Annotated in this window: 74 protein-coding genes, 1 tRNA gene, 2 pseudogenes and 1 riboswitch; of the genes and pseudogenes, 41 read left to right on the forward strand and 36 right to left on the reverse strand. The window is 64.6% G+C overall.

Annotated elements, in window-relative coordinates:
- Positions 1 to 107: pseudogene (locus tag M9978_RS19185) on the forward strand (IS630 family transposase); the annotation flags it as partial.
- Positions 108 to 147: 40 nt separating this feature from the next.
- Here M9978_RS19185 and M9978_RS19190 read toward each other — a convergent pair.
- Entirely contained in the window at positions 148 to 1,155 is a 1,008-nt protein-coding gene (locus tag M9978_RS19190; RefSeq protein ID WP_254296091.1) for a fumarylacetoacetate hydrolase family protein, read from the reverse strand.
- 108 nt (positions 1,156 to 1,263) lie between these two features.
- Between M9978_RS19190 and M9978_RS19195 the strand changes: the two genes are divergently transcribed.
- Entirely contained in the window at positions 1,264 to 4,641 is a 3,378-nt protein-coding gene (locus M9978_RS19195; RefSeq protein WP_254296093.1) for a PAS domain-containing protein, read from the forward strand.
- A gap of 1 nt (position 4,642) precedes the next feature.
- Here the strand turns inward: M9978_RS19195 and M9978_RS19200 are convergent, their stop codons facing one another.
- Both M9978_RS19200 and M9978_RS19205 read right to left on the reverse strand, forming a co-directional pair.
- Entirely contained in the window at positions 4,643 to 6,688 is a 2,046-nt protein-coding gene (locus M9978_RS19200; RefSeq protein WP_254296094.1) for an NAD(+) synthase, read from the reverse strand.
- Between the two features lie 70 nt (positions 6,689 to 6,758).
- Positions 6,759 to 7,481: a murein L,D-transpeptidase catalytic domain family protein gene (locus M9978_RS19205; RefSeq protein WP_254296095.1), complete on the reverse strand. Its 723-nt coding sequence runs from the start codon at positions 7,479 to 7,481 to the stop codon at positions 6,759 to 6,761.
- Between the two features lie 227 nt (positions 7,482 to 7,708).
- On the opposite strand from M9978_RS19205, the gene M9978_RS19210 reads away from it, so the two are divergent.
- Both M9978_RS19210 and M9978_RS19215 read left to right on the forward strand, forming a co-directional pair.
- A complete protein-coding gene (locus M9978_RS19210) occupies positions 7,709 to 8,473 on the forward strand; it encodes a L,D-transpeptidase family protein (RefSeq protein WP_254296096.1) in 765 nt (254 codons plus the stop codon).
- Positions 8,474 to 8,683: 210 nt separating this feature from the next.
- Positions 8,684 to 8,899: riboswitch (cobalamin riboswitch) on the forward strand.
- Between the two features lie 175 nt (positions 8,900 to 9,074).
- Entirely contained in the window at positions 9,075 to 10,931 is a 1,857-nt protein-coding gene (locus tag M9978_RS19215; RefSeq protein WP_254296097.1) for a TonB-dependent receptor plug domain-containing protein, read from the forward strand.
- 39 nt (positions 10,932 to 10,970) lie between these two features.
- On the opposite strand, the gene M9978_RS19220 is transcribed toward M9978_RS19215, so the two are convergent.
- The 7 genes from M9978_RS19220 to M9978_RS19250 form a co-directional block, all read right to left on the reverse strand.
- The gene (locus M9978_RS19220; protein ID WP_436977205.1) at positions 10,971 to 11,831 is read right to left on the reverse strand and encodes a lysophospholipid acyltransferase family protein; all 861 of its coding nucleotides are present in this window, start codon (positions 11,829 to 11,831) and stop codon (positions 10,971 to 10,973) included.
- A 3-nt stretch (positions 11,832 to 11,834) separates the two neighbouring features.
- Positions 11,835 to 12,257 (reverse strand): Fur family transcriptional regulator, encoded by a 423-nt coding sequence (locus tag M9978_RS19225; RefSeq protein WP_254296098.1) that lies wholly within the window; start codon positions 12,255 to 12,257, stop codon positions 11,835 to 11,837.
- 261 nt (positions 12,258 to 12,518) lie between these two features.
- On the reverse strand, positions 12,519 to 12,935 hold the full coding sequence (locus tag M9978_RS19230) for a Ros/MucR family transcriptional regulator (RefSeq protein ID WP_254296100.1): 417 nt from the start codon (positions 12,933 to 12,935) through the stop codon (positions 12,519 to 12,521).
- Between the two features lie 109 nt (positions 12,936 to 13,044).
- On the reverse strand, positions 13,045 to 13,521 hold the full coding sequence (gene rimI / locus M9978_RS19235) for a ribosomal protein S18-alanine N-acetyltransferase (protein ID WP_254296102.1): 477 nt from the start codon (positions 13,519 to 13,521) through the stop codon (positions 13,045 to 13,047).
- Positions 13,521 to 14,147 (reverse strand): tRNA (adenosine(37)-N6)-threonylcarbamoyltransferase complex dimerization subunit type 1 TsaB, encoded by a 627-nt coding sequence (tsaB, locus tag M9978_RS19240; protein ID WP_254296104.1) that lies wholly within the window; start codon positions 14,145 to 14,147, stop codon positions 13,521 to 13,523. The genes rimI and tsaB overlap by 1 nt, the downstream gene beginning before the upstream one ends.
- Positions 14,140 to 14,730, reverse strand: a complete 591-nt coding sequence (locus tag M9978_RS19245) for a malonic semialdehyde reductase (protein ID WP_254296106.1) — start codon at positions 14,728 to 14,730, stop codon at positions 14,140 to 14,142. Before M9978_RS19245 ends, tsaB begins: the two co-directional genes overlap by 8 nt.
- Positions 14,730 to 15,302 carry a NifU family protein gene (locus M9978_RS19250; RefSeq protein ID WP_254296107.1) on the reverse strand — a complete coding sequence of 191 codons (573 nt, stop codon included), beginning with the start codon at positions 15,300 to 15,302 and terminating at the stop codon, positions 14,730 to 14,732. The genes M9978_RS19245 and M9978_RS19250 overlap by 1 nt, the downstream gene beginning before the upstream one ends.
- Positions 15,303 to 15,454: 152 nt before the next feature.
- Here M9978_RS19250 and M9978_RS19255 point away from each other — a divergent pair, with 152 nt between their 5' ends.
- The 7 genes from M9978_RS19255 (at position 15,455) to M9978_RS19285 (ending at position 20,117) form a co-directional block, all read left to right on the forward strand.
- Positions 15,455 to 16,654 carry a hypothetical protein gene (locus M9978_RS19255; RefSeq protein WP_254296108.1) on the forward strand — a complete coding sequence of 400 codons (1,200 nt, stop codon included), beginning with the start codon at positions 15,455 to 15,457 and terminating at the stop codon, positions 16,652 to 16,654.
- 81 nt (positions 16,655 to 16,735) lie between these two features.
- A complete protein-coding gene (gene infA / locus M9978_RS19260; RefSeq protein ID WP_254296109.1) occupies positions 16,736 to 16,954 on the forward strand; it encodes a translation initiation factor IF-1 in 219 nt (72 codons plus the stop codon).
- Positions 16,955 to 16,964: 10 nt separating this feature from the next.
- The gene (locus M9978_RS19265; RefSeq protein ID WP_254296110.1) at positions 16,965 to 17,534 is read left to right on the forward strand and encodes a Maf family protein; all 570 of its coding nucleotides are present in this window, start codon (positions 16,965 to 16,967) and stop codon (positions 17,532 to 17,534) included.
- A complete protein-coding gene (locus M9978_RS19270; protein WP_254296111.1) occupies positions 17,527 to 18,465 on the forward strand; it encodes a ribonuclease in 939 nt (312 codons plus the stop codon). The genes M9978_RS19265 and M9978_RS19270 overlap by 8 nt, the downstream gene beginning before the upstream one ends.
- Positions 18,462 to 18,656, forward strand: coding sequence for a DNA gyrase inhibitor YacG (locus M9978_RS19275; RefSeq protein WP_254296112.1), 195 nt, complete (start codon positions 18,462 to 18,464; stop codon positions 18,654 to 18,656). The genes M9978_RS19270 and M9978_RS19275 overlap by 4 nt, the downstream gene beginning before the upstream one ends.
- A gap of 18 nt (positions 18,657 to 18,674) precedes the next feature.
- Positions 18,675 to 18,750, forward strand: a tRNA-Phe gene (locus M9978_RS19280).
- 161 nt (positions 18,751 to 18,911) lie between these two features.
- Positions 18,912 to 20,117, forward strand: a complete 1,206-nt coding sequence (locus M9978_RS19285) for a tyrosine-type recombinase/integrase (RefSeq protein ID WP_254296113.1) — start codon at positions 18,912 to 18,914, stop codon at positions 20,115 to 20,117.
- Positions 20,118 to 20,293: 176 nt separating this feature from the next.
- On the opposite strand, the gene M9978_RS19290 is transcribed toward M9978_RS19285, so the two are convergent.
- Together M9978_RS19290 and M9978_RS19295 are read right to left on the reverse strand one after the other, a co-directional pair.
- Entirely contained in the window at positions 20,294 to 21,238 is a 945-nt protein-coding gene (locus M9978_RS19290) for a DUF4238 domain-containing protein (protein ID WP_254296114.1), read from the reverse strand.
- Positions 21,239 to 21,240: 2 nt separating this feature from the next.
- Positions 21,241 to 22,179 carry a hypothetical protein gene (locus tag M9978_RS19295; protein ID WP_254296115.1) on the reverse strand — a complete coding sequence of 313 codons (939 nt, stop codon included), beginning with the start codon at positions 22,177 to 22,179 and terminating at the stop codon, positions 21,241 to 21,243.
- A gap of 398 nt (positions 22,180 to 22,577) precedes the next feature.
- Here M9978_RS19295 and M9978_RS19300 point away from each other — a divergent pair, with 398 nt between their 5' ends.
- The 3 genes from M9978_RS19300 to M9978_RS19310 all read left to right on the forward strand — a co-directional run bounded on the left by M9978_RS19300 (position 22,578) and on the right by M9978_RS19310 (position 30,161).
- Positions 22,578 to 25,946: an SIR2 family protein gene (locus tag M9978_RS19300; RefSeq protein WP_254296212.1), complete on the forward strand. Its 3,369-nt coding sequence runs from the start codon at positions 22,578 to 22,580 to the stop codon at positions 25,944 to 25,946.
- A gap of 359 nt (positions 25,947 to 26,305) precedes the next feature.
- Positions 26,306 to 28,480 carry an NACHT domain-containing protein gene (locus tag M9978_RS19305; protein ID WP_254296116.1) on the forward strand — a complete coding sequence of 725 codons (2,175 nt, stop codon included), beginning with the start codon at positions 26,306 to 26,308 and terminating at the stop codon, positions 28,478 to 28,480.
- Between the two features lie 4 nt (positions 28,481 to 28,484).
- Positions 28,485 to 30,161, forward strand: a complete 1,677-nt coding sequence (locus tag M9978_RS19310) for a hypothetical protein (protein ID WP_254296117.1) — start codon at positions 28,485 to 28,487, stop codon at positions 30,159 to 30,161.
- Between the two features lie 61 nt (positions 30,162 to 30,222).
- Here M9978_RS19310 and M9978_RS19315 read toward each other — a convergent pair whose 3' ends face one another.
- On the reverse strand, positions 30,223 to 31,140 hold the full coding sequence (locus M9978_RS19315) for a hypothetical protein (protein ID WP_254296118.1): 918 nt from the start codon (positions 31,138 to 31,140) through the stop codon (positions 30,223 to 30,225).
- Between the two features lie 76 nt (positions 31,141 to 31,216).
- Positions 31,217 to 32,335, reverse strand: a complete 1,119-nt coding sequence (locus tag M9978_RS19320) for a hypothetical protein (RefSeq protein ID WP_254296120.1) — start codon at positions 32,333 to 32,335, stop codon at positions 31,217 to 31,219.
- 179 nt (positions 32,336 to 32,514) lie between these two features.
- Here M9978_RS19320 and M9978_RS19325 point away from each other — a divergent pair, with 179 nt between their 5' ends.
- Positions 32,515 to 33,645 carry an AlbA family DNA-binding domain-containing protein gene (locus M9978_RS19325; protein ID WP_254296122.1) on the forward strand — a complete coding sequence of 377 codons (1,131 nt, stop codon included), beginning with the start codon at positions 32,515 to 32,517 and terminating at the stop codon, positions 33,643 to 33,645.
- A gap of 95 nt (positions 33,646 to 33,740) precedes the next feature.
- Here the strand turns inward: M9978_RS19325 and M9978_RS19330 are convergent, their stop codons facing one another.
- Positions 33,741 to 36,125 carry a type I restriction enzyme HsdR N-terminal domain-containing protein gene (locus M9978_RS19330; protein ID WP_254296124.1) on the reverse strand — a complete coding sequence of 795 codons (2,385 nt, stop codon included), beginning with the start codon at positions 36,123 to 36,125 and terminating at the stop codon, positions 33,741 to 33,743.
- Positions 36,126 to 36,279: 154 nt separating this feature from the next.
- Between M9978_RS19330 and M9978_RS19335 the strand changes: the two genes are divergently transcribed.
- Complete coding sequence (locus tag M9978_RS19335) at positions 36,280 to 36,732, forward strand: helix-turn-helix transcriptional regulator (protein WP_254296127.1); 453 nt, start codon at positions 36,280 to 36,282, stop codon at positions 36,730 to 36,732.
- On the forward strand, positions 36,701 to 37,582 hold the full coding sequence (locus M9978_RS19340) for a hypothetical protein (protein WP_254296129.1): 882 nt from the start codon (positions 36,701 to 36,703) through the stop codon (positions 37,580 to 37,582). The genes M9978_RS19335 and M9978_RS19340 overlap by 32 nt, the downstream gene beginning before the upstream one ends.
- A 2-nt stretch (positions 37,583 to 37,584) precedes the next feature.
- On the opposite strand, the gene M9978_RS19345 is transcribed toward M9978_RS19340, so the two are convergent.
- Entirely contained in the window at positions 37,585 to 38,553 is a 969-nt protein-coding gene (locus M9978_RS19345) for a GIY-YIG nuclease family protein (RefSeq protein ID WP_254296131.1), read from the reverse strand.
- 842 nt (positions 38,554 to 39,395) lie between these two features.
- Between M9978_RS19345 and M9978_RS19350 the strand changes: the two genes are divergently transcribed.
- Together M9978_RS19350 and M9978_RS19355 are read left to right on the forward strand one after the other, a co-directional pair.
- Positions 39,396 to 39,599 (forward strand): sigma factor-like helix-turn-helix DNA-binding protein, encoded by a 204-nt coding sequence (locus M9978_RS19350; RefSeq protein ID WP_254296132.1) that lies wholly within the window; start codon positions 39,396 to 39,398, stop codon positions 39,597 to 39,599.
- A 73-nt stretch (positions 39,600 to 39,672) separates the two neighbouring features.
- Positions 39,673 to 40,593: a HEPN domain-containing protein gene (locus tag M9978_RS19355; protein WP_254296134.1), complete on the forward strand. Its 921-nt coding sequence runs from the start codon at positions 39,673 to 39,675 to the stop codon at positions 40,591 to 40,593.
- Between the two features lie 256 nt (positions 40,594 to 40,849).
- On the opposite strand, the gene M9978_RS19360 is transcribed toward M9978_RS19355, so the two are convergent.
- Positions 40,850 to 41,092, reverse strand: coding sequence for a hypothetical protein (locus M9978_RS19360; protein WP_254296136.1), 243 nt, complete (start codon positions 41,090 to 41,092; stop codon positions 40,850 to 40,852).
- Between the two features lie 395 nt (positions 41,093 to 41,487).
- Between M9978_RS19360 and M9978_RS19365 the strand changes: the two genes are divergently transcribed.
- From M9978_RS19365 to M9978_RS19390, 6 genes are all read left to right on the forward strand, one after another.
- Positions 41,488 to 41,955, forward strand: coding sequence for a DUF736 domain-containing protein (locus M9978_RS19365; RefSeq protein ID WP_254296138.1), 468 nt, complete (start codon positions 41,488 to 41,490; stop codon positions 41,953 to 41,955).
- 113 nt (positions 41,956 to 42,068) lie between these two features.
- Positions 42,069 to 43,076 carry a DUF2493 domain-containing protein gene (locus tag M9978_RS19370; RefSeq protein WP_254296140.1) on the forward strand — a complete coding sequence of 336 codons (1,008 nt, stop codon included), beginning with the start codon at positions 42,069 to 42,071 and terminating at the stop codon, positions 43,074 to 43,076.
- A 360-nt stretch (positions 43,077 to 43,436) separates the two neighbouring features.
- The gene (locus M9978_RS19375) at positions 43,437 to 44,414 is read left to right on the forward strand and encodes a DUF2493 domain-containing protein (protein WP_254296142.1); all 978 of its coding nucleotides are present in this window, start codon (positions 43,437 to 43,439) and stop codon (positions 44,412 to 44,414) included.
- Positions 44,415 to 45,235: 821 nt separating this feature from the next.
- Positions 45,236 to 45,532, forward strand: coding sequence for a CopG family transcriptional regulator (locus M9978_RS19380; protein ID WP_254296144.1), 297 nt, complete (start codon positions 45,236 to 45,238; stop codon positions 45,530 to 45,532).
- Positions 45,529 to 47,505, forward strand: a complete 1,977-nt coding sequence (locus M9978_RS19385; RefSeq protein WP_254296146.1) for a type IV secretion system DNA-binding domain-containing protein — start codon at positions 45,529 to 45,531, stop codon at positions 47,503 to 47,505. Before M9978_RS19380 ends, M9978_RS19385 begins: the two co-directional genes overlap by 4 nt.
- A gap of 27 nt (positions 47,506 to 47,532) precedes the next feature.
- Positions 47,533 to 47,775 (forward strand): helix-turn-helix domain-containing protein, encoded by a 243-nt coding sequence (locus M9978_RS19390; protein WP_367305137.1) that lies wholly within the window; start codon positions 47,533 to 47,535, stop codon positions 47,773 to 47,775.
- Between the two features lie 302 nt (positions 47,776 to 48,077).
- Here M9978_RS19390 and M9978_RS19395 read toward each other — a convergent pair whose 3' ends face one another.
- Positions 48,078 to 48,701 carry a malonic semialdehyde reductase gene (locus tag M9978_RS19395; RefSeq protein WP_254296148.1) on the reverse strand — a complete coding sequence of 208 codons (624 nt, stop codon included), beginning with the start codon at positions 48,699 to 48,701 and terminating at the stop codon, positions 48,078 to 48,080.
- Between the two features lie 3 nt (positions 48,702 to 48,704).
- Between M9978_RS19395 and M9978_RS19400 the strand changes: the two genes are divergently transcribed.
- Entirely contained in the window at positions 48,705 to 49,958 is a 1,254-nt protein-coding gene (locus M9978_RS19400) for a zinc-binding dehydrogenase (protein WP_254296150.1), read from the forward strand.
- Between the two features lie 119 nt (positions 49,959 to 50,077).
- On the opposite strand, the gene M9978_RS19405 is transcribed toward M9978_RS19400, so the two are convergent.
- Positions 50,078 to 50,380 (reverse strand): DUF3861 domain-containing protein, encoded by a 303-nt coding sequence (locus tag M9978_RS19405; RefSeq protein WP_254296152.1) that lies wholly within the window; start codon positions 50,378 to 50,380, stop codon positions 50,078 to 50,080.
- A gap of 235 nt (positions 50,381 to 50,615) precedes the next feature.
- Here M9978_RS19405 and M9978_RS19410 point away from each other — a divergent pair, with 235 nt between their 5' ends.
- The 5 genes from M9978_RS19410 (at position 50,616) to M9978_RS19430 (ending at position 57,110) form a co-directional block, all read left to right on the forward strand.
- Entirely contained in the window at positions 50,616 to 51,416 is an 801-nt protein-coding gene (locus M9978_RS19410; RefSeq protein WP_254296153.1) for a hydroxypyruvate isomerase family protein, read from the forward strand.
- A 76-nt stretch (positions 51,417 to 51,492) separates the two neighbouring features.
- Entirely contained in the window at positions 51,493 to 54,393 is a 2,901-nt protein-coding gene (locus M9978_RS19415; protein WP_254296155.1) for a TonB-dependent receptor domain-containing protein, read from the forward strand.
- On the forward strand, positions 54,390 to 54,794 hold the full coding sequence (locus M9978_RS19420) for a nuclear transport factor 2 family protein (protein WP_254296157.1): 405 nt from the start codon (positions 54,390 to 54,392) through the stop codon (positions 54,792 to 54,794). The genes M9978_RS19415 and M9978_RS19420 overlap by 4 nt, the downstream gene beginning before the upstream one ends.
- A gap of 25 nt (positions 54,795 to 54,819) precedes the next feature.
- Complete coding sequence (locus M9978_RS19425) at positions 54,820 to 56,166, forward strand: MFS transporter (RefSeq protein ID WP_254296160.1); 1,347 nt, start codon at positions 54,820 to 54,822, stop codon at positions 56,164 to 56,166.
- Positions 56,167 to 56,171: 5 nt separating this feature from the next.
- Positions 56,172 to 57,110, forward strand: coding sequence for an aldo/keto reductase (locus tag M9978_RS19430; protein ID WP_302054122.1), 939 nt, complete (start codon positions 56,172 to 56,174; stop codon positions 57,108 to 57,110).
- 105 nt (positions 57,111 to 57,215) lie between these two features.
- Here M9978_RS19430 and M9978_RS19435 read toward each other — a convergent pair whose 3' ends face one another.
- Entirely contained in the window at positions 57,216 to 58,325 is a 1,110-nt protein-coding gene (locus M9978_RS19435) for an alcohol dehydrogenase catalytic domain-containing protein (RefSeq protein ID WP_254296164.1), read from the reverse strand.
- A gap of 140 nt (positions 58,326 to 58,465) precedes the next feature.
- Between M9978_RS19435 and M9978_RS19440 the strand changes: the two genes are divergently transcribed.
- From M9978_RS19440 to M9978_RS19455, 4 genes are all read left to right on the forward strand, one after another.
- The gene (locus tag M9978_RS19440; RefSeq protein ID WP_254296166.1) at positions 58,466 to 58,819 is read left to right on the forward strand and encodes a DoxX family protein; all 354 of its coding nucleotides are present in this window, start codon (positions 58,466 to 58,468) and stop codon (positions 58,817 to 58,819) included.
- A 78-nt stretch (positions 58,820 to 58,897) separates the two neighbouring features.
- Positions 58,898 to 60,085 (forward strand): cytochrome P450, encoded by a 1,188-nt coding sequence (locus tag M9978_RS23460; RefSeq protein ID WP_254296168.1) that lies wholly within the window; start codon positions 58,898 to 58,900, stop codon positions 60,083 to 60,085.
- A complete protein-coding gene (locus tag M9978_RS19450; RefSeq protein WP_254296171.1) occupies positions 60,085 to 61,140 on the forward strand; it encodes an amidohydrolase family protein in 1,056 nt (351 codons plus the stop codon). Before M9978_RS23460 ends, M9978_RS19450 begins: the two co-directional genes overlap by 1 nt.
- 25 nt (positions 61,141 to 61,165) lie before the next feature.
- Positions 61,166 to 61,630 carry a hypothetical protein gene (locus M9978_RS19455; RefSeq protein ID WP_254296173.1) on the forward strand — a complete coding sequence of 155 codons (465 nt, stop codon included), beginning with the start codon at positions 61,166 to 61,168 and terminating at the stop codon, positions 61,628 to 61,630.
- Here M9978_RS19455 and M9978_RS19460 read toward each other — a convergent pair.
- The 4 genes from M9978_RS19460 to M9978_RS19475 form a co-directional block, all read right to left on the reverse strand.
- Positions 61,587 to 62,141 carry a TetR/AcrR family transcriptional regulator gene (locus tag M9978_RS19460; RefSeq protein WP_254296175.1) on the reverse strand — a complete coding sequence of 185 codons (555 nt, stop codon included), beginning with the start codon at positions 62,139 to 62,141 and terminating at the stop codon, positions 61,587 to 61,589. The two genes, M9978_RS19455 and M9978_RS19460, sit on opposite strands and share 44 nt — an antisense overlap.
- Before the next feature lie 127 nt (positions 62,142 to 62,268).
- The gene (locus tag M9978_RS19465) at positions 62,269 to 63,180 is read right to left on the reverse strand and encodes an ABC transporter substrate-binding protein (RefSeq protein ID WP_254296177.1); all 912 of its coding nucleotides are present in this window, start codon (positions 63,178 to 63,180) and stop codon (positions 62,269 to 62,271) included.
- 68 nt (positions 63,181 to 63,248) lie between these two features.
- On the reverse strand, positions 63,249 to 63,926 hold the full coding sequence (locus tag M9978_RS19470; RefSeq protein ID WP_254296179.1) for a 4-carboxy-4-hydroxy-2-oxoadipate aldolase/oxaloacetate decarboxylase: 678 nt from the start codon (positions 63,924 to 63,926) through the stop codon (positions 63,249 to 63,251).
- Between the two features lie 181 nt (positions 63,927 to 64,107).
- Entirely contained in the window at positions 64,108 to 64,836 is a 729-nt protein-coding gene (locus tag M9978_RS19475) for a carboxymuconolactone decarboxylase family protein (protein WP_254296181.1), read from the reverse strand.
- A 41-nt stretch (positions 64,837 to 64,877) separates the two neighbouring features.
- On the opposite strand from M9978_RS19475, the gene M9978_RS19480 reads away from it, so the two are divergent.
- On the forward strand, positions 64,878 to 65,786 hold the full coding sequence (locus M9978_RS19480) for a LysR family transcriptional regulator (RefSeq protein WP_254296183.1): 909 nt from the start codon (positions 64,878 to 64,880) through the stop codon (positions 65,784 to 65,786).
- A 65-nt stretch (positions 65,787 to 65,851) separates the two neighbouring features.
- Here the strand turns inward: M9978_RS19480 and M9978_RS19485 are convergent, their stop codons facing one another.
- Genes M9978_RS19485 through M9978_RS19505 form a run of 5 tightly spaced genes read right to left on the reverse strand, consistent with a single transcriptional unit; the run spans position 65,852 to position 70,453 of the window.
- On the reverse strand, positions 65,852 to 66,283 hold the full coding sequence (locus M9978_RS19485) for a nuclear transport factor 2 family protein (RefSeq protein WP_254296215.1): 432 nt from the start codon (positions 66,281 to 66,283) through the stop codon (positions 65,852 to 65,854).
- A gap of 5 nt (positions 66,284 to 66,288) precedes the next feature.
- The gene (locus M9978_RS19490; RefSeq protein WP_254296185.1) at positions 66,289 to 67,248 is read right to left on the reverse strand and encodes a fumarylacetoacetate hydrolase family protein; all 960 of its coding nucleotides are present in this window, start codon (positions 67,246 to 67,248) and stop codon (positions 66,289 to 66,291) included.
- Between the two features lie 10 nt (positions 67,249 to 67,258).
- Positions 67,259 to 68,560: a phosphopyruvate hydratase gene (gene eno, locus M9978_RS19495; RefSeq protein WP_254296187.1), complete on the reverse strand. Its 1,302-nt coding sequence runs from the start codon at positions 68,558 to 68,560 to the stop codon at positions 67,259 to 67,261.
- The gene (locus tag M9978_RS19500) at positions 68,557 to 69,480 is read right to left on the reverse strand and encodes a phosphotransferase family protein (RefSeq protein WP_254296189.1); all 924 of its coding nucleotides are present in this window, start codon (positions 69,478 to 69,480) and stop codon (positions 68,557 to 68,559) included. The genes eno and M9978_RS19500 overlap by 4 nt, the downstream gene beginning before the upstream one ends.
- The gene (locus tag M9978_RS19505; RefSeq protein ID WP_254296191.1) at positions 69,473 to 70,453 is read right to left on the reverse strand and encodes a C-terminal binding protein; all 981 of its coding nucleotides are present in this window, start codon (positions 70,451 to 70,453) and stop codon (positions 69,473 to 69,475) included. The genes M9978_RS19500 and M9978_RS19505 overlap by 8 nt, the downstream gene beginning before the upstream one ends.
- A 295-nt stretch (positions 70,454 to 70,748) precedes the next feature.
- On the opposite strand from M9978_RS19505, the gene M9978_RS19510 reads away from it, so the two are divergent.
- Genes M9978_RS19510 through M9978_RS19520 form a run of 3 tightly spaced genes read left to right on the forward strand, consistent with a single transcriptional unit; the run spans position 70,749 to position 73,495 of the window.
- Positions 70,749 to 71,759 carry a VOC family protein gene (locus M9978_RS19510; RefSeq protein ID WP_254296193.1) on the forward strand — a complete coding sequence of 337 codons (1,011 nt, stop codon included), beginning with the start codon at positions 70,749 to 70,751 and terminating at the stop codon, positions 71,757 to 71,759.
- 6 nt (positions 71,760 to 71,765) lie between these two features.
- Positions 71,766 to 72,365: a cupin domain-containing protein gene (locus M9978_RS19515; protein ID WP_254296194.1), complete on the forward strand. Its 600-nt coding sequence runs from the start codon at positions 71,766 to 71,768 to the stop codon at positions 72,363 to 72,365.
- Between the two features lie 20 nt (positions 72,366 to 72,385).
- A complete protein-coding gene (locus M9978_RS19520; RefSeq protein ID WP_254296195.1) occupies positions 72,386 to 73,495 on the forward strand; it encodes an alcohol dehydrogenase catalytic domain-containing protein in 1,110 nt (369 codons plus the stop codon).
- A 53-nt stretch (positions 73,496 to 73,548) separates the two neighbouring features.
- On the opposite strand, the gene M9978_RS19525 is transcribed toward M9978_RS19520, so the two are convergent.
- The 3 genes and pseudogenes from M9978_RS19525 to M9978_RS19530 all read right to left on the reverse strand — a co-directional run bounded on the left by M9978_RS19525 (position 73,549) and on the right by M9978_RS19530 (position 76,888).
- Positions 73,549 to 74,415: a LacI family DNA-binding transcriptional regulator gene (locus M9978_RS19525; protein WP_254296196.1), complete on the reverse strand. Its 867-nt coding sequence runs from the start codon at positions 74,413 to 74,415 to the stop codon at positions 73,549 to 73,551.
- A 27-nt stretch (positions 74,416 to 74,442) separates the two neighbouring features.
- Positions 74,443 to 74,574 (reverse strand): annotated as a pseudogene (locus M9978_RS23465) (LacI family DNA-binding transcriptional regulator); the annotation flags it as partial.
- Positions 74,575 to 74,677: 103 nt separating this feature from the next.
- Entirely contained in the window at positions 74,678 to 76,888 is a 2,211-nt protein-coding gene (locus tag M9978_RS19530) for a TonB-dependent receptor (protein ID WP_254296197.1), read from the reverse strand.
- 349 nt (positions 76,889 to 77,237) lie between these two features.
- Here M9978_RS19530 and M9978_RS19535 point away from each other — a divergent pair, with 349 nt between their 5' ends.
- Positions 77,238 to 78,563 (forward strand): MFS transporter, encoded by a 1,326-nt coding sequence (locus M9978_RS19535; RefSeq protein ID WP_254296198.1) that lies wholly within the window; start codon positions 77,238 to 77,240, stop codon positions 78,561 to 78,563.
- Between the two features lie 151 nt (positions 78,564 to 78,714).
- On the opposite strand, the gene M9978_RS19540 is transcribed toward M9978_RS19535, so the two are convergent.
- The 4 genes from M9978_RS19540 to M9978_RS19555 form a co-directional block, all read right to left on the reverse strand.
- Entirely contained in the window at positions 78,715 to 79,047 is a 333-nt protein-coding gene (locus M9978_RS19540) for an NIPSNAP family protein (protein WP_254296200.1), read from the reverse strand.
- 88 nt (positions 79,048 to 79,135) lie between these two features.
- Positions 79,136 to 79,948: a cytochrome b gene (locus tag M9978_RS19545; protein WP_254296201.1), complete on the reverse strand. Its 813-nt coding sequence runs from the start codon at positions 79,946 to 79,948 to the stop codon at positions 79,136 to 79,138.
- Positions 79,949 to 80,074: 126 nt separating this feature from the next.
- Entirely contained in the window at positions 80,075 to 81,205 is a 1,131-nt protein-coding gene (locus M9978_RS19550; protein ID WP_254296204.1) for a CaiB/BaiF CoA transferase family protein, read from the reverse strand.
- Entirely contained in the window at positions 81,205 to 82,389 is a 1,185-nt protein-coding gene (locus tag M9978_RS19555) for an acyl-CoA dehydrogenase (protein WP_254296206.1), read from the reverse strand. The genes M9978_RS19550 and M9978_RS19555 overlap by 1 nt, the downstream gene beginning before the upstream one ends.
- Between M9978_RS19555 and M9978_RS19560 the strand changes: the two genes are divergently transcribed.
- Positions 82,388 to 83,374, forward strand: a complete 987-nt coding sequence (locus tag M9978_RS19560) for a LysR family transcriptional regulator (protein WP_254296208.1) — start codon at positions 82,388 to 82,390, stop codon at positions 83,372 to 83,374. The two genes, M9978_RS19555 and M9978_RS19560, sit on opposite strands and share 2 nt — an antisense overlap.
- Positions 83,375 to 83,880: the final 506 nt, after the last annotated feature.

Raw genomic sequence — 83,880 nt, forward strand, 5'->3', positions numbered from 1 at the left:
AACGTTCCGTCGAGGCAACATGGCAGCGCATCGGCATCCTGCTCGATGCCTTCCCACAACACGAATGCGCCAACTACCTCAAAAACTCCGGATATGCTTCAATCTAAGATGATCATGCTCTAGATCACTGGCGGCTTCGACCGTAGTTCAGACCGCGGTGACGGTTTGTTCGATTACGCCGAAAATCGGATGGTGGCGGTCGTCCTCCGCCCAGATGCGGACAGTATCGCCGGATTTGAGGAACGGCGTGGCCGGATTGCCGGACTGGATCGTCTCGATGGTGCGAAGCTCCGCGATGCATGAATAGCCGACCCCGCCGCGGTCCACCGGTTGGCCGGGGCCGCCATCGCCGTCGCGGTTGGAGACGGTTCCCGAGCCGATAATGGTTCCGGCGCCAAGCGCGCGCGTTTTGGCGGCGTGGGCGACGAGCGTGCCGAAGTCGAATGTCATGTCATCGCCCGCTTCCGCGCGGCCGAAGGGCTGGCCATTGAGATCGACCATCAGCTTGCGATGCAGTTTGCCGTCACGCCACCAGTCACCGAGCGCATCGGGGGTCACGAATACGGGCGAAAAAGCGCTGGCGGGCTTTGACTGGAAGAAGCCAAACCCCTTGGCGAGTTCCCCTGGGATCAGGTTGCGCAGCGATACGTCGTTGGTCAGCCCGACGAGCCTGATCGCGGCGAGTGCCTGATCGCGGCTCGCCCCCAGCGGTACGTCGCCGGTGACCACCACGACTTCCGCTTCGAGGTCGCACCCCCAGCTTTCGTCGGCGAGCGGAATCGGATCGCGCGGCCCGAGAAAGCCGTCGGATCCACCTTGATACATCAGCGGATCGTGCCAGAAGCTTTCGGGCATCTCGGCACCGCGCGCCTGACGCACCAGCGCGACATGGTTCACATAAGCGGACCCGTCGGCCCATTGATAGGCGCGCGGCAACGGCGCCGCGGCATCGCGCTCGTGGAAGCGATCACGCGGGATGACCTCATGCTCCAGATCGGTCGCAAGATTGCGTAGGTCGCCCTCGATCCGGTCCCAATCGTCCAGCGCGGCCTGCAGCGTCGGCGCAATGTGCGCGGCATCGGCATACCAGGCGAGATCGTTGGACACGACGACAAGCCGGCCGTCGCGGCCCTGCTTCAGACTGGCGAGTTTCACCCTGGCTTCTCCTGCTCCTGTCCAGCCACCTTAAGCGGCTGAATCGCTGTGTCGAGGCGAAGCTCGCGCATTGACAGCGCCTACCCCCAAGCCGCATCGCTAGACGCGATGCAATCGCACCTGCGCTTTCTCGATCATGGCGGCCTGATGGGGCCGATGATTCGAGATCACGACTGGCGCGGCAATCCGGTTGGACTCCCGGCCGACTGGCCCCAGTCGCTCCGCTTCGCGCTCGGCATCTGCATGGGATCGCGCTTCCCGACGGCGATCTATTGGGGACCGGACCTTCGGCTGTTTTACAACGACGCCTGGGCGCCAATCCCGGCGGAGCGCCACCCCTGGGCGCTGGGCCAGCGCGGACAGGACGTGTTTCCGGAAATCTGGGACGTCGTCGCGCCGCAATTCGCGCAGGTGATCGAGAGCGGCGAGGGCTTCGCCACCTTCGACCAGCGGCTCGACATGATGCGTGGTGGGCGGCTGCACGAGACCTACTGGAATTACAGCTTCACGCCGATCCGCAACGAATTGGGTGAAGTGGTCGGCGTGCTCAATCAGGGCAACGAGACGACGCGCACCATTCTGGCCGAGCGCGAACGGCTCGCCGAGATGGGACGGTTGCGCGACATCGTCGATCAGGCGCCTGGCGCGATGGCGCTGCTGCATGGGCCGGGCCACCTGATCGAACTGGCCAATTCCGCTTATGTTGAGCTGACCGGCAAGCGCGAGCTGGTCGGCAAGACCGTCGCCGAGGCGCTGCCCGAAGTGATCGACCAGGGCTTTGTCGAATTGCTCGATCAAGTCTTCGCCAGCGGCGAGACGTTCCGCGCGAGCGGGACGCCGGTCGTGCTGGAGCGGCACGGCATCACCGAAACGCGATTGCTGGATTTCGTCTATCAGCCGCTGAAGGACGCGAACGGCGTCACTACCGACATTTTCGTCGAGGCCAACGACGTTACGGAACGCGCGATGGCCGAGGCGCGGCTGCGGCAGAGCGAGGAGCGGTTGCAGCTGGCGCTGGATGCGTCGCATGGCGTGGGCACATGGGACTGGGACGTCGCCACCAACCGCGTTCGCGCCGATGCGCGTTTCGCACGGCTCTATGGCGTCGATGCCGAAGCCTCCGACCAAGGCGGCCCAATCGACTTGTTCTTTGCGCGGATCCACAGTGACGATGCCGTACGTGTACGGAGCGAGATCGAGGCTGCGATCGCCAGCGGCGACCGGTTCGAATCCGAATACCGTCTCGTTTCGGCTGCGGGCGAGACACGTTGGGTGACCGCGCAGGGCCGCTGCAGCTATGACGAGGACGGCCGGCCCCGCCGCTTTCCCGGCGTCAGCTTCGACATCACTGAGCGCCGTGCTGCCGAGGCTGCGGCCCACAAGGCGGCTCAGGAACTCAAGGCCGCGACCGAAGCGCAGGCATTCATCTATGGCCTCGCCGATCGCTTGCGCGGTCTCGATTCGCCGGAGGCGATCATGCGGCTGAGCGCGTCGGCGCTCGCCCGGCGGATGCAGCTCGACCGTGTCGGTTTTTACCGCGTCGGCGCGGAAGGGTGGGTGCAGTTCGGGCCGAGCGTCACGACCGACCGGCTGCCGCCGCTCGAAGGCACGCTGGCGGCCGAGGCGTTGGGACCCGCGCTGGCATCGTACCGCAGTGGCCGGACCGTCGTGGTCGCCGATTCCGCTACCGATCCGGCCTATGCCAATTCGCAGGTGCCGCGGCTGTCGCCATCGGGCGTCGGCGTGCCGCTGACGCGCGGCGGCGTGTGGGTCGCCGCGCTCTATGCCAACAACGCAGGCCCGCGAAACTGGAGCGGGGACGAGATCAACTTCATCGAAGCAGTGGCCGAGACGGCGTGGGATGCCGTCGAACGCGCTGCGGCCGTGACGGCGCTGCGCGACAGCGAGGAGAAATTCCGCGCAATCGCCAATTCGATCGATCCCATGATCTGGTCGACGCAGCCCGACGGCTATCATGATTATTATAACGACCGCTGGTACGAATATACCGGCGTTCCCCATGGGTCGACCGACGGTGAAGCGTGGAACGGCATGTTCCATCCCGACGATCAGGACCGGGCCTGGGCGATCTGGCGGCATTCGCTCGAGACGGGAGAACCCTATCGCATTGAATATCGCCTGCGGCATCACAGCGGTATCTATCGCTGGGTGCTGGGGCGGGCGCAGGCGGTGCGCGACGAGAGCGGGCGGATCATCCGCTGGTTCGGCACCTGCACCGACATCCAGGACATCGTCGATGCGCGCGAGGTGCTGGCGCGGTCGCGCGCCGAGTTGGAAAGCGCCATCGCCGAACGCACCAGCCAGCTGATGGCCGCCGAGGAACGGCTGCGGCAGGCGCAGAAGATGGAGGCGGTCGGCCAGCTCACCGGCGGCATCGCGCATGATTTCAACAACATGCTGGCGGTGGTGATCGGCGCGCTCGACATGCTCGAGCGCCGCATCGCGCAGGGCAGCACCGAGCTCGACCGCTATATCGTCGCCGCCAAGGATGGCGCCAGCCGCGCCGCGGCACTGACCCAGCGGCTGCTTGGTTTCGCACGGCAACAGCCGCTGGCGCCGGTGCCGCTCGACCTCAACCGCCAGGTGCGCGGCATGGTCGAACTGCTGATGCGCACGCTGGGCGAAGACATCACGATCGAGACCCGACTGACCGCGGAAGTCGATGCGGCGATGGCCGATCCCAATCAGCTCGAGAATGTCATCCTGAACCTGTGCGTCAATGCGCGCGACGCGATGCCGAATGGCGGGCTGCTGACCATCGCCACCGCCAACCGCAGCCTGGATGCAGCGGCGGCGGCGAGCGCCGGGATCCATGCGGGCGATTATGTCGAGCTGACCGTCGCGGATACCGGCCTGGGCATGTCGCAGGAAACCGTCGCGCGCGCGTTCGATCCGTTCTTCACCACCAAGGGCGTTGGCAAGGGAACCGGACTCGGCCTCAGCCAGGTGTTCGGCTTCGTCCGCCAGTCGGGCGGCCATGTCTCGATCGAGTCGGCGCTCGGGGAGGGGACGCGCGTGCATCTCTGGCTGCCGCGCCATGGCGCGCCGGTCGGGTCACCCGATGTCCTCGAGCCGCATGGCGCGCTCCCGGAGGGCTCGGCCGACGAGGTCGTGCTCGTGGTCGAGGATGAGGAGCGGGTGCGCAATTACTCGGTCGAGGCACTGCGCGAGCTCGGCTATACCGTGCTGCACGCGCCCGACGGGCGGGAGGCGTTGCGGCTGCTCAGCAGCAACCAGCCGGTGTCGCTGCTGTTCACCGACGTGGTCATGCCCGAACTCACCGGCGACGAGCTTGCGCGGCGCGCACGGATGAAGCGTCCCGAGCTCAAGGTGCTGTTCACCAGCGGCTACACGCCCGATGAAGCGGCGATCGCGCAGCGGCTGTCCGATGGCGGACGTGTGCTGCCCAAGCCTTTCGGCATCGCCACGCTCGCGGCAACGATCCGCGCCGCGCTCGACGCCTGACTCAGGGCAAATTCGCGCGTAATTCGTCGAGCCACGGCTTGGCCGTGCCGTCCGACGGCGCGCGCCAGTCGCCGCGCGGCGACAGCGCGCCGCCGGCGGACACCTTGGGACCATTGGGGATCGCGCTGCGCTTGAACTGGCTGGTCTGGAAGAAGCGCACGAGGAACTTCTCCAGCCAATGCCGGATCGTCGCGAGGTCGTATTGCGCACGCGCTTCGGCCGGGATGCCGAGCGGCCACAGCCCTGCCTCGCGGTCCTGCCAAGCCTGCAGCGCGAGGAAGGCGATCTTGGACGGCGCCATGCCGTGCCGCACGACATAATGCAGGAAAAAGTCGTTGAGCGCGTAAGGGCCGATCTTGGCCTCGGTACTCTGCAGCGCGCCGGATGCATCGGCCGGCACCAGCTCGGGCGAGATTTCCTGCGCCAGGATCGCCTCGAGCACCCGGTCGGTCTCGGGGTCGAACTGGTCGGTTCGCTCGCACCAGCGGATCAGATACTGGATCAGCGTCTTGGGCACGCCGGCATTGACGGCATAATGCGACATATGGTCGCCGACGCCATAGGTGCACCAGCCGAGCGCCAGCTCGCTCAGGTCGCCGGTGCCGATCACGAAGCCGGCGCGCTGGTTGGCGAGGCGGAAGAGATAGTCGGTGCGCAGCCCCGCCTGCACATTCTCGAACGTCACGTCATAGACCGGCTCGCCGTCGGCGAACGGATGGCCCATGTCGGTCAGCATCTGCCGCGCGGCGGGACGGATATCGATTTCCTCGCCGGTCACGCCGATCGCCTTCATCAGCGCCCAGGCATTGGCCTTGGTGCCCTCCCCGGTGGCGAAGCCGGGCATGGTGAAGCCGAGAATGTCCGCCCGCGCGAGGCCGATCCGGTCCGCCGCCTTGGCCGCGACGATCAGCGCGTGCGTCGAATCGATCCCCCCCGACACACCGATGACGAGCTTCCTGGCGCCGGTCGATTCGATGCGCTTGCGCAGGCCCTCGACCTGAATGTTGAAAGCCTCGAAGCAATCCTCGTCGAGCTTCTCGGGATTGTTGGGCACGAACGGATAGCGGCGGATGGTGCGGCGGAAGCCGATATCGTCGGCCCCCGGCTGGTGGCTGAAGGTGATGCGGCGGAAGCGGGTTTCGGGATGCCCGGCGGCGGCGGCGGTATCGTTGAACGTACCGAAGCGCATCCGCTCCTGCCGCAGCCGTCCCGCATCGACATCGGCATAGACGATCTCGGTCGCAAGATCGAAGCGGCTGGACTCCGCCAGCAATTCGCCCAGCTCGTAGATCAGGCTCTGCCCGTCCCACGCCATGTCAGTCGTGCTTTCGCCCGGTCCCGCGGCGGAAAAGACATAGGCCGATGCCGTGCGCACCGACTGTGCAGCGCACAGCAGCGCCCGCTCGCGAGCCTTGCCGATGACGATGTTCGAGGCGGAGAGGTTGCATAGGATCAGCGCGCCAGCGAGCGCGCCGTTCGTGGACGGCGGTTGCGGTCCCCAGAAATCCTCGCAGATTTCGGCGTGGAAGGTGAAGTCGGCAAGATCGTCGGCGGCGAAGATCAGGTCGGTGCCGAACGGCGCGGTCTGCCCGGCGACCTCGATCGTGCTGCTCAGGCCAATGCCCGATGCGAACCAGCGCTTCTCATAATATTCGCGGTAATTGGGGAAATAGCTTTTCGGCACCACGCCGAGCAGCTTGCCGCGCGCGATCACCACCGCGCAATTGTATAGCCGCCCGTTCCGTTCGAGCGCCGCGCCCGCGACCAGCACCGGCTTGAGCTTCGCGCTTGCTTCGATCAATGCAGCCACGCCCTCGCGCGTCGCGCGCAGCATCGCGTCCTGCAAATGCAGGTCGTCGATCGCATAGCCGGTGATGCTGAGTTCCGGGAACAGCAGCAGATCCGCGCCCGCCGTGTCGCCCTGTTTCGCCAGCTCGACATGCGACGCGGTGTTGGCGGCGACGTCGCCGACCGTGGCGATCGGGGTGCACGCGCCGACGCGCACCAGCCCGTGCGAATGGATCGAATGAAAGCGGTGCTTCGCCATCGGACGTCGGTTCCCGGTCAGTTCCCGGGGGGACTTAGCCGGTTGGCGCTCGCAGCGCTACCGATGCCGGTCAGGCGTCGGCGCGCGCGGCATAGATCATCCGCCCTTCGCCGAGCAGCGAGAACAGCTTCTCCAGCTCGTTCTCACCGACCGCGAAACAGCCCTGGCTGCGCCCGAGCTTGCCGTGCTTGGAGATCATGTCGGCGTTGGAATACCAAGCCGCATGGACCACGATCGCGCGGTCGAGCGCATTGTTGTTGGTCGCGTCGAGTCCGATCAGCCGCTGCGACAGCTGGTGCTGGCCGACATAGTAATTGGCGGCGAGGAACGCGCCCTCGCTGGTCGCTTCGGAATTCACTTCGTTCGAAAAGCGCTGGAGCATGCCGGTATGCTCGGGGTCGGAGCCGATGCCGTGCGACACGAGCATCGAACGTGTCGCGCCATTGTGCAGATCGACGAGATGAAAGCGCAGCCGCGACGAGGGCAGCGAGAAATCGGCGATCGCGATACGATCCTGCTGGCGGACGCGGTCGCCATGGCGTTCGAGCGCGGCCAGTGCGCGCTGGAACAGTTCGGGACGAATCCCACGCGGTGCCGTGGTGACCCGCGCGACCGGCTGCGCGACCGGCGTGGCGACGGGCGGCGGCACCGGGACGGGTGCGGCCGGCGCCGGACGCGCTGCCGTCGAGACCGTGCTCGAAGCACAGCCATAGAGAAATCCGGTCCCCGCGACCGCTGCCGCCGACTTCAGAAATGCGCGGCGCGACGATTCCGCTTCGATCACTTCGTTCATGCGTCCTCTTGGCCCCCGAAAATCTGGCCGAGCGCCAATATAGCGGAAGAATGGTTCGATTCGCCTGAACATGTTCCCTGTTTTGGACCGGTTCGCCGCGCCGCGTGCCCGTTCCATCGAAAGACGCCGTCAAGTCGGGACATATTTTCCGCTTGGAGAAGCTCGTTTCGGCGTGCCACCAACTTGGTCATCCTCGCGTTTACCTTCGACGCGGCGTGGAGAATCGGATGGCCGTGGCGGCGATGCGGGCATTATTGGCGGGCGGCCTTGGCGTCGCCCTTGCGTTGGCGGCACCCGCCTCGGCGCAGCAAGTGCCCGCGTCTGGCCCCGGCGAACTGCTGCTGCGCAACGGCCAATGGACCTGGCTGGAGGAAGCAGCCTATCAGCGGGCGGGCGGATCGAGCGACGTCTCGCTCATCATCAGCATCCCCGGCCAGATCGCCTATGTCTATCGCGGCGGCGTGCTGATCGCAGCGTCGACGGTGTCGACCGGTAAACCCGGCAAGTCGACGCCGGTCGGCGAATTCCCGATCCTTCAGAAGCGTGAATTTCACCGCTCCAACATCTACAGCAACGCACCGATGCCGTTCATGCAGCGGTTGACATGGACCGGTATCGCGCTGCACGCCGGCACGCTGCCCGGCTATCCCGCCTCGCACGGCTGCATCCGCTTCCCGCGCGAATTCGCGCGGCGGCTGTTCGAGGTTACGCAGCTGGGCACCAGCGTTTCGGTGGTCGGCTATGAGATCGACGATCCGCGCGTGCGCCGCGGGGTGCCCCGGCTCGCTCCCGAGCAGGTGGCGCGCGCGCCCGACCCGCCCTTCCTGCGTGCCGATGTCGCCGCGTTCCGCATGGGCGATTTCGACGTGGTCACCGCGAGCAACGACGTCATCATCCCGACCGTCGAGGTGCGCGAAGTGACGACCGATGGCGGCATCGCCTTCGCCCCGCTGCAACCCGTCGTCCAGCGGACTCCGCGTCGGCGGCGTTAGCGCTTGATCCAGCTACGCTGGATGGCGGCACCGGACCGCTCCCCCACCCGGCCACCCATATGATACTGCCGTTGGGTGGCCGGGTGGGGGAGCGGGCCGGTGCCGCGCCGGGTTCAGCGCTGCAGAACCGCATCGACGCGGCTTCACAACTTCACGCTTGACCCCGCGCTGCTTCGGGCCGAAAGGCGCCGCGCGGGTGTTTTGCTGCACCCGCGAAACGATCGCGCCGGTGCCCGAAAGGGCTCCACGGGAATGCGGTGCGGACGGGTGACCGTCCAATGCCGCGGCTGTCCCTGCAACTGTAAGCGGCGAGCGCGATGCACAGGCTCCTCCACGCGAGGGGCGGCCACTGGGGGCGACCCTGGGAAGGTGTGCATCGAGCGACGACCCGCGAGCCAGGAGACCGGCCGGCGCGGTGTCGCTCTTTGCCCTGGTCCAGGTGAGGCCGCGGCACGGTGATTCCGTCTGAGCGACGACCCATGCGGCCGGGCCGCATCGGGACGCCGCGACGGGTGCCAGCGCCCATCCCGACCGGCAGCCCGGCCGATGCAAGTCGGCAGATCCGGCCCGACGTTGCTCAATGGCGCCGGGGGATCACCCGATGAAGACTGTCGTTTCACTGATCGCGCTCGCCGCATCCGCGCCCGCGCCCGCGCTCGCCCAGACCACCCAGGCCGAGGACGACACGATCGTCGTCACCGGCGCCGGCATCGAACAGCCGCGCGACGAGGCGGGTCAGGCGATCACGGTCATCGACGCCCGGACGATCGACACGCGCCAGGCGACCGATGTCGTCGATCTGCTGATCACCACGCCGGGCGTGCGTTTCAGCCGCAGCGGCACGACCGGATCGGTCACCGGTATGTCGCTGCGCGGCGCCGAGACCACTCAGACGCTCGTCCTGATCGACGGGGTCAAGGTCAACGACCCCAGCGGCATCGGCGACGGCTATGATTTCGGCCATCTGCTCACCGGTAATATCCGCCGGATCGAGGTGCTGCGCGGCTCCAACTCGGTCGTGCATGGCAGCCAGGCCATCGGCGGCGTGGTCAGCGTCACGACTGGCGTACCTGAGGGCGGGTTCGGGGCAGACGCTTCGGCCGAATATGGCTATCGCGACACGCTCAACGCCAAGGCCAGCGTGGCGGGCACCGCCGGGCTCGCCTCGGGCAGCGCCGGCCTCGCCTATTTCCGGACCGACGGCATCTCGACCGCGGCGCCCGGCACCGAGCGTGACGCCTACAAGAACCTCGCCGCCAATGCCCGACTCAAGCTCGACTTCAGCGACACGCTGAGCCTCGACCTGCGCGGCTATTACATCAATGCCGACCTCGATTATGACAGCTTCTTCGGCGCGCCCGCCGACAGCGCCGACGTCAGCAAGATCGATCAGGTCGCCGCTTATGCCGGGCTCAACTTCGCGCCCGACAGCAGCTTCCACAACCGCGTCGCGGTCACCTGGCTGCGCAACGATCGCGACTATTTCTTCGTGCGCGGCGACATCGCTGACTACGGTTACAGCGGCACCAATCTGCGCTTCGAATATCAGGGCGTGCTGACGCCGTTCGAGCAGGCGAAGTTCATCTTCGGCTATGAGCATGAAAAGCCCGATTATGATTTCTTCGGCTTCGGTTCGACCAGCAGCGCGAAGGCCGACATCGACAGCCTCTATCTGCTCGCGATCGTCAAGCCGCTGCCCGGCCTCGCGCTGACTGGCGGCGTTCGTCACGACGACCACAGCCAGTTCGGCGGCGCTGTCACCTTCGGCGCGAACCTCAATTACTCGCCAAATGACGGTGCGACCAATTTGCGCGCCAGCTATGGCGAGGGGTTCAAGGCGCCGTCGCTCTACCAGCTTTACGACAGCTTCAGCGGCAACGCCGCGCTGCTGCCCGAGCGCTCGCAAAGCTATGACATCGGCATCGACCAGCGCTTCGACGCCAATGGCCGCGCGGTGCTTTCGCTCACCGCGTTCCAGCGCGATACCACCGACCAGATCAACTTCAGCAACGTCACCTTCACCTATGGCAATCTCGACCGCACGCGGGCGAAGGGGGTCGAGGCGACGCTGGCGCTGCAGCCGGTCGAAGCGCTGACCTTCACCGCCGCCTACAGCTATATCGACGCGCGCGACCGTTCGACCGGCACCGCCAATTTCGGCAAGCGCCTGCCGCGCCGCGCCGAGGATGCGGTCAGCGTCTCGCTCGATTACGAATGGCCGTTCGGCCTCGCGACCGGCGCGACGGTGACCGTCGTCGGCGACAGCTTCGATAATGCCGCCAATACGCGGCGGCTCGACGGCTATGCGCTGGCCGGCGTGCGCGCGTCCTTCCCGATCGGCGAGGTGCTCGAGTTGTACGGCCGCATCGACAATCTGTTCGATGCGCAATACGCCACTGCCTATGGCTATGGCACCTTTGGCCGCGCAGCCTATGGCGGCGTGCGTGTGCGCTTCTGAAGCATGTGTGGGAGAGGCGGGCGCTGCGCTCGCCCTCCCTCAATCCGCGGGCGGTGCCCCGGCGTAATTGACCGGCGCCACGGCGAATTCGAACGGCCGCAACGGCCCGCCGAGCGCCGTGACGAGCGCTTCTTCGATCCGCCGCCGGCTCTCCGCCGCGATCGCCTTGCGCCCGGGAAAGTCACGCGGATCGAACGGTTCCAGAAAGCTGATCCTCAGCGGAAAATGCGGCCTTCTCGACAGGATGCGTAGGGCATTGTTCAGTCCGCCTTCCTCGCCGACCCAGCCGATCTCCTCCGATGCTGCGCCGTAATCGAGCAGCACCGGCTGCACCATCACGCCCGGTGGCGGCGGTTCGAGCACGCGCAGCATTGGCGTCTTGAACGGCAGCAGCGACTTGCCGTCGGTGGTCGTGCCTTCGGGAAACACCGTGATCGCCCAATTTTCGGCGAGCGCATCCCTCAACTCGTTGATTTGCTGGGCAACACCCATGCGGTTTTCGCGCTTCACATAGACGGTGCGGTTGAGCCCGGCGAGCCAGCCGATGACCGGCGACGCACCGATCTCCGCCTTGGCGACGAACGCCGTCCCGCTCGCTCCGCCGAGCGCGAGAATGTCGATCCACGACAGATGGTTGGAGACGTAGAAGACATCGCGCCGCAGCGGCGTCCCCACCACCTCGACCCGCGCGCCCGCGATCCGCGCCGCCCGACCGAGGAACCAGCGCGGCCAGGGCGAGGGCAGGCGCAACAGCCGCCACAAATAATGCATCGGCACATGGGTCAGCACCGCAAGCAGCAGCAGGCCCACGCGGCGCCAGAACCGGAATGTCTCCGCCGGCGTCAGCTCGGTCTTCTCGCCGAGCGCGGCGGCGCGGCGCCGGGGATCGACGCCGTGCAAGCGTTAGTTCTTTCGCTCCAGCGCGACGCCGTAGAGCTCCATGCGGTGATCGACCAGCCGGAAGCCAAGCCGCTCGGCGATCTGCTTCTGCAATTGCTCAAGCTCGGGATCGACGAACTCGATGACCTTGCCGGACTCGACGTCGATCAGGTGATCGTGATGCGCTTCGGGCGCGGGCTCGTAGCGTGCACGGCCATCGCCGAAATCATGCCGGTCGAGGATGCCCGCCTCTTCGAACAGCCGAACGGTGCGATAGACCGTGGCGATCGAGATGCCCGGATCGATCGCCGAGGCGCGGGCATAGACCTTCTCGACATCGGGATGGTCATCGGCGTCGGACAGGACGCGCGCGATCACCTTGCGCTGCTCGGTGATGCGCAGGCCCTTTTCATGACAAAGGGCTTCGAGATCGATCTTGTGAGGCATGGCGCCGATGTAGCGGCAATATGAGCGCGGGAAAAGGACCAGAAATGTGAAACGCCGGCCCGGGCGGGTAGCCCAGACCGGTGTTCTTGTTAAGGTCGCGGTGCCAGCCCGCTCCCCCACCCGGCCACCCATTCCAGAATCTCCTGCCGACGGGTGGCCGGGTGGGGGAGCGGGCGGAGCAGCCCAAGGCTCTGGCGATGCAAAGCATCGACGGACAGGCTGCGAAGGGCGGCACCGCACGCGCCGCGAGGCGCGTCGAGATCAGCGCTTGCGGCGCTTGGTCCCCAGGCCGATCTTCTTGGCCAGGCTGCGGCGCTGCTCGGCATAATTGGGGGCGACCATCGGATAGTCGGCCGGCAGATTCCACTTGGCGCGATACTGGTCGGGGGTCATCTGATAGTGAGTCATCAGATGCCGCTTGAGCATCTTGAGCTTCTTTCCGTCTTCCAGACAGACGATATAGTCGGGCTTGATCGAAGAACGCACCGAAACCGCCGGTTCCTGCTTCTTGACTTCAGGTTCCGGCGCCTTCGCGCCAAGAATCGCCAGCGCGCCATGAACGTTGGAGATCAGCAGCGGGAGATCGGATACCGCCACGCTGTTGTTGCTGACATGCGCGGCGACAATGTCCGCGGTCAGCGTGACCAGCGTTTCATGCAGGTCGTTCTGCGGGTCCATGATGATCCTTTCGAATGAAGTCGCGGCGAAAGACTACTGGCCGCATTTTCAGCGCTATCGGACCGGCAGCAGTGAATTGCAAGATGCGCCCGATGCATTTCGGCGCAAGTTAACCAATCGATCTCGAAAAAGTGTGGGCATCAAACAGCTTGCCGTCTTTTCCACGATAGTAATCGCGCCGCTCGCCGACCTTGTCGAAACCTTCGCTGCGATATAGCCGTATCGCTTCATTGTTGGCCCGAACCTCGAGATGAAGCGTCGTCGCGCCGCGTTCGCGTGCATCGGTCATGATCGAACGCAGCAGCGCGGTGCCGACGCCGCGCCGCCGCAGCGCCGGCCGGATCGCCAGCAGCAGCAGTTCCGCCTCGTTTGCAACGGTCCGGGCGAGCGCGAAGCCGGCTGGCTTCGCACCACACCAGGCGATGCTGAACCACACGCCGGGCAGCGCCATCATGCCGAGGCACTGGCTGGGGGTCCATGCCTCGCCAAAGCGCGGATCGAACGCCTCGCCGATGATCGCGTTCACCGTGCCGAGATCGGCCGGGCCGCCATGGACGATCTCGATCAGCTGCGGCGCGCTGCTCATCAGGCCAGCGGCTTGGCGTCGGGCGCGCGACCATAGATTGGCCGCGCGGGCAGGCCGGTTCGTTCCGGCCGCAGCAATAGGGCGTCCGCGGCGCGCGGCAGCGCCTCGCGCAAGTCGAGTGACGGATCAAGCGCAGCCAGATGGCGGACGCCATTGCCGACCGCGACGCGGCCGCCCAGCGCCGCCAGCGCCGCACCTGGCTTGAGCGAGGCGAAGGCGGCGTCATCGCCGGGCTGGCGCGTGAATGCCTGCATAAAGACCTCACCATGTCCGCCTTCGAGCACGACCGCAAGATCGGCGAGCGCGGGATCGGCGGCGAACGCGGCGGCGGCGACCAGCTGGAGCGACGAGAACCCGGTTGCCTCCGCATTCCAGCCGAGCGCCAGCCCGCGCGCCGCGGCGATGCCGACGCGGATGCCGGTGAAGCTGCCCGGGCCGCAATCGACGAGGATGCGCTCGGCACGCCCCCCGCCAGGCAGCTCGGCGATCATCGGGATGAGCCGTTCGGCATGGCCGCGCTGGACCACCTCATGGCGCTCGGCGATGACCGTACCGCCCTCGATCAGTGCGACCGAACAGGCCGCTGCGGCGGTTTCGATAACCAGATTGCGCGGCACGTCAGCCAATCGTGTTGAACTGCTCGAATTCGGGCCGCGGCAGCCGGCCGAAGATGCTGGCCGGATCGCCGACGCCAAGCGTCGCGATGAAATTGGACTTCACGTTGGGCGTGTCCGCAAAGAAGGCGGCGTCCACCTTGGCGTTGTCGAACCCCGACATCGGTCCGGTGTCGAAGCCGAGTGCGCGCGCTGCGATGATGAAATAGGCGCCCTGCAGCGAGGAATTGCGGAACGCCGAGACTTCGCGGCCCGCCGGATCGGCGAACCACGGCCGTGCATCGACGTGCGGAAACAGCTGCGGCAGATGCTCGTGAAACTCGCGGTCCATGCCGATGATCACGGCTGCGGGCGCTGCGCGAATCTTGGGCGCGTTGCTCCCCGACGCCTGCTCGGCGAGTTTGTCTTTCGCCGCCTGGCTCAGGCACCAGACGAAGCGCGCGGGCTGCTGGTTGGTCGCGGTCGGCCCCATCTTGAGCAGGTCATAGATGGCGCGGATGTCCGCCTCGGTCACCGGCGCGTCGGTATAACCGTTATAGCTGCGCGCGGTGCGGAAGATCGTGTCGAGGCCGGCCTCGTCGAGCGGCTGACCCATCAGACCGCCCGCACCTCGGTGACTTCGGGGACGTAATATTTGAGCAATTGCTCGATCCCGTTCTTGAGCGTCGCGGTCGAGGAGGGGCAGCCCGAGCAGGCGCCCTGCATCTGGAGATAGACCTTGCCCTTGTCGAACCCGCGATAAATGATGTCGCCGCCGTCATTTGCGACGGCCGGGCGCACGCGCGTCTCGATCAGCTCCTTGATCTGCGCGACGATATCGGCGTCCTCGGGATCGTCGGTAAAGCCTGCGTCATCGGCCGGAACCGAGAAGGCGGCGCTGCCCTGACGGAACAGCGGCATGTTCGCGCTGAAATGATCGAGCAGGATGCCGAGCACATCGGGCTTGAGCCCGTGCCACTCGACCCCGGGGCCGGCGGTGACCGAGATGAAATCGCGCCCGAAGAACACGCCGGTCACATCGCCCAGCCCGAACAGCGCCTCGGCGAGCGGCGAGGCCTCGGCCTCTTCCGGGGTCGCGAAATCGCGCGTGCCGGTGTCCATCACGGCCTGGCCGGGCAGGAATTTGAGTGTTGCCGGATTCGGCGTGGTTTCGGTTTCGATCAGCATGGCTCCCATTTGGGGGCAAAGCCGCGCCGCATCAAGCGAGCGGCGGGAAACCAATCATTGCCGCCGCACGACTGAAACTGTCGGATGCGCGTCCGTGGCGCGTGCGGCAAGCATCGGTGATGCTCGGACTCCTCCTTGCCGCGGCCGTCGCAATGGCGGCGCCCCAGTCTGACTGGGACCGCGACCGCGACCGCGCCGATGCCGGGGCGCTCGCAGTCCTGGCGAAAGGGTGCGATCTCGATTTCGACGTCGGCGTCACGCGCGGGATCAACTATCGTCATGACATCGGCCGCTATCTGCGCGCGATGCTCAAGGACCCGCCGGCCTGTCCCGGCCTCGCGCAACGCGCCGCGCGCTTCGTGATCGACTCGGTCGGTGCGCCCGAACGCGCCGATGTCGATATCGAGATGCTGGCGCGCGCCCGCGACCTCGTTCGCGACGGGCGGCTGGTGCGTGCCGACCGGGCGCTCGACCTGCGCTATTCGCGAATCCTGTGGCTGTTCGAGGCGGTGCAGGCACGTGCCGACTGGCCCGTCGCCGAATGGCGGCGTTGGGCCGAGAGTCCCGAAGCCATCGCGCTGCTCGCCGCGCGCAACGACATGGCCAAGTTCCGCAGCGAGCGATCATTGCAGCTCGAAGCCGAACTCAGGTTGCGCCGCGACCTGCCCGCCTATGATCCGCAGCGTGCGGTGAAGCTGATCGGCGACCCGCGGCTGAGCGGTGAGCTTGCCGTCGCCGAACGAATTGCCGCCTTGTGGTCCGACGGCGTGCATCTGCCACGCGATCTCCGCGCGGCGGCGATGCCGTTCCGCTACGGTGCGACGCTCGACAGCCCCTATGGCGTCGGCCACCGCCTCGGCTTGCTGAAGATCGCGCGGCTCGCCGCCGCCGCGGCGCGAACGCCCGCCGACCGCGCGCTCGCGCTCAACCTGCTGTTCGGCGCAGCGCTGGGCGGCGACACGGAGGTCGTGGCGGAACGCGACGCGTTGCTCGCCAGGCTGGGCCGCATCCCTTCGGTTGCATTGGCGCCGGACGAAGCCGAACGGATCGGCCGCGCGATCGACAGCGATTATGCCTGGGCGCTCGGCACCAGCGGGGCGGAAAAGCCCGGCCGCGACCGCACGATCGGATTGCGTGCGCTGATCGGCCCCGATGGCCGCGTCGCGATGGTCAGGGTCGCCAGAAGCTGCGGCGTGGCCGAGCGCGATCGCCGCGTGGTCGCGATCTGGTTCCAGTACGGGCCGCGCATCGACCTGTCCGCCACCGCGCGCGGGCGCTTCGTGTGGGTCGATCTGCCGCCGATCGATCCCGAACTCACCACTTGGGACGCCTATCAGCGCTGGAACAAATGAAGCTGCGCCGCGCGCTTCCCTTTTCGCTACAGGAAGCGTAAGGCACCGCGTCAATTTTACGATACGTACCAAGAGGTTTGTTTGGCCAAGGAAGAACTGCTTGAAATGCGCGGCCGCGTGGTGGAGCTCCTCCCCAACGCGATGTTCCGCGTCCGGCTCGAGAATGAGCACGAGATTCTCGGCCACACCGCCGGCAAGATGCGCAAGAACCGCATCCGGGTGCTGGTGGGCGACGAGGTGCTCGTCGAACTCACGCCCTACGATCTGACCAAGGGCCGCATCACCTATCGCTTCAAGTAACGGCCGGGCCATGCGGCTCGTCCTTGCCTCCACTTCGCCGCGCCGCCGCGATCTGCTGGCGCGGATCGGCGTCACGCCCGATCGCATCGCCGCGCCTGAAATCGACGAGGCCCCGCGCAAAGGCGAGCTGCCGCGCGTCTATGTCCAGCGCATCGCACTCGGCAAGGCGCAGGCGGTCGAGCGCGCCGATGACGAAATCATATTGGCCGGCGACACGACGATCGCGGTTGGCCGCCGCATCCTCGGCAAGCCCGATGACGAGGCCGATCTGCGGCGGATGCTGGCGCTGCTGTCGGGACGGCGGCATCGCTGCCTGTCCGCGGTCTGTCTGATCGGCCTCGACGGCAAGGCGCGACTGCGGCTCAGCGATACCGTCGTCGCGTTCAAGCGGCTGACCGAGGCCGAGATCGACCTGCATGTCGCGAGCGGCGAAGGCATGGGCAAGGCTGGCGGCTATGCCATTCAGGGCCGCGCCGAGGCATTCGTCCGCTTCCTCTCGGGCAGTCATTCGGGCGTCGTCGGGCTGCCGGTGTTCGAGACCCGCGCGCTGCTCGAAAGCGCCGGATATCAGCTTGGCTGAGTGGCTCTACGAAGCCGGGATCGGCGAGAACCGGGCCGCTCTGGTCGCGCGCGGCACGATCCGCAAGGCGCGGATCGAGCTGCCCGGTTTGCGCACGGGCACCATCGCCAGCGCCAGGCTGATCGACAAATCGACCGGCAAGGTCCAACTCGTCAGCGGCGAGGAGGCGCTGTGCGATCCGCTCCCGCCGCGCGTGACACAGGGCGCATCCTTCATCGTGCGGATCGTCCGCGAGCCGGTCTTCGAGCGCCGCCGCGCCAAGCTCGCCAAGGCCGTGCCGGCGCTCGACGCGGCGCCAGTCCCCGGCCCGGATCTGCTGGCGCGCATCACCGCCAGCGGCTTGCCCGTGCGTCAGCTGCGCGCGCACGAGCCCGATGCGCTCGAAGATGCCGGCTGGTCCGAGGTGCTGGAGGAAGCCCGCACCGGCGAGATCGGCTTTCCCACCGGCGCATTGCGGCTGGCGCTGACCCCGGCGATGTTCCTGTTCGACGTCGACGGTCCCGCGCCACTCGGCCCGCTCGCGATCGACGCCGCGCATGCCGTCGCGGGCGCGATGGAACGGCTCGGCATCGCCGGCTCGGTCGGCATCGATTTCCCGACGCTCGCCAACAAGGCCGAGCGCAACGCCGTCGCCGAGGCGATTGACGCCGCGCTGCCGCAGCCGTTCGAGCGCACCGCGATGAATGGCTTCGGCTTCCTCCAGATCGTGCGGCGGCGCAGTCGCATGTCGCTTCCCGAGCTGTTCGCTGCCGACCCGGCGGGCGCCGCGCTGCGCGCCGAACTGCGCCGGCTCGAGCGCCTTCCCCCGCCCGCGCCCGATACCCATATGCTGCCCGGCGCGCTGCTGCGGCGGCTGGCGCGCGAGTCCGGCTGGCTAGCCGAACTGCACCGCCGCACCGGCGGGCGCACGCAATTTGTGGAGCAGATGTGAAACGCCAAGACTGCCCGATCTGCGGCGAGCCGGCCGACCCGGCGTTCAAGCCCTTTTGCAGCCGCGGCTGCAAGGACCGCGACCTGCTGCAATGGCTCGGCGAAGGCTATCGCATGCCGGGCGCGGCGATCGACCCCGATGATCTGGAAGGCGCGCGAAGCGGGCTGGACAGGGATGAAACCCGCGACTAAGAGCGCCGCTCCACTGATGCCCGGGTAGCTCAGTTGGTAGAGCATGCGACTGAAAATCGCAGTGTCGGCGGTTCGACTCCGTCCCCGGGCACCATCACCCCATCCGCCAGCATCCACCACCCCGCAAAAAGCGGCAGTTTTCTGCCGTTTTTGACGGTATCTGCACCTTCAAAATCCGGACCGATCCATTGGAAGCCGGAGCATTTGACGGTATATTGACGGTATCAAATCGCGAGAAGCGGAGCAGATACCGTCATGCTTACCGATGCGGCCGTTCGTAGAATCAAGCCCGGTGAAAAGGCCTTTAAGGTCAGCGACATGCACGGGCTCTATCTGCTCGTCCAACCGAACGGCGGCAGATACTGGCGGATGGACTACCGTCATGACGAGAAGCGCGGCACGCTGGCGTTGGGCGTCTATCCAACTGTTTCTCTCAAGGAAGCGCGTGAGAAGCGAGCAAACGCTCGCAAGCTGCTCGACAAAGGTGTGAACCCTTCAAGCTTCAAAAAGCTGACCCGGGGCGTGGGGCGAATCTCCGCCAACGATTCGTTCAAGAGCGTGGCCGATGAGTGGGTGCAAAAGATCGAGGCCGAAGGGCGCGCGTCCAAGACGCTGGAAAAGGTCCGGTGGCTGCTCGCCTTCGCCGAGCCTTTGATCGGTAGCCGACCGGTCAGCGAGATTACTGCGCCGGAAATTCTGACCGTCCTTCGAACAGTGGAGGTGCGGGGACGATACGAAACTGCGCGCCGATTGCGCAGCACCTGCGGCAGCGTGATTCGCTATGCCATCGCGACTGGCCGGGCCGACCGTGACGTGACTGCGGACCTGCAGGGGGCGCTCATTACGCCGAAGGTAAAGCACCATGCCGCGATCGTTGACCCGCGCAAGGTCGGACCGCTGCTTCGGGCCATCGACGATTATGAGGGGCAGCCGGCTGTTGCGATCGCACTGCGAATTGCGCCGCATGTGTTCGTCCGCCCTGGCGAACTGAGGTCAGCAGAATGGTGTGAGTTTGATCTGACCGAGAAGGTCTGGACGATCCCAGGGTCAAAAATGAAGATGGGACGGCCTCATCGAGTACCGCTGTCTCGGCAGGTGCTGCGCCTGATTGACGAGCTTCGGCCTCTTAGCGGTAAAACGAAGTTTCTGTTCCCTAGCGTCCGATCCGACGAGCGTTCGATCTCCGACAACACGATCAATGCGGCGTTACGCCGCCTTGGCTATGACAAGGACGAGATGACCGGTCATGGCTTCCGCGCGATGGCGAGCAGCATTTTGAATGAGACGCGGAAGTGGCATCCCGATGCTATCGAGCGGCAACTGGCGCACGTCGAGAACAACGACGTGCGGCGGGCTTACCTCCGCGGTGAACATTGGAATGAACGCGTTCGGATGATGCAGTTTTGGTCAGACCATCTCGACAAGCTCAAGCGAGCCGGGAACAGGCAATCGCGTAGTTAGCTGCTGAATAGGCCGAGCGTGGTGGAGATCGCACATTCTGCCGATGGCCCCTTTTGGGAAGAGTTTCCTATTTCCGGACTTGGGCCGACAGTTCGACTTTGGATTGCACCCAAATAAAACCGGACAGCGCCAGCTCGCGTGGACGCTCGTCTCGACACCGGACAAAGCCCACGAACCTAACTTCCCGAGATAGCTGTTTCTAGCGCCGCTGCGTCCTCGGCATATTTGTGAGCGATGAGTTCGGTGATTGTAGGGACAGGCGCCGTTCCGATATGTTTCGCGACGAACGCCCGTTGATCATCCCGGGTCGCGCCAACGAAATGCCTGGCGCGCTGCACGACCAGCTTGTTGCTGTGCTTGACGAAGTCCAGTTCCCGCACCCGCTGCAGAGTCTCGAACGTGGAATCGTGGTTGAACGCAATGAACGCCCGGCGCGGACTGACCGGCATGACGATATGGGCGTCCTTCCCCGCAAGCCCGTTGGTCGACATCACCGGGCTGTCGCTGACCAGGAAATCGATCGGTGCGTCGGCAAGCGTGAGCGTCGTCCACTTCATATTGTTGATGCGCTCGCCGACCTTGGCGTGATCGATGCTCTTTTGGAGCAGGTACATCGCTACCTTCTCGACGATGCGCGGGTCGCGAGCGATCATATGATCCTCAAAGCGCTCGGGGTCTTCGGGCTTGCGCAATTCGGCATATTTGGCGGCAATCTCCGGCGCTGTCGTGCCCCAAAGCGAGGCGATTGCTGCCTTGTAGGCCTGAACGCTCGCAGGGGTGCGTATCCACAAGGATAGGATGAAGCGACTCCAGCCGCTCCGCGTAATCGAGGTCCAGCTCCAGTCCTTATTTCCGAGCAGGATCTGATGCGCCTTGGCGGCGGATTGATCGACGCTCGACATGAACCGGCTCTCGACCTGCTGTGCCTTGTCCGGCGTTTCGCCGGGCACCTCGTACAAAAAGGGCTCGAACCCGATTGCCCCAGTCGATACCCGCTTGGCGGCAAATTTGTTCGGCACGGGCTTGGAGTAGCGCCATAACTTCCCGGCATCGACTGCCCATTCGCGCAGCATGAACTGCGGAATATAATGATGGTCGCGCGGCGGGTTCGAAGGCGCCAAGGCTATTCCACCCGAATGTGGAAATTGGGTATGACGGCCCGCACGCGGTCGAGAATGGCGGTGCGTGCGTGGTCGAGCTCTGTTCCGACATCGCCATGAAGGATGAAGGTAGGGCAGTTCGGATCGCCGCATTGGCAATGCTCGATCGATCCGTCCTGCATGCGCCGTTTGAACAATTGCCGCATATTATCGAGGCTGCGGACAATGCCCTCGAACGCCTTGCGCGTTCCGGTATCGCGAATGTCTCGAATCGACGGGATGCGGCGAATCAGCTCGCCGTCGCGTGATCTCCAGATACCCGTGCTGAGCGCGCCGATCGTATCTTCGATCGCTTGGCGGAATGCCCCCAGATTGCTCTCCGCATGGAAAGGCGTCCAGAACGCAGGCCGCTCGAACGGCATCGCCATTTGTGCCAGCACTTCGGCATCGCCTATATCGGCGAACGTGCTGAAGAAGGCTTGCAGGCCGGCCCCGTCATCGGGGAAGGGCACGCCGTCCACAAAACGGCGAAGCAGGAATTCGGCGCGAAGGCGCAAATGCTCCTCGAACTCGGCACCCGACCAGATCGTGACATGGCCAATCTTGAGTGCCTTCGCGGCCTTTGCGATCGCGTCACGACGACGCGCTGAAACCGCGCCGCGGCAGACGAATTTGAACGCTTCCGGGACTCCCGTTGGCGCGTTGGCTGCGCCCTTCATATCGCGCTTCGCTTTGGCGACCGGGAGGTCGTCGCGGTTGGCGCACTGGATCACAGTCCGGCGCCCTGACGTTTCGTCGATCGGTTCGATCCCGATGATGTCGCGGCCCATGTCGCTGCCGGTCTGGCCATACCAGGCAAGGTCACTCCAGTCGGCCCAAAGATGGTAGCCGAACACCAGCCGCTCGAACTCCTGTCCGCTAAAGTCTTCGAAATGGACCGGTCTGACCGTGACGTTGGGCAATCTTCCTCCAGAATTCGGAATTGGCCGCACGCTCTGGACACGGCGCCGGGCTTGCTCGATGTTCGCTTAATGTACACGACCCCGCCTTCCGGACAATCCAGCCAATCTGGCCTCGCACCAGGTGCGTACGGGCGGCATACTGGATGAGCCTGCGCTTCTCGCCGCAGGGACCGGCATTCCCTGAGCAGCTGGTCGATGCGCTGCTCACCGGCGATGTCGTATTCCTTTGCGGAGCGGGCGTAAGTGCGCCGCAGCTGCCGGGATTTGCCGGTTTGGTCGAACAGTGTTTTGCCGCGCTCAACCTCGAGATGACACCGTCTGAACGCCTGTCCTTCACCGAAGGCCGATTTGAGGAAGCGCTCGGCTCGCTCAGCCGGCGCATCGTCGATCCCGGTGAAATGGTGCGATCCGTGGTGGCGCTGTTGCAACCGCCTGCCGAGGTTGATCTCAGCCATCATACGACCATTCTGCGTCTTTCGCGCGATCTCGAAAACCGCCCGGCGATCGTGACCACCAATTTCGACACGCTGATCGAGCGGGCATTTCTACAGACCGAGGATGCCCCTACCGTTCGCGCGCTGAGCTTTGCCGGGCAGGATCTCCCGCCGCCGGGCGCGGCGGGGTTCGGGGGCATCATTCATATACATGGCCGCATCGCCGACCAGGCGATCGAGCTCGAGGAGACGCCGCTGGTCGTCACCAGCGCCGATTATGGCGACGCTTATATGCGTTCGGGCTGGGCATCGCGGTTCCTGTTCGATCTCTGCCGGTGTCGCACGATCGTGCTCGTCGGCTACAGCGCGGGCGACGCGCCGGTGCGCTATTTTCTCAACGTGCTCGAAGCCGACCGGCAGCGCTTTCCCGACTTGCGCCCGGTTTATGCACTCGATGCCGTCGATGCCGAGGACGGCGTCGAGGGAGCCGACATGCGCTGGGAAGCGCTGGCGGTCACGCCGATTCCCTACGCGTATGAATTCGACGCAGAGACAGAGCGCAAGACGCACGCCATCCTGTGGCGTGATCTCGATATGCTGGCGCGGCTGGTCGAGCGCCCCAAGGCGACGCGCCGCGAATGGGCGCAGGTCATCCTCGCCAAGCGCTTCGCAGATGCCGAACCGGCGGAACTCGAACATCTCGCCTGGCTGGTTTCGGGCCGTCGCGATCTCTACGACGTGGTCATCCGAACCGTCACCGATCCGGCCTGGCTGGATTTTCTCTCGGACCGCTCGCTTTGGACCGAGCGCGACGCGACCTGGATCGTCGCACGCTGGATCGGCCGGGAATTCGCGTCGGCCGCGCGATTCCGGCTGGCCCTTAAATGGCTCGAGCGGCTGGGCAAGCCTTTCGCCGACGATATCGCCCAGCAGCTCCGGCAGACCAAAGGTCTCGACGAACTATGGCTTCGTGCCTGGCGGCTGCTGGTAGTGAGCCGGCCGCATCGCGGTGCCACCTGGGAAGACCGCGCCTACACGGTCCAGCAGACGCTCGCCGGCAGCGTTGTGCTCAACGCGGATCTGCACAAGGCGATCGACCTTCTCAGCCCGGTACTCACCCTGAGCGCAAATCGCGACGATATGTATGGCGAGCCAGCACCCGATCCGCCCCGGCGGCTCGCCGACCTCACCTGGGCGCGGTTGAGCGTCGATGATCGGGGAGGAGCACCTGAGCTGCTTGCGGCGCTTGTCGCGGTGCCGCAGCCGCTCGCCATCCTCGGAACCGCTACCGCCAAACTGCAAGCAATCGCCGGCTTGTCCCTCGATGCCGGCATGATTGTAGACGACTATGACACCAGCGATTTTTCGGTGCCCTCGGTCGAACCGCACGAGCAGAATGATCATCATGACGGGCCGGTGTTTCTCGTATCGCTGCTTGCGCAAATTCTGCCGGCCGCGGCCGAAGCCGACCAGCCGCAAACCCGCCTCTTCACCGACCTGTGGTGGCAGATCCCCGGCATGCTCGGCATCCGGCTGTGGCTGCATGCGCTCCGCAGCGAGGCGCTCTACACCGCTGACGAGGCGATGGCGGGGCTGCAGACGCTGCCGCGGGACACGTTCTGGCATGTGCGTCGCGAACTGGTGCTGGTGCTGCGCGATCGCGCCGCGAAAGCGGCTCCGGCGCTGGTGCACGCAATCGAGCACCGGATCTTGAGCGAGGGCGCCGAATATTACGCGCGATACACGATCGAGGACGGCCAGCCCGACTGGCGTGCGCATGCACGAGATGCCGAAGTATGGCTGCGGCTGAACATGCTGGCGGAAGCCGGCATGCTCTCGGATGATGGCTCCGGCGAACTCGCCGCCATCGTCGCGCGCCGCGACTATCTCGACCGTGCGGTTCAAGACCAGGACTTTTTCGGCTCCTATTCGTCGGGCGTCCGCACCGTGGTGGGCGACGTTACGCCGATCATCGAAGCGGCGGACGATGAACGGCTGCAGGTCGCGCGCGACGTCTTGCGCAGTCCCGATATCGAAAAGCAGCAGGGCTGGAGCATGTTCTGCCGCACCGATCCGAGCGGCGCGTTCGATACGCTGAGCCGTGCTCCGCTGGAGGCGGCCAATGCGCCGCTATGGGCCGATCTGATTTCGGCGTTGTCCTTTCCGGAAGGCGAGCGCGATGCGACACGGCGCGACCTGGTTGTACGCGTTTTCGTTACGCTTGAGCCCGCAGAAGATCCCTTTCTCGAGCTGATCGCATATCCACTTGCCAATCTCTATTGGAGCGCTCCGCGCCGACAGGAACCGGCGATCGCGGCATGGCTGCCGCGGCTGCTCGCCAACGCGGTCGCGCACGATCAGGAGCCGCTCGAGTCGACGCGCGACCTCTATAGCGATACGATCAATTCCGCGGCGGGCCGGCTCACCGAGGCTCTGCTCCTCGACATCGAGCACTTCCGGCAAAACGAAGAGCCGGTGCCGCCTGCGCTGATCGATGCTATGACCAATGCCGCTGGCGCGGAGGGCAGGCAGGGCGCGTTCGCACGTGCCGCGCTGATTCATGCCGCGGGCTTCGTGACGACTATCGAAGGTCAGCAAGTCGAACCGATCCTCGGCGTCGCGATGGAAGGGGAAGGCGACGAGGCGCGGGCGCTGCGGGCAGTGTTGGTTAGCGACACGCGCTTGTCCGCTGCTGCATCGCGCGCCTTTCCTCGCTCCATTCTGCAAGGGGTGCACGAACTCGCGGCGCGAGGACATGACGCGACCGCGGCGGCTGCCAAAATCCTAGCGCCCCCGCTGTCGGTGTTGCGCGGTGAAGGGACCCTCGAGCATTGGGGTCTAAGCACCGCAGATGCGGCGCGCGCATTGCGCACCGGCCCGCCGGCGCTACGTGAAGGTGCCGCCGAACTGCTCGGACAGTGGATCCATCAGCTCGCGGGCAGTCCCGAAGCGGGCTGGCGCAACGGAATAGGCCCGCTCTTGGTGGCGGTATGGCCCCGCGAGCGCAGCCTGGCGGACCGTGAACTTAGCCGTCACTTTGCGGACCTGGCGGTCAGCACCGGGGACGCCTTTCCTGAGGCGCTGGCCCAGCTGTTGCCCTATCTTTCGGTTATCGAAGGTGGCGGGAGTACTTACGCGATCGAGAAATCAGCGGTGCCGGAGCGCTTTCCGCGCGAGACGCTCGTCATCCTCTGGAAGCTATTCGGGCCCGGCAGTAGCGGCGATCTCTATGGCGTCCCAAAAATCCTCGACCGCCTTGTCGCGGCACTTCCTGCAATCGAGCTGGACCGCCGCCTACAATGGCTGGAGCAACGCGCAGTACGGTACGACTGACGCGAGCCTTATTGACGATATTGAACGGCCGCTTCCGGGCAGCGCTGCCAACTCGTTGAATGACTGCCTATAAGGCGCGAGGCAGCCTATTGGCGAGCGAGGGCTCGTGATCGCGCTTTGACAGTTGGCGCGGACTTCCAAGGCCGCGTCGGCGATCTTCGTCAGTTCCGCCTATCGCTGAGCGGGCAAGGGCGCACGCCGTCACCCTCGAATCTCGCGGTCTTGATCATGCACGCCTAAGACGGTTTCGCATGACTCGATCTAACAAACATAAGGCTGAGGCCCCAGTACAGGGCGAGAAGGCCAGCAATCACGCGCGGGGGGCCGCGCCGGCGTCCGGCCTCAATTTTCAGGCGGCCGTGACCGCCATCGCCGCCGTTCATTTGCTCGACGGCAGTCCGGTCGGATGGCTCGACGAGCTCGCCCATGACGCCCCGCTGGCGATCTGGGCGGAGAGCGGCGGACCCGGCGATGATGTCCGTCTCGAGCTCGCCGCCTCCACGGTCGAGATTCAGGCAAAAAGCGGGCTGCGCGCGGACGACAAGCTCTGGGACGCGCTGCTTGATCTGGCGCGCGGCCTGAACGCGGGACAGATTGCGTTCGGTATCCTGGCGGTCTCGCCCGACAGCAGCCAGACCGTGCGGCATAGGCTCGAGCGCGACTTGCGCTTGATCGGCAGCGGCCGGACCGACCGGCTTTTTGAGGTTGGCCACAAGTGGATCGCAAGGCTCGAGGCGCAGGGTTTCGACCCCGTCGCTATCTCGCGCGCGCTCCGGATTCAGACGGTCACCGCGACCGACGGCAATGTCGATGCGGTCCGCGCCGCCAAGGCCGCGCTCGCGCGGCATTGCGGCAGCGCAGCCGCCGCCGATCAAGCCTGGCATGTGCTGCTCGAAGGCGCCCATGCGCTGATCGCGCGCAAGGGCCGCTGGGATTTGCTGGCCGTCGTCCGGCTGCTCATGGCAGCGGGCGTGCCGCTGGCGCCGGCCGGCTCGCCCGGCGGCGCGGTCGCGAAACTGATCGCCTGGGTCAACGGCGCCAATCAGGACTTCATGGTTTTCGGCGCGGACCGGCCGATCCCGCTCGACGATGCCTGGAACGCGCTCAGCGCGCGGCAGATCGATGCGACGGCGATGCCGGCCGATCCGGCGGCCGCGATTGCGCGCTATCGCGGCCTCGAACCGCAAGGCAGCGGACAGGAGCGCGAGCGGACCTATGATGCCGAGTTCGTCGGCAGGTTCAGGCGCAGGGCGGTCATCGTCGCCGGTCCGGGCCTTGGCAAATCGACGCTGCTTCGGCGGCAAGCGCAACGTTATAGCGATGATGGCTATCCGGTGCTCAAGGTCCAGCTGCGCAAGGTCGCGGCCTCGCTCGCGGCGGGCGAGACGTTCGCGGCCAGCATCGTCCGCCACGGTCTCGACGGCTCGGGGATCGACCCTGGCGACCTGCCCGATGTGGGCGGCGACGGTTGGGTCTTGCTGGCCGATGGTCTCGATGAATGCGGTGGCGGGCAGGACGATGTGGCCGACGGGCTGAGCCGCTTTGCCGCCGGCCATCCTCAATGCCGCATCATCGTGACCACCCGGCCGATCGGCTATGAGACCGTGTCGCTGGCGGCCTGGCCGCATTACGAACCGGTCCGGCCCGACAGCAGCAGCGCGACCGCGCATGTCGGCCGGCTGATCGAGGCGATCGCACCGGAGGGCAGTCCGCTCAAGGCGGACGGCGATGACGCCGCCAGGGCGGCATTCCGCCGCGACGGGCCGGCGAACGCGATCGGGACCGATCCGCAATTGCTGGGCATGGCGGCCTCGCTCATCGTGCGCGGCGAACCGCTCGGCGGGTCGCGAACCCAGCTCTTCCAGCAGCTGTTCTCATCGGTCGAGCGCAGTGCCTCCGTTCAGGCGACGCGTCATGCGGTCGATCTGGCACTGGCGCAGGCGGTGCTCGACCGGCTTGGCTGGCGGGTCACGGCCGAACCGCTCGGCGGATATGATGCCATCATCAAGCGCGTGACCGCGGACATCGCCGCGCTGCTCGGGACGACGCCGCTTGCTGCTTCACGGCAGGTGCGCGACGCCATGCAGTTCTGGGAACAGATCGGCGTGATCGAGCGGATCCATCACCGCCGCATGCCGCTCCTCGCCTTCGTGCATAAGAGTTTCGGCGAATTTGCCGCGGCGCGTCACCTGGCCGAGATGGACGATGACGCACGGGCGGGCGCGCTGCGGGAAATCGCACCCTCAGCCGAATGGGCCGAGGTGCTGAGCTTCGCCGCCGGCCTCGGTCTGGGTACCAGCGTCGTCGATGCGCTGCTTGGCGAAGGCGCGCTGGCGCGGGCGGTGACGATTGCCGCCGATCCCGCCGTCGATCTTCCAAGCGATACCGCCGAGCGCCTGGGCGAAACCGCCTTCGCCGCGCTCGAACAGGGGCAGCGCGAGCCCATGAAGATCGCCGACGCGCTGGTAACATTTGCGGCGCCATCCCGAGGTTATCGGTCCAAAAGCCGCCGAGCGGCTCGATGCTGCGGATGAGGAATTGCGGCAAATCGCCTGGGCCTGCGCGGTTGACGCCGGTCCCCGCTATCACGACCCCGACCGCGCCGCGCAGCACGCGGTGGCGATGCTCGAACGCGAAGGCTCCGGCGTTCGAACCTCGATCATGGGCGGCATCCGGCTGATGCGCTCGGACCGGTTCGACCTCGCGCGGCGCATGGCGCTGACCAATCTCAAGCTCTTGGTCACGCGCCTCAGCAAAACCGAAGTCGAGGCGCATGTCAGTCTGCTGACCGCGGACGGCAATTCGGCAACGGTCAGGTTCCTGCAGGACGTCACCGATCTCGTCGCACCCTTCGGGATCACGCCGACCTGGCCCAAGCGCCGCGCGGGCTCGCTGTCGGACATGATGCGGCGCGACAGCGAATATGGCCAGGCCGAGACCAGGGCGATGCACGGTTTGATGGACGCCATCGCGAGCGCGATCGGCATGGATATGGACGGGACGCCCGCCGAACCCCTCGACGTCAACCGACATCCCCTGCTTCAGCTCTCCGCGCTTATCCAGATCATCGGCTATTGGGAGTCCGACGGCGAGGTCTGGTCCTGGGACAAATCCTATCCGCGCGAGGCCGTGGCCGAGATCCTGCGCGTGGTCATTGTCCTCTCGGACATCGATCGCGTGCGGCTTGCGCGCGAGGTCGCAACGATCCGCCGCAAACTGAACGATGAGCGGAGATCGACCTTCTTCTGGGCGCTCTCGGACATTCATCTGGTCGATGTCGACGATCCACGGTGGGAGCGGCTTGCCGAGGCCTCGCCCGACCTCGCGCTGGTCGAGCGCGCCGTTGAACATGGGGCCGTCTGGGTCATGTCGGTCGCCACCGAAATCCTCGCCCGCGCCGGAACCGGTTCGGAGCACATTGCAGGAATGCTGGCCACCAAATCCGGCCTCGCCCTCGCATCGGCAGGCTATCTGGCGTTACAATTGGGCGAACCAGCCGGCAGCACGCTCCTGCTCGACCGCCTCGAAGGTCCGCATGTCGCCGGCATGCGGCATCTCTTTCATCATCTGGCGTCGACCGCGACGCCCTGGACCGAGCGCGTCGCCGCCGTCGCCGAGCGCCGCTTGCTCGGCGAATCCCAATGGACCGCCAATGCGGCGGCGAAGTACATCCTCGGCAGGGCAAAGGCGGGCGCCGCGGTCGATCCCGATATGCTGTGGCGGGGCTATCGGCATTGGCAGACCCATGAACCGCGCAACGATGCCGGCGGCGCCATCCCCGATACGCCGCGCACGCCCGTGTTCGATGCGTTGCTAGCCAGGGAGGCGGTCAGCGACGACCAGCTCATTGAAGCCGCCGCCGATTATCGCCACGATGTCAGCAAGTCGGCCAAGGAACAGCTGATGGCGCGCGCCGCGCAGGATCCCGCCCTCGTCCGGCAGCTCGGCGCCGGCATCGACGACGGCACGCTCGGCCCCCACCTCACCCGCGAGCTTCTGTCCGCCAGCGTGCCGCTCGACGCGGACACAATCGAAGCGATCGTGCGGCGTCTCGACGATCCCTCGGCACAATGGCGGCTTGCCGCATCTGCGATCCTGCGGTGCGATGCGCTGCCCCGGGCGCGCGTCCGTTCACTGCTCGCGCGACTTGCACGGGACGAGCGAGCCGAAATCCGCGAGGCGGCGGTCCGTATCGAACAGGATCTGCCAGCCTAGCGCCCGGCCGATACACCGCCGCCCGGCCGCACGGGCACTGGCGCGAAGCTGCTCACCGCACTCAGCTCGTCCATCCCGCACTGGCCCAGATCGCGTCATGATCGCGTATGGCCAGGCAAGTGACGTCCACGCCCTGGAGAAAGAACAGCTTGCCGGCCTCGTTCAAATTCCCGGCTTCGGGCTTGTAGACATACCATGCCGGCTGGCGACGGCGTGGGAACTTGCGGAAATAGCGCGCGCGCTCGATGAGCAGCCAGCGCAGGAACACTTCGTTCTCCTCAAGCGCGAGGCCGAGGAAGAGCAACGGCTTGTTGAAAAAGAGATGGAGCCAGGTGCGCGCGCCTGCCCAGCGCGCCGGATCCTTCGCGCGAAACAACTGGCTGCCGCCGCGGTGGAACATCTCGCGCGCGCGGTGCGCCGACCCGACATAGTCCGAAAGCCCGAGGCGGACGCTGCGCTTGTAGCGCGCCATGCCGTTGATATGCCAGATACCGAACCCGGCGCACGGGTCGAGATGCAGGTCGTGCGCGAAGCGGCACTGCCAGGGGTAATAGTCCGTGAAACCCGAGAGTCCCGTTCCGAGAAACCGGGCGCCCGCCGCTTCGCTCAGCACCTCCTCGAAATTGGTGGTCAGCACGGGCACCGCATGTCGGCTGGCCCAACCAACCACCGTGCGGTGATGGTCGAGCACCTGCCAGCCTGCCATCAACTCGCAGAATTCAGCGGCCAGATCGCTGGTCGCGCCCGCCGACCTCAACCCCAGCACATCATAGAATTCGGTATATTGGGTGCCCTGCGGCACCTTTGGCAAAGGGATGCCGCAGCGTGCAGCGATCTTCATCAGCAACGCCTCCCAGCTGTTGCTCGCCGCGCCGCCATGGCGATTGATCCCGTTCCCGATCACCAGCGCGACATGACCGGCATGGGTGGCGAGCAATGTGTCAAGATCGAGCGCCGCCGCCATCCCTGTCTCCTTCATTCCCGCCCGCGATCTGGCGCGAGCCCGCCCTCTTCGATTGGGGCGTAAGCCCCGGCTACCCGCACCGTCACTCCCTCTAGGTTCCGGCGACCTCGTCCGCCCATCGCTCGGCATAGGGATCGGGCAGGATCGCGGGATGCGGTGTCAAGGTGCAGCTGATGCTGTTTCCGTCAGGCACGATGCCGGATGCGCCGGCGCCGACCCAGAACAGCGCGAGATTGCGATCGCCGTTACAAAGCTGCGTCTGCATCTCAGGAAAATAGGCCAGACAGTAGAGCAGCAGCTCCAGCGCGTTGAGATCGGCGAGCGCGTTATAGGCGTCCGCGTCGCTATAGGCCGCATGGAATTTGAGCATCCGCCGCGCCGCGCACGCACCGGAATCGACGACCACGCTCAACGCCGCGAGCACGACCAGTGCCCCGCTCGTCACGCCGCAGTCGCGCGCGGCGGCAAGCACCTCATTCCACCGGGCGTCCCGATCGCGACGGGCGACCTGCGCGCTCAACCGCGGCGCGATTTGCCGCAAGAATTTCTGCTTGCGCGCCATGCCGGGCCGGATGTCCTCGATCAGTCCCAGTAATCCGGCCAGCGGGCCGGGGCCGGTCATTATCGTCGCCGAAGGCAGCGCGGTGCCGAGCTTACCGATCGCCTCGTCGAGCTGGCTTTGCACAAGACCCGGGTCAGGCAAGGATCGGCCATTGCCCTCCAGCGCATAGAGCATCGGGTTGATGCGGACCGTGCTCCGCTCGAACAGATCCAGGAAATCGGGTTTGCGCCCGGTCAGTTTGCCCGACGCGAACCGCCCGACGATCTGCGTGACGATATTGCGGTCGGGGAGCACCACCGCATTGCTTCGGGTTGCCGCGAGCGTGGACGGCAGCCACCCACCATGGACCAGTCCGATACCCTGGGCGCTGAGCGGGCTCACCAGTGTCGCCTTCAGATGCGCATAGTTGCTCGTGTCGACGTCCGCGATATCGGTATCGACGATCCGGCCGTTATACATGTCGAGCGGGATGGTGATGCCTTCATGGAGGCGGGCCGCGGCCAGCTCCTCATAGGGCCGTGGCCTGATATCGACCTCGGTGAACGCGATCCTGCGCGGCGTGCCGCCATCGGGATGCACTTCCTCCTGGAAGACGAACAGGTTGCCGCCTGGCGGCGGCGGTTGAATCGTATGCGGTTCGGCGGTCATGCCGCAGAGATAGTGAGCGCAAGGGCGCGGTAAATCCCGCAGCCAGTCGATGCGCCAAACCCCCTTTTGGCCCACCGCAATAGGCTGATAGGTTCCGGGCCGATGCGCATGCCCTACCTCACGCAACCGGCTGCCCCGGCAGCCACCCTGGCGCGGCGCGATCCGGAGCTCGCAGCGCCATGATCGCGCGCGACTTCGACGCGATCGAGCGGAGCGATCTCGAGGCGCTGGTCGCCAACCAGGTCGCGGAGCGCCGCACGCTCGAGTTCAAGCGCGACTTGCCGGGCACCAGCGAGAGCGCCCGCAAGGAATTCCTGGCCGATGTGAGCTCCTTCGCCAACGCCCAGGGCGGCGATCTGATCTATGGAATCGAGGAGCAGCGCGGCGTCGCCAGCGCGCTGGTTGGGCTCGAGCTCGACGATCCTGACCGCGAAATCCTGCGCTGGGAGGAAATCCTGCTATCGGGCATCGAACCGCGCATGCCGGGCGCGCGCCTGCGCTGGATCGACCTTGCCGAGGGGCGGGGCGCGTTGCTGATCCGCATCCCCGCGAGCACCATCGCACCGCATCGCGTCATTCTTGCGCGCAGCAACCGTTTCTTCGGGCGCAAGAGCAATGGCAAATATGAGCTCGATACCCAGGAACTGCGCGACGCGTTCACCGCGAGCGAGGCGTTGCCGAACCGGTTGCGCGCGCTGCATCTCGACGCTGTCGATCGCGCGTCGCGCGGTGAGCTTCCGATCTTCCTCGGCGATGAGCCAAAAGCGATCCTGTCGCTGATCCCGGTCACGGTGTTTCGCGACGCACGCGATCTCGACATCACGCCGGAAAACGCGCTCGCCCCGCACAAGCCCAGCGGATACATGGACGCGATCCGCATGATCGATGGCGTGCTCCTGCATACCAACCCCGGGGAACGCGGCGCGGTGCGCTCCTACGCCGTGACGCACCGGCAGGGCCGTACCGACATGGCATGGACGATCGGCGGCGTCGTCAACGAGCTGCGCCGCGACGAGATGCGCGTGGTGTGGCCGCAACGCTTCGAGGAGGGTGTGATCGATGCGGCGCTGTCGGGCGCGATCCGCCTCGCGCCGTTCGGCATCGAGGGCCCCTGGCTCGTTCTCGTCACGGTCACCGGCATCAGGAACCATCACCTCGTCCTGCCGGACCGGCATATGTCACAGCCGGCATGGCTGAGCGAAGTTACGCTCCCGGCACTGACCGTCGAGCGGATGAGCCGGCCCGCGCTCAATCCGATCCTGCGCGCGTTCTGGCTGGCGTTCGGCGAGCAGCGCCCGCCGGCCGAGTGATCCCGGCAAGTCGGGGAACCGCCGCATCGACGTGATCGGCGCGCCACTTGGGAAAGCGGAGCCGGGGCGACCAGAAGCCTGGCAGCCCGGGTCGCCTAGCTCGAGCCCGGCGCGATCATGGCAAGCTTCAGCGCCGGTTCGATCTTGGCGTCGAGCCGGTGCCTTGCCCATGACGCGGTGGGGCCATCCGAATTCAGCTCGGCAAGCTGCCGCAACGCCAGCGCAATCCGGTCCAGCAGCGCGGGTGAGCGCTCCTTGCATGCCTGGTCGAGCCACGCGTCGGCGTTCTCGACCTGCTGATCCAGGAAGCGCAGCAGCGAGTAGGTCACCGGTTCGATGATGCCGTGGTCCCGGCAGACAAGGCTTGCACCGTTCGGTGCCTCGTGCGTGTGCATGCCCGTACGATCGATATCGCCGGAGACACGGCGCAACGGGATCGGACTTGTCCCGATCAGCGCCAGGATCGCGGGGTGAACCAGGCCCATGATCGCTTCATCATCGTCGGGTGCGATCGTACCGATCGGGATGGCCGCGAGATGCGAGAGGATGAGCCAGGCATCGAGATCGGCATAGCTTTGCCCATCCTCGATCAGCTCGATGGCGCCAGGCGTGCCGGGCACCTTCATGACCGTCACGCCATCGTCACGGGTCACCAGGTCGAGCCGTCCGATCCCGTCGAGCCAGGCCATCGCGCGGCTGCCGGGGCGCAGCGTCCGCACGCTCGGCGCGGTATCGAGCAAGCGGTTCAGGAAATCGATCGAGATGCCGTCGCGAAACATGCCAAGATCGATCAGGGCCTGCGCCCCGATCAGATCGCCCAGGGGCAGCCGCGCGGTCGTGGCGACCAGCCAGTCGGCAATATCGGCTTGCGGTTTCTTCCGGGTCATGCGCGCGTCGAGTTCAGCCGCGATCTGCCGTGAAAGCTCGGACGCGATGAGCTCGGGAAAACGTCCGACGAACACGCCACGGTTGGCCTCGTCCAGAACCGTGCCCAGCAGCCCGGACTTTTCCATTGCGTCAATCTCGGCGCTGTCCGCATGATCCCGCATCGTTCGCTTGCGCACCATGAAATTGGTTATCGCGCGCAAGACGACGTCCGCAGGCCGGTCCTTCGCCCGATAATCGTCCAGCACTGCCCGGGCGAAGGTCGCCGCCTGTTCGATCAACGGGTCCTGCACGAACCGCTCACGGACATTGCCGAACAGGTCGAGGCTCGGCAGCGGAGGCAGGATTCGCGTGATCCCCTCCAATTTCGGCAAGCTCGCGACATGCGCTGTCATCGAACGGAGCAACCAAGGCTGGCGATATTCATCGGCCTTGTCGGCGCCGGTCATAAAGGTCACACCCGCGTCTTCCAGGACCTGGCAAGCCTGCCCGAACTCCTCATCATCAAGCAAGCCCACCGCGATGCGCTCGCCGCGACGCGCGAAGGCGGTTTCCTTGCGCCGCGATTGACCGAGCCACAGCCGGTCGGCGGCCGAGGTGTCCGCCTCGATCACGAACTTCAATCGCGAATTGACCGGCTGCGCCGAGAGCGTTTCGAGCTCGTGGCAAATCTTGTCATGCTCGAGACCGAGCCCGTCGACCGCGATGACCAGCATTGGCCCCTTCCCCGTGCCGAAGCTTTCCAGCCAGTGCCGGGCTTCGTCCGCGGTGATGCGCCAGCCCAATGCCGTGCTGAGCAGCCGGGCGACCGCTTCGACGATGCCCGCCGCGGCGGTCCCTGCCGCCTCGACGAACAGCACGGCCATGTCCTCGGCCTGCCTCGTACCCTCGACCAGTTCGCGCAGCACATGCGACTTGCCCGCGAGCGGCGCGCCCTCGATCACCACCACCCGCCGGCTGGCGCGCAGTGCCGCCTGCGCATCGCGCGACGCCGCGCGGGGAAAGTGGCAGTCGCGCGTGAAGGGCGCATGACGGTCGCTCCAGCCGCCGGTCAGATCCTCCAGCGTCTGGTCGCTGGCGAGGCGCACCGCCGCCATCCACACCGCCGAGTCCGGCCCCATCAGTGTCGAGATGGCATCGCGGGTGTCCGATGCGGCGATCTTGGCCGCCGCTTCGATCAGCTCGGCGAAGGCCTGCTCTTCCGGAACGCTGCCCAGCAGCTTTCCGTCATGAGCCGCATAGGTCCGGGTGTCCTCGCCATTGAAGACGATCACGATCGGCGGACGTGGATGCAGGACGCGCGCATAGGAGAGGCCCTGCTCGATATCATCCTGGGTGAGGGCATTGCCGGGGCGCTTCAGTTCGAGGACCGCGAGGCGTTGGCCCTTGACCTCCACCAGGATATCGAGCCGGCCCCGGTGCGAGGGCTTCGTCCCATCGACGGTTACCATGCCCTTGCCGAGCTTGAACGTGAAGTTGAGCTGGTGCTTGACGTCGGCGACGTCGATCCAGGGGGCGGCGGCGCGCAGCGCGGCATTGGCGCGGGCCTCGAAATCGGCCTCGGTCGTCCCGAGCGTCGTGATCTTCCCCTTCATGCATCTGCCCCCGGACCTGCTTGAACGGGCGTAGATAAGGATCGCCTCGCAAATTCGCCAACGCCGACCCGCAGCAAACGTAACCTAAGGTTACATCGATTTGGAGAATGTAACCTTTGTGATATACCCTTGCTGTTTGATCGAGGGATTGCAAATGACCGGGGAAGAATTGAGAGCCCGCCGCAAGGGCATGGGCTATACCCAGCAAGGCCTGGCGAATGTGCTGGGCGTCTCGCGCAAGACCGTCAACGAGATGGAAAATGGCGCGACGATCGACACCCGCACGCAAATGGCGGTGACCGCGGAAGCGCGCCGCGTGAAGGTGATCGAGAACAGCTTCTGGGTCATGCCGACCGTCCGCGACAGCTATGCCGTCGCGCAGCGCCTGATCCGCGAGATCGATCGGCCGAACGCGATGTTGCACGTGCACGGCCAGACGATGCTGTTCGGCGAGTTCAAGCGCCGCGATCATGCCTATCGCTGGTGCGCCGCGCTGCATCGCAGCGACGGGGCGCGCGGCACGCGCGACCTGATCCGCCGCCGCGCCGCCGACATCGAAGCGCTCCGGCCGGCCCTTGATCAGCACCCCGCCATGGGCATTAAATAGCGCTCAATCCGACGATGGCGGCGCTGCCGCCTTCGCCGACAGCGCGCGGGGCGGAACCATGAAGCTCACTCTCACGGTCATTGTCAGCGCCGTGACCAGCGGCCTGATCAGCATCCTCACCTTCATCATCGGCGTGCGGATGGCGAAGGATCAGGGCGATCGGGCTGCGGTGCGTCAGATCTACCAGCGCCTGTTCGAGCACTTCCGCGGCATCGATGCGGCGATCGGCGACGGGAAGCCCAAAAGCTGGGCCGATTTTCCGCTGAAGGGCAACCAGTACACGCCGCCGTGCAAACAGATGCACAGCGATGGCGAAGCGAACCTCCTGCCACCGGCACTGATGGCGCAATGCGAGACGCTGGAAACCGACGCGCTGACCGCGGGGGGCCGGTACCGCCACTGGGTCCGGGAGACCTATATCCCTGCGCTCAAGGCGCTGGTTGCCGAGCGGACCGGCGGCAAGGGCGGTTCGATCACGGGCAAAGCCTATCGCGAACTGTCCGCGTTCGAATTGGGCCTGATGTCCGGTGAGGACGTCCTTGGCCTCTCCACCGAGCTGGAGGCCGAAAACCTCGGCGTCGGCCTCCAGGTCGCGGTCGAGCGCGGCAGACACGAGATGCTCTATCTCTACCCTGAGCATCTGGACGGCGCGAATGTCGGCACGCTGCTCGAAGCGGCGCGCGCGCTGGCGTCGGCCGATCCTCAAGGCCAGGCGCTGTCGGACGGCCTGCGGGCCCTGCGCCCCCGCCTCGCGGTCCTGCTCGGGCGGTTGAAGGCGCGGATCCGGGACCCGCACCCGCTTCACGAGAGCATCCTGCGCGCGTTCAGGGATGTGTTTCGACGCGGCTGAGGCTATCCGGCCTGCGCCTCGAGCATCGCGCGGACCTTGAACAGCCGCTCTTCAAGTTCGAGCCAGCTGCGCCCGACCACGCGTGGCCCAGACAGGAATTCCTCGAGCAGATCGCGCTCGCGCGCGATATCGCCATGCTTGCGGCATAGTTGCGCGGCGACGCGCCAATTCCATGGCGCACGGTCCGACCGGGCCTTGTCGAGCAGGGGCGCCAGTTCGCCCTCCGGGACCACCCCGGTCTTGCGCGGCTTCAGCACGGACGGTCGCCGGGCTGGCCGCCGCTCGCCAGCCAGCACCGCGGCCGCCTCGGCGCGGCGCCTGAGCACCGCATGGTTGGGGGAAACGCTGTCGGGATAGTGCGTGAAATACGCATCGACGCATTCGACGAGCTCGGCGAAGCGGCCGAGCTTGCGCAACATCAGCGTCAGCCGATCGAGCGGCGAGACATCTGCATAATGCTGCTTGAGTTCGCGCCGCAGCTCGGCAACGAGGCCGGTTTCCGTTTCCATCCGGGCATAGGCATGAACCCGGTCGATCGCTTCGCGATAGCGCGCGACGGCAAGGTCGGGGTCGCTCTGCTCGAGAGGGCGGGTCTGCGATATGAAGCTGGTCGTCGCGTCGCGCAGCGCATGGAACCGCTCGAGCGCGGCATAGTCGAAGCCGCGGCCCGGATTGATCCAGTTGAGCAGTCGCACGCCATGCGCTGCAATCAGCTCAGCTTCAAGCTCGAGCGCATCGTCCTCCTCGAGACCTTCCGCGACGATAAAGACATCATAGCTGCCGCCACACCGCGTCGTGATGAAATGGTGCCAGAGTGCATCGCGATCCATCGACCATGCGCGACGGCCGATGCCTTTGCCGATATAGAACGGCGTGCCGTCGGGATGACGATGGGCGTAGACATAGTGGCGCGCGGGTGTTCGGCGCTCACCTGTCTGGCGAAGGGCGCCTGCGCCAGCCTCATTCTCCACGTTCGTCGCCTCCCCCCTCGGCCTCGCGAAAACGCGCCGATCGTTCAACAATGTCAACGCTGGCTTCACGTGAATCCGCGGACGATACCGCGCCAAGGCGCAGCGCAGCGCTTTGATTTACTCGGCCGGTGCAGATCGCCTCGCCAGCGCGCAGTTGCGGCACAGCTACGACGTATCGGAGATCGGCTGGAATAATTACCAGAATCTCATGCCGCGTATCTGACTGGGCCTGGCCGGGTTGATGGGAGCATTGCCGTGCTCGCTTCGATCTAAGGGAACTTGCCATCGCCCACTCACAATCAAACCACCCGGACCCCAAAAAGGTCTTTTGAAGCCGAGGAAAAGCGGCGGCTGTCGGGACGTCGCCGGATGGCTGGATGTCCGCTACTGGGGCGCATAACTGACATATTATCGACGAGCGCTCCGCGCCGGCGGCCCGTCCACCCTCTATTCCGCTGACGCACCGTGGGGCCGCGCAGCACCCGACGCTCACGTTCCAGGTGCAGCAGCGGCGGGCGGGCGCTGTCCAATGCACGAACACGCACCCGCTGGTGGGTCACGGCCTCAATCCGATGGCGTCCCGATCACCTCTGCGAAGTGGGCTTCCACAAGGTTTCATATCGTCCAGGGAAGCGAAGAGGGAGGCCGGAGGCAGGAGGTCGGAAGGCCAGCGGTTCCCCCTCAGTTTGCTTGTGCGCCGGTCGGTCGCGATGGCGGCCCTGCTCGCGCCTGTATCAGTGCCGGCCCAGCGGCGGATCAAGCCGCTGCACGAAGCTGCCTGACCCACCTGACCCGTCGGCGGCGAGCCAATCGCCGCCGGTTCTTTCTCATGGAGACTTTCGATGGATGATCCGGTCATCCCGCCTGTGCTGCTTCGCGCCGCTGTCGCCAAGCTCGCCCCCGACCGCCAGCGCGCCTATATCCTGATCGCGCGCGAAGGGCTGAGCGTCGTCACGGTGTCGGAGATCATGCAGCTGCCCAGCATCGAGGTCGAGCGGCTGCTCGCCCATGCCATTGTCGATCTGATCCATGAGCTCGACCGCTAACTTGCGCCAAAGCTGCGGCAATACGCTTTCGGGCGGTGCATTGCCGCGGACCTGCCGCTAAGGATCGTGCCCGATGCGTACCGACCTCGACCATCTGCCGCCCGCCAAGCAGCGCGATCTCGCGCGGGTGGTGCAGCTGTTGTTCGAGGAGTTCGACGACGCGCGCGGCAACCCCACCGGCGAGCGCAGGCTCGGGCGCATCCTCAAGGTCATCCTCTACGGCAGCTATGCGCGCGGCGGCTGGGTCGACGAACCCCACACCGCCAAGGGCTATCAGTCCGACTTCGACCTGCTGGTCATCGTCAACCAGAAGGAGCTGACCGACCGGGTGGCCTATTGGCAGCGCGCCGAGGAGCGGCTGATCCGCGAGCTGTCGATCACCAAGACCGTCCACACGCCGGTCAATTTCATCGTCCACACGCTACAGGAAGTGAACGATGGCCTTGCCCATGGCCGCTACTTCTTCATGGACATCGCCCGCGATGGCATCGCGCTCTACCAGAGCGACGACACCGAGCTCCACAAGCCCAAGCCCAAGACCCCGGAACAGGCGCTGGCGCTCGCGAAGGAGTATTTTGAGGAGTGGTTCCCAAGCGCTTCTGATTTCTATGATGGGCATTTGGATGCCCTCAAGAGGGGGCGATTGAAGAAGGCAGCCTTTGATCTACATCAGGCAACCGAGCGCCTGCTGCAGACCGTGCTTCTAACGGTCACGGCGTATGCGCCTCATGTGCACAACCTCGCGTTTCTGCGAACTCAGGCCGAGAAGCTCGACCGCCGGTTGCACGCCATCTGGCCCAGCGCCACCCGCCGCGAGCGGGCGATGTTCGAGAAGCTCAAGGACGCCTATGTGAAGGCGCGTTACTCCAAACATTACCGGATCAGCGAGGAAGAGCTGACCTGGCTCGGCGCCCGCGTCGAGGAGCTTGGCCGCGCCGTGCATGAGGTGTGTTCGGAGCGCCTCGCCGAGCTCAAGGCCGCCGCGCGGCCATAGCCGCGCGCAGACACCGCCAGACTTCATTGATTATTGGCGCGCCTATGCGCGCGCGGACGCCGCGCGTCCGCGCGACGCCCGTTTTCATGCATGTTGGGTCGTGGCCAATGCCGGCCGGTGGCGATTTGTACACCCTCTAATCAGGGGGTTACTGACTCCGGTAATGCGCTGCATCCAGCGGTGCCCGCCCGTATTCTTGATGATCCAGATGGGCGGCGCGGGGAAGCCGGCAGGGGAGTCCCCGCCAAGGCCCACATCAAAATCGGCTTCCCCGCGTCATTTCGCCTCTGCTGGCGCGGCCAGCCTCGAAGGCACAGGTTCCGATCATCGCCGCGCAAGGCAGCGCGTCCTCGGGCGAGCCGCGCAGATCGACATGGTGGCCCATCGCATACCATTTGAACCCGAGGTCGTGCGTGGCTGCCTCGAGCCGTTCCTGGAGCTGGTCACTGTCGTGAGCGGAGAGGAAGCGGTTGATTTCTTCGTGAAGGTTACTGTGCATCGGATGGCCTCGTGCCTCAGGCGGCAAACTACCTCCTCTCCAGCCCAGTCCGTTTACACTAGCACGTCCTGCAGGTTGATGGTTTTTGGGACGCGCGCGCGTGGGTTGCGGCGCGGGGGCAGGTTGGAAGGGGTTTGGCGGATGCCCGCTGCGCGGGCACCGCGGCCCTATCTACGCTGCGCTTCGACCGAGCTCCGGCTGCGCCGGATCTCGGCCCTGGCGGGTTACGGTCCGCTTCCGGAAGGGGGAAGTGCGCGGGTGCGGTTGAGCGGGCGGTGGCGCTTCAGCTGGGAGGTCAGGGCGTGCGGCACGGGTACCGCCATAGAGGAGAGAGGGATCTTTGCTTGTGTCGCTTCGGATTGGCCGAGGCGGCGGCAAGTCAAAGGAACTGAGTCATGAACATTGGTGAGTTCAAGCCGAGCAACGGCCGTCTGATGGGGTCGATCGCGACCCGCACGATCGACCTGCCGCGCCTCGGGCTGCGCGCCGTCGAGAGCAGCAACGACCGCGCGCCCGCCTTCGAGGTCCTCGCGCTCAATGTCGGCAATCGCTGGGTACAGGTCGGTGCGCTGTGGCAGGCGGTGGCAAAGCACACCACCGGCGAGGTGTTCTTCCAGGGCACGATCGACGATCCGAGCCTCGCCGAACCGCTGCCGATCGCGCTCTTCGGCACCGAGGAGGAGGGCTACCGCATCGCCTGGCGCCGGCCGCAGCGGCGCGACGATTTCGGGACGCCGGCGCAGCGTGGCCGGCCGGACGGGGCGGGCGCGCCGGTCCATGACCAGGGCGGGTTCGGCGAAAGCACCGCGGGCGGCAATGGCGAGCTGGTCGGCGCCGTTCTCGCGGACGACGTGCCGTACTGACGGCGGATCGGGCCGGGGGCGCTTGCCGTCCCCGGCCCATTTTCGTCGCTACCCATTTCGTCCCGGTCATTTACGCCCCGGTCATTTTCGCATTCTGTTCGAGGAGCTGGACCATGTCCCGCCAGATCGCCCGTGTCGGCCGCTTCGCCGACCTCAAAGACCTTTATGCGCAAGCCATTGCCACGCCGGAATTCCAGGCCGCGTTCGGCGAGCCCTTGGCACTCTCGATCGTTGAGCCGGGCGAGGCGCCCGGCGAGCATGACATGCCCGAGCCGATCGCCGCCCAGGCCGATTGTGCGGGGATCGTGGCCACCATCTTCGATCTTTTCACCGGCACGCGGCTGGAGCCGCTGGCGGCCGAGATCGCCTGGGGGTTGGTCAACTCCTTTCACTTCGTGGCGGGGAAACTCGAGCGGCGTGAGGACGCAGCCGCGATCGAGCTGCGCGACCTCGCCCGTTCGCCCGATCTCAGCGAGATCTACACGCTCGAGGTCGAGGAGAAGCAACTGCTCTGCCAGTCGCTCGCCGAACAGCGCGAGGCGATCGAGTGCATGCGCGACTATGCCGCTGAAATGTACCGCGCCTGTTCGGGCTGGCCGTGGTCGCCGGCGCGCGGCACGCGAGCGTCCTCGGCGTCGTCGGCGAGCCAGATCGCGGCGCAGGATTTCCTGCGGGCGCGTGTCCTGGCGCAGCGCGAGCGGCACGTGCCGCAAGGTCCGATCGTGGTCGTGTCGGGTCCCGCGCAATGGCATGACTGGGAAGCGCTCTGGGCGCGGCTCGACCAGATCAGGGCGCGCGTGCCGCACATGACCCTGGTCACCACCGGGCAGCGTAAGGGCGTCGATGCGATCGCGGCCGCCTGGGCGGCGCGGCCCGGGACCAGCGTGCCGGTGGTCGCCTATGGGCTCTACGGCACCGGCAAGAAGGTCGCGTTCACGCGCAACCGCAAGCTGGTGGAGCTGAAGCCGGTCGAGGCGGTTCTATGCGAGGGGTCGGGGTTGCAGGCCAATCTCTACCAGCTGTTGCGCCAGGCGGGTGTGCCGATCCATGCGTTCAGGAAGGCGGATCAGGCTGCTGAACCGGCGGCGTTGCCGCGCGCCCGCGTCCGCGCTGCGGCTTGATCGAACGATGTTGATGCAACGGGCCCTTCGCGCGAGCGAGGGGCCCGTTGTCATGGGGCGGGGAAGGAACCTTCACGGGCGTGGCGGAGATGGCTGGCGGGGGCATCGAGCCCCCGCCAGGCCAGCCATTCTTCTTCTCTCAAGAAGTCCGAGGGTGGCACGGGGACGCGGCGGCCTCAAGGACGGCGGGGCCCCACCATTTTCCCTGGCGGATCGGGCGGCGGGGTTCCTCGCGGGCGGGGTGGCCGCCAGAGAAAATCGTGACCCCCACCGCCGCTGCGCGGTCGGCTGCGCCCGATCCTTGACCCCGCCGCTCGGCGCCCGTGCCGGAAAAAGACCTCTTCAGAAAAGGAGGTTCACATGACCAAGATGATCCGTACCGTCCGCTCGTTCACCGAGATCGCCGAGCTCATTGCCGCCGAGACCGCGGCGCCTGGCGAGGGGTTTGCCGCCGCATTCACCGAGACCATTGACGGGTTCCGCATCGATGCCGGGACCGACGTGACCGACGCCGGAATGCCGGACCCGCGCGAGGTCGAGTTAGCAACCGAGATGCTGGTCCGCACGCTGTTTGACGTACTGCGCGACACGCGGCTCGAAAGCCTGGCCGACCGGTTCGCCTGGGGGATCGTTCACAGCTTCCATCGGGTCGCGGGGCAGCTGGAGGGCGAGGCCGACAAGGCGGCCGCGCGGATCAAGGAACTGGTCCGGGATGCCGATGGCAGCGAGGTTATGATGGCCGAGCTTGAGGAGGCGCAACTCCACTGCCAGTCCCTCGACGAGGCGTCCGATGCCGCAGCCTGCATGCGGGACCATGCCGCAGCAATCTACCGGGCCGAGACCGGGCGACCCTGGTCCGCGCCACGGGGGTCGCTGGTGTCCAGCATGCGCACCGCCTCCGTGGTCGCGGCGTCGGATTTTCTCGCCGCGCGTCGCCAGCGGCGGATCGACGCGCATGCGCCACAAGGGCCGGTGGTGATCTTCTCGGGCGGGCAGGCCTGGGAGGATCACCGCCAGCTGACCGAGGCACTCGACGCGGTCCGGCAGCGCATCCCCACGATGGTGCTCGCCACCACCGCGCAGGACAAGGGGTGTGATGCCATCGCGGCGTCATGGGCGGCGCGGACGGGCACGCCGTTGATCGCGTTCACGCTTAACCGCAAGCTCGGACAGCGCGCCGGGTTCGCGCGCAACGAGCAGCTGCTGGCACTCAAGCCGATTGAAGCGGTGGTGTGTGAAGGATCCGGGCTGCAGTCGCATCTCGCGCGGCTGGTGCGGGCGGCGGGGGTGCCGGCGCACTTCTTCAGGCTCGATGGGCAGCGCCGCGCGGTGGCATGAGGATATGGGGATTGGTCCGGGTCTTCCGGGCCGATCCCCCTTTTTTATGAGGGAGGAGGTCGCCCCGCTCAGGGACCCTGCGGGGTCCGTCGCGGGGCGATGCTGCATCCCCTGTGAGGGGGATGCAGGCCTCCTGCGCGCGGCTCCGCCGTGCTCGTCGCAGGGACGCCCCTACGGGGCGGATTTAGGTTTATGCGGGGGCTGGGGACAGGACCTTGAGCGCGGCGATCGAGCCGGTGCCGTCTGCCCGCCCGCGCCAATTTTTGATGGCTTTGGAGTTGCTGCATGTCGATAAGCAAAGGCCGGCTGGCGCCGACGTCAGAAAAAGATGCCCCCTGCGGGGGCGCCACGCCCTTGCCAGGTCGAGGCGGCGCAGCGCGCGAGAGCGCTGCGGAAGGGGCACGCACGCCTGAAGGCGTTTTGTAATGCACGCACGCCTGAAGGCGTTTTGTAATGCACCGTACGCACGGGTGCTGCGGACGAAATTCGCACTTGATTCAATAGTTTAAGCGCAATGACGCCGTCATCGGGCGGGGGGCAAATTCGATGACGCTGTCACCGCGATGAATCGCTAGCAGGCCCCAGCTTGCTGGTATTGCTGGATATTTCCGGCGATGACAGCGTCACCGTTTGCGTCATCGCGCGTCATCAATCGGCTGTGACAGGACATCTTTGACGGCCATCCCGGGCGAGCTCGATCCAGAACCCGTAGGTGCAATTCTGGTCGCTCCGGCATCTCAATGCCCTGACCCGTGCGCGGTCCACCCTCGGGAGCTACAGCTGTGTGCCTTGGCGGGCAGACAGGAACACGGAGTCTTGTCATGCCTATGGTGTCGGTCCGCATGGATGATGCGCTATACCACCAACTCAGGCTGTGCGCCTACCGCGCGGATCTCAGCCTCTCGCGGTTTTTGCGGCCCGCGATTGAGCGCGCCGTGTCGGCGGACGGCAAGGCGACCATCACGGTCATGGACGAGCTGCTCGGCATCCAGATCCAGACCTTCGCGCTGCTCTCGGCGCTGGCGCGCGAGCAGTCGCCGGACGTTTGCCGCAAAGGGTTCGAAGAAGCGCGCAAGTTGCTCGCCGAGCGCGGCCTGCTTGAGGAGTCGGCGGCGTGAGCATCTTCCGCAACGACACGGTCGGCTCCTGGACGCGGGGTGGTCAGGCGATCGTCCACAACATCCGCATGACCACTCAGGTCCTGATCCAGACCTTCCTCGCGGCGGGGGTCATCTGGGCCGGCTGCACCATCTGGTATGTCTACGAGCAGCTCAGAGAGTATCAGCGCTATGTGCTGGTGAAGGTCGCCGAGGCGTACCTCAAATCCGGGGTGCCGGGCACGAGCGCACCGCTCCTGTTCGAGACCCCGTCCGGCGTGAACTATTGGACCAGCGCGCAGAATCTGCTGAGCTCGGGCGTCGCGAAGAATGCGCTCAAGGCGGCCGAGAAGCATCTTGTCCACGGGGCGATATTATGCGGGCTGTTCGCGCTCCTCGTGATGGTGGGCGCGTGGTTCTACTTCACCCGCACCGGCAAGGGGCTGGGCTCCAACCAGTACCTCCGCGGCGCTAGATTCGGCACCGCGCGGGGGTTGCGCTGGCAGCTTCGCCGGAAAGCGCGGGGCAGCTTCAAGATCGGTGGCGTGCCGATGCCGGCGGCATTCGAGCCCGAGCATATCCTGGTGAGCGGCGCGCCTGGCACCGGCAAGACCAACCTCATCACCGTCATGCTGGAAGGCATCCGGCAGAATGGCAGGCGGGCGATCGTCTACGATACCGCCGGCTCGTTCGTGGAGCGCTTCTACCGCCCCGACCGCGACGTGATCCTCAACCCACTCGATGCGCGTTCGGCGCTGTGGACGCCGTGGACCGACGTCCCCGAAGAATATCATTACGACCAGATCGCCGAGTCCGTTGTCCCCGACACTGGCAAGGACCCATTCTGGGCGAAGGCGGCACGCGGCACGCTGGTCGCGGTGATGCGGGCGCTGGTCCATCAGGACCGCATGCGGGTGTCGGTGCTGATGGAGATCCTCACCCGTTCGGGGCTCAAGGCGCTCTCGGCGTTCGTCCAGAATACGGACGGCGCGGCGTTTATCTCGCAAGAGGGCGAGCGCACCTCAGCGGGCATCCAGGCCGAGCTTGCCTCGGTGATGCGCGGGTTCCGCTATCTCGACGATACCGACCGCGGGCTCTCGATCCGCGACTGGGTCACCAACGAGAATGACGACAGCTGGCTGTTCATCACGGTCAGGGCCGACCAGCTACCAACGCTGCGCCCGCTGATCACCATGTGGCTCGATATCGCAATCAGTGCGATCATGAGCATGAGCCCTGACCAGCGTCGCCGGCTCTACTGCGTGATCGACGAACTCCCCTCGCTCCAGCGGCTCCCTTCGCTCGGCGATTTCCTCGCCCGTGCCCGCAAATATGGCGGCTGCGGGATCCTCGGGTTCCAGTCCTATCCGCAGCTCGAGGCGACATATGGCGTGCAGGAAGCCGCCGCCATCACCGGCTATTGTTCGACCTGGGTCGCGCTGCGTGCCAACGACACGCCGACTGCGCGGCTCGTCTCCGAGAACTTGGGCCAGGTCGAGCAGATCGAGGCCAATGAAGGTATGTCCTACGGGGTCAGCGACATGCGCGATGGGGTCAATTTGTCGCGCCAGCAGGTCACCCGTCCGCTGGTCATGCCGACGGAGATCGTGAACCTGCCTAACCTCACCGGCTATCTCCGGTTCGGGCGCGATCTGCCGGTGATCCGGTTCCGTGACAAGTATCGGAAGGTGAGCGTCACGGCGCCGGCGTTCGTCAAGCGGACCTCGCCGCCGACACGCCATCACGATCAGTTGCAAACCGGGGAGCCGGTCGCGACCGTGAAGCCGGTGGAGGACGCGCAGTCGGAACTGCCGTTGCCGCAGCCTCAGCCCAACGCTGCGCCAGAGGTACCCGACTGGGATGACCAAAGCGCCGACACCCGGCACGTACCTCCCGTCGATTCAGCACTGGTCAGCTCGAGAAGCCCCGAGCGCAAAATCATCCAACGGCAGAGCCGTCCGAACGAACCGTGGCGGCCGGCAAACCCCGCCTGACATAACCCCAAGCGAGAGGAACGACCTATGGACTGGAAGTTACTGAGCCGGCAGATGCAACTCGACGAGGAGCGGTCGGCTACGGCGCCAGACGAGGCGATCTCGCCGATCACCGTGCGCATCCCTGTTGCGATCAAGATGACCGGGATCGGGCGATCCAAACTTTACCAGCTGATCGCGCGGGGCGAGATAGACAGGGTGAAGATCGGGACGGCGACGCTGATTACGGTGGAGAGTCTGCAACGACTGATGGAGCGCAACAGGCGGTAAGGAGCCCGGCAAGGTGCGGCAATACCAATAGCCCAACGATTAGTGCGTCTGACGGTTGATAGACGGAAGTGTAGCTTAATCCGCAAAGCCAAGAGATATATTTTGGTAATAGTACTCCTCTGTTTGGAGGCAGTTGACAGGAGTATAACCGTTCTTCGGAGTGAATCGCTAGGAGGCCGTTTGTAGCATGGCGGTCGGCCCGACGTCTAAACGATAGCTGCTAGGAGCGGGTACAATTTGGTCTGACGGCACTTGGCTAGGTCCACTGCCGCATGCTATGATCTCCACCACGCTCGTCAACATCAAATGACAATGTTCACTTCGTCGAAGGTCAACCGAGCTCCGCGAGGATAAAGTTCTTCAACGGAGCCCATTCCAAGGCAGCAGAGGAAGTTAGCGCACACGTCGGTACCGGCAAAATAGTGCCCGTTCACTAGATCGTGATTAAACCCTGACATTGGGCCGCAGTCTATTCCGAGGGCTCGGGCCGCCATGATGAGATATGCGCCTTGAAGCGAACTGTTCCGGAAGGCGGTTTCGCGTGCCTCTACCGGGTCGCTCTGAAACATCGCGATGAGCCGTCCGGCCGCATGGGGCATGAGCCGGGGAAAGTTCAGGTAGAAGTGAGGATCATAGGCGACAATGACTGTCGCGGCCGCCTGTAGTATCTTGATTTCATTCCCAGCCTTCACGAAGCCAGCCAGCCGCTCTTTTTCCTCTTTACTTCGAACCCATACAAATCGGCCCGGAGAACCATTTGCCGATGTTGGGGCAAAGGCCGCCGCTTCGTAGATTTCTCTGATCGCAGCGTCATCCAGAAAGCTGTCTTGCCAGCGATTGTAACTCCGGGCCTCGGTGAAAAGTTGGGCGATGCTCGCCGTTTGCAGTCGGCTGTTGGCGATCCGATCACGTTCGATGCTGCTCATGGGATGCGCTATGGCGCCGCGGCTTCCATAAAACTTATGAATTCGGTTTATGGTTATGAAGGCAATTGCCGGCAGTTCGCTGAACGCGGGACCTGTCAATATGCGTGTGTGACGGGTGATGCGAGCGCCTGCGGTGCGGAGGTTATGCCGATGAACGCCTTTCATTTCATCGGGCTGGCCGAAGCCGATATGGGCTCCGGTCGACGCCGTCCGGATGCAGCCCGACCAGCTACGCATTCGACGGCCTGTGATCTAGAGGAGCGACACATGCGCAGTGCCATACTGGAAGTGGCGGGTGGCCCTGAGGTGATGACGCTTGTCGAAGAGGCGCGCCCGATACCGGCACGCGGCGAAGTTCTGATCAGGACCCATGCGATGGCCGTGAGTGGTCCCGACGCGCTGATCCGCCGCGGAGTATATAAATGGGGGCCTCCGCTTCCTGCAAATCCCGGCAATGAAATGACCGGGGTGATCGTCGAACTGGGCTCCGATGTGACGACCGTCAGCGTCGGAGATCCTGTCCTGCTATCCTCGCGCGAGCTGTCCGTTCGCGGCGGATGCTATTCGGAATTTCGCGCGGTTCCGGCGGCGGCCGTTCATGTGCTTCCACCGTCCGTGGATCTCAAGCAAGCCGTCGTTTTGCCGAGCTATTTCGTTGCCCATGCGATGCTGTCCCTGACGGTTACGGCGCGCACCAGGTCGATTTTCGTCAACGGCGCCGCGGGTACGATCGGCGCCGCCCTGGTCGAGCTCGCAAAGGCGCGCGGCCTGCAGGTCATCGGAACCGTCAGTTCCGACGACAAAGCGGCATATGCGCTGTCAAAAGGGCTGGATCGCGTGATCAACTATCGTGAGGAACGAGTGTTGGACCGCGTGATGGAATTCACGGGCAATAGCGGGGTCGACGTCGCATTCGACCATATTATCGGGGACGGTTTCATCGACGTACTGAAAATGCTCGCCGACTTCGGCACCGCCGTCGCGTTCAACAGCTTCACGCCCGTACCGAAAGAAGACGTGTTTCATACAATGCGCGAGCTTTCGACCAAGAGCATCGCACTGCGTGTCTTCAGCTCGCACACGTTCGATCACGATCTGACGGTCTTGCGGGGTTTGACGGCTGAGCTGATCGCGATGCTCGCGGCCGGCACGATCAAGCCGACGATCGGAATCGAACTGCCGCTGGAAGACGTCGTTTACGCCCATCGACGGTTCGACGCGGGAGATGTCATCGGCAAGATCGTAATGACTCCCTGAGGGGGTGCCCGGATAACGCGATTCGGGCTGGCCGCATCGCGTCGGGGTGTCAGGCCGAGACTTGCGCCGCTGGCGGGTTCTCAAGGGCGCTCGCGTGATGGGTGAGCGCCGTTCGCGGGTTAAGCTTCCGCATCTGCCGGACTTCTATCTTCCAGCGCCTTGAGCTTCCTGATGAACGCGCCGACCTGGCCGAGCAGTTCTTGGAACAGCGGGTCTCCGCGATGGCGCAGCATGATTTCACCGAACAGCTTCAGGCCGACCGCGAACTCAGCGGTTTCGTCAGCCGGCAGAACCGATTTTGCCGCAATCCGGTCGATGACGCTGAAGATGTCGTCATGATTCACGGTGTCGAAGACGAGGCGCCTTTTTTCTGTATCCCCGTTGTCGGTTTCTTCCAGGCTAACGCGATATCGATACGGCATTGTCCAAGCTCCTCCGCCTGCCTTGCGATCCGGGCGAATCATAAAGCGGCGTACAAAATGCGATTTCACATACCGATCGGAATTTGAAATAACCAGCGGCTATGGGGCTAAGCATAATTCATTGTCCAAGCCTGACGGATGCGAGCATTTCAACCTCTACAAAGTCGTTTGAAGCGACTGTCCCGGGACAAGATCGGCAACCAGCCGGGTTCCGTTGGAGAGATGAGGTTGGGTCATGCCGAAGTTCGATGCAAATCTACTGCATCTCTTCACCGAAGTCCCGTTTGCAGAGCGGTTCGAGCTTGCGGCGAAAAACGGGTTCGATGCGATCGAACTCGCTTTGCCATATGATCATGACCCGAATTTTCTTGCCCGGCAACTCGATCTCCATGGGCTGACCGTCGCTGTGATGAATTCGCCTTCGGGCGAACATCTCAATGCGCGCGGACTCGCCTGTGACCCCCGCCACAAAAAGGCGTTCGAAGAAAGCATCGATGAAGCGCTGCGCTATGGCCGGCTGCTAGGTCGGCCCCTGCTCCACTGCCTGGGGGGGATGGCGCCGACAGATGTCGCCCTCGCGGAAGTCGAGGCCAACTATATCGACAATCTGCGCTACGCCGCTGGCGCTTGCGCGGCCAAGGGAGTTGCGGTCGGCATCGAAGCCATCAACCCGGTAGACAGGCCAGGCTATTTTGTTTCGAGCGCACACCAAGCGCTCGATCTTGTGGCGGAGATCGGCGAGCCGAACGTCGGCGTGATCCTGGATATCTACCACATGGCGATGACGGACGAACCGCTGATCGAGCTGATCGAGCGTGCCGGGCGGTCGCTGTTTCATGTCCAGATCGCCGATGTTCCGGGCAAGGGTGAGCCCGGCACCGGCGCCATCGACTTTCGGACGATTTTCGACGCGCTGGATGAGGGCGGATACGAGGGCTGGGTCGGTCTCGAGTACCGCCCCGCCGGAGATACGGCCGAAGGCCTCGCCTGGCGTCAGGCGTTCGAGCGCCCGCCAACGGGCGCTCAAATACACTGAATGGGTCCGTTTAGGCGGACTTGTACACGACAAACAGGGGACACGCTCAGTCGTGACCGCGATGGGAGAGGATGACATGCGGACCAACACAGCCATCAACGGCGGGGCGACCATGAGGTCGGCCGCGCTTGCCTCATCGAGCGGACTCGGGCTGCTTTTGGCGTGCCTCGCGGCAGCGCCGGCCCATGCCCAGGATGTCGAGGCGTCGGTTGCGAGCGCGGCCGGGGTAGGGCAGCCTGCCGACGCCCAGTCCGTTCAGGCGCAGGAAGCCGAACAGGTCGTCGGGGACGACATCATCGTCACCGGATCGCGAATCGCGCGTGGCGGGTTCACGGCTCCGACACCGACCACGGTCGTCGGCGCCCAGGACCTCGAGCGCGCTACGGTCACCAATCCGGCGGATCTTCTCAATCGCTTGCCCGCGTTTCGCGCTTCGACCAAACCGTCCGTGACCACGGTATCGCAGACGGTCGGCGCGAATTACCTTGACCTGCGCGGTCTCGGCGTCACGCGCACGCTGACCCTCGTCAACGGACAGCGCTATGCCCCCAGCAGCATTACGGGGCAGGTCGATCTTAACCTGATCCCCACGATCATGGTCGAGCGCATCGACGTGGTCACCGGGGGCGCCTCGGCGGCCTACGGCTCCGACGCCGTCGCGGGCGTTGTCAACCTCATCTACAAGCGCGACGTCAAAGGGCTCCAGGGTGTCGTTTCGGCCGGAGAGTCGGCCTATGGCGACAACAAGGAGCTTAATGTCGGCCTGTTGTGGGGCACGCGCTTTGCGGACGATCGCGGCAGCTTCATGATCGGTGGCCAATATGTCGACAATGACGGCGGCAAGCCGCTGGGCAGCCGTGACTGGGGCCGCCTCGACTGGAACATCATTCCCAATCCGGCAGCGACCGCGGCCAACGGATTGCCGACCCGTCTGCTTGCATCTGGCGTGCGAAACTCCAATCAGGCCTTTGGCGGTCTGATCCGGGCGCCCGCCGCACTGGCGGGAACGCAGTTCCTTGAGGGCGGCGTGCCTGCGCCGTTCGTGTTCGGGAGTGTGGTCGGCCCCACCTTCATGGTGGGCGGAAGCGGCATGAACACGCAGCGACTGGTGCTTCTCCAGGTTCCCATCGAACGTTACGCGCTTACCGCCCGTTCGACGTTCGACATCGGGTCCGACACCAAAATCGCCGCGGAATATTCCTTCGGCCATTCGACCCTGACATCGGTCAGCGGACAGGCGCAGGACAATGCGCTGATCATTCAGCGCGACAATGCCTTCCTGCCTGCGTCAACGCGCGCGGCGATGGTCGCGGCGAATGCCAACACCATTACGGTCGGGCGCCGATCGCTCGATCTGTTCCCCGACAATTCGCTGTCAGGCGCGCCTATTTCGGGTGAAACGACGCTGCACCGCGGACTTGTCAGTATCGAGGGCAGGCTCGGCGGCAGCTGGAAATACGACGCCTATTATCAGCATGGCGAATCGCGCAACGTTCAGCGCATCGGACTGCGCATCCGCGACAATTGGAGCCGCGCGATCGATGCGGTGGTGAACCCGGCCAACGGCCAGATCGTTTGCCGGGCAACGTTGAGTGCGGACGCGGCCGTCCGCAATGCTGCGGCGGGCTGCGTTCCGTTCAACATTTTCGGGCCCTATTCGCGCTCGCTCGCAGCGGCCGATTATGTGTCCGACAATGGCGTGAACACGCTCAAATATAAACAGGATGCCGCGGCCTTCACCGTGCAGGGCGAACCCTTCTCGATCTGGGGCGGGCCGGTTTCGGTCGCCTTTGGCGCCGAATATCGCCGGGAAAGCGCGCAGTCGACGGTGGATGCGATTTCGCTCGTCAAGGGCTATGATCTGCTCAACTTCCAGCCGATCAGCGGCGTGTCGACAGTGAAAGAAGTGTTCGTCGAGACGATCGCTCCGATCGCGTCCGATACATCCTGGGCCAAATCGCTCGAATTCAACGGCGCGGTCCGCTATACCGACTATAGCCTCAGCGGCGGCGTCACGAGCTGGAAGGCGGGCCTGACCTATGTCCCGTTCGAGGGGGTTCGCTTCCGCGCCACACGCTCGCGGGATATCCGCGCGCCAAATCTCAACGAACTTTTCTCGCCGTTGCAGGGCACGCTGCAAACCGTTCTCGACCCGGCTACCAACCAGTCGGTGCCCACGCAGATCAACACCGGCGGCAATGCGACGTTGAAGCCGGAATTTGCCGATACCTTGACGCTCGGCGTCGTGATTTCACCAACGTTTCTGCCCGGCTTCCAGCTATCGGTCGATTATTTCGATATCCACATCAAGGGCGCCATCACCACGCTGGCGCCGGCTGACATCATCGGCCGCTGCGTGGGTGGCGCGACCGACCTCTGTTCGCGCGTAATCCGCGACAGCACCGGCCGGCTGGTGTCGATCGACCAGCTGTTCGAGAACCTGAACGGGCTGCGCAATCGCGGTGTCGATTTCGAGCTGGCCTATCGCCGCCCACTCAGCCAGATTTCGACCTCGCTCCCCGGAACGCTGGGCCTCCGCGCGATCGGAACCTACACCGCGGAAGCCTCGCAGGACGACGGCCTCGTCAAGATCGATCTGGCGGGCGACACGGGCGGCCGGCGTCCGGGCGGGTTCCCGCGCTGGTCTGGAACCGGCATCCTGTCCTACGACAGCAACCGGCTGAGCGTCAGCGCCGAAGCGCGGTTCGTCAGCAGCGGCAAGCTCGATGCGCTCGGCACGCCGCAGAACATCAATATCAACCGGGTGGCTTCGCGAACCTATGTGAACTTGTCGGCCTCCTACAAGATCATCGAGTCCGACGGAAAGGGCCGCTCGCTCGAGCTGTTCGGAAGCGTGAACAATCTGTTCAACGTCGATCCGCCGGTCGCCGTCAGCCCGAATGCGTTCCCCACCAATGCGATACTCTTCGACACGATCGGTCAGACGTTCACGGCGGGCTTGAGGTTCAAGCTGTGACCGCCGCGCCGACCGACGGCCGCGGGTTGCCGGCGGATTTGGTCGCGGTCATCCACGGCCATGACCGCGGTCTCGAAGCGCGGGATTCCGAATTGATGCGAAGGCTGCTCCCGGAGAGCTTCCTTCAAGTCACGCCCGCCGGCACGCCGAAGGGGCGCGAGGAATGGTTCGACTGGTTCGAAAACACGACTCGCTATGATTCGATGCGGCGCGAGATCGTCGAATTCCGCAAGCTTGATGGCGTCATTGCCGTCCTGTCGCGCTGTAGTCCGATCATGCGGGTGCGTGACGGCGAGCCGTCGGAGCACCGCGCCATGATGCTCGAACTCTGGGCCTGCGACCGCGGTCAGTGGACCAAGGCGTATGAACAATATACGCGGCCGCCGCTGCCCGCTGCTTGACGCTGTAAGATAGGAAGGAGCTGGAATGCAGGATTTCTCGAAGCTCCGGTTCGTGAGCGATCTCGTCAACGAGAGCGCGATCTCGCGCCAGCAATATCTCGTCTATATCCTCTGCTTCGTGCTCGTTGCGGTTGATGGGTTCGATACCGCCGTAATCGGTTTCGTCGCTCCGGCGATCAAGGCCGAGTTCGGTCTGGGTCCGCATTCGATCGCGATCCTGATCACCGCTGGCCTGCTGGGCGCGATCACCGGAACGAGCATACTCGGGCCTGCCGCCGATATCTTCGGACGCACGCGTGTCATGCTGGTCGCCACGTTCATTTATGGCGGCCTCACGATGCTCCTGGGAACGTTGCAGAGCTTCGAGGCCATCCTCGCCGTCCGCTTCCTTGCCGGCATATGTTTTGGCGGCGTACTGCCCTGCGCGATCGCGCTGACGGCTGAATATGCGCCGCACCGAAAACGTTCGTCGCTGATCACGGCCATGTTCTGCGGGTTCACGATCGGGTCGGCGTCGGTCGGCTTTATCGCGGCCTGGATGTTGCCCGTACTGGGGTGGCGCGCCGTCTTGTTGACCGGCGGCGGCCTGGCGATCCTGGTCGGCGCGCTTTGCTGGGCGCTGCTTCCGGAATCGCTGCAATTTCTGGTGGCGCGCCGGCCGGGTCACAAGTCGATCGGCCATATTCTGGGCCGGATAGCGCCGGCGGCATTGAAGGCGGGCTGGGTTCCGCAGCCCGACGCCGTGCCTGAGGGCAGGCCGCTTCGCGCCCTTTTCGAAGCGCGCCCGATGGGCGGTACGCTGCTATTGTGGCTGAGCGCCTTTGCGGCCTTGATGTGCACCTATCTCCTCGCCAACTGGCTGCCGGTTCTGCTGACGCAGGAGGGTTATTCGGTGAGCAAGGCGGCGGTCGTCACCGCCATGTTCCAGGTCGGCGGCACCATCGGATCGCTGTCGATCGGCATGGTGATGGACCGCCGGCGCCCCAATCGCGTGCTGGGCGCTGTCTGGGCCGGTTCGACGTTTGCGCTTGGCGGCATCGCGTTGTTCACGCCGTTCCCCATCGCGGTCGCGATTGCGGTGTTCTTTGCCGGCGTCTGTATTCCGGGCGGGCAGATCGGCTCATCGGCCTATGCGGCCGCCTGGTATCCCACGCAGGTCCGCACCACGGGGATCAGCTGGATGTCGGGCATCGGGCGCGCCGGCGCGCTGGTCGGAAGTCTCGTCGCGGGGGGACTCCTGGCGCTCGGGCTCGGTATGCAGATGATTGTCGCGCTGCTTGGAATTCCCATGCTGCTGGGCGCGGGCGCGATGTTCCTTCACGAACGTTATGTCGCGCCGGAAGCCGCCGGCCCGGAAACGGGGTCGATCTGATGGAAATGCGCCGCGTCGGCAGATCGGGACTGCTGGTCAGCGCGGTCGGCCTGGGTTGCAATAATTTCGGATCGCGGATGGACGCCGCCGCCGCCGCCGCCGTGGTCGGCCAGGCGATCGAGTGCGGAATCAATTTCTTCGACACGGCCGATGTATATGGAAAATCGCAATCCGAAGTGATGCTCGGGGCAGCCTTGGGGTCCCGCCGTAAGGACGTCGTGATCGCGACCAAATTCGGGTTGCCGATCGATCAGGATCCGACGCATCGGGGCGGTTCGCGGCGCTGGATCGTCGAGGCCTGCGACCGAAGTCTCCGGCGCCTTGGCACGGACTATATCGATCTTTACCAGCAGCACGGCGCCGATCCTGCGACACCGCTCGATGAGACATTGCGAGCGCTCGACGACCTCGTGCGCGCTGGCAAGGTTCGTTATGTCGGCGCATCGAGTTATGAGCCATGGCGTCTCGTCGATGCCGATTGGACCGCGCGCGAGCTTGGCGCCAGCCGCTTCATATCCGTCATGAGCGGCCTGTCGCTGCTCGAACGCGGCGCGCGCGAGAGCTATTTCCCCGTTTGTGATCGCCTGGGCATCGGCTTTCTGCCGTATTTCCCGCTCGCCGCGGGCTTGCTGACCGGAAAATACCGCCGCAACGAGCCCCCTCCCGCATCAGGCAGGCTCACGGACTGGGGGCAGCGCGGCGCCGACGCGCTACAGGACGCCAATCTGGTCAAGGTCGAAGCGCTTCACGGCTTCGCTGCGGCGCGCGACAGGGAACTGCTCGAACTGGCGATCTCATGGCTTCTTGCCATGCCGCAGGTCGCATCGGTCCTGTCCGGCGCCACGCGACCCGAGCAAGTGGTGGCCAATGTCGAAGCGGCGGAATGGAAAATGAGCGGAGCCGATCTTCAGTCATTCGACGAGCTCGCCGCCTCGTTCGCTTGATTCAGCGCCGGGATCAGCGGCGATACCACGGGGCGAGCAGGGCTGTCCGGCGCCGCCGCGGCCCTATGGGCGACCGCGATCAGCGCCGGCTGGTGAGCTGAGCTCTCAGATGGTCACGAGATAATTGGTAAAGCCGCCGTCCCCGGACGAGACGCCGTTGATCGCTTCGTTGATGGAATCGAGCGGCCAGGACTTCGGCTCCAGAACCGAAATATCGATGGCTCCCGAAGCGATCATGTCGGCCATCTCGATGCCGTCGGCGGTGGTGAACCAGACCGAGCCGATCATTTCCATCTGCTCGTCCATCCACCATTTCACATCGACCCCAAGGTCGCCAGCCGTGCCGCCGATGTTCACGATGCGGCCGCCTCGCTTGACGCCATACATCGCGTCTTTCATCGAATCGAGCGACGCCACGGCGCCGAGCGTATCGAGCATATAGTCGGCCCCCTTGCCGCTCGTCTGCGATTTGACCCACGCCGCGACCGGGCCGTGGAGGTTCGAATGCGTGATCACGCGACCGGGGGCGAGCTGTTCCAGCCGCGAGAGTAATTTCTCCCCTCGCGCGACCGCATAGATTCGCGCGGCGCCCATCGCGAGCGCCAGGATCGTGGCGCCGACCCCCAAGGTTCCGGTTGCGCCATTGATAATGATCGACTTGCCGGCAAGGGGCCCGCACTTCTTGAGGGCGGCGTAAGATGTGCCGAGATAGCCGAACCGCGTTCCGTGACCGACCGCCAGCCCGTCAGGCAATTTGACGAGCGCGGTTTGCGGCGCGCGCATGAATTCGCAGAATCCACCCTCGGGGTAGAGTCGAAACATTTCGAGGCTGTTCTCATTATATCCGAAATAGCCGCCCAGCGTCCAATAGCCGCATTTCTGAGGCGTGCCCGATAGGCAGCTGTGGCACGCCTGGCAGGCGCGGCCGGGATTCACATAGACATAGTCGCCGGGCTGGTAGCCGACGACATTGTCGCCGACCTGATGCACCATTCCGACGGGGTCGAGCCCGAATATCGCAGGAAGCGGCGGCAGCGGCATCTGCGGATACCATGTCTGCCAGTTGGCGAGCACATTGGCGAGGTTCGGGACCATGCCGCAACCCTGCACCTGCACCACCACGTCGGTCCCGCTCGCGATCGGCTTGCGGACGACATCCAGCTTCATGGGCTGGCCGATTTCGTGAAGCCGCGCCGCGCGCATCGTTTCTGCCATCGTTCCGACACCTCTCATCATGATTTCCGTAACCCGTGGTCGCTTGCGAAGCACGGCCTTGACATACCACGTGCTATCGGAATACCATATGGTATGTCAACCGCGATCGGTGCGTGGAGGCATGAAGAGAGGAAGCCGGGATGCCGTGGATCGATGACCCTCAAATCGCTCTGCGAGTGCTTTGCGGCATCTGGTTCGTCCCCCATCTGCTCGGCAAGCTGATGCACGCCGACCTGGCCTATCTGACCTTCGAAAGGGCGGGCTTCAAACCTGGCAAGATGTTCCTCTATGCGACGGTGGCGATGGAGGCCCTTGCAATGATCGGCCTGGTCTTTGGGGTCATGCCGAAAGCCGCCGCCGGACTGGCGGCCATCGTTCTCGCCGGCGCGGCGTATGCGGTCGTCAAGATCAACGGATCCAACTGGCGGTGGCAGAAGGGCGGGCCCGAATACATCGTTTTTTGGGCCCTTTGCTGCGTCATCTCAGTCGTCTGAGCGCCGCGCGGATGACGATCGGGGCCGAATATTATAGATATCAATCGGTGTCTCAAACATGCAGCTGGAGCAGAATTGGTGGCTGATGACTCCTTGACGGGCGAAGCACTCTTCAACGACCCGTATCCGGTATACGCTCGCCTGAGGCGGGAGGCGCCGGTCGCCTTGTTCGAGGGCACGCACGAATATTTCGTGACCCGATGGCAGGATTGCCAGACGGTTGGCGCCAACGACGCCGTTTTCGGCCCGTCCGCCTCGGATAATCGGCCCGAAGCTCGCGTGTTCGGGATTCCGAACGTGCTATCCATGTCGGGTCCCGAGCATCAGGCCCTTCGCGCGGGCATCGATTACGAAGTTCAACAACAACGGGTCGACGGATACATCGAAGACTTGGCGCGTCCGATCGTCGTCAAATATATCGACGCGATCCGCTCGCAGGGCGAGGCCGATCTCACTCAACAGCTATTTGAACCGATCAGCGTCAGGATCGTGGGGGACCTGATCGGCCTGACTCAAATTCCCAACGAGACGCTTCAATCCTGGTTTCACGCAATAAACGGCGGCTTGCAGAACACCGTTGCGCAGGACCCTGCGGTCTGGGCGCGATGCGACCAGGCAATTGCCGATATCGACGAGGTGATGCGCGCCATGTACGAAAAGGTGTGCGCCGCCCCTGACGCAACGCTTTTTTCGCATGTCGTGTACGGCGGACTGCCGGATGGGCAGCGCCGCTCATTCGAAGACATCATGCCGACGATGCGCGTCATCATTCTGGGCGGATTGCAGGAACCCGGTCATGGCGCCGCCAACGCGGCGTATGGCGTCCTCGACGATAAGGAGCAATCCGGCCTGATGCGGACGGAGCCGTCGACATGGGCGCTCAAGGCTTATGACGAGGGGCTGCGATGGATCGCGCCAATCGGCGTGACGCCGCGCGTGGCCCGCCAGGACTTCGAAATCGCAGGAACTCGTGTCCCCGAAGGCGCGTCGGTGGCGATCGTACTTGCCTCCGCAAACCGTGACGAGGGCCGTTGGGAAAATGCCGAGGCCTTCGACATGCGACGGAAGAAAAAGGCGAACGCGACCTTCGGCTATCGTCCGCATTTCTGCTCGGGTCATTACCTCAGCCGGGCAGCGGGGCGAATTGCGTTGGAGGAGGCGTTTGCTCGCCTGCCGGGCCTTCGCATTGACGCAGACAAGCCCGTCAATGTGAAGGGCTGGCGGTTCCGTGGCGTTGTCAATCTGCCGGCGCGGTGGGACGCCTGATGATCATCGATTGCCATGGGCATTACACGACGGAGCCAGCCGGGCATGGCAAGTTCCGCTCCGATCAGTTGGCTCTGTTTGCGAGCGGCAGGGGCGAAGCAGCTTACCCCCGGATTTCCGATGACGAGATCGTCGAATCGATCGAGACGAACCAGCTGCGCCTGATCCGCGAACGCGGCGCCGACCTCACGATCTTCTCGCCGCGTGCCGTCGGGATGGGGCATCATGACGGGAACGAGCGGACCAGCCAAATCTGGACCCGCCACTGCAACGACCTGATCAAACGGGTCATCGACCTTTTTCCGCAGAATTTCGTCGGCGTGTGCCAACTGCCGCAATCGCCGGGCGTATCGATCGCCAATTCAATCGATGAACTGGAGCGCTGCGTCCAGGAGCTCGGGTTCGTCGGCTGCAATCTCAACCCTGACCCATCGGGCGGGCATTGGAGCGGGCCGCCATTGACCGACAGGGCGTGGTATCCCTTCTTCGAGAAAATGGTCGAACTCGACGTGCCGGCGATGATCCATGTGTCCGGCACCTGCAACCCGAATTTCCATGCAACGGGATCGCATTACCTCAATGCGGATACGACCGCATTCATGCAGTTTCTTCAAGGCGATCTGTTCGGCGATTTCCCCGAATTGCGCTTCATCATCCCGCACGGGGGTGGCGCGGTTCCCTATCATTGGGGCCGCTTCCGCGGACTTGCGGACCGGCTTGGCCGCCCGGAGCCCCGCGAGCATGTCCTGTCGAACGTCTTTTTCGATACCTGCGTTTACCACCAGCCAGGCATTGACCTATTGTTCAAGGTCATTCCGATCGAGAGTATCCTGTTCGCCTCCGAAATGCTCGGCGCCGTCCGGAGCTCGGATCCGGCAACGGGCCACCCTTATGACGACACCAAGCGCTACGTCGATGCGCTCGATTTGACCGAGCGGGAGCGCGCACTGGTATATGAGGGTAACGCCCGCCGCGTTTATCCGCGGCTCGATCGGCGAATTGCCGAACTGGGACTTTCACAACCCCATCGGCCGGCATCTTCGCCGATCTCATAGCGACTCGTTGGAAGGAGGCTTGGGCGTGATCGAATTCCAGCCAACCCTGTATCTCAGGCAATCCTGCGCTTCGTGCCTCGAACTGGCCGCCTTCCTGGCCGAAGGTGGCCTCTTCGATCATTTCATTATCCAGGATCTTTGGCCGGGAGACGAAAATGAGGGGGCAATCGACCCCGAGCCGACAACGATTATTCCGCCGCCGGACTTTCCCGCCGCGCAGGTAGCGCCGGGCGAAGTCCTGATCGGGTGCGATGCGATCATCGCTCACTATGCACAGCGCCGCGGTCTTAACCCGGACGGCATGCCATATTATCAATATGTCCAGCGCGGACCTGTGCGGCGGATGCGCGAGCAGGCGGCACGGCGCGGCGAGCCGGACGGTGCGCTCGGGACCAGTGGCAAGGAGCGGAAAACGAGGACCGACCGGCGTCGTAACGGTGGACGCCTCAGTCGGCTTCGCCATAGGCTCGCTGTAGGAGATCCAGCGTAAGCCGCACAAGATCGCGCACCGCGGGACCTTCGCCGGTGCTGAAGGAGGATGCCGCGCCATAAGTGAGTTCGAGCACAATCGCGCCCAACAGCTCGGGCTGAGGGTCTTTCCACCTTGGAGCGATCGGCAACAGCAGCTCGCCGACCCCCCGCCATTGTTCGCGAAACAGCGTCGCATGCCGCGTCGTGAACGTGGCGTCGCGCCGCGCCTTCCGGAACAGTTCCAGCGGGAGCAGCCCCCATGTGGGATCGGCGGATTTTTCAGCGGCCCAATTGCTCATGCGATCGATGATCTCGGCTGGCCTGGTTACGCCGCTCAGCAATTTCCGTATTTCGACGACATCCTGACCCGCGTGCCGTTCGAGGAGCTCGAGGAAAAACTCTTCCTTGGTGCCGAAGTTCGAATAGAAGGCGCCTTTGCTGTAGCCCGCAGCCTCGGTGATCTTGTCGATCGAGGCGCCTTCGAAGCCTTCCTTGGCGACGACCTTCGGGGCGCACTCGATGAGACGCATACGCGTTTGCGCCTGACTTTCTTCACGGGTTAGACGCGCCATCGGATCTCCAGGCCGTTTTAATGCTCACATCGCCATTCCGCATATGGCATGAGGCGCGCTCTTGCCAATCCGCCAGACGGGTTCGCTATCGAAGCGCAGCCTCCAGATACCGCGGTTCGAACACATCGGCGGCCGAATTGCGCCGTCCCTCATCCAGAAGATTTGCCCGAACCATCAAGTCGATCGTTGCGGCAAGCGCGGCCGGCGTTACCTCCATATGCGTGGGCCACATGCCGAGATCCCGCATATATACGAAGCCGCGCCGCGCGAGTTCAGGGCTGTCCTTTGTCGTAATGGCCCGAAACAGCTCGACGCACTCAGCTTCATTTTCGATATCGTTGGCGAAGTCATAGGCTTTCGCGAGGGCGGAGAGGAAGCGTGACAGCAGGTCCTCATTCCGATCGAGCCATTCCCTGCGCCCGATCAAGGCGGCGAAAACGATCTCGGGCAGATAGTCGCTGACTTCGCCGACAAGGGTATAGCCCTGGTCCTCGGCGAGGAAATTCCACGGCGCCGGTTGCGGGGCGGCGTCGATCGTCCCGTTCTGCAATGCTTCCCACCGCGTCGTGTGAATGCCTGCCAGCTCAAACCCATAGTCGTTCGGATAGCTCAGCCCGTTTTCGGCAAGCATGATCCGGGTGTAGATTGCCGTCCCCTCGGTCAGCGACGAGGTGCCGATCTTTTTCCCCCGGAGATCCGCAATCGATGCGATCTCGGGCCGCGCCACCAGCGACATGGGGAGGCGATTGGAATTTGACGCGACGATGCGGAGATTTCCGCCGCTCGCGAAATCGGTGACGGCCCCCTCGGGCGGGGTGATCGCGAGTTCCACATCGCCATCCGCAACGGCCCTGGTGGCCTTGTCGACATTGCCCAGCTTTTCGAGCACCACCTCGATGTCGGCGTCTGCGAAGTAACTTTTCTCAATGGCGACGAATATGGGAAGCCAGTTGAAGCCCTGTGCGGCGCCGCCAAGTCTAATTACATCATGTGCCATGGAAATAGGTCTCCGCATATGCAATTTGTCCGGACATCATGCTGCCGGTCTTCTGAGCAGTCGGCCCCTCACATATAGACGAGGCCCTTGCGCGCGAGACGCTCGCGCATCGAACTGACGTCGAGGCTGAGCTCTCCCGAGGCGTAGCGCTTCCGCTTTGCCGCCTCGTCCTCAGCGCGGGCCTCAGCTTTCTCGACGACCTCGGGCACGAGCGCTCGCGGCACGACGCACACGCCGTCTTCGTCGGCGACGATCGCATCGCCCGGGCTGATCCAAGCGCCGGCGCAAACGACCGGAAATTGAACTTGCCCGAGCGTTTCCTTGACCGTGCCCTGTGCGGATATGTGACGCGACCATACGGGGAAATTCATCGCGCGCAGTTCCGCAACGTCACGAACGCCCGCATCGATGATCAGGCCGACGACCCCTTTCGCAACGGCGGAGGTCGCGAGAAGATCGCCGAAATATCCGTCGGAGCAGGGTGATGTGGGCGTTACCACCAGGATGTCGCCGGGCTGCGCCTGTTCCATGGCCACATGGATCATCCAATTGTCGCCAGGGGGCACAAGACAGGTGAGCGCATTTCCCGCCACCCCCGCCGGGAACACGGGACGGATTGCCGCGTCGAGCAGCCCCTTGCGGCCCAAGGCCTCGTGAACCGTTGCGACGCCCAGCGCCTGCAATCGATCAAGATCGCGCCTGTCTGTCCGGTGTGCCTCGCGAGCCACATGGCCGTAACCAAGCATCGTAACCTCCTCTTACCCAGTCTAACGCTGAATGTTGAAACGGGATACCTATAGGTATCCGAAGTAACTCTCGGCTGCGGCCCCATTGGATCGGATTCTTCGACAAGCTGGGAACCGTTGGGTCGAGGAACTTCAGACGACGCTTCTTATCTGTGCCGACGTTGCAAACTGATCTGCCCGATCAGAGCCGTTCGAGATCGGGTTCCAGCTGAAGTTTGGCGGGCCCGGTAATTCGGGCGCTCATATTGTACCATCCGATCGTGAAGAGCAGGGCCAGTGCTTGCTGATCGCCCAGGCTCTCATGGACGGGATCCCAGATCAGGGGATCCACTTGCTCCGGCGCCCGCGTCGCATCCCTGGCCAGACGCATCGCGGCCTTTTCGAGCGCGTCGAATTTGTCGCTCTCTTCGAAGTCCCACAGGTCGAGCAGCGTTTGCCGCGTTACGCCCAGGCGCCGCGCAAGATTCCAGTGTCGACCGAACTCATAGCGATTTCCGAGCGACAGGCAGACGATCAGGATCGACAGTTCGCGCAGCCGGGGATCGAGCCCGCTCGCGCGACGCACGGCATCGGCCATGTCAAGAAACGGCCTCAGAATATCTGGGCAATTTGCCATCAACGCAAAGATATTGGCGTTTGCCGATGGACCGCGACGCTCATCGAGTAATTCAAAGAGCTCCGCGGCGTCTTCGCGTTTGACAAGGGGGAGGCGGCTGACCTGGCCCGCCATATCCGAAACTTTCACTGGCACGGTCTCCACCGATTTGACTGGCAATCCATCGCCGCCGACTTGCGGTCGCGCCAATATCATTTGGTTATGCGCATAATGGCCGATGAACCGAAGGTGGAGGAAAGCACAGCGTCCGTAAGCCGCGCCCGGAACAGGGCATGGAACGCGCCAGAGCGCCATCGCATGTTGGGAAACCGGTCGTCCGATGCTATGCGCGCATCGTGGACATTCGCCGACTGAACTATTTCGCCTGTATCATCGAGGAAGGCAGCATCACGGCGGCAGCGCAGCGCGTGCATGTATCGCAGCCGGCGCTGACGAAGGCGATGCGAACACTGGAAGAGGAGCTCGGCGTCGTTCTGTTCGAGCGGACCATCGCGGGAATCTTTCCAACGACGTTCGGTCAGGCGCTATACGGCCGCGCCCGCGCGATCATTGCCGAGATGCAAAGCGCCGAGCAGGAGATTGCCGCGCTTCGCGGGCTGGCCGGGGAGCGGTTGCGGCTGGGCGCACTGCCCACGCTCATATCTGACATTGTCCCGGCGGCGGTGAACGACGTCAGCCGTCGTTTTCCGGGGCTGCATGTGTCGGTGCAAGAGGGGCATACCCAAGGCCTCTTCCGCGCGATGCGGAGACGGGAGCTGGATCTCTGCCTCGTCTATGCGGGCAATTTGGCGGCGGATCACGGCTTTGGGGCTCAGTCGATATTCCTGGATCGCCTGGTGACCGTCGGGTCAGCCGCCCACCCCCTCGCGCAACTTGCCAATCCGACGGTCGCGGATGTGGCGGAATATCCATGGTGCGCGGCGACGGCAGGCAACTGGCCGGTTATCGAGCGCCTGCTCCGGAGCGTGGGACTCGACCCCCCGGCGCCGCAGGTGGATCCGGGCGGGTCGATCCAGTTCATCAAGCAGTTTGTCGGCCAGAGCCGGCACCTGGCTATGCTGCCCGCCCGCACGATCGCTTCGGAGATCGATCGCGGCGAATTGACGATCATCGCTGTGCCGGGCCTGTCGCTCGAGCGCGAGATCGTCGCCTTGTTCTCCAGTGGCGAACTTTCGCGGGGCGCGAGGGCGATGCTCGCGGCACTCGCGCGATACGGCAAGATTTCCGCCGACACCGGGCAATGAACTGCTCAATCGGCTGAGGCGGCCCGCCATACGGGTCAGACGGCGGAAAATGCGTCCAGCGCGCCTCAGGCAGGACAGCCGTGGAACAACACGAACCGCCATCTGCCGTCCTCGAAGCGGTTCAGGATCGTCGTTACGCTGGCGCTGGTGCGCTGCGCGCTGCCGCCCGGTTCGGTCCGTTCGTTTATCTGCGTCCCGACGATCACGGCGGTATCGCCGATCCGGCGGACCTTGATTCCGTCGCGCCAGCAAATTCGGGGGCTTCGCCCAAAGGCGGCGAGGGCGCCCGCCTTGTCGTCGATCTTGCCCGTCAAGTGCACGTGCACATAGTCTTCCGCGAGCAGTTCGCCGAGCGACTCGATATCGTTTCGCGAGATGGCCGTGCAGCGAGCCGCCTCCAGCGCGCTGAGTTGATCGAGTTCTTCATCAACGTCATCGGCGGGCGCGTTCGCGCCCATCTCGATCCATTTACCGGCCGTCGCTGCTCCCGTCGCCATCTTGATCACGCCGCCTGCGCTTGGGCAGCGAGCAAGGCGGATCGATTCCACACGCGAGCGGCGTCCGGATCCTCGACAATTTCGATGTCAAGGCGGCCAATTCCCGCGATCTCCGCCGCGATGCGGTCGCCGACTTTGAGATAGCTGCCCGTGACGTGTCCGACTCCCGCGGGCGAGCCGGTGAAGATAAGATCGCCCGCGCGCAACGTGACGTGCTGGCTGACATCGGCGATGAGTTCCGGCACGTTCCAGATCATCTCACGCGTACGCGAGTCCTGTTTGACGTCCCCATTGACGCTGAGACGGAGCGTCAGGTTCGCAGGATCGACGAACTTCGCCGGAACGATCCACGGACCGATCGGCGCGCTGTCGTCGAAGCCCTTGCCGCCGAACAGGTCGAACTGGCGGCGCTGCCGCTTGTTGAACTGCAAGTCGCGCGCGGTGAGGTCGAGTCCGATGGCGTAGCCGGCGACATGCGCCCAGGCATGATCGATCGGGATCCGGCGCCCATCCTGGCCGATCACGACGACGAGTTCGATTTCCCAATCGAACGCCGCGGACTGGCTGGGATACCGCACGGACTTCCCGGAACCGACAAGGGAGCCCGACGACTTGGCGAAATAAAGGATATCGTTGGCGTCTTTGTCGAAATCGGTGATGCCGAAATCATCCCGGAGATGGTCGTAATAATTGCTGCCTGCGCACACCACGTTGGCGGGCCGCTGGACCGGCGGAAGATAATCGACCTCGCTCGCCGCTGCGATCGCGGGCGGTAGCTTGCCGTTCGCAACGGCCGCATCGAGCGTCGCGATCGTCGAGCCCCAGTCCAACAGATAGGGAAGCAGGTCCGCAGTGGCGTGACGCCGATCGGGCAGCAGGCCGTCAAGCGGATAGAGTTGTCCCGCATATTGCAAGACGGCGCGCGGGCCGGTCTGCAACGCGACGATGCCAAGTCCGTAGCTCATTCGATTACCCTCACGCGGCGATCGGGACGTTGAGTCCGAAAATGCCGCGCACCCCGGCAAAGCCCAGCTTCGCATCCTCTTCGATGCGGAGCAGCTGATTATATTTTGCCAGTCGTTCAGTGCTGCGCACAGATCCGATCTTGATCTGCCCGGCGCCGAGGCCGACCGAAAGATCGGCGATGAACGTATCCTCGGTCTCGCCCGAACGCGCCGAAACCACGGTGGCATAACCGGCGGCGCGCGCCGCTGCGGTCGCTTCGATCGTCCCGCTCAACGTGCCGTTCTGGTTGAGCTTGATTAGCGCCGCATTGGCGGCGCCTCGCGCGATGCCGTCCTCGATCCGCCCGACATTCGTCACGAAAAGATCGTCGCCCACGATTTGCACGCGGGGCAGTTGCGCGGTGAATGTCCGCCAATTTTCCCAATCGTCCTGGTCCAGCGGATCCTCGATCGACACGACGGGATAGTGGCTGGCAAGGTCGAGAATGAACTCGATCATCTCTTCACCGGTGAGCGTCAGCCCCTCACCGTCGAGGCGGTAAACCCCGTCCTCGAACAGCTCGCTGGCCGCCACGTCGAGGGCGATGGCGACGTCTTCGCCAGGGCGCAGGCCAGCGGTCTCGAACGATCGGATCATCAGATCCATTGCATCGCGCGCCTTGCCGAAGCCGGGGCTCAATCCGCCTTCATCCGCAAGCAGCGTGCTGAGCCCGCGCTCGTCCATCAGCCGCGCCGACGAGAGTCTGATTCGCGCGATCATCTCGAGCGCTTCGCTGTACGACTTGGCGCCGACGGGTATCGCGAGGAAATCCTGGAGATCCATGCCGCGTCCGGCATGTGCGCCCCCACTCAGGATATTGGTCATCGGCATCGGCATGGACATCGCCGTGCCGGCAAGGTCGGCGAGATGCTCGTAGAGCGGAATGGACCGATGCGCGGCGGCCGCGCGCGCCGTCGCCATCGACACGGCGAGAACCGCGTTCGCACCGAGCCGCTCGAGCGCGGGGGTGCCGTCCGCTTCGCGCATCACATCATCGACACGGGCTTGCTCGACGGCCGATTGCCCGATCACGGCGTTGGCAAGTTCGGCGTTGGCATTGGCAACGGCCCGCCGCACGCTCAGCCCCTCGTAATGCGACGGGTCTCCGTCCCGCAGCTCCCATGCTTCGTGCCGGCCCCTGGATGCGCCCGAAGGGGCGCAGGCGCGACCGCGGCTGCCGTCCGCCAACTGAACGTCGGCTTCGACGGTAGGCCGTCCACGGCTATCGAGAATCTGGCGGGCGACGACGGCGGAAATCGCGGAAGAACTCATTTGGATAGCTCCGGGAGCATGAAGTCAGAGACTTGCGGGGGATGTTGCATGGCCAGCAGGTCGCTGGCCTTCGCTTCGATGCGGCCAGTATCGACGCGGTCGAGGTAATCGACCGGCGACTTGCCATGCAGACGTGCAAGCAAGAGACACGCCGTCACCTGGGCCAGGTCACGGTCAATCAGCGACGGCCCGTTCAAACTGTACGCGTGCAGAAATGCCCGGATCGCCGGGACCATGTTCAGCGGCGCATCTGCAACCGCCGACTTGAGCATCAGGTGCGCCAGGCAGAACGCAACGTCGAATCGCGGATCGCCCCAGTGCGTGACTTCGAAATCCAGAATGACGACGTCGCCGCCGTCCGCCAGAATGTTCTTGGGACTGAAGTCGCCATGCACCAGGGCCTGCCGGCGGGACAGCATCCGGTGCGCCACGTCCCGGATCAGGCCCGCGATCTCGGGTTTCTTGACGGCGACATGCTCGAAGAACGGTTCGATGCGCAACTCCAGGAAGTAACGCCGATCGTCGAACCGCGTCGCGAGATCGGTCCGCCCCGCCGAGTTGGCATGACACCGTCCAAGGATTTCCCCGGCGCGGCGCGCCGTGGCTGGATCGATCGTTCCAGCCAGGAGGTCCGACTTCCAGTTGCGCAGCCGGCTATCGACCAGGCGCATCGCGAAACTATTGTCCTCCGGCCGCACCCAGACGATTTCCGGAACGGTTTCACGGCCGCCCAGATCGCCGAAAGCCTCGATTGCCGCCACCTCGATCATCGATCTGGCGGGATCGGAGAACCAGTCCGCGGCGACCTTTAGCTTGGCCAGCGCCTTTTTGACGACAATCGGCCCGTCGGCCGTCTGAACCACCCGCACATCGCTGGCGACGCCGCCCTCGAGCGGGGTTCCCTGCTCGAGTTCAACCATGCGGCGCGTTCCGCCCGTTCTCGGGCGTGGCGCCGGACAGCACCCGCACGACTTCTTCGCACGCGCGGCGGCGCAATTCCGCCATCGAGGCGTCGGAGGCATATGCGATGTGCGGCGTCGCCGTCACAAGCGGGTGCGCGATGATCTCGGGCGAAGGCGCGGGCTCGCCATCGATCACGTCGAGGCACGCGCCCCGGATCCACCCGTTTTCCAACGCGGCGATGAGCCCTTGATTCGACACGATCGGGCCCCGGCTCACATTCACGATCAGCGGCTTCCTGCCGGTCGCCCGCAGAAAGGCTTCGTCGATCAGGCCGGTCGTCTCGGGAAGCAACGGCACGTGGATGACGATGACGTCGCATTCGGAAGCGATCGTGGCGAGGGTCGATCCGCTGGCGACACTCTCATCGGGCGAGAAATAGGGATCGTAAGCGAGCACCTGGCATCCCATCGCCTTGAACTTTCGCGCCGTCTCCCGGCCGATCCGGCCGTATCCGAGAATGCCGACGACTTGTTCGGAAAGGCGGAGCAGGCCCGACGCGTCGGAATTCCAGCCCGAAGCCTTGACGGCGTCGTTGAGGCGCGAAATGCCGCGGCACCGGTCGAGGACGAATGCCAGCGCGTGGTCGGACACCTCGGCAACGCAATAGTCGGGCACGTTGGTGACCCATGCACCGCGTTCGGTGGCGGCGGCCACGTCGATATTGTCGAGCCCGACCCCAAGCCGGGCCACGATGCGCAAGTCGGCAGGAAGCTCGATCGCCGCACGGCTGACCGGCGCCCAGCAGGTCAGAATGGCCGCGGGCGAACACTCTGCCACCAGGCGCTCCACCTCCGCCGCAGTGCCAGCAATTTCCGGCCCGGCGACAAGACGGATTCCCGCGCGCTCGAAGATCGACGTTTCGAGGCCCAGATCGGGCCATGGGTGGTCTGTCAGCAAGACGCAGCCGTCTGCTATGCTCGATTCGCGCATATCTGCTCCACGATCGCCGTGCTACCGATAGCACTAATCACGCAGCGCATGTTGTCAATGCGAATCTGATGTCCTGCTGTCCCTCGAGTCGTCGCAACATGCTGCACGGTCGTCCGGAGTACGGTCGCAGATATCATGCGGCGGCGGAGCGGGCAGGGGTGGCATCGCGTCGCGGGCGATGGCGGGTCCGTTGTTCAGCACCATCCGTCGCGTCCTGCTGGATGCCGCTTGACTTCGCGGACCAATCGCTGCAAGTTTGTGCTAACGATAGCGCATGTTGCGTAAGGAGATGAAGATGCTGCCGCCCGTCGAGCTGCGACCCGCGTTCAACATTACGCGCGCGAGCCACGTTACGATTACCGTGAGCGATCTTCAGCGCAGCCGCGAATTCTATACTGAAGTGGCCGGACTGGTCGTGTCGGACGAGGATTCGGGGACCTGCTATCTGCGCGGCTTGGCCGAGGCGTGCCACCATAGCCTGACGCTCGTGCAATCGCCCGACGCGGGCAAGATCCGTCGCATGGGGTTTCGCGTGCGCGACGAAGCCGAACTGGAGCTCGCCCACGACTGGTTCGGGCAACGCGGCCTCGATCCGATATGGGTCGAGCAACCCTTTCAAGGGCGCACGCTGCACGTATCGGATCCCGATGGCGCGAAGCTGGAGCTTTGCGCGCATATGGAGGTGCGCCCGCGCGTGTTCCTGGACGTCATGAACCACCGCGGGGCTCGCGCGCAGCGGATCGATCACTTTCAGACGATGACGACCGACATGCAGCGGATCTGCGGCTTCTACAACGAGCTTGGCTTCCGATATTCCGAATATATTGCGCATGATGAGCTGCTGCTGGCGGCGTTCATGTATCGGAAGGGAACGTGCCTCGACCTGGCGATCGTGCCCGGTCATTCGCCCCGGTTGCATCATTTCGCCTACACCGTCTCCGAATCGCACGACATCTTCACGGCATGCGATGTCGCCGGCCTGCTGGGTTACCCGATGGCCGTCGAACGCGGGCCCGGCCGCCACGGACCGGGGGGCATGTTGTTCGTCTACATCCTGGATCCGGACGGTCACCGCGTCGAATTCTTCAATAGCCATTACCAGACGATCGATCTGGAGATCGAGCCGGTGCGCTGGGATGCCGCCTCGCTGTCGACCAACCTGCGCTGGGGGCTCCCCGCGCCGGAGCGCTGGTATTTCGAGGCGAGCCCGTTCGAGGGCGTGCCGCTCGCCGCGCCGGAGCAGAAGCCAAACCCCGAGACGCTGGAGCGCTATCTCGCCAGGCTTCACCCGGCGGATGCGGGCTAGTCCATCATGGGGCAGCTGGAAGACGATGGCCACGCTCGGGCGGCGACGGCGAGTTCCGATATGCCGCTGAACATCAGGCGGCTGGTCACGCGGCACGATGCGCAAGGCGCCTCGTGCGTGGCGTCCGACGGCGCGCCGCCGGTCTGTTCGGCCTATGAGCATATTCCCGGCATGATGACTCGGCTGGTCTGGGCGACGTCGAGCGGCGAGCCGCTGCGGCCCAGCCCGGCGGATCCCACCAGTCCGAGCCTGTCGCATGTGCCGGCGGCCGGGGAAAGCCGGTTCCTCGTCGTCACCTTCCCGCCTGATCGCGTGTTCGCTGCGGCGGAATTCGATGGCGCGGCGGCGGCCGCGGAAAATGCCAGGCTGAGCCCTGGCCTGGCCGAATTGTTCGAAGAGACGGGCTTTCATCGAACCGACTCGACCGATTACGGGATCGTGCTGGACGGCCAGATCACGCTGGAGCTGAGCGACGGTTCCAAGACGCGGCTCAATCGCCATGACGTGATCGTGCAGAACGGCACGCGTCACGCGTGGCGCAACGAAACCGACCGTCCCGCGACACTCGCATTCATCCTGATCGGCGCTTCTCGCGCCGGCGAATGACCCTTCTGGAGAAAATGAAGATGACCCGATCGATGGTCGCCGCACGGCTGCATGACCTTCATACGCCGATGCGCCTCGACACGCTGCCGGTCCCGGAGCCGCGGCTCGGCGAGGTCCTCGTGCGGGTCAAGGCCTGCGGCATCGTGCCCAATATGGGCAACGTCATCAACAACTGGGCCTCGTGGTTTCCGCATCAGCCGCTGCCCGAATTCCCTGCGATATTCGGCCTCGATCCCGCAGGCGTGGTCGATGAGGTCGGCGAGGGCGTGATCGGCATCAAGCCGGGCGAGCGCGTCTATGTCAGTCCGCTGCGTTCATGCGGATCGTGCCGGCCGTGTTCGGCGGGGCGCCGTACCGAATGCCGCTATTTCACGCTGAACGGATATTTCAGCACCAGCCGCGACGGCCAGAAGATCTTCGACGTGAACCGCTATGCCGGGTTCGGCGAATATATGCTCGCGCCAGCCTATGCCATCGTCAAGCTTCCGGACGATATGAGCTTCGAGAAGGCTGGCCGCATGGGCTATCTGGGAACGGCCTATGGCGCGCTGCGCAATGCCGCCGCCGGGCCGGGGCAGGTCGCCTTCATCGACGGCATCACGGGAACGCTCGGCATCGCCTCCACGCTGCTTTGCCTCGCAATGGGCGTGACCAAGATCCTGGGGACGGCGCGAAATGCCGACCTCATGGCGCGCGTGAAGGCGTTCGCGCCGGATCGGATCGAGATCCTGACCCTTGGCGAGCGAAGCGCCGCCGAGTGGGCGATGGCGCTGACCGATGGCTATGGCGTGGACTTCGTGATCAGCGCGCTCGGCGCCCGCGCACCTGCGGCGACAATGGCGGATTCGATGCATGCCCTGAAGCGCGGCGGGCGCCTTGTCGTGATCGGCGGCGTGGCGGACGAGGTGCCGGTGAACATGAAATGGCTGATGGACGAGCAGGTCAGGATCATCGGCTCCAACTGGTTTACCACCGAACAGGGTCAGGATCTGGCGGATATGGTGGGATCGGGCGTGATCGACCTGAATTATCTGAGGGATGAGGTGTTCCCGTTGTCGCGGGTCAATGAGGCGATTTCCGGCATCCAGGAGCGCGATGGCGGGTTCAGCAACTATGTGGTCTGTCCCTGATCCGGCAGGCCGGCGATGAGATCGTAAAAGGCTGCGGCGCGCCGCAGCCTTTTTTATTTGACGGAACGCCCTGGGCCGACCGGTCGGGAGCTCGCGCGTACGATCAGTGTGGAGGCGACCACCGAACTATGCTCGACCAACGATAATCCCTTGCTCTGCCGGTCGCCGAGCTGGTCGAGAAACCACAGGGCGCAACTCGTCGCCAGATTGTCGATCGGGGGGCGGATGGTTGTCAACCCACCGCGCCACCATGCGAACCAGTCGGGGTCGCCAAAGCCGACGACCGAAGGAATATCGGTCAGCCCGCGCGCTTCGACGCACTCGATGATGCCGATCGCGACGTTGAACGCGCCGGCGACGATTGCCGTGGGGGCACGTTTGGCGGACAACAGCGTGTCGAAGGCCTCACGACCGAGCTGTCGCTCAGGCGGGCCGGTATGGATCGCGCAGTCCGCGAGATCCAGTCCGGCGGTGCGGCAGCCGCGAACGAAGCCCTCACGCCGTTCGACCCCTGTCGAAAGCGCCTCCGATCCGCCGATATAGGCGATGCGCCGGTGGCCCAGCGAAACCAGGTGTTCGACCGCTTCGGTGATCGCATCGCGATCGTCGATGCCGAACCATATCTTGTCGAGCCCCGAGACTTTTCGAAGCAGTTGCACGTGCGGAATTTGCTTGAGCAGCTGAAGGCTGGCGCGGCGGGTTGTCGGGGCCGGAACGATGATGAGACCCGCCGCTTGCGCGGCGACGAGCTCGCGGATGTTCTTGGCCTCGTTATCGCCGTCGTCTCCGGTCAGCGAAAGCACGACACGATAATTGTGCCGGCCGCAAACCTGGGACAGCGATTGGGCGATGGTCGAGTAGAAGTCGTTGCTGATCTCGGGCACCAGCAGCCCGATCAGATTGTTCGATCCGCCGCGCACGATCCGGGCGGCGGTGTTGCCGGCATAACCGACGCGATCCGCAGCCTTGCGAACCTTGGCCTTCGTGTCCTCGCTGATGCGCGGATCGTCCGACAGGGCCCGTCCGACGGTAGAGACGGAAACGCCAACCAGATCGGCAATTTCTCGAGCGGTAATCATCGGCTCACCCTAACAGGGCAGGGGTCGGAGGCAATGCACCCCTGACATTGAAATGGGTCGGCAGGCGCGGACCAAATCCCCGTCCGGTCCGCGCCTTCCTGCTTCAGAAGCTCACGCCGATCGAACCTCCGAAGGTCCTTGGCGGGTCGAACGTGCCCATGATCGGAAAGCCCAGAAATCCGCTCGACACCTGAGTCGTCGAATAAGTGCGTCGGTCCGCGATATTCTTGATCCAGGCGGAGAGGGTCAGCCCGCTCGATGCCTCATAGCTCACCGAGCCATTATATTTCGCGTAGCCGTTCTGGGAGATTTCGGGGCGGTTGTAGAACGAAAAGAAGATCTGGCTGGTATAAGCCATCTCGCCGCGCAACCGGAGCGTTCCCGAACGGACCGGCAGGCTGTATTGCGCGGCAAGGTTGGCGGTCCATTCCGGCGCCTGGGGCAGGCGGTTCCCCGAAAGGTTCAGCACCCCAAGCGTCGGGCGCGCCGAATCTTCCGACGCGAAACTGGTGAACCTGGCGTCCAGATATGCGACATTTCCGGAAAGCTCGAACCCCCGGACGGGGCGGATCGTGACTTCCGCCTCGGCGCCCCGGACCCGCGCGGTCGCGGCATTCACCACTACCGCGGCGGCGTTGAGGATGCGCTGCACCTGTAGATCGTCATAATCATAGTGGAACACCGAGCCATTGAGGCGAACCGCTCCGCTCAACAGCGTGGCCTTGATCCCCGCCTCATAATCGGTGAGCTGTTCCGGGCGGACCGCCGGCGCAAATCCCGTGAGATTGAAGCCACCGGATTTGAAGCCTTTCGCATAAGTCGCGTAGAACATCAGATTGGCCGTCGGCGACCACTGGATATTGAACCGCGGCGTTGTCGAACTAAAGCTGACATCGGCCTTCTGGAAGTTGGTGTATCCCGGCGTATATCCGGGCGTCGCAGCCATGCCGAGCTCGACAGCGCCACGCTGATCGATGAATTTCTTCTCATGCGAATAACGCAGGCCTGCTGAAAGTGTCAGTCCGTCGAGAATCTCGAAGTCGAGCTGTCCGAACGCCGCATAGGCATCGGTTTTCAGGTCTCCGTTGAAGATCAGGCCACGGCTCAGAAACGCGTTGTTGAACGCCAGAACGGGACCGAACTTCGACTGCGCGTAGATCTTCTCATTGAAGTAGAAGCCGCCGATCAGCCACTTCAACCGGCCGGTTTCGCCGTCGAGACGCAGTTCCTCGCTGAACTGCCTGGCCTGCTCAAGCGTCTGGATGGTCGAGACGTTGATGCGCGTGCCGTCATGGTCGCCGCGCACATCGGCAAGCGAATCGCGATAGCCAGTCACCGAGGTGAGCGTCGCCTGGCCGATATCGACGGTCAGCGTCGCGCCAAAGCCCCAGTTGCGACGCTCATTGGTTTGCGGAATGTCGGCAAAAGTGTCGCGCGGGTCGGCGGGGACCGTGCCGCCCAGCGTCACCGCGCGGGGTTGGGAGGCAGGATTTCCCTGTCCGATGAAGTGATAGACGAAGGCCGCGTCGTCCTGATAGCTGTAGTCGGCCGACAGCAGCAGCGTCACGCCGGCGGACGGTTCGATCTTCAGCTTGGCGCGAACGGCGAGCGAGTGTTCGTCGTCGATATCGTCGCCCGAAACCAGGTTCTGGCCGTAACCGCCACGATCGGTCTTCGTGAGCGCGAAACGCGCCGCGACGCCATCGGCGACCTGGCCGGTTACGGCGCCTTCTTCCTGGAAAAAGCCGTAATTGCCGACCGTCAGCTTGGCATAGCCGCCGAACGTGTCCTGCGGATCGTTCGTGATCACGTTGATCGCGCCGGCGGTCGCGTTGCGCCCATAGAGCGTGCCCTGCGGCCCGCGCACGACCTCGACACGACTGATGTCGAAGAAGGTCGATAGCTGCGAACTCGGCCGGCCGACGTAAATGCCGTCTGCATGATATGCGACGCGGCCCTCGTGCCCGCCGACCGAGGCGTCGAGCCCAAGGCCGCGGATCGCGATGCGCGCAAAGCCGACATTCTTGCCGAAGTTCACGCTCGGAAGTGAGGGCGCCAGCGACTCAAAGCTGGTAACCTGCCGATTGGCGAGATCCTCGCCCCCGACAGCGGTGATCGCGAGGGGGATTTTCTGGACCGATTCCGATCGCTTCTGCGCGGTGACGACAATGTCGTCGCCGAAGAGGGGGTCGGCCTGCGCCGCCGCGGACGCCGCTTCGGGCGGGGACGTCTGTTCTTGCGCCTGCGATGCTGCGATCGAAGCCGCCGATGCGCCAACGAGCGCAACGGCCTTCAAGGCCCTTGGTAACCTCATGATCTTCTCCCTCCGCCCGCGTCATCCACTTGGCATGCGCGCTTGTTCTGGTCCCGAACCTCTCTCACGCAAGAAGCCAAGTCAACAGATTTGTGCTATCGTTAGCAAAATGAGATCGCTACATTTTAAGCAAAGCAGATCTGGCGACGTGGATTAACTATCTCTTATAATTAGATAAAAACGAATAGATTTGCATAGTTTGTGCTTTGATCGGGACGCGACCGGCAGATGGGCAGACAATTGGCCACAATATTTGCTATCGTTCGCGCTTGATTCCCGCCGGAGGAAGCCGCTACCATCCGACGAACCGTCAATGCCTGTCGTAGGGCGGCGGACTGCGGAGGGGGCCTTGGAACAAGCGCAATATAAGACCGCTGGCGAACTGATCGATTCCGGGCCGATGACCGCGCTTCAGTGGCTGGTCATCTCGATCTGTTTCGTGATCGTCGCGATCGACGGCTTCGACACCGCCGTGATCGGCTTTGTCGCGCCGAAGATCGCGGCGGAGTGGTCGCTGCCGGCGGCGAACCTCGGCGCTGTGTTCGGCGGGGCGCTGTTCGGTTCGATCGTCGGGTCCGCGATCTTCGGCCCGGTGTGCGATGTCATCGGGCGAAAGCGGACGCTGGTGATCGCGACGGTCATGTTCGGGCTGCTGACGATCCTCGCCGGCTTCACCAACACGCTTTATCAGCTCATTGCCGTGCGCTTTCTGGCCGGAATCGGGCTGGGCGGCGTATTGCCGTGCGCGATCGCGCTGACGTCCGAGTTCGCGCCGGCCCGACGGCGATCTTCGCTGGTCAATGCAATGTTCTGTGGCTTCACCCTGGGTGCGGCGACGTCCGGGTTCATTGCGGCGTGGCTGATCCCAGCGCATGGCTGGCGCATGGTGTTCGTGATCGGGGGGATGCTGCCGATCGTCTTCGGGCTCATTGCCGCTTTCGCTTTGCCCGAGTCGCTGAGCTTCCTGGCGGCCAAGGGCGGCCGCGAGCCGGAGATTCGCAGGATGGTTGCCCGCATCGCGCGAGGCCGGGTTGCCGCCGATTGGCTGCCGATCGCCGAGCCCGCTGCGCACGGCGCCCCGGCAAGCGAGTTGTTTGCCGCGCGTCCGGTCGGCGGCACGCTGCTGCTGTGGCTCAGCGCATTTTGCGGCCTGCTCTCGATCTACATGCTGAACAGCTGGATGCCGCTGCTGCTCACCAATCAGGGTTATTCGATCAGCACAGCCTCGAGGATCGGCGCGATGTTCCAGGTCGGGGGCACATTGGGCGCGATCTTCCTGGGCTATCTGATGGACCGGTTTCGGCCCAACCGTGTCATCGCCGGCGCCAGCGTGCTGGCCAGCCTGTTTCTATTCGCGATCGGCTGGTTCTCGCATCAGCCCGTGCTGCTTGGCCTAGTCCTGTTCTGTGCGGGGGTTTGCATTCCGGGCGCTCAGGTCGGATCCTCCGCCTATGCCGCCAGCTGGTATCCGACGCGGGTCCGCGCGACCGGGATCAGCTGGATGAGCGGGATGGGGCGGATCGGATCGGTCATCGGCAGCATGGGCGGCGGCGCGCTCGTCGGGATCGGCCTCGGCATCGGCGGGATTTTCGGATTGCTCGCCATCCCGATGACTGTCGCCGGGCTCGCAATGGGTCTGCATGAGCGGATCAAGCTGAGACGCGAGCGCGATTGAGATCGCCAGCCGGTCTCGGGTAAGTTGACGCGGGCGTGCTCGCGGCGGTCATGCGATCCGCCATCGGCACGAGCTTTCGCTCATTGGCTGGCCGTCATCGCGCCGCCAGCGTGCGACAGATCATCCTGGTCGGTGCCCGCCCTTCATCCCCTCAGGCGACGATCTTGCAGGCCTGGGGCTCGACGAAAAAGGCGGGGTTGAGGATCGCGCTTTCCATCCGTTCGATCAGCTCGAACAGCTTTGGCACGACGGCCTGCCATTCCCTGTCGGCATAGAGCGCCGCCCGCTTCGCGGCGCGGTCGTTCGCATCGGCATATGCCCACAGGTGTACGATCTGGTTCAGCGCGCCGGTTTCGGTGGAATAATAGCCATAGGGCTGGCCCAGATGCCGGCGCTGCGGTTCCAAACCCTCCGCGCGGTACAGCGCCAGATAATCGGCAACCTTGCCGATCTTGAGCGTATAGGTGCGTGCCTCGATGATCATGTCGGTTCTCCAATTCGCTGGGCACGATGACTCGCCGGGCCGGCAAGACCGCTATTGGTCGCGCACGGTCGCGCCGCTCCTTTATCGTTCAGGGGATCTTGGCCGAAGCGACCGGAATCGTCGTATCGACCGATCGGCGGGGCGGCGGCGGGTTGAAGAGCCAGCCGAGCAGCGCCAGCGCGACAATGCCGCCGCCGGCAATCAACCATACCCGCCCGCTCGTCAGCTTATGCGGCGCGCTCGCCTCGCCATCTTCCGCGTCGGGTTGACGGATACCCGGCAACATCGAGCCCAGCACATTGTCGCGGTCGATGAAATGATGCTTCAGCGCTGCGGCGACGTGGAACAGCGCAAGGACGAGCAACCCATATGCCAGCCAGGCGTGGACGCCGCTCAGATGAAACGACAGCGCGCGCCGCAACCCGCCTTCCGCTTCGGCAATCACGGGGAAATAAGGAATGGGAACGAGGCCGAAAAAGAGCGAAGGCGCCCGGAACTCCTTGTCGAGCGATTCCGCCCATTGCGTGGAGATGTAGCTCCACCCAGACAGCGGCACGGTCACCAGAAGAATGTAAAGCGCCGCGTGCGACGCGAACGCCGTCAGTCGTTCCCAGCCAGGCATGCGACGGGGCAGTGCCGGAACCCTGCGGCGCGTGCGAAGGACAATCCGGAAGAACGCTGCCGCCAGCACGACCAGCCCGAGCGACTTGTGAAACTGGAAGATCGGGAAGGCGGCCGTCATCCGCCTGGGATCGTCGATCAGCTCCATCATCCACCAACCGGTTGCGAGCATGATTGCGATCAACAGCGCGCTGAGCCAGTGAATGACAATCAGGCCGGCCGGAAAGCGCCGGACCGCCGCTGCGTGGGACCGCGTTGCTTCGTGGTGATCCACCGTCATCCTGCGCTCCTGCCACAATTGCCGCATCACGCTGCGGCGTTCATGCTAACGATAGCACTTGACTAATGGACGGCAAGAGGCATTTCGAGCGCGGCGACAACCCGCGCGCGATTTACCGGGCGGCAGTCACATTGCGCGGCTGGCGGATGGCAGCGTTGGTGCGGGACCCGATTTCGCCAGTTCGGAGCGCGAGAAGCGGATCGGCGACCGCACGCCCGGGATGATTGTCCCCGCTTCATCGACCATCGAGAGCTGTAGTTGGCGATGGCGGATTTGCGGGTCGGCAAAAGCCTGCTCGACGCTGTTGATCGGACCCGCGGGCACGTTCGCGCGCTCGAGCGCGTCGAGCAAGGCGGCGCGCGGCCAGCGCATCGTGGCGGCGCGCACGACCGCATCCAACTCGTCGCGTGCGGCGAGCCGCTGGGCATTGGTGGCGAAGCGTTGCTCCGATGCGATCCCGGCCACGTCGCAAAAGCGCGCGAACTGGCCGTCATTGCCGACAGCGAGGATGAACCAGTCGTCCTGCGTCGGAAAGGCGGCGTAGGGCGCGATATTGGGGTGGGCGTTGCCGAGCCGGCGCGGCGATTCGCCCGAGGCGAGATAGTTCATCGCCTGATTGGCGAGGGTGCCGACCATCACATCGAACAAGGCCATATCGATCCGCTGCCCCAGATCCGTGCGTTCCCGCTCGGCGAGCGCCGCCTGAATGGCGATGACCGAGTAGAGGCCGGTCAGGATGTCGGCATAGGCGACCCCGATCTTCTGCGGCGCGCCGCTGGGCTCGCCGGTCAGGTCCATGATTCCACTCATCCCCTGGATGATGAAATCATAGCCAGGGCGCGCGGCATAGGGGCCGTCCTGGCCGAAGCCGGTAATCGAACAATAGATCAGACGCGGGTTGAGGCGGTTGAGACTTTCATAGTCGAGGCCGTATTTGGCGAGGCCGCCGACCTTGAAATTCTCGATCACCACATCGGTCCCGGCGATCAGCGCGCGGGCGCGCGCCTGCCCCTCGGCCGTGCGGAAATCCACCACTTCGCTGCGCTTGCCGCGATTGGCGGCGTGGAAATAGGCGGCCTCGCCGCCGCCGCCCGCCCGCTCGACAAAGGGCGGGCCCCAGCCGCGCGTATCGTCGCCATCGGGACCTTCGAGCTTCAGCACGTCGGCGCCCAGATCGGCGAGCACCTGCCCGGCCCAGGGGCCGGCAAGGATGCGGGCAAGTTCAACGACCTTCAGCCCGTCAAGCGGCGTTCCCATCAGAAGGCGGCGATACCGGTGATGGCCCGTCCCAGGATCAGCGCATGAACGTCATGCGCGCCCTCATAGGTGTTTGCCGTCTCCAGATTCACCATGTGGCGCATGACCTGATATTCTTCGGAGATCCCGTTGCCGCCGTGCATGTCGCGGGCAAGGCGAGCGATATCCAGCGCCTTGCCGACATTGTTGCGCTTGACCATCGACACCATTTCCGGCGCAAACCGCCCCTCGTCCATCAGCCGGCCGACGCGCAGCGACGCTTGAAAGCCCAAGGCGATGTCGCTCATCATCTCGGCGAGCTTCTTCTGGTAGAGTTGGGTCGCGGCGAGCGGACGGCCGAATTGCTTGCGGTCGAGCCCATATTGCCGCGCGGCGTGCAGGCAAAATTCCGCCGCGCCGAGCGCGCCCCAGCTGATCCCATAGCGCGCCCGGTTCAGGCAGCCGAACGGTCCCTTCAGCCCCTCGACGCCGGGCAGCAGCGCGTCGGCGCTCACGCGAACCTCGTCCATCACGATCATGCCCGTGGTCGAAGCGCGCAGCGAGAGCTTGCCTTCGATCTTCGGCGTGGACAGGCTCTTCATCCCCTTTTCCAGGATGAAGCCGCGGATCTGGCCGCCATGCGCTTCGGATTTGGCCCACACCACGAACACGTCGGCGAAGGGCGCGTTGGTGATCCACGTCTTGGAGCCGTGCAGCACATAATCGCCGCCATCCTGGCGCGCGACGGTGCGCATCGATCCCGGATCGGAGCCGGCATCGGGCTCGGTCAGGCCGAAGCAGCCGATCAGCTTGCCTGAAGCGAGGCCGGGCAGATATCGCTGCCGCTGTTCCTCCGATCCGTATGCATAGATCGGGTAGATCACCAGGCTGGACTGAACCGAGGCCATCGAGCGATAGCCCGAATCGACGCGCTCGATCTCGCGCGCGACCAGGCCATAGGCGACGTAGCTGGCGCCGGCGCCGCCATATTGTTCGGGCAACGTCACCCCCAGCAGGCCCGCCTCGCCCATCATCGCGAACAGCTCCGGGGCGTCGGTTTCCTCGCGGAAGGCATCGATGACGCGGGGCTGAAGTTCAGCCTGTGTGAAGCCGTGCGCGGCATCGCGGATCATACGCTCTTCTTCGGTCAGCTGGTCTTCGAGCTGGAACGGGTCTGCCCAATCGAAGCGGGTATGGTCGGCCATGTGCGATCTCCTTGCGCCGTCCATCCCTCAACGGAATAATGCCGCCAAGGTTGATTTTGCGCGCATATTATCGCATTTTGGAATGAAGATGCTTGACGGTGATTGTCTCGCCGCCTTTGTGGCTATTGCGGAAGCGCGCAGTTTCTCCCGCGCTGCCGACCGGTTGGGCATCGTGCAATCGGTCGCTAGCAAGCGGTTGTTGCGGCTGGAGGACCAGCTCGGTGCAAGATTGTTGGATCGCCGGCGTAAGAGCGACGTCCACCTTACCCGAACCGGGCGCATTTTCCTGGACGAAGCCCGAGCCACCTTGGCGCAGCTCGCCAAAGCCGAGCGGCTTGGCGTCAATCTGGCGCGGGGTCGAAGCGGGCCCATCAACATCGGCTATATCTTTTCGGCGGCGATGAGCGGAATGCTTACCGGGCTACTGGCCAATCTTCGAACGCTGTCGCCGGAACTGGTGCTGCATCCCCGGCTCATGGAGACGCCCGCGCAGCTGGCGGAACTGGCCGCCGGTCGGCTCGATATCGGATTGGTGCGACCCAGGCCGTCCTATCCGCCCGGCTGTCGGGCGGCGATCGTCCATAGCGAACCCCTGAAGTTGTGCGTGTCGGAAGATCACGTGCTCGCCAATTCGGCTTCGGTCCATCCGCGAGCCTTGGCGGGAGAGAAATTCGTTCTGCCACAATTCCATGAGCAGGTGGGGCTGATCGACAGTCTTGACGAGGTGTGCCGGGCGGGGGGCTTTGAGCTGTCAGCGCTCACTCGGACCGACGACTTCGTGACTGCCGCCGCACTCGCGGCCGCCGGAGAAGGCGTTGTGTTGGCGCCAGCTTCCCTCGCTACGCTTGGGATAGCGCGTCTGAGATTCCTCAATATCGTTAGTCTAAATTGTCAGATTTCCACCGCTCTCGTTTACAGAGAAGATGCGCCCGATTTTGCGCGCGCCATGCTCGAGCGTAAACGGTCACATTGCACGGGCGATTAGAGGTCGCTCTCGACGATAACCTTCTGGCACTGTGCGCATGGCAATGCCTTCCAAGGCCAAATCAATCAAAATGCGGAATCGAAATCGAGCCTCATTTTTGACGGTATTTTCGACGGTACACGTCCTTAATGACCAGCGTGTAATATACTGAAAAATAACATATTTCTCAATCTATTCGAGTCCGTCCCCGGGCACCATCAACCTATTGAAATAGAACGATTTTTTATCCGGCGCTGTAACGCCCGGAGTTGGCGTGTGTAGTTTTGGTGTAATTGGGTCACAGGGATGCACCGATTCGACGCTCAAGCTGATCCATCGCCTTGTCGATATGCGCTCCGTTTGCATGAGAGTAGCGTGCCACCATCGATAGGGTCCTATGCCCGCTAGGGTCAGGATCTGTAATTTGCAGTTGCTTGGCGGTTGTCCCTTGAGGGTCTCAAGGATCTGTCCGCACTCGCCGGCCGATGGGTCGGTGGTGCTGTATCGGGTCTCACAAGGCCGGACGT

This window comes from Sphingomonas tagetis (genome assembly GCF_024211275.1).
GTDB lineage: Bacteria > Pseudomonadota > Alphaproteobacteria > Sphingomonadales > Sphingomonadaceae > Sphingomonas > Sphingomonas tagetis.

Bases quoted from the DNA above. Each gene is read 5' to 3' on its own strand.
- M9978_RS19285 (WP_254296113.1), top strand. From the start codon at position 18,912: ATGCTTACCGATGCGGCCGTTCGTAGAATCAAGCCCGGTGAAAAGGCC.
- eno (WP_254296187.1), bottom strand. From the start codon at position 68,560: ATGAGTTCTTCCGCGATTTCCGCCGTCGTCGCCCGCCAGATTCTCGAT.
- M9978_RS19200 (WP_254296094.1), bottom strand. From the start codon at position 6,688: ATGGCGAAGCACCGCTTTCATTCGATCCATTCGCACGGGCTGGTGCGC.
- M9978_RS19230 (WP_254296100.1), bottom strand. From the start codon at position 12,935: ATGGACCCGCAGAACGACCTGCATGAAACGCTGGTCACGCTGACCGCG.
- rimI (WP_254296102.1), bottom strand. From the start codon at position 13,521: ATGAGCAGCGCGCCGCAGCTGATCGAGATCGTCCATGGCGGCCCGGCC.
- M9978_RS19195 (WP_254296093.1), top strand. From the start codon at position 1,264: ATGCAATCGCACCTGCGCTTTCTCGATCATGGCGGCCTGATGGGGCCG.
- M9978_RS19475 (WP_254296181.1), bottom strand. From the start codon at position 64,836: ATGGCGCTCTGGCGCGTTCCATGCCCTGTTCCGGGCGCGGCTTACGGA.
- M9978_RS19300 (WP_254296212.1), top strand. From the start codon at position 22,578: ATGGTGCGATCCGTGGTGGCGCTGTTGCAACCGCCTGCCGAGGTTGAT.
- M9978_RS19425 (WP_254296160.1), top strand. From the start codon at position 54,820: ATGCAGGATTTCTCGAAGCTCCGGTTCGTGAGCGATCTCGTCAACGAG.
- M9978_RS19460 (WP_254296175.1), bottom strand. From the start codon at position 62,141: ATGCGTCTCATCGAGTGCGCCCCGAAGGTCGTCGCCAAGGAAGGCTTC.
- M9978_RS19250 (WP_254296107.1), bottom strand. From the start codon at position 15,302: ATGCTGATCGAAACCGAAACCACGCCGAATCCGGCAACACTCAAATTC.
- M9978_RS19405 (WP_254296152.1), bottom strand. From the start codon at position 50,380: ATGCCGTATCGATATCGCGTTAGCCTGGAAGAAACCGACAACGGGGAT.
- M9978_RS19390 (WP_367305137.1), top strand. From the start codon at position 47,533: ATGGACTGGAAGTTACTGAGCCGGCAGATGCAACTCGACGAGGAGCGG.
- M9978_RS19265 (WP_254296110.1), top strand. From the start codon at position 16,965: ATGCGGCTCGTCCTTGCCTCCACTTCGCCGCGCCGCCGCGATCTGCTG.
- M9978_RS19505 (WP_254296191.1), bottom strand. From the start codon at position 70,453: ATGCGCGAATCGAGCATAGCAGACGGCTGCGTCTTGCTGACAGACCAC.
- M9978_RS19545 (WP_254296201.1), bottom strand. From the start codon at position 79,948: ATGACGGTGGATCACCACGAAGCAACGCGGTCCCACGCAGCGGCGGTC.
- M9978_RS19255 (WP_254296108.1), top strand. From the start codon at position 15,455: ATGGCGGCGCCCCAGTCTGACTGGGACCGCGACCGCGACCGCGCCGAT.
- M9978_RS19520 (WP_254296195.1), top strand. From the start codon at position 72,386: ATGACCCGATCGATGGTCGCCGCACGGCTGCATGACCTTCATACGCCG.
- M9978_RS19360 (WP_254296136.1), bottom strand. From the start codon at position 41,092: ATGCACAGTAACCTTCACGAAGAAATCAACCGCTTCCTCTCCGCTCAC.
- M9978_RS19550 (WP_254296204.1), bottom strand. From the start codon at position 81,205: ATGGGAACGCCGCTTGACGGGCTGAAGGTCGTTGAACTTGCCCGCATC.
- M9978_RS19335 (WP_254296127.1), top strand. From the start codon at position 36,280: ATGACCGGGGAAGAATTGAGAGCCCGCCGCAAGGGCATGGGCTATACC.
- M9978_RS19370 (WP_254296140.1), top strand. From the start codon at position 42,069: ATGTCCCGCCAGATCGCCCGTGTCGGCCGCTTCGCCGACCTCAAAGAC.
- M9978_RS19515 (WP_254296194.1), top strand. From the start codon at position 71,766: ATGGGGCAGCTGGAAGACGATGGCCACGCTCGGGCGGCGACGGCGAGT.
- M9978_RS19245 (WP_254296106.1), bottom strand. From the start codon at position 14,730: ATGGGTCAGCCGCTCGACGAGGCCGGCCTCGACACGATCTTCCGCACC.
- M9978_RS19215 (WP_254296097.1), top strand. From the start codon at position 9,075: ATGAAGACTGTCGTTTCACTGATCGCGCTCGCCGCATCCGCGCCCGCG.
- M9978_RS19380 (WP_254296144.1), top strand. From the start codon at position 45,236: ATGCCTATGGTGTCGGTCCGCATGGATGATGCGCTATACCACCAACTC.
- M9978_RS19560 (WP_254296208.1), top strand. From the start codon at position 82,388: ATGTGCGATCTCCTTGCGCCGTCCATCCCTCAACGGAATAATGCCGCC.
- M9978_RS19330 (WP_254296124.1), bottom strand. From the start codon at position 36,125: ATGAAGGGGAAGATCACGACGCTCGGGACGACCGAGGCCGATTTCGAG.
- M9978_RS19210 (WP_254296096.1), top strand. From the start codon at position 7,709: ATGGCCGTGGCGGCGATGCGGGCATTATTGGCGGGCGGCCTTGGCGTC.
- M9978_RS19435 (WP_254296164.1), bottom strand. From the start codon at position 58,325: ATGGCAGAAACGATGCGCGCGGCGCGGCTTCACGAAATCGGCCAGCCC.
- M9978_RS19375 (WP_254296142.1), top strand. From the start codon at position 43,437: ATGACCAAGATGATCCGTACCGTCCGCTCGTTCACCGAGATCGCCGAG.
- M9978_RS19320 (WP_254296120.1), bottom strand. From the start codon at position 32,335: ATGACCGCCGAACCGCATACGATTCAACCGCCGCCGCCAGGCGGCAAC.
- M9978_RS19490 (WP_254296185.1), bottom strand. From the start codon at position 67,248: ATGAGCTACGGACTTGGCATCGTCGCGTTGCAGACCGGCCCGCGCGCC.
- M9978_RS19315 (WP_254296118.1), bottom strand. From the start codon at position 31,140: ATGAAGGAGACAGGGATGGCGGCGGCGCTCGATCTTGACACATTGCTC.
- M9978_RS19510 (WP_254296193.1), top strand. From the start codon at position 70,749: ATGCTGCCGCCCGTCGAGCTGCGACCCGCGTTCAACATTACGCGCGCG.
- M9978_RS19325 (WP_254296122.1), top strand. From the start codon at position 32,515: ATGATCGCGCGCGACTTCGACGCGATCGAGCGGAGCGATCTCGAGGCG.
- M9978_RS19350 (WP_254296132.1), top strand. From the start codon at position 39,396: ATGGATGATCCGGTCATCCCGCCTGTGCTGCTTCGCGCCGCTGTCGCC.
- M9978_RS19365 (WP_254296138.1), top strand. From the start codon at position 41,488: ATGAACATTGGTGAGTTCAAGCCGAGCAACGGCCGTCTGATGGGGTCG.
- M9978_RS19430 (WP_302054122.1), top strand. From the start codon at position 56,172: ATGCGCCGCGTCGGCAGATCGGGACTGCTGGTCAGCGCGGTCGGCCTG.
- M9978_RS19205 (WP_254296095.1), bottom strand. From the start codon at position 7,481: ATGAACGAAGTGATCGAAGCGGAATCGTCGCGCCGCGCATTTCTGAAG.
- M9978_RS19395 (WP_254296148.1), bottom strand. From the start codon at position 48,701: ATGAGCAGCATCGAACGTGATCGGATCGCCAACAGCCGACTGCAAACG.
- M9978_RS19410 (WP_254296153.1), top strand. From the start codon at position 50,616: ATGCCGAAGTTCGATGCAAATCTACTGCATCTCTTCACCGAAGTCCCG.
- M9978_RS19225 (WP_254296098.1), bottom strand. From the start codon at position 12,257: ATGCCTCACAAGATCGATCTCGAAGCCCTTTGTCATGAAAAGGGCCTG.
- M9978_RS19485 (WP_254296215.1), bottom strand. From the start codon at position 66,283: ATGGCGACGGGAGCAGCGACGGCCGGTAAATGGATCGAGATGGGCGCG.
- M9978_RS19470 (WP_254296179.1), bottom strand. From the start codon at position 63,926: ATGCTTGGTTACGGCCATGTGGCTCGCGAGGCACACCGGACAGACAGG.
- M9978_RS19355 (WP_254296134.1), top strand. From the start codon at position 39,673: ATGCGTACCGACCTCGACCATCTGCCGCCCGCCAAGCAGCGCGATCTC.
- M9978_RS19540 (WP_254296200.1), bottom strand. From the start codon at position 79,047: ATGATCATCGAGGCACGCACCTATACGCTCAAGATCGGCAAGGTTGCC.
- M9978_RS19400 (WP_254296150.1), top strand. From the start codon at position 48,705: ATGCGCTATGGCGCCGCGGCTTCCATAAAACTTATGAATTCGGTTTAT.
- M9978_RS19500 (WP_254296189.1), bottom strand. From the start codon at position 69,480: ATGGTTGAACTCGAGCAGGGAACCCCGCTCGAGGGCGGCGTCGCCAGC.
- M9978_RS19450 (WP_254296171.1), top strand. From the start codon at position 60,085: ATGATCATCGATTGCCATGGGCATTACACGACGGAGCCAGCCGGGCAT.
- M9978_RS19415 (WP_254296155.1), top strand. From the start codon at position 51,493: ATGCGGACCAACACAGCCATCAACGGCGGGGCGACCATGAGGTCGGCC.
- M9978_RS19440 (WP_254296166.1), top strand. From the start codon at position 58,466: ATGCCGTGGATCGATGACCCTCAAATCGCTCTGCGAGTGCTTTGCGGC.
- M9978_RS19465 (WP_254296177.1), bottom strand. From the start codon at position 63,180: ATGGCACATGATGTAATTAGACTTGGCGGCGCCGCACAGGGCTTCAAC.
- M9978_RS19555 (WP_254296206.1), bottom strand. From the start codon at position 82,389: ATGGCCGACCATACCCGCTTCGATTGGGCAGACCCGTTCCAGCTCGAA.
- M9978_RS19530 (WP_254296197.1), bottom strand. From the start codon at position 76,888: ATGAGGTTACCAAGGGCCTTGAAGGCCGTTGCGCTCGTTGGCGCATCG.